This window comes from Methylomonas sp. MED-D, assembly GCF_050276835.1.
Taxonomy (GTDB): Bacteria; Pseudomonadota; Gammaproteobacteria; order Methylococcales; family Methylomonadaceae; genus Methylomonas; species Methylomonas koyamae_A.
In genome coordinates, this window is record NZ_CP189965.1 from 917,170 (window position 1) to 1,032,512 (window position 115,343).

Consider the following 115,343-nt stretch of genomic DNA (forward strand, 5'->3'; position numbering starts at 1 on the left):
ACCTAATTTTTAGAAGAAAAAATAGGCCTATGACCACCGCCAACATCAACACGACCATGCTGACCTGGGCGCGCGAGCGCTCCGGCATTGCCGTGCCTGAATTTGCGCGGAAATGCGGTGTCAGCCCAGACAAGCTCAGCGAATGGGAATCCGGCCATCGGCCTTTGACTTTCAAGCAGGCTATGACTTACGCTGAAAAAGCACATATCCCGTTCGGCTATTTGTTTCTGGTCCAGCCGCCAATCGACGAATTGCCGATTCCCGATTTAAGAACCGTCGAAGGCCAAGCAAACCGCAAATTCAGCGCCGAATTGCTCGACCTTATCAAGCTGATGCAACAGCGCCAGGAATGGTACAAAGATTACCTGCAACAACATTTTGTCGGTCCAAATCCTATTGTTGGCCGCTTTGCCGTCAAAGATGGGGTAACCACCATCGTCCACGACATGCGCACCGCGCTTGGTGTCGGCATTCATCCGCAACGCGGCAGTTGGGAAGACTATTACCGCGATTTGGTTAACCGTATCGAGTCTGTCGGGGTTTTAGTGATGCGCCAAAGTGATTTAGGCCACTACACGCGGCCGTTACGTGTCGAAGAGTTTCGCGGTTTTGCAATCGCTGACGACTATGCGCCGATCATATTCGTCAACCAAGCCGATGCCTTGGGTGCACGGCTGTTTACCCTGGTCCACGAACTGTGCCATATCTGGATCGGCCAGTCCGGCATTTCCGACGCTAGCACGCAAACCCACCGAGAAGAAGAGGTTCTTTGTAACGCCGTCGCCGCCGAGTTTTTAGTCCCGGCTACTGAATTTCAACCCCTATGGCAGCAGGGTCAGAAAAATTGGCAGTCTAATTTACCGACTTTGGAAGCGCATTTTCACGTCAGCACCTGGGCATTGGCGCGTCGCGCGCTGACGCTAAATTTCATCACACCGGACGAATACCAGCGTTACATCAACGCTCAGCAAGCGGCGTATCAAGATCGGAACGACGAAGGTGGTGGCCCCGGTTATTACCGCACCAAAAAAGCCCAAATTAGCCAGCGTTTTTCCCGTGCGGTCGTTAGCGAGGCTCTCAGCGGCCAATTGTTACTCCGTGAAGCCAGCCAGTTGTTGGGCGGCATCAAACCCGACAAAATCGCCACTTTTGCCAAGGAGTTGGGCGTTTGAAATATCTTCTGGACTCAAATACCTACATTCAAGCCAAGAATTTCTATTACGGCATGGACATCTGCCCGGCTTATTGGGATTGGCTGGATCATCAGTTTCAACTGGGTTTGGTCGCCAGCGTTCAGATGATAGGCAAGGAACTCAAAGACGGTGACGACGAACTGGCCGCTTGGGCCAAGGCCCGCCCAGAACATTTTATCGACAACGACGACACCGAAACCCAGGCGATGTTTTCCGAAATTGTCCAAAGTGTCGCAGCCGGCGACTATAACTCGGGTAACCGCGACAACTTCTTAGCCAAAGCCGATCCCTGGCTCATCGCTAAAGCCAAAACCCTGGGTGCGACAGTAGTCACCCACGAAGCGTTGCTGGCACCCAATACCAAGAAAGTCAAAGTTCCCAACATTTGCCGCCAATTCGGCGTGCCGTGCCTGGACACGTTTCAGTTTCTGCGGGAACTGAATGCTCGGTTCGTTTTGGAACGCTAAATTCCAGCCAAGGGTACGCACCGCGTACCTTTTTGGCTCAAACGATAGACATCAACGATCACTCCCCTCCAATCTCCACCAACCCTCCAAACAGGAAAGCACGGCGGTTTCAGGTTCGTCGTTCGTAGTGTTCTATGCGGCCCGCCCAGGATTGCGGTCAACGAATAGCCTAGTTGTCCGGAATACCTTAAACGATCCGATTCAGTATCAACCGCGCCTGCAAGCCGCCCATCGGCGAGCGGCCGAAAGCGATGTCGGCGCTGTGCAGCGCGACGATGCGCTGGACGATGGACAGGCCTAGGCCGCTGCCTTCGGCGGATTGGGCGGTTTCGACGCAGCGGTAGAAACGCTGGGTCAGGCGCGCCAGTTCGGCGTCGGCGACGCCGGGGCCGGTGTCGTCGACGCAGACCGCGACTCGGCCGGCTTCGAGCCGGCAGGACGCCAGCACCGCGCCGCCGGCCGGGGTGTATTTGATGGCGTTGTCCAGCAGATTGCGCAGCAGGATTTGCAACAATTGCGGATTGGCCGTGACCGCCAATTTGGCGTCGCCGCGCAATTCCAGATCGATTTGCTTGGCGCGGGCTAACGGTTCCAGATCGGCCAGCGTGTCGGCCAGCACTTGATGAATGTCCACGCTTTGCAAATCGATCCCGGCGTTATGGTGTTGCACCCGCGCCAGCGTCAACAATTGCTGAACCAAATGCGTCATCCGCAGCACGGCCTGTTGGGCCTTGGCGATGGCTTGGTCGCGCATGGCCGGATCGACGGCTTTTTGCGCCACTTGCAGTTGGGTTTGCAGGCCGGCCAACGGCGTGCGCAGTTCGTGCGAGGCGTCGGAGGTGAAATTACGTTCGTTAACGAAGGCCTGTTCCAGCATCGCCAGCAAGGCGTTGAGCTGATTGACCACCGGCAGCATTTCCTCGGGCAAGGCGTCCAAGGCCAGCGGTTGCAGGAAGTCGGCCTCGCGGCTGGCCAGTTCGTCCTTCAGCCGGTTGATCGGCCGCAAGGTGCGGCTGACGATCAGCCAAATCACCAAGCCCAGTACCGGCAGAGCAATCAGCACGCCGATGATTTGCTGGCCGGCGATGCTTTCGACCAGTTGCCGGCGGATGTCGTCGCGCTGGCCGACGTGGATCACGTAATCGCCGTTCTCGCTGCTCAAACTGAACACGTGCCAGAGCTGACCGTCCAGTACCGTTTCGCTGTAGCCGTTGCGGGTCAGCGACAGCGCGAATTCCGGCGCGCTTTCCGAGCGCAATACCAGACCGTCCTTGATCGAACGCAGTTGGAAGGCAATCTTGCGTTCGTATTTGTGGCCGAGGATAGGGGTGTCGAACAATTCCGGGGTTTTCTCGCGCTCCCACAATTTGGTCAGCGCGCGCAGCCGCAGCATGTTGTCGACGAAGGCCTGCACCACCCGCGCCGATTGCGCCAGCTCGGCGTTGAACAATTCGGCGATTTCGTCGCGGGTGCGTTGGTAATTCAGATAGGCGCTGACGCTCCAACCCAGCAACAGGGCCGACAGCAGCGAGAACAGCAGTTGCTTTTTCAGCGAGCGCGGCGCCAGCCGCCAGGGTTTGGTCATCAGTCGTGATCGACGATGTAACCGACGCCGCGTATCGTGCGGATCAGGCCAGCGTCCAGCTTTTTACGCAGATGGTGAATGTGAACTTCGACCGCGTTGCTCTCGACTTCCGAGCCCCAGGCGTACAGCGCTTCTTCCAGGCGGGCGCGGGAAATCACCTGGCCGAGATGACCGAGTAAATAGCTGAGCACTTCGAATTCCTTTTGCGACAAGTCCACCGGCTTGTCCAGGTAATACACCTGATGGGCGGCCGGGTCTATCGTCACGCCCTTGTGCTCGATCAGCGGTTGGGCGTGGCCTTCGTGGCGGCGGGCGAGGGCGCGCAACCGGGCGCAGATTTCGGCCAGATCGAAGGGCTTGGCGACGTAGTCGTCCGCGCCGTTGTCCAGTCCGGCCACCCGCTCGGCCACGCCGTCGCGGGCGGTCAACAGCAGCACCGGCGTGCTGTCCTTGCGCCGGCGCAGATTCTTCAGCACGGTCATGCCGTCCATACGCGGCAGGTTCAGGTCGAGGACCACCAAGTCGTAGCGGTTCAATTTCAAGGCTTCGTCTGCCTGGGCACCGTCGGTCAGCCAATCGACCGCGTAGCCTTCCAAGGTCAGGCCGGCTTTGATACCGTCGCCCAAAATTGCATCGTCTTCCACCAATAATAAGCGCATGATGTTCCCAACCGGTTGCACAATTCGGCCGGCATTGTAGCAAGGAATTGCAACGGCGGATTTGCCGGTCTCAAGCTTGGATTTGCCGTTAGACCGAATCGTTGCTACATTTCGAACGTTTAGATCAATTCCGGCCGGAGGCTAATATGCGGCACATTTCTAGGTTCAAAGGCCGGCGCCGCTGGGGGACGCCATGGCTAGCGCTGGCGTTTGCCGCCGCCGCGCAAGCCACGCCCAGCGACGATTCCGACATTCTGGCCCGGCGCGGCCAGCAACGGCCCTTGCCGACCGATGCCAACCAGCCGCCGACGCTGACGTTGAGCCAACCGGTCGGCGGTTGGACCAGCGGCTTGCAGATCAAGGTGGAAGGCACTTGTTCCGATCCGGCCGCCGACCCGGTGGTGGTCAACATCAACGGCGTGCGCTACTACGTGCGCAACGTCAACGGCGGTTTCGCCCGTGCCTTCCCGGCCGCCAAGGGCAAGAACACCGTGATCGCCGAATGCGCTAACGCCGCCGGCGTTGCTAAAGCCTCGACGACGGTGGACGCGGTGATCGCGCCGATTCCGTTGAAAGTGGTGCTGACCAGCGACAGCGACGGCGTTTACACCGATTTACATATCTACGAGCCCGACAATACCCACGTTTATTGGGCCGATACCAACTCGACCAGCGGCGGTATCTTCTTTCTGAACCAGAACGGCGACAATTTCGACCAGGCCGGTTACGGGCCTTATCTGTACGTCCATCCGGCCCCGCCGGTCGGGGTGTTCCGCATCGACACCAATTACTGGCCGGGCGGTGCGGTGCAGCATACCCTGGCGAATTTGGACATTATTCTCGACGAAGGTTTGCCCAGCGAAAGCCGGCGCCGGGTGCAAAAGCCGCTGGCCCGGCCCGGCGAAACCCAAACCCTGGCCTACGTGGTGATTCAGGGCAATCGCCGGCCGGCGAAAATCTATGTGCCGGGCCAGGACGCCGAGCGCGATATGCCCGCCGAGGTGCGCGACTACATCAAGCACGAACCCAAACGCGAAGGCGAGGACAGTGGCGGCGCGGAGCTGGGTTTCCTGCCGCCGCAAGACGAACAGGCGCTGCGTCAGGTCGTTACCGACGTGGCTCTGCTGCAAGCCCGCAAATTCAGCCCCCTGTGGGAGACCAAGCAACGCGATTGCGCCGGCCTGGTGCGCTTTGCCTACCGCACCGCGCTGGAACCGCGCGACGCCGCTCGCACCGCCAAATTGGGCGTGCCGGCCAAGCTGAATTTACCGCCGGTATCGGAGCAGGCCAGGCAGGCGCTGCCGGCTTATCCGCAAATCTGGCAAACCGGCATCGGGAACGGTTTGCCGCGCTACGGCCATTTCGCCGACGCCGAGACGTTGATCGGCTACAACTTTCGGCTGAAATCCCGCGACCTGGCGGCGGCGCGAAACGGCGATTTACTGGTCTATCAAAAGCCCTTGATTAACGACGAGCCCTATCATTTGATGCTGTTCGCCGCCGGCCGCGCCGAGAATCTGGCCGTCTACCATAACGGTGCCCTGGGTGCCGACGGGCAGGTGCGGGTGGTCAGAATCGCCGAATTGTTGGAATCGCCCGATCCGGTCTGGATACCCCGGCCGGAGAATCCGTATTTTCTAGGAGTGTACGAATGGAACCGCTTACGCCCGCAAAACGCCTGACCGCGATGGCCGCCGCCGCAGCCCTGGTCGTGACGGCCGGCGTCGTCGCTTACCGGCAGTTGACCGAAAAACCGCTGGGGCAATTGACCAGAGCCGGGTTACCGATGCTGGATTTGGCCGTGCAATTGACCGACGCCGACGGCAACGTGTTGGTGGCCGAGGGTTCGCGGGTGGCCAACGGCGAGCCGGCGCCGGAAGGCGACGAACGCTGTCCGGCCTTGAGCGGCGGCGATATCGCCTCAGCGACCGCCGTCGATGCCAGCGTGCCGCGCGCCGGCGATTGCCCGCGCCGGGCCGCGTGGTACGTCAAGAAACATCCGGTGGCGCTGACCCTGCGTTTCAACGACGGCGCGGCCTTCTTGAATTGGTGGGACCGCCAGCCGCGACTGCAAGCCTTGGCCGACGACCGCTTCGTGCATGGCTTGTTTTTCGGATTGCTGCAAAGCCTGAAGGTGAGGGCCGAGCAGCTCAACCTGGATGGCTTGCAAGGCGAGTTTCTGCAACAACTGCTACGCGACGCGCTCGGCGCCGACGCCGAATTGCATTACGACATGGCTCATGCCAGCCAGGGCTGGGTGCTGAGTTATCGGCGTAGCGCCAGCCGCTACAGCGACCGGGCCATGCCGGCGCTGGCCGGCTTGTTGGCGGCCAGCGGCTATCGGGTCGGCAAGTTGCCCCAGCCTATCTTGGAAACCCGGATTGGCCCACAAAAGCTGTTTTTTACCGAATATCAGGGCAGGGTGTATCTCGCGCAAGGCTTGGAAGCTCTTCTGAACGTGATCGATAGCGTCGCGCCGCAAACCCAAGCCGGCGCCGCGCCGTTGAGCCTAACCCTGCGCGCCGAAGCCTTCGTCGGGCATTTGCTGCCGGTGTTCGTCGGCGCGGCCGAATATCCGTTGCGTTGGGATTTCGCGCTGACCGAAGGCGAACTCGGCGTGTTGCAATTGCCGCCGGCGCTTTGGCAAACCCGCTTGCACGGCCAATTGTTCGAAGGCGTGCTGGCCAGCATGCCGCACGACGCGTTCGCCGGCGTCGCCGCCAGCCTGGCACTGCCGCCGACCTGGACACTGGACGACTGGCGCGGCTTGGCGACCGACGGGCCGGCAACGGCGCCGCCAAGTCCCGAGCCGGCCGGCATCGCGCTGATCTGGGACTTCAATGCCGATAGTCCGGCCGGCGCGGTCGGCGTGATCGTCGCCAATCCGGGCCAACCGCAAGCCAGCGCCGCCTACGTCCAATATCTGAAAAATCCCGATCTCAGCGCCGAATGCGCCGGCGGTAGTCTGTTTTTGGCCGCCAGCTCGGAAAGCCTGTTGACGCGGATGAAGGACGCTTGCGCCCGGCAATCGCTCAGTCCGTTGGATTGGCAGCGCGGCGCCGAAAAGTCGCGCTGGCAAGCCGCGCAACTGGCGGCCTTCGTCAATCCCGGCGCCGGCCTTCGCGAACTGTTTCTGGCCGGCGGCGCCGGCGAGACCGCCCAGGACAGCAACGAATTCGCGCCGCGCTGGCAGCAGGATTACGCCAACGCCAAGGCCGCGATGCGCCGCGACGGCGACAAACTGTTCGCCGGATTGCCCATTTTCAGTTACGCCGGGCGCGTCGATACCGCAGGCGCCCGGCTGGCTGGGCGCTTGCTGGCCCAGTGAGCCGCCGGCTCAGTCGGTTGCTTAGTCTTGGCGCTGGGCAAATAGTCTGTGCCGAGGTAGGCTAGACGGCCATTTCCCAGCGGTTCTTAAAGATGAAATACAAAATTCCGATCGCCGCGACCTTGCTGGCCGTGGCTGGCGCGATTTGGCTGGCCAACCGCAAGCCGGCGCCGATCGATGTCGAAGTCTATACATTGGCCGAGGGCGAGGTGCGCGCCACGGTCGCCAACACTCGGGTCGGCACGGTCAAGGCCTGCCGGCGCGCCTATCTGGCGCCGGCCACCGGCGGTCAGGTCGCCAAGCTGCACGTGCGGGAAGGCGATAAGGTTCGGCAAGGCCAGGTATTGCTGGAAGTCTGGAACCAGGATTTACACGCCCAGGCCGCGTTGCAGCAGGCCCAAATCGCTGCCAACCTTGCCGCCGCCGAGCAAGCCTGCCAACTGGCCGGCGGCGCCGAGCGCGAAGCGGCCCGGATCAGCCGCTTGGGGCGGCGCGACCAAATTGTTTCCGAGGAACAAGTCGACAAATCGGTGACCGGCGGCAAAGCCCAGCGGGCCGGCTGCAAGGCCGCGCAACGGGCGGTCGATGTGGCGCAAGCCCAGCTCGGCGTCGCCGAGGCCGCCATCCAACGCACCTTGGTCAAGGCGCCTTTCGACGGCACCGTCGCCGAAGTCAATGCCGAGCTCGGCGAATTCGTCACGCCGTCGCCGCCCGGCATTCCAACCTTGCCGCCGATCGATTTGCTGGACTTGAGTTGTTTGATCGTGTCGGCGCCGATCGACGAGGTCGATGCCGCCGCGCTGAAGACCGGCATGACCGCTTGCGTGTCGTTGGACGCTTTTCCGGACAAGCGCTGCTCGGGCGTGGTCAGCCGCATCGCGCCCTATGTGTTGGAAAAGGAAAAGCAAGCCCGCACCGTCGAAGTCGAAGTCACCATGAAAGACCCGAAAGATCTGGCCGAACTGATGCCCGGTTACAGCGCCGATATCGAGGTGTTGCTGAACCGTAAGGAAAGCGCGCTACGCCTGCCGGCCGAAGCCATTCTGGAAAATAACCGGGTGTTGACGATAGATGCCGACGGCATCTTGCGCGAGCGCGGCTTCAAACCCGGTTTGTCCAACTGGAGCTATACCGAAGTGCTGGATGGCCTGCAAGCCGGCGAGCGAGTAGTCGTGTCGCTGGGTAAGGAAGGCGTTAAGGCCGGCGCGCGGGTCAAGGTCGTCGAGTGATACGGCTGAGCGGCATCGGCCGGCAATTCCAGGTCGGCGAACAAACCGTGCAAGCCTTGCGCGGCATCGATTTGCACGTGGCGCGCGGCGATTACTTGTCGGTGATGGGGCCGTCCGGCTCCGGCAAATCGACCTTGCTGAACATTATTGCCCTGCTGGATCAGCCCAGCGCCGGAAGCTACTGGCTGAACGGCCGGGATGTCACCCAACTCAGCGATGACGAACTGGCGCGAACCCGGCGCGATAACATCGGCTTCGTGTTTCAGTTTTTTCATCTGATCCCGCGCCTGACCGCCGCCGAAAATGTCGAAATGCCGATGATCCTGGCCGGCATTCCGGCCAAGCAACGCCGGGAACGGGTCGGCGAGGCGCTGGCCTCGGTGAGTTTGGCCGACCGTGCCGCGCACAAGCCCAACCAGTTATCCGGCGGCCAGTTGCAGCGTATCGCCATCGCCAGAGCCATGATCATGCGCCCGGCTATTCTGTTGGCCGACGAGCCGACCGGCAACCTGGACAGCCAGTCCGGCCTGGAAATCGTCGAACTGCTGGAAAACCTGAATCGGCAGGGCGTCACGCTGGTCGTCATCACCCACGATCCCAATCTGGGCGCGCGGGCCGGAAGGCAAGTCAGGATAGTGGATGGGACGTTGGTTTGAGTCCGGCAGCGGCCGGACTGGCGGGCGAATCGATAGGCGCGGTGTGTCGAGTTTGGTTTGAACTGCTTAAATTTTTCGCTTGAGTAGCCGCCGACGCTTAAGGTTCGAATAGCTGCGGAACGGTCTGATATTGCGCCGATCCGGGCGTTGGAAACCTGAGATAGGTGAACGTTTCGAGTTGGAGTTTGTGAAATCGCTCAATTTGTCCTATAGCTTGAACTACAATTCCTAGCCGTTAGGTATACGGCTTGGCTTGAGTCACCGAAATTCGAGTTTTGTTGTTTTTTGGAGTCACCAACCGATCGTCAAGCTTCCAAATATTCCAATTTTTTCAGTTAGTTGTAGTTCATCTGACGGCGTTCTCGCTATTAAGGGCGGAACGTTTTTCTTAAGTGACGCCGCTGTTTTTGTTTTCAAAAACGCGTAGGAGTAACACTATGCAAAACGCTAAGACTCTACTGACTTTGTTGCTTGGGCTTTCGCTGCAATCCACGCCCGTTCAAGCGGCTACATACACTGTTACGGACCTAGGTACGCTGGGTGGCACTAGTAGTTCCGCCACGGCCATCAATAACAGCGGTCAAGTGGCGGGTCATTCCCGGACGGCCGATCGAACTAATCGCGCTTTTTTGTTTCGAAACGGCGTTATCAGCGATATAGGCGCCTCGGGCAATTTTGGCAGCGCCGCCACCGGTATTAACGATAGCGGGCAAATCGTTGGCGATAACCATGTGACGATGACGGCTTCTCGCGGCTTTCTCTACAGTGGTAATGGAATCACCGAATTCGGCACCTTGGGCGGCACGAATAGTTTGGCTTTGGCCATCAACAATGCGGCGCAAGTGGTAGGCTGGTCCAATGCATTGGACGAGGCCCAGCATGCGTTTATTTACAGTGACGGCGTGATGACCGATTTGGGCGCCTTGGGCGGAACTTCGAGCGAAGCAAGCGACATCAACGACAGCGGGCAAGTCGTTGGTTGGGCTCAAACCGCGAACGGCGAAATACATGCGTTTGCGTACGACAACGCCACGATGACTGATCTGGGTACGTTAGGTGGTCCCACCAGTGGCGGCACAGGCATTAACGGCAGAGGGCAAGTGGTAGGCTACGCGAGTGTACCCGGCGAACTTTATGGGCACGCCTTCCTATACGACAGTGGCGTCATGAACGACCTGGGTAGTCTGTATGGTATCGGTAGTGTTGCCAACGACATCAACGATAGCGGGCAAATCGTCGGTAATGTGTTCACCACCGGCGATTTGGAAGAGCATGCCTTTATTTACGATAATGGCGTCATGACCGACTTAAACCGCCTAATCGCGGCCAATTCCGGTTGGAATTTGGTCACAGCCTTGGCTATTAATGATCGGGGACAAATTGTGGGTTCGGGTTTCAATCCGCAACATGAATCCCACGCGTTTTTATTGACGCCCACGGCTGTTCCCATTCCGTCCGTCATTTATCTATTCGCTTCCGCTTTGCTGGGTCTAGGATGGTCAGGGAAGTCCGCGTGAGTGGTCCGGGCGAAGCGGCCCGGACTCCCGTTGTTTGCGATCTTGCGTTTGATTTAGCGCCGTTTTACCGGGCTGGGCCGCGGAGTCCGCGATCGCGGAAAAGTATCGTCAATAAAACACCCTGAACAACCTTTGAATCTGTTCGAATTCGAACAAATACGGTTGGGCCACGTCGCGGTTGGCGGCGACCACCAGCAGGTCGTGGGAGAACACCGAGGTGTTGTACCAGTTGAAACTGCCGTCGATAACGATGTAATCGTCGATGACGCAGTATTTACTGTGTATCGGCGAGTAGGGCACCGGCAGATCGTCTTGGCCGTAAACCAAGCCGACCCGGATGCCGGCGTCCTTCAGGCGTTGCACGGCCGGCAACAGCGGGCGGGCCAGTTCGTCGCGCATTGGCCGCTCGACGCCGATCTTGCCTTGGCGGGCCAGATGACCGTTCAGCAACAGTTGCACGTCCACGCCGCGATCGCGGGCCTGGATCAGCGCCGACACCACGCTGTCGTGGTGGTCGCCGAGCAGGTCGCCGATCAGAAACAGACAGACTTTGATCGAGCGGCGGGCGCGGTGGATTTCGGCGAGTATCGCGTGATGCGGCCGGTAGACCTTGCCGTTGGCCATGGTTTGCCGGCCGAAGGTGTACAGCAGATTGAACGGGCTGAGCGGGTCGATGCCGTATTTTTGGATGACGCCGCCGCGCTGGCTTTGGAAGATGTTGTCCAGCAGCCGGCACACGCCCTGCGAATGAAAGCTCATCCCCGATTCCCAGTTGGCCCACCAGCGGTCGAAGGTGATGTTGAACGAGCCGAGGATGCAGTCCTCGTCGTTGAAGATCACGAACTTGGTGTGCATGTCCGGCTCGACTTCGATCAGATGATGCTTGGGGGTGCAGAACACGCCGACCAATTCGATGCCGGCCCGTTTCAGGCGTGCGTAGTTGTCGCTGTTGGTCAGCGTCATCTTGCGCCAATCGACGACGCATTGCACCAGCACGCCCTGGCGGCTGGCGTGGATCAGGTGGTTGATGAAGTCGTGGTCGTCTATGCAATCGACGCTGACCTTGATCGTGCAAAGCCGCCGCGGCTGATGATGCTTGGCGGCGATGGTCTTGTCGATGTGGTCGTGGATGTAGCGCTTGGGATGGTAGGGGTGGTGCTGTTGCCCCTTGGTGAATTTCGGCGTCAGATTGAGTGTGTCGAAACGTTGGGCGTACCAGTCGGCGTCGCTTTGTAACTGCTTGGGATCGAGTTCGTGGGCACGATAATGGTTGGGCGTCGCCCAATGGTCGCCGATGTGGCGATGCTGCGGTTCGGGATCGCTGGGTTGCTGGCCGTCCATGAAGATGTATTCCTGGCGGGAGGCGATCGAATGTTCGCCGATATGGACGATGAACGCAAACTTGATGCAGTGAATCTTGCCGAACTGGCGCGAGTAGGGCAGCACGTAGAAGTCGCGGGTGCTGCGTTTATGGCGGTTCCATTCGATGTCGTAGGCGTCGGTATCGACGATATAGGTCTCGCAAATCTCGGCCCGGTACACGCGTAGAATCACTTTCAAATTGGCCGCGATGCCGTGATTCATCTCGAAATCGAGCTTGCCCCAACGGATGTCGAAGCTTTCCCGAAAATCGTTGCCGCGCGGAAAGTAACCGCCCAGTTTGCCGAACACCGGCCTAGCGTAATGTTCTGCTGCTTGCATCTGTGATTGCCTACCTCGAACTAGCGATGAAACGGGTTAACGGGGCTCGAACTCGAAAAGATAACCGCAATGATCGGAAACCCTTCCGTAGTCCTGTTCAGTAAAGACCGCCCTGGCGGCGACGGCCTTGAGCGCGCCGCTCTTGTTCATGAAAATGTAATCGATTCGATAGTCTTCCGCCAAGTAGTTATGCCAGTGCGGATCGTTGACCCGGTAGATTTGTTGGTACAAATTGGGCGCGCTGGCCGCCAAATATTGATCGCGGTATTGGTTGCCTTCGACGATCAAGCGGTAGCCGATCGAGCCGGCCGCGACGTTGAAGTCGCCGCACAGCAGAGTGCCGCAGACCTCGCTGTCGCGGCGGGCGTCGGCCCAGGCCGCCAAACGGCGGAATTGGCTTTCGAACCCGTCTTCCCACCAGCTCAGATGCGCCGAGAATACGTCGATGCGGCCGAAGCGCGGCAGCGTGACGTTGGCGGCGACTACTTTGCGAGAATGTATGCTGTAGACATCGCTGCTGTCGGACACGTAGCGCGATTCCTGGCGTTCCAGCGGATAGCGGCTGAGGATGGCGACCCCTTCCCGGTAGCGGTCGAAACCCAGATGCGACCAATCGCAATGCAAGTGAAACGGTCGAGATAGTCGCGCGTTAATGATGTTGGCGGCGTTGGACGGCCAGTCGCCGTAGCCGTTGTTCCAATGCTCGGCGACTTCCTGCAAGCACACCAAATCGGCCCGCCAGTCGTCGATGGCGCGGGCAATCTGGCTGAATTTGCGGTCCTGATCGTTTTCCTGATAACAATGCAGATTCAACACCAGCACCCGTAGCGGTGGCCGGCTGAGCCGGTAGTTTTGGCCGGCGCGATTGTCCCAGTAGCTGCGGGACCGGGTGTGGGCGGCGATGCAATATTCGATGCGAAAGGCTTCGCCGATCCGCAAGCGCGTGTGCCAAAGCCGGGCCGGCTTCAGGCCGGTCGCGGGTCCCGCGACCGGTTTGCGGCGGCGGCCGGCCGCCTTGCACGGCGCTTGCCGGGTGCGCCGCCAACCGTCGCCGCTCCAAAGCACGCTGACGTGGTCGATGTCCAGCGTCGCGTCGGTCGCGACCACGACAGGCCATTCGACGGTTTCCAGATCCAAGGCCGTCGGCAAGGTCAAGGTTTGCAAGACCAAATCGTCGGCCAGATGATGGCCGCTGCCGGCGCGGGTTTGATAGTCGCGGCCTAGATTATTATCCCAGGCTTCGCCGTCCGGCCAACGGTAGTGCAGCGCAAATCGGATACCGCCCGGCAAGGCCGACCCTGCCTCGGCGCCGAATTCGGCCGCCGCATGCCAAACTTCGCCGCCTTCCGGCGTTTTGGTCAGATAGTTCGCGGGCAGGCGTTGCCAGACGCCGTCGTGGCCGCACCAGACCACATCGACGGTTTTGCGGTAGTCCAGATCGGCGACCAGGATCAGGAAGGTTAAGGTTTGACGGCGCGCGCCGGCCCGGCCGCCGGCGGTATTGCTGGTGTAAAGCAAGCGTATCGGGTCCATGCCGGGCTCCTGGTGCGATGGGCTGGCGAAATCCGGCGCGGCGGTCCGGGACGCGATGCCGGCTTAGCCGGCGTAATCGCGAAAGTCTATGTCGGGGAAAATATCGTCCATGATCTCCAGTGCTGTCAAATATCGCTCGTCGATGCGATTCTTGCGGATCGCGTCGTGCAGATAATTGAAGCGGGCCAGATGGTCGGCGATCCGCTTTCTGGCGTAATCGACGGTGGTGCCGGCCTTCATGATGAAGGGCCAGTCGGAGGCCTGCGCCAGCAGCAACGAGCGGGCGGCCTGATTCAGCGCGCGTTCTTGCGCCGGCGTGATCTTGAGGCCGTTCAGATCGTTGGCGAGCTTTTCCATTTCGGCGGCGGCCCGGTGCAGCAGCGGATAAATCCAGTCGTTGCTTTCGTTCAGCCAATAGCTCGAATAGCCGTGTTCACCCCAGCTCGACGCGGCCGGTCGGCCGATACCGTGGCGCAGCGGTTGCTGAAGGTAGTCAGAGCAGGCGGCCGTCGTCAAGCCGCTATCCGATTCGGCCGCCAACCGTAACACCTGTTCCAGCCAAAGCGGACCCTCGTACCACCAATGGCCGAACAGCTCGGCGTCATAGGGGGCGACAATGATGGGCGCTTGCGACAGTTCGCCATCCAGCGCGGCGATTTGCTCGCGGCGGCGGCGCACGAAGTCGGCGGCGTGCTGTCTGGCCTTGGCGTGGGCCTGAGCGGGTTGATAGGCTTGCTTGGGTTGGTTCTGCCCGGTGATACGGTAATACTTGATGCCGGTATTGACGCGGGTTTCGCGGTCCAGGATGTAGGGCGCGACGTACTCCAGCGGCAGGTCGAAGCCGATGTCCCGGTAATACTCGCGGTAATCCGGATCGCCGGGATAGCCCTGCTCCGCGCTCCACACTTGGCGCGACGAGGCCGGATCGCGACCGAAGGCGGCGACGCCGTTTCCGCTATCCAGCGGCGCGTAGACGCCCAGGCCCGCCGTATTGGCGGCGGTCATCAGTGCATGGCTGTCGACGAAGAAATGGTCGATGCCGGCGGCGGCCAATTCGTCTTCCAGGCCCGGATAATAGCCGCATTCCGGCAGCCAGAAGCCGCGCGGCCGAAAGCCGAAGCGCGACTCGAAACAGCGCAGGCCGACGCCGATTTGATTGCGGACAGCGGTCGGACTGACGTTGAGCAAGGGCAGAAAGCCGTGAGTGGCGGCCGTGGTCGTCAATTCCAGATTGCCGGTGGCGTGATGAAACTGAAATGCCGGCAACAATTCGCAACGGTAGCGCTCGCGGTAGCGGTACAACGCATCTTGATATTGCCGCAGATAAAACTCGGCCAAGGCCTGAAACTGGGGCAGGCCGCGGGTGCGGGCCACCTCGCGCTCGGCCAGTTCCACCCGGCCTTGCAAATAGTGCAAGTAGCGGTTTTGCAGCAAGGCGTCGCCCAGCATCGTGATCAAGGTCGGCGACAGCGACAGGGTCAAGCGGTAGGCGATCCGGTCGTAATGCAGCCGCTCCAATACCCCCAGCAAGGGCAGATAGCATTCGGTGATCGCCTCGAACAGCCAGTTTTCCTCGAAGAAACTGGCGTGTTCGGGGTGATGCACATAGGGCAGATGGGCGTGCAAAACGATGGCGAGATAGCCTTTAGTCATCGGCGTCTGAAGTCGGAGCCGCGGGATCGGCGGCCAGGGTTGAGGAAGCCGCGAGCTGCAGCGGCAACATGAATTGCGCGACGCTCGGCGTCAGATCGTGATTGCCGTCGGGTAACGCGGCGGTCGCGGCATCGTTGGAAATTGCCAGCGGACTGAATTGCCGGTCGCCGGTCAAGCGGCCGAGTACGGCCCGGTAGTGGGCGGCGGCGCCGCCGAGGTATTCGGGCAGGACGATGCGTTGCCGCGAGGCGTCGGCGGCTACCGGCACGTCGAACCAGACCGGCGCGCTGGCCGGGGGGGCCGGCGAGTCGGCGGCCGGGTTTGTTGCTGGGGCTTGCCGGAAGATGCGCAGCGTCAGCGGGCTGGATTCCGGCTGGTTCGGCAAAGTCGCGGGCGGCGGAGCGTCCAATTGCCAAAATGCGTGCAGGTGGCGGGGGTCTATCGGCAACAGCAGCAGGCTGGCTTGACTGCCGCGCGCGCGCGGCGCGTATTCGCGGCTGATTTGTTGACTGATTTCCAGCAATTCGCTGGGCGAGAATCCGCCGGTCGGCGCGCGCCGAACCCCGGATTCGTAGCGGCGCGGCGCGAATTGGCGGCTGATGGATAGACTGATTTCGCGTAATTCTTCGGCCGATAGCGGGGCGCGACTAGGAGTTGGTGACTGCGAAAAAGCCATCGGCGACGATAAGGAATCGGATTGTTGGTTTCGACTCGCTGTCAACTGCGTGAATTGTGCGGTATTTGGCAAAATCGGCAAATTGCGAAGACTCTACTCGTTGTCGCCTATTTACGCAAGGCATAGGCCGGATCGCCCGAATTGCAGTAGAATCGGGGCTTTCGGACTTTTTCGGTCAAGGAAATGCATAAACAATACCACTTGAAGTCGGGTAGTCCTTATCCCCACGGCGCCAAAGTCGGCGAGGGGGGCGTCAATTTTTCGATTTCCAGCCGTCATGCCACTTACGTGGAGCTGTTGCTGTTCGCTCAGTCGGACAGCGAAAAGCCGTTCCAAATTATTCCGTTAACCACCGATAAGCACCACACCTTTTTTTCCTGGCACGTGTTCGTCGTCGAATTACCGGTCGGCACCTGGTACGCCTGGCGCTTGGACGGCCCGTCGCAGACGCGGGAAACGGGATTGCGCTTCGACCGCGACAAGTTGTTGCTCGATCCCTGGGCGCGAGCGGTCAGCGACAAGTTGTGGGTGCGCGGCGCGGCCTGCGTGCCCGGCGACAATAGCTATCACGCGATGCGCGGTGTCGTCGTCGACGACCATTACGATTGGGAAGGGGATACGCCGCTGTCGATACGCAGCGAGAAAGTCATCGTCTACGAATTGCACGTCGGCGGTTTTACCCGGCATCCGTCGGCCAAGGTTAAGCATCCGGGGACCTTTCTGGGGCTGATCGAAAAAATTCCCTACCTGAAAAAACTGGGCATCACCCACGTCGAATTGTTACCGGCGATGGCCTTCGACGAACAGGACGTGCCGCCGCATACCGCCGAGCGCGGTTTGACCAACTATTGGGGTTACAGTACCCACAGCTTTTTCAGCCCGCATCCGGGCTATTGCGTGACGCCGGAACAGGGTACTCACATTAGGGAGTTTCGCGATCTGGTCAGGGCGCTGCACAAAGCCGGTATCGGCGTGATCATGGACGTGGTGTTCAACCATACCTCTGAGGCCGGCAGCGATGGGCCGGTCATCAATTTCAAGGGGATTACCGGCAACAGCTTTTATCTGACCGACAAATACGACAAAAGGCTCTTTCTGGATTACACCGGTTGCGGCAATACCGTCAACGCCAACCATCCGTTGGTGACTAACTTCATCATCACTTGCCTGGAATATTGGGTGCGGGAGATGCACGTCGACGGTTTCCGCTTCGATTTGGCCAGCGCCTTGGCGCGCGGCGAGGACGGCAGCGTGTTGCAGGACCCGCCGTTGGTGTGGGGCATCGAGCTGTCCCAGCAGTTGGCCAAGACCAAACTGATTGCCGAGGCTTGGGACGCGGCGGGTCTGTATCAAGTCGGCAATTTCCCCGGCTACCGTTGGGCCGAGTGGAACGGCCGCTACCGCGACGCGATACGCCGCTTCGTGCGCGGCGACGGCGGCATGATCAACGAAGTGGCCACCCGCATCTGCGGCAGCAGCGATCTCTACGAGCATCAACATCGCTTGCCGATCAGCGGCATCAACTTCGTGACCTGTCATGACGGCTTTACGCTGCACGATCTGTTCAGTTACAACGACAAACACAACGAAGCCAACGGCGAGGAAAACCGCGACGGCTGCAACAACAATTTGAGTTACAACTGCGGTGTCGAAGGGCCGACCGACGATCCCGAGATTTTGGCCGTGCGGCGGCGGCGCGCCAAGAACGCGTTGGCGATTCTGTTGCTCAGCCACGGTGTGCCGATGTTGCTGGCCGGCGACGAATTTTTGAATAGCCAGGGCGGCAACAACAACGGCTATTGCCAGGATAACGAGCTGAGCTGGTTGAACTGGGAGGATGCCAAGAAGAATGCCGACGTGCTGCGCTTCGTGCAGACTCTGATTAAACTGCGCAAGCGCCACACCGCGCTGATGCGCCGCCGCTTCCTGACCGGAAGGCCGCTGGAAGGTAAGACGCTGCCGGATATTCACTGGTACGACGTCGATCAGATGCATCCGCCGGCCTGGACCGATCCCGAGGCGCGCTTTTTGTCGTACACGCTGTCCGCGTTGGCCAAGGAGGAACCGGATTTGCACGTGGTGATGAATATGGCGAGCGAGGATGTGCTGATCGATTTGCCCAAAATCGAAGGCAAGGCTTGGTGTTTGTCGATCGATACCGCGCTGAGTTCGCCGGCCGACGCCGTCGAACTCGCCAATCAGTCGCCGCTGTCGCTACAGCAATACTGGGTGCGCGGCAATTCGGTGGTGGTATTGGAGAACACCCGTTTTTCCAACGAAGGCGGCGGCGAGTCCGTGTCGCATAAAGCATCGGCCTTTCTGAGCAAATTGACCGGCATCCGTTTGATCGATTAGGCCCATGCCGCCGGGGCTCGCTCTCGAGCCTCGGCTTCGGCGGCGAACGCCCCAAATTAGAGCACTGGTTCGAGTTTCGGTATCATGCGGTTTTGCCGTCGATACAGGAAACCGCCCATGCCCATTTTTGCCGCGTTGTCCCGCCATGCCGCTCCGCTGCCCGAGGATTTGCAATCCGTCGCCGCCGGTTTTTGCGAGCGGTTGGCGGCGGTTCTGGACGCCGAACAGGCGGCGGTGCTGGAGCACGAGGCGATCGCGGCGAGTGCCTTAAAGGTTTGCGTTTGCAGTCAATTCGTCGCCGACAGCTGGCTGCGCGAACCGGGCTTGATCGCGGAATTGGCGGCCGCCGGCGATTTGTTCGCGCCGACGCGCCGGGATCAATACGCCGCCGCGTTACGGACGGCCGTTGCCGAGATCGACGGCGAACCGGCGCTGGCCAAGGTCTTGCGCCGGTTTCGGCGTCGGGAAATGGTGCGTATCGCCTGGCGCGATTTGGCCGGCTGGGCCGATTTGGACGAAACGCTGGCCGATCTGACCGCGTTAGCGGAAGCCTGCATAGCCGCCGCGTTGGATTATTTGTACGCTCGGGCCTGCGATCGCTGGGGAACGCCGACGCTAGCCGACGGTAGGCCCTTCAATATCGTGGTGCTGGGCATGGGCAAGCTCGGCGCCTGGGAATTGAATTATTCGTCCGATATCGACTTGATTTTCGCGTTTGCCGAAGACGGCATGTTGACCGGCAAAAAAGAAATCAGTTACGGGGAGTTTTTTACCCGCTTGTGCCGGTCCTTGGTCAAGATGTTGGACGAAATCACCGTCGATGGCTTTGTGTTTCGTACCGACGTCAGGTTGCGGCCGTTCGGCGACAGCGGCCCGTTGATCATGGATTTCGACGGCATGGAAAAGTACTACCTGACCCAGGCGCGGGAATGGGAACGCTACGCGATGATCAAGGCCCGCCAGGTGGCCGGCGACTTCGAAACCGGCCGGCAATTGGCCGCGCTGATCAAGCCCTTCGTCTACCGCCGCTATCTGGATTACGGGGCCTTCGAGGAATTGCGCTCGTTGAAGTTTCAAATCGCTCAGGAATTAAAGCGCCGCGACCGCTTGGACAACGTCAAACTCGGTCCGGGCGGCATCCGCGAGGTCGAGTTCATCGGCCAGGCCTTCCAGTTGATTCGCGGCGGCCAGGAGCCGGTGCTGCAGCAGCGCGAGATTCAAGTCATCCTCGCCGCGCTGGCCGACCTGAAGCTGATGAGCGGCGATGACGTGGCGGCGCTGAAGTTCGCGTACCGCTTCCTGCGCCGCACCGAAAATCATATCCAGGAATACCAGGACAAACAAACCCACGATTTGCCGACCCAGCCGGTGGTCCGGCAAATTTTGGCTTACTCGCTGGATTTCGAGGATTGGGAGGCCTTCAAGCGCGAATTGGATGCCGTGCGCGAGCGGGTGCAGGATACCTTCGAGCAAGTGTTTTCGCTGAGCGAACAGGACACCAAGCAACGCAGTGCCCGGTTGATCTGGACTTGCGCCGCCGACGACGATTTAGCGTTGGAAGCGCTGGCGGACTACGGGTTCTCCGAACCGCGCAATGTGCTGCAAGCCATCGTCGATTTCAAGCACAGCCACGCGGTCAAGCGCATGACCGCTAAGGGCGCGACCATACTGGAGCGGTTAGTGCCGCAGACAATAGAACGCGTTGCCGAGACCGAACACCCCGAAGCCACCTTGCCGCGGGTGTTGAAACTGTTCGAGGCGGTGACCGGCCGGGCCGTCTATCTGTCCTTGTTGGCCGAGAATCCGCAGGCCTTGGCGCAATTGATCAAATTGACCGCCGCCAGTCCTTGGATCGCCGACTATCTGGCTTTGTATCCGATACTGTTCGACGAATTGCTGGATACCGGCGCCCTGTACGCGCCGCTGCAAAAACAGGCGTTGCGCGAGGACTTAGGCTTGGCCCTGAGCCGGGTCGAAGCCCAGGACAGCGAACAATTGATGATCGCGTTGCGCCTGTTCAAACATCAGCATGTGTTGCGGGTGGCGGCGGCCGACATCATGGGCTTTATTCCGGTGATGGTGGTCAGCGATTACTTGACCTGGATCGCTGAAGCAATCTTGGAGCAAGTGCTGACGCGAGCCTGGGCCATGCTGGGCGCCAAGCACGGTTATCCGCCCGTGACCGGACCGGAACCCAAGCATTTCGCGATCCTCGGCTTCGGCAAATTCGGCGGCATCGAACTCGGTTACGGCTCCGACCTGGATTTGGTATTCCTGTACGACGCCGCCGACGGCGATGCGCTCACCGATGGCGATAAGCCGATCGGCACGGCGCAGTTTTATATCAGGCTCGGCCAGAAGATCCGCCATATCCTCGACACCCGGATGCTGTCCGGGGTGTTGTACGAAGTCGATCTGCGGCTGCGGCCCAATGGCGATTCGGGTTTGTTGGTCACGCATATCGGTCATTACGAAGCGTATTTGCGCGATCAGGCTTGGACTTGGGAGCACCAGGCCCTGGTCCGAGCCCGCTTCGTCGCGGGCGACACCGAGTTGCAAGCCACGTACGAGGCGATTCGCGCGCGGATTTTGGCGCTGCCCCGCGATTACCGAGCGCTGCAAACCCAAGTGCGTGAGATGCGCCAAAAGATGCGCGACAATCTGGCGGCCAAGGATCCGGCGGTATTCGACTTAAAACAAAGCGCCGGCGGTATCGCCGATATCGAATTCATCGTGCAGTTTTGTATTCTGGCGCATGCGGCACGGCATTCCGATTTGGCCAAGTACACCGACAACGTCCGGCTGTTGGACGGCTTGCAGGCCCACGGCTTGATGCCGGCCGCCGAAACGGCGCTGTTGAAACAGGCTTACTGCGCCTATCGCGATTACGGCCACCACCAAGTATTGCAAGATCTGAGCGCAACGGCGGCGGCCGGCGATTTCACGGCGCTGCGCGCCGAGGTCGAGCGACTCTGGCAACAATACATGTGTTAGATCCTCGATACGCTAGGCTTGAAACAGGCGTTTGGCGGCGGCAACCACTGCTCGAGCGAGGAAGGAGAGCGTTTTTCAAGGTGCGTTAGCATACGTGGAAAATGCCGGCTGGAAGCGGGTTTATTGGCGTACGGCGTAAAAACATTCGGAGGTGCGTACGCGCGCAGGCGCGTTGGAAATAACCGCAGAAACCGGGCGTTAATTTTTCGCGATGGAGTCCGCTACACTTGTGCTTCGGGTTCGTAGCCGCGTTCTTCCGGAACCCCGCGTCGATGGGCGTGCTAGTTCGGTACGGGGGAAGTTACCGGGGAAGGTGTGGACGAACGCAGAAACTTCAGCACAGAGAATAACATGTTCGATTTCTTCAATCGGCGCTTAAAAACCGACTTGGCCGAGGCTCGGCGCCGCTTGGCCGATGCGACCGATTTTGCCGACGCGATCGAGGCCAATATTGCCACGATCCAGTTTCAGCCGAATGGCACGATCATTGGCGCCAACCGTTTGTTCCTGGATGTCGTAGGCTATTCGGCCGCCGAATTGCAGGGTCAGCAGCATCGAGTTTTGTGCGATCCGGGGCATGTCAATAGCGCCGAGTACGGCGCGTTTTGGAATGCCTTGAAAGCTGGGCGTCAGCAACACGGTACTTTTCAACGCCGCCATAAAAACGGGACGACGCTTTGGCTGGAAGCCACGTATTTTCCGGTTGTCAATCGTCAGGGCGATGTCACGCGCGTGTTCAAGATCGCAGCGGACGTCACCGAGATGCAGGATCGCTTGCGCGACCAATTGGCGATACAAAAGGCCATCGACCGGTCGATGGCGGTCATCGAATTTACGCCCGATGGACAAATCGTCACCGCGAACACCAATTTTCTGAGTGTAATGGGTTACCAGCTCGCCGATTTGGTCGGCAAGCACCATCGGGTGTTGTGCTTCGATCAGTTTTATCGGGATCAACCGAACTTTTGGGAAAAAATCCAGCGTGGCCAGTTCCAATCGGGACAATTTCAGCGCCGCAGTGCGCGTGGTGACAGCGTTTGGCTGGAGGCTTCCTACAATCCGGTGTTCGACGCCGACGGGCACGTGGTTAAAGTGATCAAGTTCGCCACCGACGTGACCGAGAGCGTCAATCGCAATACCACAGTGATCCAAGCCGCCGAGATGTCGTTTTCTACGGCGGAGGAAACCAGCCAGATTGCGCAGAAGGGCGCCGAATTGCTGGCGACATCGGTGACGATGTCCAACGAAATTACCGAGCAGATCAATCAGACCGGTGAGGTGATCAACCAGTTGAACGAACAATCCCGCAATATCGCGGCCATCGTGTCGACGATACGCGAGATCGCCGATCAAACCAATTTGCTGGCTCTGAATGCGGCGATCGAAGCGGCAAGGGCCGGCGATCAGGGACGGGGCTTCGCGGTGGTCGCCGACGAGGTGCGGCAATTGGCGGCCCGCACCAGCAAATCCACCGCCGAAATCGATCAAGTGGTTTACGCCAACCGCAACTTGACCGCGACCGTGACCGAACGGATGGACATCGTCAGAAGCAGCGGCCAATCCAGCAACGAGCAAATCGCACAGGTGTCGAAGGTCATGGACGAAATCTATCTCGGCGCGGTGAACGTTTCCAAAACCGTCGCGTCGTTGCTGACCAACCGCAAGTAAGACTTAGCCGTGCTCGTCGGGGCCGCGATCGGCACGGCATCGAAAGCGTAGCGCGCGACTTCGGAGTGCGGGAACAAAGTCGCCGCGCCTATGCCGGTGAATAGCAGGAGACGGCAGCGAACGGCCTCCGCGCAGGGGGCAACAGGCGGGACATCCACCAGGCGTCGCCTTCCTTCAAATCGACCACCGCAACCTCGCACTGGGTGGCAAGTGCCAGCGTATCGAGTATTTCCATCGGAGCGGCATCGGTGACGACGGTACCCGATATGCCGATGTTGTCCGCCAGTCTAAACGCCGGGTTGCTCGGCGCGGGGCCCGAAATCGATCTTGACGCCCTGGATGTCCAGCAGCGCTTGCCGCCGCGCCAAAAACTCAACCACCACCAATACCAGTGGCGCCAAGCCGGCCAAAATAACCGTCGGGACCAAATAGTTTCCGGCGTCGGCGTTTGGCCAATCCCGGTATCGATGGGTAAGGGCCGGCAGAATGCCGCATGTCAGCTAGATCAATGGCGCGACCAATAGCGCGAGTGTTTGCCGTAAGGCCACGGCGAGAACGTTGAATCGGTCATGGAGATACTCTCGGCGCGTGAGCTTGGGAACGAAATCGGCGCCGGCGGAGCTGATCCGGCTTAACCTCGTTTCAACGTTATATATAGCATCGGTCGAAAAGCCGAAAGCCGGATAAAACGGTATTGACGAACGCCTATCGAGACCGTGGCGCCAAAGGTTTGAAGCCATTCGAAGGGCATCGTTGCAATAACCACACGTAGGCTGTGAGTAAAACGACAGTGGCCAATACAAAATGTTGGGTATACGACTACATTGTTAGGCGTTTTTTGGTTAAAAAATCCTTTATAAATCAGTATCATGACTAACTCCGGCAAACTGGCACGCCCATTGCTGTAGTAGGGTTGTTATTAACAAAGCCCACAAGAGGAGAAAGTCATGGCGAAATTACGTCAATGTGCTATTTACGGTAAAGGTGGTATTGGTAAATCCACCACAACCCAAAACCTGGTTGCCGCTCTGGCGGAAGCCGGTAAAAAAGTGATGATCGTCGGTTGCGATCCTAAAGCCGATTCTACTCGCTTGATCCTGCACTCAAAAGCGCAAACCACCATCATGCATTTGGCTGCCGAAGCTGGTAGCGTCGAAGACTTGGAACTGGAAGACGTATTGAAAGTCGGCTACGGCGACGTGAAATGCGTTGAATCAGGCGGTCCAGAGCCAGGAGTTGGTTGCGCTGGCCGTGGTGTTATCACCGCGATCAACTTCCTGGAAGAGGAAGGCGCATACGACGACGAACTCGACTTCGTTTTCTACGACGTATTGGGTGACGTTGTTTGCGGCGGTTTCGCGATGCCTATCCGCGAAAACAAAGCGCAAGAAATTTACATCGTTTGCTCTGGCGAGATGATGGCTATGTACGCTGCCAACAACATCGCTAAAGGTATCGTCAAATACGCCAACTCAGGCGGCGTTCGTTTGGCCGGTTTGATCTGCAACTCTCGTCAAACAGCTCGTGAAGACGAACTGATCGAAGAATTGGCAAGACAAATGGGCACTCAAATGATCCATTTCGTACCACGCGACAACGTTGTACAACGTGCTGAAATCCGTCGTATGACAGTTATCGAGTACGAACCAACCGCGAAACAAGCCGACGAATACCGCGCTTTGGCTCAAAAAGTTCTGCACAACAAAAACTTGGTGATCCCTACTCCGATCACGATGGACGAGTTGGAAGAGTTGTTGATGAACTTCGGTTTGATGGAAGAAGAAGACGCAACTTTGATCGGTAAAACCGCTGCCGAAGAATAAGTCTTGCTAGAAACCGGCGGGCGGCTTGCCGTCCGCCACCCTATCTGTTCCCAAAAACTGTCTGTTGGGGGATTGCCCACGACATTAGGAGGATAACATCATGGCAGCCATGACAAGAGAAGAGACCGAAGCGCTGATCGCAGAAGTGCTGGAAGTCTATCCCGAGAAAGCCAAAAAAGACCGCGCGAAACATTTGGCGGTCAACGACCACGAGTTGGAAAAATCCAACAAATGCATCACTTCAAACCGCAAATCGTTGCCGGGCGTAATGACCATTCGTGGTTGCGCGTATGCCGGTTCCAAAGGTGTGGTTTGGGGCCCGATCAAGGACATGATCCATATTTCCCACGGTCCAGTCGGTTGCGGTCAATATTCCCGCGCCGGCCGCCGTAACTATTATGTCGGTACCACTGGTGTCAACACCTTCGGTACGATGAACTTTACCTCCGATTTCCAAGAGAAAGACATCGTATTCGGCGGCGACAAAAAACTGGCTAAATGTATCGACGAAATCGAAGCCTTGTTCCCATTGCACAAAGGCGTTTCGATTCAATCCGAGTGCCCGATCGGTCTGATCGGCGACGACATCGAAGCGGTTTCCAAAGTGAAATCCAAAGACATCGGCAAAACCGTTGTACCAGTGCGTTGCGAAGGCTTCCGCGGTGTTTCCCAATCTTTGGGTCACCACATCGCCAACGACGCCATCCGCGACTGGGTTTTGGATAAAAGCGACGGCAAACAACCCGCTTACGAGGTCGGTCCATACGACGTAGCCGTGATTGGCGACTACAACATCGGTGGCGACGCTTGGGCTTCGCGTACCCTGTTGGAAGAAATGGGCCTGAAAGTGGTCGCGCAATGGTCCGGCGACGGTACCATCGCCGAGATCGAAAACACCCCGAAAGTGAAATTGAACTTGATCCACTGCTACCGTTCGATGAACTACATCGCTCGGCATATGGAAGAAAAATATTCCATTCCCTGGATCGAGTACAACTTCTTCGGCCCAACCAAAATCGCCGAATCGTTGCGTAAAATCGCCGCGCACTTCGACGACAATATCAAACAAGGCGCGGAGCGCGTGATCGCTCGCTACAGCGCGGAATACGAAGCCGTTATCGCTAAATACAAACCGCGTCTGCAAGGCAAACGCGTGATGTTGTACATCGGCGGTTTGCGTCCTCGTCACGTGATTGGCGCCTACGAAGACTTGGGTATGGAAGTGGTTGGTACCGGTTACGAGTTCGGTCACAACGACGACTACGATCGTACCATCAAGGAAATCGGCAACGCCACGCTGTTGTATGACGATGTCACCGGCTACGAATTCGAAGAGTTCGTCAAAAAAGTTCAACCTGACCTAATTGGCTCCGGTATTAAAGAAAAGTACATTTTCCAAAAAATGGGTATCCCATTCCGGCAAATGCACTCTTGGGATTACTCAGGCCCATACCACGGCTACGACGGCTTCGCCATCTTCGCCCGCGATATGGACATGACGCTGAATAACCCATGCTGGAAACAAATCAAGGCGCCTTGGAAAACCGAAGCGTCTGAGAGCGAAGCGGTAAAAGCGGTCGCTTAATAGCGAATGCGATGATGCCGTAGGGCACGCGCCATCGCTCCTCGGGGCAATGGGCGTACCCTGCCTTTCGAAGATCGGGCTGTCTGGACAAAGCAGCCCGACTAAATCCAATCAACGCCGGACCACAGATTAGTGGCGCGTTTAGGAGATTATCATGAGCCAAAATGTCGACAAAATAGCCCCTAGTTATCCCTTGTTTCGAACCGACGAATACAAGGAAAATCTTGCCAACAAACGCGCGATGTACGAAGAGCGTCACCCGCAAGATACCATTGACGAAGTATTCGAATGGACGACGACTAAGGAATATCAAGAATTGAACTTCAGCCGCGAAGCGATCACGATCAATCCGGCTAAAGCTTGCCAACCGCTGGGTGCCGTGTTGTGCGCTCTGGGTTTCGAAAAAACCATGCCGTATGTCCACGGTTCGCAAGGTTGCGTGGCTTACTTCCGTACCTACTTCAACCGCCATTTCAAAGAGCCGGTTTCCTGCGTTTCCGACTCCATGACCGAAGACGCGGCGGTATTCGGTGGTCAGAAAAACATGTTCGCGGGTTTGGAAAACGCCAAAGCCCTATATCAGCCGGACATCATCGCGGTATCCACCACTTGCATGGCGGAAGTGATCGGCGACGACTTGAACGCGTTTATCAACAACGCCAAGAAAGAAGGCCATGTTGATCAAGATTTCCCGGTGCCATTCGCTCATACCCCAAGCTTCGTCGGTAGCCACACCACCGGTTGGGACAACATGTTCGAAGGCATGGCGCGCTACTTCACGCTGAAAACGATGGAAGGCAAGGAGCCCGGCAAAAACGGCAAGATCAACTTCGTACCCGGCTTCGAAACCTATTTGGGTAACTACCGCGTCATCCACCGGATGATGAAAGAAATGGGTGTCGATTACACGATGCTGAGCGATCCGACCGAAGTGTTGGATACCCCGGCGGACGGTACTTTCCGGATGTACTCCGGCGGTACCACGATGGACGAAATCAAGGATGCGCCGAACGCGATTACCACCGTGTTGCTGCAACCTTGGCAGTTGGAAAAAACCAAGAAATTCGCCGAAACCACTTGGAACCACGACGTGCCGAAACTGAACATTCCGATGGGCTTGGAATGGACCGACGCGTTGCTGATGAAAGTTTCCGAACTGAGCGGCAAACCCATTTCGAAATCACTGGAAGTCGAACGCGGTCGTTTGGTGGATATGATGACCGACTCGCACGCTTGGTTGCACGGCAAAAAATTCGCATTGTACGGCGATGCGGACTTCGCGTTGGGTATGACCAAAATGCTGCTGGAGTTTGGCGCGGAAGTCACCGACGTGTTGGTTAACCACGCCAACAAACGCTGGAAAAAAGCTTGCGAAGAAATCTTGAAAGCGTCGCCTTACGGTCAAACCGCTACCGTGCATATTGGTCGCGACTTGTGGCACTTCCGTTCGTTGATGTTTACCAATAAACCGGACTTCATGATCGGCAATTCCTACGGTAAATTCATCCAACGGGATACCATGTACAAAGGCGAGGAGTTCGAAGTGCCGCTGATTCGGATCGGCTTCCCGATTTTCGACCGTCACCACTTGCACCGTATGACCACCTTGGGCTACGAAGGCGCGATGTACGTGCTGACTACGCTGGTTAACGCGGTACTGGAGCAGTTGGATAAGGAAACCCGCGGTATGGGAACGACCGACTACAATTACGATTTGATCCGTTAACAAATCGTTTATCCGCGGGGGCAAATGCGAGTTTGCCCCCGCTTTCGTTTGGAGAAATCTATGCCCAGCGTCATGCTCAGAAAACGCGAAGATGGTAAACTGCTGTTCTATGTTGCCAAAAAAGACTTGGAAGAAACCATAGAATCGTTAGAATTCGATGGCGAGGACAAATGGGGCGGCGAAGTCACGTTGGGTGATGGCTCAAAATATTACTTCGAACCGATGAGTCCTCCACCGAAGATCCCAACCACATTGCAAGCCAAGCGATTAGCGGAGGAATAAAGCATGACTCTCTACATTGTTGCCGAGGAATGTATTTCCTGTGGTGATTGCAAACCTGTGTGCCCAACCGACTCGATCAAGGAAGGCGCGGTGGTGTTCGAAATCAACAAAAAAACCTGCACCGAGTGCAATGGTGACTTCGACGAACCGCAATGCGTTAAGGTTTGCCCGATTGACAATTGCATATTGCCGTTAGTGGCATAGTGCCATGCGCCAGTCCGCCTTGACGAGGGAACTGGCTTTGCGTATCGGGTTGGCGTCTCGAGCCCTGCCCGATACCGCTCCCAAATTATTTGTGTCGATTTTGCATGCTTGCGTGGGGCCGGTATTGGACGGCAACACGCTGGCTGAGCTTGGCGAGGACCGCTTCCGTCAGGCGCTGAGCAATTTCGGGATCTCGGCGGACCCGCAAACCGTGCGTTTAACGCTGGGGATATTGCAAAGCATCGCCTTTCCCGATCCGCCCAAGCCGCAAACCTTGCCGGCCGATGCCGCCGGCTCGATATTGGTGGCCGTGGTCAGCGACGATCCGACTCGGATCGCCGGCCATTTCGGCTCTTGCCGCCAGTTTTTGATCTATCAGGTGTCCGCGGACGAAGCTCGGTTAATCGACATCCGTAGTGTGGACATGGATGCTCAGCGGCGTCATGCCGACAAGAATACTTACCGCGCGGAGTTAATCGCCGATTGCCGGGTGCTCTACACCGCGTCCATCGGTGGTCCGGCGGCGGCTAAAGTCGTTAAATTCGGCATACACCCGATCAAGACCGAACTGGGCGCCGTCGTCTCCGAATTACTCAATCAATTGCAAACCGTCCTCGCCGATGCGCCGCCGCCTTGGTTGGCCAAATCGATGGGCATCCGCGCGGGCCGCCGTATCAGTCTCGAACAGGAATCCACTTCATGATCAAACCCGAACAACTGCAAGAAATCGCCGGTAAAATTGGCAGCGAAGTCCTTAACGAAACGGTCGTCGGTATGCTACGCGAAGCCTATACCGACATCCATTTCACCTATTGCATGGACGACGACATTCCCAATAACGAACCTGTGCTCGAGGGGCGGGGTTTTAATTTGTATCTGGTGGATGGCCGTGAACACTGTTTATGCCTGACCCGCGACTACGATCATGCCACCGGCATCGTGATTGCCGAAGTCATCGAGGATTGAGCGCGGCATGGCGGAATCAGACGCTCCCGACTCTACACCGATAGGTGACTGCAGTATCTGTCCCTTCCGCGGCAAAACGCTATTGATGGGGCGTTGCATGCCCGGCGACACTTGCGTGTTCGTCGATAGCGGCCGCCAAATCGACCGGTTTTTCCGGGTCAATCCAGCCTACGCCACGCACTATTTGAACGATAAATTCTGGGAGCGGCGAGCAATCGCGGTACGCTATGCCCCGCAGAAAGCCTTGCAGGCCTTGATACACGACGAGGATGAGGTCGTGCGGCGGGCGGTCGCCTTCCGCTTGCCGGCTCAGCAGTTGCAGAGCTGGATAGACGACCCGGATCGGGAGGTGCGGATGACGGTTGCCGACCGCATCGACCTCGAACATCTCGAGTTATTGGCGAACGATCCGGATTATATCGTTCGCTTGACCGTCGCGAAGCGTTTGCCGCCCGGCCGCTTGTTCCGCTTTATTAAGGATGAGGATTTGCAGGTGCGCAAGCGGGTCGCCGAACGTTTGCCGGAAGTTAGCTTGGGACTGATGGCCGAGGATCCCGCGTCCGATGTGCGGCGCATCGTCGTCGAGCGCATGCCGGCCGACGATGCCGCGACGATGTTGCAAGACCCGGACTGGGTGGTGCGCTATACTGCGGCTGCCAAGGTCGATCCCGCCCGTTTGACGGTACTCGCGGACGACCCGGAACCCGATGTGCGAGAATTGGTACATCAACGCTTGAATTCCACTAACAGCCCCAAAGCCGAACATGACTGAAGCCCGACTCGCGATTGCCGGACAAGACATTGCCGAATGCTGTAAAAAAATCATCCCAGGTCAAACCGACGAACTGTTGCAAAACAAGCTGCAACAACTGATTTCAGATTTCCCGCTCCGCTTGGCCATGATAGGCGACGAGTGGTACAAGCTTGGCGGTGTCGTCGACATGAACGGCACCCGGATCGCCAACGACATCACCGAATGGGTGGAGAGATCCTATATCGAGTGCGGGCAGAATCTGCAGACTCTGATCGAATATGCGCTTGAGCAAAAGCTGATCGCCACCAAACAGACCGGTAAAACGCTGTATTTTGTCGTGCAGACCGGCGATAGGGCAGAAGACTTTACGCTGATCGAAATCGATAAGACTCACGAAGTTTCGGATAGGATGTTGGTTGACGAAGCCAATCCGCCGGACGATTTGGAAGAGTTTATCGATCCGATTCATCCGTTTTGCATCGAGAGCTTCGGTTTCGGCCATTCGCGCTACGCTTATCGGCGCAAAACCGACGTGGCGTTGTTCATGGGCGTGATAGACGAGCGCCATCCCGGAGAGCACTCGGTGCGCCGCTTCATGGACGATTGGAATCGCAGCAGCGCCGGGCAGGTGGCTCGAATGTCGGAAGACTGGATCATTCGACCCTATTCGCATACCGGGCGTTTCGGGGAGCAAATCGTTAACGTCGAGTTGGTCAATACCCACAAACATCATCTGCCGCATCTGGAAGATTTCGCCGGTAAGAAAGGTAGCGCTCTCAGCAATGTGCTGACCCGCTTCGACCGGCAGGCCGGCCATCCGTTCGCCTGGTTTTTCTACATGTTGAAAGGCCGCTTGGTATCAACCCATATTGCCGAATCGGTATTTCGCGATATTTCCGGCGATTTTGCCTACTTGCCCAAGCGCGACGAAGCGGTGTTGCGCGATTGGATTGCCACGCCCTATAACGTGTAACGCAAGCGCCGTCGTCTCCGGGCTACGCGGTTAACTTGGGCCGTGCAGCCCTGCGGGAAGGGTGTTACAGGTATTTGAGATGAGGACTTGGCCGGCGACATCGGTCATGGGATCGAGGTCGGCCAGAGTATGGCTAACAAGAAAATCTCCCGCCTGCGCCGTCTGATACTTTCGTCCTTGAACCGGAGGTTCAAGTGGAAACCAAATCCAGTCAATCAGGCTTCCTGAGTGAACAGGCATGCACACCATGACGGGTAAAAAGCTTCCGGGGCAAATGCAGGTTCAGGAAACACCCAGTACTGCTCGAACGCCGCAGGAGATAGGGTCACTATTCTAAACGAATTAAGGGGTTTCCAAAACGTTTTCTATTTTGCGGCGTAAATCCGCCAATCGGCCGGCCATATCCGGGCTGGAGCTTGCGGCCTTATTGCCGGATGCCAAGTCGTGGGCAAGATTCAATGCCGCCAAGACCGCGATTCGATCAGCGCCGGTGACTTTGCCGGTATCGCGGATTTTGCGCATTTGCCGATCCAGTTCGCGGGCGGAATCGATCAGCGTGTCTTTTTCCTCGGCGGCGCAAGCGATTTTGTATTCCTTGCCCAAGATGTTTAACGATACGGCTTGCATCGTTTTACTCATGAATCGTGCTCCATCGCCTTCAAGCGGGCGATCATCGCCTCGACGCGAGCTTTGGCCAACGTGGTTTTTTCGAGTAGTCTGGCTTTTTCCTTGACCAGGGCATCCTGTTTAATTTTCAAAGACTTATTTTCGTTTTTGACTTGGTTGTATTGTGCTATCAGCGCATCCAGCTTGGCTTCCAACGCTTCGAGCTCGGTAGTTGGGTCTTTTTCGCTTTGAGACATAGCACGGAGAGGAGTTGAACCGATAAGGCGGTATAATCGTCGGGATTTCTTAACAATGTTAGCATAAGCCTCGTGATTAAACAGCCTATCCAGGCGCCAAGAGCCAGATGACTTATCAAACCTTAAATGCCATTTTGGAGCAACACGACGCCGATATGGGCGGCGCCGAAGCGCACGGTATCGCTACCGGTATGTTGTGTGTCGAAACCCGCGCGGACTTTGGCAATTGGTTGCACGAGCTCTTCGACGAAGACCTCGAATTGATCGACGAAGACCGCGAGTTTTTGGCGGGTTTGTTCGAAAAGACCCGGCAACTCCTGGAAAATCAGGATCAGAGTTTCGAGTTCGACTTGCTGATGCCCGACGAAGCCGAGCCGCTCGACGAACAAGTCGAGGCATTGCGTTGCTGGTGCCAGGGCTTTTTGTTCGGGGTTGGCTATGCCAAAACCGACGCGGACTGGCCCGGCGATACCGCCGAAGTGATGCGCGACATGATAGAACTGACCAAAATCGACAGCGATGTCGGTGGCGAAGACGACGAAAGCGCATTGACCGAAATCCGCGAATACGTGCGTGCCTCGGTGTTTACGGTTCGCGACCAATTCGCCGGCGACGGCGATCAACAAAGGCATTGATCTTTTTCTCATGAAACAAAGCGAATTCAAGAAGCGCCGGTCGGCGTTAATGAAACAAATCGGCAAGGGCAACATCGCCATTATCGCCAGTGCGCCGCAGCGCACCCGTAACCGCGACGTGCACTATCCGTTCCGCCAGGATAGCGATTTCTACTACCTGACCGGTTTCAACGAAGCCGAATCGATGGCGGTGTTCATCCCCGGCCGAGAGAAGGGCGAATACATTCTGTTTTGCCGCGAATTCGACGAGAAAAAGGCCCTGTGGGAAGGCGCCCACGCCGGCTTGGAGGGCGCTACCCAGCACTACGAGGCCGACGACTCCTTCCCGATAGCCGATCTGGACGACATCTTGCCCGGTATGCTGGAGAACAAGGGCAAGGTGTACTATCCGATGGGCAAGGACAGCGATCTCGATCATAAGCTGATGGAATGGATCAACAACATCCGCAAGCAATCGCGCTCCGGCGTCAGCGCGCCCGGCGAGTTGGTCGCGCTGGAGCACATCCTGCACGAAATGCGTTTGTTCAAAAGCCCGGAAGAGCTGAAATTGATGCGCCGCGCCGCCGAAGTTTCCGCCAAGGCCCACGTTCGGGCAATGCAAGCTTGCCAACCGGGCTTGTACGAGTATCAGATCGAAGCGGAACTGATTCATGAATTCATTCAGGACGGATTGCGGGCGGTAGCCTATCCGTCCATCGTCGCCGGCGGTAAAAATGCCTGTGTGCTGCATTACGTCGAGAATAAGGACAAGCTGAATAAGGGCGATCTGTTGTTGATCGATGCCGGCGTCGAATGCGACCACTACGCCGCCGACATTACCCGCACGTTTCCGGTTTCGGGCAAGTTCAGCGAACCACAGCGGCTACTCTATCAATTGGTGCTGGATGCCCAAACCGCGGCATTGGCCGAAATTAAACCCGGCAATCCGTGGAACAAGGCCCACGACGCCTCGGTGGAAACGTTGACCAGGGGTTTGGTCGAGCTTGGCTTGTTAAAAGGCCGGGTCAAGAAATTGATCAAGGACGAAAAATACAAACAGTTTTACATGCACCGCATCGGTCATTGGCTAGGCATGGACGTGCACGATGTCGGCGATTACAAAATCAAGGACGAATGGCGCTTGCTGGAGCCCGGTATGGTATTGACCGTCGAGCCCGGCTTGTACGTGCCGGCCCAGTGCGAAACTGTGGACAAACAGTGGCGCGGCATCGGCATTCGGATCGAGGACGACGTGCTGGTGACCAAGGACGGTCACGAGATTTTGACCGGTGGCGTGCCGAAACGCATTGCCGATATCGAAGCGTTGATGAATGCCTAAATGGCCCACGACTACGACCTGATCATCGTCGGCGCCGGCTTGGCGGGCAACTGCCTGGCGTTGGCGCTGAGGAACAGCGGCTTGAAAATCGCGCTGGTCGAAGCCAATAGCCGCGAGCAACTACGCCACTCGCCGGCCGGCGACCGGGCATTGGCCTTGGCGAAGGGTTCCGTCGAGTTGCTGGAGCAGTTGGGCGCGTGGCGCGGCGTGGCCGCCAAGGCCACCGCGATCGCGGACATCCATATCTCCGACCGCGGTCATTTCGGCAAAACCCGGCTGTCGGCGGCGGAACAGGGCGTCGATGCCTTGGGTTACGTGATTGTCGCCCGCGACATCGAACAGCATGCGGCCGACCTGGTCGAAAAAACCGACACTGATTGCCTATATCAAACGCGGGTTGCCGGCTTGATGGCGGGATACGATGCCGTCAACGTCAGCTTGAAGCAGGCCGACGGCCGCTCGTTGAATTTGAGTGCCCAAGTGCTGGTTGGTGCCGATGGCGGCGACTCGACGGTGCGCAAGTTACTGGAAATTCCCCAGCAAGTCAGCGAATACGGTCAAACCGCGCTGGTGACCACGGTGCAATCGGCCTTGCCCAATCGCCATGTCGCTTTCGAGCGTTTCACCGAATTCGGCCCGTTGGCCTTGCTGCCGGTGGCGGCCAAGCAATCCGCGGTGGTGTGGACCCGCAGCCACGAGCAAGCCGAAGCCTTGTTGGCCGTCAACGATCGCGAATTCCTCGCCGAACTGCAAAACTGTTTCGGTTACCGTTTGGGCGAACTGAAACTGGTCGCGCCGCGCCGCGCATTTCCGCTGAGTTTGATCCGCGCCGAAAGTATGGTGGCCGACCGGACCGTGATCATCGGCAACGCCGTCCACCAATTGCATCCGGTGGCGGGTCAGGGCTTCAATCTGGGTATTCGCGACGTCGCCTTGTTGGCGGAGTTGTTGATGGACCAGCACGATCACGGCGGCGATCTCGGCGCGGCCAGTCTATTGCGCGACTATAGCCGGCAACGCCGCCAGGACCACGACCGTACGATCGGTTTTACCGATACCGTGGTCCGACTGTTCTCGAACAACCGCTTGCCGGTGGCCGCGTTGCGTAACGCCGGTCTGGCGGTACTGGATCACCTGCCGTTCGCCAAATCGGCGCTGGCCAAGCATGCGATGGGCTTGGCCGGTAAATTGCCGAAATTGGGTAAGGACGAATAATCGCGGCCGCCGCTCCGGCGAGGCGGCCGGGCGGTATGGCTCAAGCTCTGGACGAAAATTCGCCGGTTTCGGTGTTCACCTTGATGATCTCGCCGGTTTCGATGTATTCCGGGATCTGCACTTCCAGGCCGGTCGTCAATTTCGCGGTTTTGGTGCGCTTGGTGGCGCTGGAGCCTTTCATCGCGGGCGGCGTTTCGACAATCTGCAACGTGACCGTCGTCGGCAATTGAATGCCCAGCGGCGCGTCGTCCATCAGCAACATGATGATGCCTTCCAGGCCGTCGCTCAAATACAGGGTCTGGCCTTCCAAATCCTCCGCCGCCAGCGCGTATTGCTCGTAAGTCTCGCTGTTCATGAAGTAATAGGTTTCGCCGTCCTGGTAGGAATACTGCACGTTGCAGCGCGAGCAATCCGCGGCCTTCAGCATGTCGTCGCTCTTGAAGGTTTCGTCCAGCTTTTGGCGGGTTTTCATGTGGGTGAAGCGGACTTTGTACAAGGTCGTCGCGCCGCGCGACGTCGGATTGCGCACATCGATGCTTTTGACGACATAGGGTTCGCCGTTGATTTCGATAGCGGTTCCTTGCTTGAGTTCGTTGGCTTTAGGCACTGCTTATTCCTCGTGGATTGAAGGGGGTAAAAGGGATTGCCATTGGCCGGCGATCAGGCCGGACAGCGGTTGATAGTCGATTTTGTAGCGCATTTTACGGCATTCGGCGATCCAAAAACCCAGATAAACGTAGGGTAGCTCCAATTGTTTGGCGTATTCGATCTGCCACAGCACCGCATACACGCCGGGACTGTAGGCCGCCAGGGCCGGGTCGAAAAAGGTATATACCGCCGACAGGCCGTGATCGACGACGTCGACGACCGCGACGGCCGCCAGCCGGCCTTCGATCAAGAATTCGACGAAATGGGTATCGCACCAACGGCTGCCGAGAAAACGCAAATAATCTTCCTCGCTCGGCGGCGCTTCGTCCGGTTTGTCGTGGCGAGCCCGCAGATAGGTTTGATAAAGCCGGAAATGGCGAGGATCGAATTCGGCGCCGCGTATGACGGTCCGGGTGGATGTGTTCCGCGTCAGGCAACGGCGTTGTTTGCGGTTCGGTTGGAATTCTCGCACTGGAACGCGGGTGGGTATGCAGGCTTGGCAGTGGTCGCAATGCGGCCGGTACACGTGATCGCCGCTACGCCGGAAGCCCAGTTCGATCAGGCGCGAATAAACGGCGGGATCCAGTTCGGTATCGGGATGGACGAAGGCCGAGCGAGCGCGCCGATCGTCCAGATAGGCGCAATCCTGTTCGCCGCTCAGCCAAAGAGAAATCGATTTTAGATTTGCCACGCTTGCGGATGCGGTGCCTGTTTGCACAAGACGGCCAGTGCCGCCGCGAATTCGCGGCGCGGGATGTCCTCTGCGCCTAAACTGAGTAAATGATCGCTACTGACTTGGCAGTCGATCAACTGGTAACCCCAGCTATCCAAATGACGCACCAAATCCACGAATGCGACTTTCGACGCATCGGTGGCGCGATGGAACATCGATTCGCCGAAGAACACCCGGCCGATCGCCAGACCGTACAAGCCGCCGACCAGTTCGCCGTTTTGCCAGGTCTCCCAGGAATGCGCGACGCCGAGTTGATGTAGCGTTTGGTAAGCGGCGCGCATATCGTCGGTGATCCAGGTGCCGCCATCCTCCCGGCGCGGCGCAGCGCAGGCCTCGATGACCTCGGCGAAAGCCGTGTCGCGGCGGGTTTCGAAATGCCCTCTACGCAGAGTTTTCGCCAGGCTGCGCGATACGTTCAAACTCTGCGGAAACAATACCAGGCGTGGATCGGGCGACCACCACAAGATCGGTTCGCCGGGGTTAAACCACGGAAACGCGCCGTGCCGGTAAGCGTTAACCAGACGCCGAGGCGATAGACAACCGCCTATCGCTAGCAGGCCGTTAGGCTCGGTCAGCGCGCGTTCCAACGGCGGGAACGCTTGACCGGGGCGCAGGGGGTCGAGAACGCTGAGTTGCATGCTGGCCGGACGTGAATGAATGGAGTTGCCAACATTGTAAAGCAAACCGGCTTACGGCGGATTGCTGGCGGGCGGCGGCCGTTAAGACTTCGCGGTGGGCGGGTATCGGTCTGGCAGAAAACGGACTCACGTATTCAGCGACAGTCCCAACACGAAATCGACCAGATTGAACGTCAAGCCAAAAATCGCTAGTTCCAGTTTGGCGGGAGATTTAAACAGCGAGGTCGCGGCCAGCATCATGCCGCAAGCATTGGCGGCCAGGAAACCGTATTGCATCAAGCGTAATACCAACAGCGAATTGTGGACGGGACCGTCGCTGGCTTGCACCGCGAACGACAACGGTAGCAAGAACGTCAGCCAGACTATCAGCGCGATGCCGCCAATAATCAATGCCGATCTGGCATAGCCGTACGAGCGATAGCGTCGCTTGCGGAGATTGGTCTGGCGGGAGATTTTGTTGTGGGTCAAGATGGACGCGGGCGGGTTTGTAACGGATATTTAGTTCTAAACGCTTGGGTGGGCAAAGTCACGGATGATGGCTGAAAACTGTCGCGCGGTGCAAATAATATTTTGCACTCCAAACGGCGCGGACTAATACTGTTAAGTTGCCGCGCCGCGAATGCACGCAAAACATGCCCGATGCCGATTAGGCACTGTTTAGAACCAAATCAATGCGGCGTTCGGAGGTAATGAAGAGCGGGGGGATTCGGCAACGAAGTCGTCGACAAACCCCAGAACGGCAAGCCCGGTTTAAACCGGCGCGGCCAACATGCCTTGGGTGACGATGAATTGAGCGACGGCGTCCAGGCCAACGCCGGCCTTGATATTGGTAAACACGAACGGCCGCTCGCCGCGCATTTTCTTGGCGTCGCGGTCCATCACCTCCAACGACGCACCGACGTAAGGCGCCAGATCGATTTTATTGATCACCAATAAATCCGATTTGGTAATGCCGGGGCCGCCCTTGCGCGGAATTTTGTCGCCGGCCGAGACGTCGATTACGTAAATCGTCAAATCGGCCAGTTCCGGGCTGAAGGTGGCGCTGAGATTGTCGCCGCCGCTTTCCACCAACACGAAATCCAGCTCCGGGAAGCGCTCGCACAACTCGTCCACCGCCGCCAGATTCATAGACGCATCTTCGCGGATCGCGGTATGCGGACAGCCACCGGTTTCCACACCCAGGATGCGTTCTTCCGGCAGCGCCTGGCTACGGATCAGAAATTGCTGATCCTCGCGGGTGTAAATGTCGTTGGTGACCACGCCGATTTGAAAATCCTCGCGCATGCGTTTGCACAAGGCGTCCACCAACGCGGTTTTGCCGGAACCCACCGGGCCGCCGACGCCGATTCTCAATACCTGTTTGTCGTTCATGTTGTCTCCAGTTGCCCGGATGCAATCCGGGGATTTAAGTTGATCCAACCTCGATTCCGCTGTACGGCAGCGAGGATGCGTCTCTCGGTAGCGGCGAATTATTCACCCGGCCCGCTTTATCACCGGTATTCCGTTCGGGCCGAGCTTGTCGAAGCCTGAGGTGGCAAGCTTTTCGACAGGGCGAACAGAGCGTAGGGCAATGCCGTTAAGTTAAGCCGTTCGTGGTGAGCCTGTCGAACCATGAACGGTTTAACTTAACGGCATCGAAGCGCAAGCTGGGCGCAGTAAGTGCCCACCTGCGATCTCAAGACCTAAACAGCCGCGAATACTGCATCTCGTGCCGGCTACTGGCCAAAGCCAGACCGAAACAACTGCCGCCGATCTGATCGTCATTCAATTGCAACGCCCGCTCGACCAAAGCCGGCAACTCGCCGGCCAAGCTTTGCAGCAACTGCTGCCCGGCCACCTGGCCCAGCGGCACCAGCTTGATCGCACCCAGCACCTGATTTTCCAGCCAGCCCCACAAATAACCGGCAACCGCATCGGCTTTATCGATTTGCCAGCGGGTTGCCGCCAGCGCAAACAAGGCCGCCAAGGTCGCATCGGGCCGTTTTTGCCAAGTCTGGGCTTCCGGCATCTCCAACTTGATCAGCAAGCGCGCCAGGGCCTGGCCGGTCTGCTTGTCCTCGGCGCGCAATTCGGCGGTTTCCCGGCAGGCGCTCAGGGTTTGGCTCCAATGCGTGACAGCCGTAAGGTCATTGGTCCGCCAGGCATCGTACAACCTTGCCAACAACGGCGCATCGACCTTGCCCAAGCCGTTGTGCAACAAGCCGCGCAGCCAGTCGCCGGTTTGTTCGGCATTGGTTACCCAGCCGTCATGCACCGCCGTTTCCAGCCCCTGGGAATAGCTGTACATGCCGATCGGCAAACTGGGGCTGACCAGTTGCAGCAGCCGCAACAAGCTTAAATCAGTGACCATGGCTGTGGTAAGCGCCGGCTTCCGGTTCGAACGGCAGGGTTTGATGCTCGACGGTCAAGCCCAAACCGACCAGCATTTGATCCAGCACATGATCGGTCAAAAACCGCAATTCGCCGGGCAAAATTTGCAAGGCCACGTGACGGTTGCCCAAGTGGTAACAGGCGCGGGCGAACAACATCGGATCGGCGCATTTCACCACCGATAAGGCTTCCGGCGCGGCGTTGACCCGCACCTTGAAGCCCTGGGCGTTGGTTAGCACCGCGCCGTGCTTCAAGGTTTGCCCTCTGGGCAAAAACACCCCGACTTGAACGCCGCCTTGGGTAATGGCCGGTTGCCGGGACTTTTGCCGGGCCTCGAAGGGCAGGGTTAGGGTGTCGTCGGGAGATTCTTGGGATTCTGTGGTTTCGGTGAGTTTTAGCATTTGGTTTTTTTGTGTAGGTCGGGTTAGCGAAGCGTAACCCGACACGTCGGCTTCCAGATTACTTGATGTCTTTTGGTCTTGTTGTGTCGCTGTCGCGACGGTTTTTTTACATGTCGGTTCGCGGACCGACAACCGCGTTACTTTCGCTACGAAAATCGTCCCTGGTTTTCGCCCTTTGGCCAACCTGTCGGTTGTTCATATTCATTCCAAACGAATTTGTGCTTGGCCTCGGCAATTGCTCCATGCCTTGCTATACCTCCGGCATCCATATGGAAAAAGCCCCTCTCCCTTTGGGATAAGGTTGGGATGACGGAAACAAAATAAAGCTTTCTTGCCTATTTATCGCTCTCACCCTAGCTCTTCCTGAGGCAGAGGGGAGCATCCGTTCTTAACTAAATGGCAGTGGCGCAGCGCGTGGGGAAGCATAAAATTATCAGCAGCCACCGCCGCCTTCGTTTGAATGATTACTGGGGCCAATTTTCCGCCATTCACTATACCCGCAGCGTTTGCAACGATAGAAATATTCCAATTCATATACGGCTTGTTTCAATTGCCGGCTCTGGCCGGTTTTATTAAACGACCTGTATTCCTGGCAATGCGGGCATTGGTCAATGAAACACAAACCGATACAAACCACAAACAACAAAATCAGTATGAAAAATGCCATTTAATGACGCTTATTTATTTGATGTCGCTGTCGGGGCGGGTGGTTGAAATGTCGGGTCTCGGCCCGACAGCCACGATACTTTCGCTACGAAAATCATTCCTGGTTTTCTCTCTACTGGCCTTGATGTCTTTTGGTTTTGTTGTGTCGCTGTCGCGACGAGTTTTTTACATGTCGGTTCGCGGACCGACAACCGCGATACTTTCTTTTGCTTGGCCAAAAGAAAGTATCCAAAGAAAAGGCCATCCCATGCCGCTTGAATCACTCGGTACATTCATATACCTCGCCCTTCGAGTGCTATCGCATGCAAATCGGCTATCCTGTCGATTTGCCCTGTGCTCCGAAGGGTTTGAGCGGGGGCTCGAATGGGCATTCAGCCCCTGCGAAAAACGCGATGTATCCTTGCATCGCCCCTGCGGACAAATCCGCCTCAACCCTCCGGTACTCGGCGCGGCGTCAGGGGAGAAAAAAACTCCCAACATTAATGCTGTCTTGTTTCTTATCGTTCCGAAACTCCAGCGTCGGAACTACTCAAGACGTGGGTTAATTGCTTTGCAATATGGGTGTAAACCCTTTGGTTGCTAACCATAAGCTTATGTAACGGTGCATTGATTTTATGGTTGCTAGCCATTCGCCATTCGGAGCTTTTGGACGGCACTATCATCGCATCTAGCGGCGTTCTATACGTATGTAAGGCAATATGCGCAAGCTTGTTTTCGGACTTGGCTAGTTCATTAAGTAACGGGCTATTCGGCCTTAAATCCTTTACGCCTTGGCCGGGGTACAAATACGCGGTTAGCGTTCCTTTGAGCGGACCGGATATCGCGAAAAAAGCTTTTGTCCGTCGATAGCCGTCTAATTGTTGCAAGTAATAACGGGATACTATTGTGCCCATACTAAAACCGACAACGGCAATCGGCTCATCGTTACTAACTTGTTCGTCAATATATTGCTTCAGTTTTTCAGATAGATCGGCAATTCCTAGTCGCGCATCTGCTGGTTTTAAGTCAGGTGCAAAGCATTGATGACCGTTTGCTTCCAATTTCGCGATTAAACGGTGAAATATTCTTCCTGTATCAAATATGCCATGGACAAGTATTACTTTCATAATCGGATATTTAGGATATTTGTTGTATTGTTGAGCCGATTTTGAAGTGCCCAGGTTGAGCACGATTTAGCCAGCGTAGTCCAATGGGATGGACTCCTCCCCCCTAGCGGCATCGAAGTGCCGGAGGGGTAAACTTAAGTGACCCAACAAACGGATAACGACACCTAAAAACACAAAAACCATCAAGTAGGGTTTGCTTCGCAATATATGCCCATGGATAACGCTATAAACCAAACTCAAGCCATTTTCCGATCAGAATCATCCGAAAGATGGACGTTAAATTTCAGTCCCAATGCATTTGTCACCTTCAAAATAGTGCCGAAACTTGGATTACCCTCGCCGGACAACGCTTTATATAAACTTTCCCGCCCCATACCGGTATCCTTGGCCAACTGCGTCATGCTGCGGGCGCGGGCGACATTGCCCAAGGCTTTGGCGATAAAGGCGGCGTCGTCGCCGGCTTCTTCGAAACAAGCTTGCAAATACAATTCGATGTCTTCGTCGGTTTGTAAATGCTCGGCCGAATCCCAGCGTTTTAATTTGATTGTCATGATTGCTCCTTAATTTGTCTGGCCAACTGAATAGCGGTCTTGATGTCTTGAGCCTGCGAGGACTTATCGCCGCCAGCCAGTAGTACAACGATTTCGTAGCCGTCTCCACGTTGCGTGTAATAAATCCGATAACCCGGACCGGTGTTGACGCGCATTTCGGATACGCCTTCGCCAACCGGTTTGCAATCGCCGAAATGACCATCCTCGGCACGGTCGATACGCATTTGGATACGACGTTTGGCCTGAATGTCTTTCAAGCCGGTAAACCAGTGGTCGAAAAGCTCGGTCGTTAAAACGGTTTTCACGTTCCGATTGTATCCTAATTTATACAGATATAAAGCGATTGATCGGACTTAAACATTCCAGCCTTTCAACATCAAAACAAAAAATCCAACGCCGCCCTAATCTCAAACCGCAAAGCCTCCAGCGATGTTACCGGCTCCGTCAATATTCTTACCGGAACCGCAGCCAATTCCGGCATTTCCAAAACGTATTCGACGCCGTCGATGTCCAAGACCGGCATTAAATTAGCCGGTAACGAAATCGCCCGGAAGCGGTCGCGGCGCCGTAACGGGACCACAATCCGGCTATCCAAGCCATTCAAAACATCGCTTTGCACATCCAACAAAAAGGGTGCATCGGCGGATTTGTCGCTGTTATTGCCGTAGACCTCGAAACGCGCCATGTCAGAAGATCCGGAATTCGTCTAGCGGTAAACCATCTTGTTCCAAGATTTGGTTATAGGCCGAAATAAATTCGGCATGTTCCTGCCGCCAACTGCTTTCGCGCTCGCTACGCACCAGTTCGCGCAAGTAGCGGTCGCAGGCTTGCGAAATATTCATGTTCAACGTCTTGGCTTCGGCCAGCACGTCGGCGGACAAGGTGAGATTGGTGGCTTTTTGACTGTGCTGTTGGGTGCCATGATTACGCCTTAATGCGTCTAATGTATGCGCAACATAATGCACATGACAGCTAATGCTTGTACATCGGGTGAATTCCCCATGCAGTGCCGAGCATCGGAGGGTTCGACTGGTAACCAAGCTCCAGCTTGGTTACCTGATCTTGGAAACTCCCGTTTCCCGGTCAAATCAATCAAAGCTGGCGTTTTCAAGGCGCGGTTCCCAAACTGGAGTTTGGGGAACCGCCGCAAGTCTTTTTGCTTTTCGTTTAATGCTCTGAGCTTCACGCGCAAGGCTTTTTGCCTTTCGTTTATTGCTCGGAGTCTCGCGCGCAAATCTTTTTGTGTTGCGTTTATCGCTCGGAGCCTCGCACGCAAGTTTTTTTGAGTTGCGTTTATTGCTCGGGGCCTTGCGCGCAAGTCTTTTTGAGTTGCGTTTATTGCTCGGAGCCTCGCACGCAAGTCTTTTTGCCTTTCGTTTATTGCTCAGAGCCTTGCGCTTGCTGCCGGCGACAGCATCGACAAGACGGCTGGCGTTGTTGGCCCGGTTTCGAGTCGAACAGCACCCGTTAAACGCTTTGAGTAGCGCAAGCCGCGCCTTGGATTTACCACCGCAAACTAGGCATGTCCGGCTGGGCGCCGCAGTGCCGATGCTGTCTCAAACCCCGGATGCCGCGCCGAGTATCGGGATATACCGAATAAGTCATCCGCGGCTGCGCCAATGGCCGCCCGAAATAAAGCGTGGAAACCGTCACACTTTTCCAGTCTAAAACTTAACAGAGCGCCAAGGATAGTTTCCCTAAATTAACACCGTCCCAAACAGTTTCGCGGAGATTAAAAAAATGATCGCGAAGACCTACGGACACACTGCCCTTGCATTTGGATATTACCCGTTTCCGAGTAAGTGATATTCCAGATTCAAACGCAGTGTTGGTTAATTAGTCCTTGTGTTTACTATCTTTAAGGTGAGTCTCATGAAAACTATCAAAAATCTGTTGTTAATGCTGTCTGTAATTGCTGCTTCCATGTTTGGCGCCAGTGCCGCCAATGCCGCGAGTTGTGGCGGAGGTTGGACCACTGTCACCGGCGTCTACGAATATAATGTAAACGGTACGACCTACGGTTATATTTACACGGTGCCCGAGCACAGCGTATTGCCGGGCTATACCAACTATTTCTTGACTTATAATCAAACCGCCTTGATCCAGGCAAAAATGGCGCTGCAAAACCATCAAAGCTTGTATTTGTACGGTGATACCGGCACTGCAGCCTGCCCAACTTCCGGATCTTTCCGCTACCTGGGTACTTTAACCTATCTGTACGAGTATTAATCGCTAAACCGGATCATGCGGAATCTTTGGCCTGATTCGTCCGACCGAGATTCCGCTCCGAGCAAACTCAAACTAGGTCAAGATCATGAACAAATTTGTCTCAATACTGGGTGTGGCTAGCATTTTTGCGAGCGGATATTTTGCCGGTCAGCAATTTCCGGATCGCGGCGTGAGCCATCCGGCGGCACCGGAACATGCCGCTTCAGCTTCCGCGCCGGTCATCGCGGCTGGCGCAAACAGAAGGCTGGATATTCCGCCGGCAAATACCGCAATGTCTCAGGACACTCAATTACCCCCGCACGAGCGCCAACGGCTGGCGCCAGCCAATAGCTTGTCGCCCGAGGATGAGGCTGCGCGTAACGAAGCCAATGCCGAGATGATTGCGTCGATGCGAGCTAACCATTTACCGGATGAGCATATTGCTCAAATGGAACAGACTTTGAAAGAACAGGAATCTGCTGGTCCCGTTCAGCCCGAAGAACCGGTCGCGGAACGAACCGGCGCGGAATTGAGCGCAGAGTTACGGGCAAGCCTCAAGCAATCCGGTGTTCCGCCGGAAATCATCGAAGCGATGGCTCAGCAAGTGGAAGCCGACACCGTCAGCATCGACGAACCGGTTCCGCCCCATAAAGCCCCCAGACCGGGTTCCTGAGCCAACGGCTGGCGAGTTTTCTTCCGCCATCCCTTTCTTGTTGTGGCTGGCCGATACCGGGCCGGACACGGGATAGGGATGGCTAAATCGTCCTCAAAACAAAAAATACCGCTGCGCCATCGGCAACACCACCGCCGGTTCGCAAATCAACAACTCTCCATCCGCCCGCACCTGATAAGTCTGCGGACAAACCTCCATCACCGGCTGATAGTCATTCAATTTCAAATCGGCCTTGCCGATGGTTCGGGTGTTTTTCACCGTACCCACCCGCTTTTGCAGCCCCAACTGACCTGCCAGACCGGAAGTCACCGCCACCTGCGGCAAAAAGATCATCGAGTTGTTGGCGGCGGTGCGGCCGAAGCTGCCGAACATGGGCCGGTAATGCACCGGTTGCGGGGTGGGTATCGAGGCATTGGCATCGCCCATCGGCGCGGCGGCGATCAGGCCGCCTTTGATGATCAGGCTGGGTTTGACGCCGAAGAAGGCTGGTTGCCACAACACCAGATCGGCCAGTTTGCCGGCTTCGATGGAGCCCACTTCGTGGCTGATGCCGTGACTGATGGCCGGGTTGATGGTGTATTTGGCGATGTAACGCTTGATACGGAAATTGTCGTTTTGCGCGGTGTCGCAGCCCAAGGCGCCGCGCTGCGCTTTCATTTTATGCGCGGTTTGCCAAGTGCGGATCACCACTTCGCCGACTCGGCCCATGGCTTGTGAGTCCGAAGAAATCATCGAAAACGCGCCCAGGTCGTGCAGGATGTCCTCGGCGGCGATGGTTTCGCGGCGGATGCGCGATTCGGCGAAGGCCACGTCTTCCGGGATGCTGGGGTCAAGATGATGGCAAACCATCAGCATGTCCAAGTGCTCATCGACGGTGTTCACCGTGTAGGGTCGGGTCGGGTTAGTCGATGACGGCAGCACATTGTTCAAGCCGCAGGCTTTGATGATGTCCGGGGCATGTCCGCCGCCGGCGCCTTCGGTGTGGTAAGTATGTATCGTGCGGCCCTTGAAGGCGGCGAAAGTGTCTTCCACAAACCCCGATTCGTTCAAGGTGTCGGTGTGAATTGCCACCTGCACGTCGTAATCGTCGGCCACGCCTAGGCAGCAGTCTATCGCCGCTGGGGTGGTGCCCCAGTCTTCGTGCAGTTTCAGGCCCATCGCGCCGGCTTTGATTTGTTCTTCCAAGGCGCCGGGCAGGCTGGCGTTGCCCTTGCCCAGCAAACCAAAATTCATCGGCAAACCGTCCAGCGCGGTCAGCATTTGTTGCAGATGCCAGGGTCCTGGCGTGCAAGTGGTGGCGTTGGTGCCGGTGGCCGGCCCGGTGCCACCGCCGATCATCGTCGTTACGCCGGAGCACAGCGCTTCTTCGATCTGCTGCGGGCAGATGAAATGGATGTGGGCGTCGATGCCGCCGGCGGTCAAAATCTGGCCTTCGCCGGCGATGACTTCGGTGCCGGGGCCGACGATGATGTCCACGCCGGGCTGCACGTCCGGATTGCCGGCCTTGCCTATCTTGAAGATACGGCCGTCCTTGACGCCGACATCGGCTTTGACGATGCCCCAATAATCGATGATCAATGCATTGGTAATCACCAAATCCACGGCTTGATCGTTCCCCAATTGGCTTTGGCCCATGCCGTCGCGGATTACCTTACCGCCGCCGAATTTCACCTCGTCGCCGTAAACGGTGTAATCGGCTTCCACTTCCAGAATCAAATCGGTGTCGGCCAGCCGCAGGCGGTCGCCGGTGGTGGGGCCGAACATGTCGGCGTAAGCCGCTCTCGAAATCTTGCTCATGCGGTTTTCTCCAATGCGCCCATCACCTCGCCCCTAAAGCCGTAAACCTCGCGCTTGCCGGCGAAGGCTACCAACTGCACCTCGCGCTGCTGGCCCGGCTCGAAACGCACCGCGGTGCCGGCCGGAATATCCAATCTAAAACCCAAGGCCACACTGCGGTCGAAGTGCAAAGCCGGGTTGGTTTCGTAAAAATGATAGTGCGAGCCGACCTGAATTGGCCGGTCGCCGCTGTTGGCAACCAAGACTTTAACGGTGGCGCGGCCGGCGTTGAGTTCGATGTCGCCAGCGGCTGGGAAGATTTCTCCGGGGATCATATTGGGCTCCTTTTATTCATTTTTTCCGCGTGGGCACGATAAATCGTGTCCACCCTACATGTTGGATTTTCTTTGCTTTCTGACGAATTGTCGTAGGGTGGGCACGTGCTTTTTGTGCCCACGCGATGATTAAACAATCGGCTCATGCACCGTCACCAATTTGGTGCCATCCGGAAACGTCGCCTCCACCTGCACCTCGGTCAGCATCTCGGCGATACCATCCATCACATCGTCGATGCTTAATAGCGTTCGACCATAAGCCATCAACTCGGCCACAGTCTGGCCGTCGCGCGCGCCTTCCATGATCGCGGCGGAGATATAAGCCACGGCTTCCGGGTAGTTAAGTTTCAAGCCTCTGGCCTTGCGGCGCTCGGCGAGGAGGGCGGCAGTGAAGAGGAGGAGTTTGTCTTTTTCTCTTGGGGTTAATTGCATGGCGGTATCGTCAGCTAAATAGTAGTGTTTGGAATGTTGGTAAGTTGTATCGCGGTTAAATGTTTCCCAACTTGCATAGGGCTATCTTCCGAGTTATTGTGTCGTACAGTTTTTCGTACAACAGGAGCATTAATGGACGCCATCAGTTACAGCGCCGCTCGCGCCAATTTAGCCAAAACCATGGACAAGGTTTGCGCCGACCATGCCCCCATCATCATCACTCGCAAAAGCGAATCCCCGGTGGTGATGCTGTCTTTGGAAGACTACCAAGCCATGGAGGAAACCGCCTATTTGTTACGCTCGCCAGCCAACGCCCGCCGCTTGCTGGAATCCATCGCCGAGTTGGAATCCGGCCAAGGCACGGAGCATGAGTTGATCGAGTGAAAATCACTTTTTCCGCCGATGCCTGGGATAGCTATCTGTACTGGCAAACCACCGACAAGGCCATTCTTAAACGCATCAACCAATTGATCAAGGAAATCCAGCGCCAGCCGTTCGAGGGCATCGGTAAGCCGGAACGGTTGAAGCACGGTTTGTCCGGCTATTGGTCGCGGCGGATTAACGACGAGCATAGAATCGTCTATAAAGTTGCCGGCGATACGTTGTTGATCGCACAGTTGCGGTATCACTATGAGTATTGACCTTTAGGTTTTGTCGCAGATTGTTAATGTTGTGTCGCTGCCGCGACGGTTGTTTTTAATGTCGGGTCTCGGCCCGACAGCCGAGGTACTTTTCTTTGGACGGCCAAAGAAAAGTACCCAAAAGAAAGGCCGCCCCATGCCGCTTTGATCCTGCGCTCCGAAGGGTTTGAACGGGGTTTTCGGAAGGGTTATCCATAGCCCTCCGAAAACGAGCGGCATCCCTGCCGCTCCCCTGCGGGCTGATCCGTCCAAACCCTCCGGTGCTCGGCGCGGCATCAGGGGAGAAAACCGTCCCGAATTTTGAAGTCAAAAAATGAAATTCGGTAGGTCCGATTAGCGAAGCGTAATCGGACGGATGTTTAAATAATCAATTTATTGAATGCCTTATAAAAATATATAATATCAAAAAGTCAAAAATTAAACTATTCAATAAACTCATTCGTCCGATTACGCTTCGCTAATCGGACCTACGGCGCCTGAGCAGCCAGTAATAGACTTCGGGTTCGGTTTTCAAAGTCTTCAGAAAATTCAGCTCCTTTCAAATTTTCAATTAGTTTTCTGACTTGTTTACATTCTGTATAATTGAAATTTGATCGTAACCATAAAAAACACAGTATTAGCCAAGAGGAGTATTTGCATAAGTCTCTTAGGTCATTGCAATTAATTTGAACTCCATGACCTTCATGAACGATTTTAGACCGAAGATCATAAAGGGCATTAATGCGCTTAGACAACCAGCGAACATTAGGTCTATCACTAAACTCGTGTCCACAATACCATATTAATATAGGCATACCGTCAACAAGATTTCTTGTTATTCCATTTTGAGAATGAAGTCCCGTTGTTAGTAAGCTTTCAATTGAAATCCAATACTTAACAAACGCAGAGTCTGGTTTAAAATCGTTTTGAGCTTCTCCAATCCAATAGATAGCAGATTTAACTGCCTTTTCATAGTTATTGTAAGGATGAAAAATAAAATCACTTATTTCATTTAAGTAGCCATTTTTCTTTATATCGGAAAAGTTTCTGCTATAAATGTCGAAGGCAAATAATGGAGCTGCGCCTCGATGATTAGATAAGGAAATGTGGTCGGATTCTACATAAAAAAAGTCCGAATCATTTTCAGGCCATTCGTTTTCAATAGAAATCTTAACTAAGCCTTCTTGTACACGATCATGGTGCAAGACACAAAATATGAATCTAAAATAAGAAATTACTGAATTTGCCTTCTCTCTGGCAACTAGTTCAGATAAATCTCTACAACCAAAAACACTTACTATTAGAGTAGTTTTGCCAATGAACTTTTTATACAAGGTTGAGTGTAAATATTCTGTCCATTGGTAATTGTTACTCTTGTTTTCATCAAGGAGTCGGTCGGCTAACGCCTTGTCAAATAAAACTATAGATACTTCGCCGAATTCCTCATGTAAACTATCCTTTAGCATCAAGCCGTGTACGGAAAAATAAAATCTATATTTATGTAGTTTTGAGTTAATTTTCTCAATCCACGTAGAAGTAAAAAAATCAAAATCAAATTTATTTTGCTCAATAAAATGCTCGTCAAGCGAATCTGAAAATGCCCAAAAAACAGTGTCTAGGCTAGCAACTCCAGCAATGTCATCCCAAGACATAAGCTTTTTGCAAAAATCTAAAAATAAATCGCATGTCTCGCGTGAATACGCGCGCCTAGATTTATGGAGATGGTTTGGGTAATTTTTGAGGTCGTCTAAACTGGTTGGTATTATAAAGTTTTTCTTGTCGGTAATAGATGAAAAAGAGCATTGTAGTTTTTTGCATAATTTCCTAGGTATATTTTTGAAGATAATTTCCATTGAATATCTTTGTTTTTATCTCATAGGGTTCACAATGTGAAACGCATTCTGCGCGATAGATGCGCCGCCTATTGTCAGCAGCATCCTACAATAGAACTCGAAACCCAAATTGCAAAATAATCCAACAACATTTCTTCTCGTGACGGGGCTATTGCCCCTGATGCCGCGCCGAGCACCGGAGGGTTTGGGCGGATTAGCCCGCAGGGGAGCGGCAGGAATGCCGCTCGTTTTCGGAGGGCTATGGATAGCCCTTCCGAAAACCCCGTTCAAACCCTTCGGAGCGCAGGATACAAGCGGCATGGGGTGTCGTTTCTTTTGGGTACTTTTCTTTGGACAAGCAAAGAAAAGTACCTCGGCTGTCGGGCCGAGACCCGACATTAAAAACAACCGTCGCGCTAGCGACACCAAATCCCAACTCGAAGCCATCCATGGCTTCTGGATTCCGGCAATCCATGCCGGAATGACGCGTTCAGTAAGACCGCTGTAAACCGATACGACGACACCAGACAAAACAAACATGCTTACGTCGCCCAAATCCTCGGCGCACAAACGGCCTTACCAACAACATCCCCCCTCACCAAGCCCCAAACTTCTTCAAAAAACCCCTTCAACAAATCAGCCCTAAGATCCAAGCCTCGACAAATCAACAAACCCTCTATCAAAGTCACCCCGCGATTAGCCTCATCGCCAATCAATGCCTGCACTGCCGCCAACTGCAAAGGCGTAGCCGGATAAACGAACAGCGTCCCGCACGCCGAATGCCCAAACAAACCCCAGCGGGCTTGAAAGGCTTCGGCATCCAGGTGCAAGCGTTCCAAGTAAACCAATCGCCCGGCATGGCTAATGCGCCAGTTCAGGCTGGCGGCGCCGTTCTCAAAGCCCTCGCCAGCGGCCGGGCGGCCTAAGGCCAATATTTCCCAACCGATGAAGTGGGCCTGATCGGCCAGATCGATATTCATGCTGGAGTTTAAGCGCGCACCTTCGTAAACGATGGTTTCCTGCGGCAACCATTCCAGGCTGGCGTTCTCAGCAACTGTGAGGTTGATGGCCTGCCGCGCCTCGCCGCCGCCGCTGCGATAAAACTTGCCGGCAGCGGGGGTGGTAATCAGGGCTTGGGCGTCGGGTTCGACATCGGCGTTAATGCTTAATTGATCGCCGGCCACGACGCCGCCGGGTGGGTGTAGCAAATACACATGGCAGACGCCGCCTTCCGGGTAGAAGGGCCGCTGCACGGTCAAGGGGCCACGGTGGGTGCGGTTGACCAAGGCGGTTTTGGATCCACGTGGGGCGAAACCTAAAGTGAGTTCGGCTTCCCAGTGGCTGAACGATTGACTACAAAACTGTTTCTCCGCGAGCTCGTTACTCATTTGAATCTGTTAGTTGTTCAGGGTTCGAAACCTTATTTTGCGTGCCCTTCGACAAGCTCAGGACGACCGGTAATTAGAGGCGGGTAACAAAGTCAATCCGTTCGTCCTGAGCTTGTCGAAGGATGAATGGATTGACTTTTCGCCAGTCGGCTAACTTCAGCCCAATCACCTCTCATCATGGCTTCTTTCTTTTTCCGACTCCAGCCCTTGATTTGCCGTTCCGCCGATAGCGCTTCTTCTCGCGTGCTGGTTGCCTGAGACCAAATGCACTCTACCGGAAGACGCGATAAAGTGTAGCCGCCGCATTCGCCAGCTTGATGTTGGGCTATTCGTTTTTCGAGATTATCGGTATGGCCGGTGTAATAGCTGCCGTCGGCGCAGCGAAGGATATAAACCCAGAACATTCTGCTTCTTTATCCTTGTTTGAGGTGTTGTAGGTCGCTGTTACGCCAATCAATTCCGCCGGGAAATAATCGCTACTCGCCAAACCGTTCGTGCTTCGACAAGGCTCTCCTGAGCGCCGCCGAAGGACTCAGCACGAACGGTTTGGCGCAGAGATGCACGGATTTTCCCGCCCATCCTTCGACGGGGCTCAGGACGAACGGGAAAATCCTAGCATGCAAACGGAAAAGTCGATTTTCGCCCCTAGAAAATCAAAATACTACACCGTCAAATACCGCTTCACCATGTCGTCCGCCAATTCGTTCATCGCCCCCACCGCCACATTCCGCCCCCGGTCCATGATGCAAAACTGATTGGCGACCTTGCGAGCAAACGGCAGTTTTTGTTCGACCAGCAATACCGTTACGCCCAGTTCTTTATGGATGCGGTCGATGGCTTGGTGGATTTCGCCGGTTTCCGGTTTTGGGGCCGGTGTCACTACACCGCGCGATTTATTCAGACGAATGATCACGTCGCCGATTTCGCTGACGATGTTGGGCTGAATGCCTTCGGTCGGTTCATCCAAGATCAGTAGGCGCGGATTCAGTACCAGCGCCCGGCCGATGGCCAATTGCTGCTGCTGGCCGCCGGACAGGTCGCCGCCCCGGCGTTTGAGCATTTGTTTTAGTACCGGAAAAATCTCGAAAATGCTGTCCGGCACTTTTTTGATACCGTGTTTGTTGGCGGCGCGCAGCCCGGTTTTCAGGTTTTCTTCCACCGTCAACAACGGAAAGATTTCCCGGCCTTGCGGCACATAACCGATGCCCAGTTCGGCGCGGGATTCGGCTTTGGCTTTGGCCAGTTCGACGCCGTCGAATTGAATGCTGCCCTCGGCCACCGGCAACAAGCCCATGATGGCTTTCAGTAGCGTGGTTTTGCCGACGCCGTTGCGGCCCATCAGGCAGACGCAGGCGCCGGCCGGCACGCTCAAATCCAGGTCCCACAAGGTGTGGCTGGCGCCGTAGTATTGTTGCAATGCGCTAATCGTTAACATCATCCCCCCAGGTAAACTTGGATCACGCGCGGGTCGTTTTGCACTTCATCCATCGTGCCTTCGGTCAGTACCGAGCCTTCGTGCAGCACCGTAACTTTACGGGCGATGCTGCGGACGAATTCCATATCGTGCTCGACCACCACGATGGAATGCTTGCCTTGCAAGGACAGCAATAACTCGGCGGTGCGTTCGACTTCCTGATGGGTCATGCCGGCGATGGGTTCGTCGACCAGCATCACTTTCGGGTCCTGCATCAGCAGCATGCCGATTTCCAGCCATTGCTTCTGACCGTGCGACAGCGCGCCGGCCAGTTGCCGTTGTTGAGCGGGCAGGGCGATGGTTTGCAATACATCCTGGATGCGGTCGCGTTGCTCGCTGTTGAGTTTATGAAATAAAGTCGGCCAAGTGCGCTTGTCGGTCCGTAAGGCCAGTTCCAGATTTTCGAACACGGTCAAGGCGTCGAACACACTAGGTTTTTGAAACTTGCGGCAGATGCCGGCCTGGGCGATGGCCGGTTCGTCCAGTTCCAGCAAATCGATGGTCTGGCCGAAGAATACCGAGCCGCTGTCGGGTTTGGTTTTGCCGGTGATGACGTCCATCAAGGTGGTCTTGCCGGCACCATTGGGGCCGATCAGGCAGCGCAGTTCGCCGTCGTCGATGTACAGCGATAAATGGTTCAGCGCCCGGAAGCCGTCGAAGCTGACACTGACGTCTTCCATGTACAGAATCGGGCCGTGGCGGGCGTCGATTTCCCCGACCAGCGGTAGGCTGGCGCCGCCTTCGGTGGTAGTTGCAGCCGAGATCATCATGCCGGTTGTCCTCCGGTAGCGTTAAGAGTGGGTTTGGGTTTACTGCGACGGCGCAGCAGGCCGACGATGCCGTCGGGCATTAATAAGGTGACCAGGATGAAGGCACCGCCCAGGCAAAACAGCCAGGCGTCCGGCATCAGGCCGGTCAATACGGTTTTGGCGTAGTTGACCAGCACCGCGCCGATGATCGCGCCGTATAAAGTGCCGCGCCCGCCGACCGCCACCCAGATGACGATCTCCAGCGAGTTGAGTGGTGAGAATTCGCTGGGGTTGATGATGCCGACCTGAGGTACGTAAAGCGCGCCGGCCAAGCCGGCCAGCATCGCCGCGAACACGAATACCCATAGTTTGAACAATTCCACCCGGTAACCGAGAAAACGCACCCGCGATTCTTGGTCGCGAACCGCCGTGACCACCCGGCCGAGTTTGCTATTCACAATCCAGCGGCACAGCAACAAGGCGCCAATCAGACTCAGGCCGGTCATTAGTAACAACACCGAGCGGACTGCTTCGGATTGGATGTTGAAACCCAGGATGTCTTTGAAATCGGTGAGGCCGTTATTGCCGCCGAAACCCATTTCGTTGCGGAAGAACGCCAGCAGTAACGCGTAGGTCAGGGCCTGGGTGATGATGGATAAGTAGACGCCGGTGACCCTTGAGCGAAACGCCAGCCAGCCGAATACGAAAGCCAGCAGTCCCGGCGCGAGCAATACCATCAACATCGCAAAGCCGAAATTATCGAAGCCGTGCCAATACCAGGGCAGCTCAGTCCAGTTCAGGAACACCATGAAGTCTGGTAATTCCGCGTTGCCGTAAACACCGCGGGTACCGATCTGCCGCATCAGATACATGCCCATCGCGTAGCCGCCCAACGCAAAGAATGCGCCCTGGCCCAGGACCAGAATCCCGGCGTAGCCCCAGACCATATCCAGTGATAAGCCGAGCAGGGCGAAGGTTAGGTATTTGCCGATTAGAGAGACTGAATAGGCTGAGAAGTGCAGGGCCGAATCTTCGGGGAAGATTAGGTTGCAGAGGGGGATCAAGAGGGTGACGCTTGCTAGGGCGATTAGCACTGAAGAGTAGGTTTTGTCTTGGGTCAGTTTAGCGATATTCATTTTTGACTTCCGTCTGTTTTAAAGTGTCGCTGTTGCGACGGCTTTTTTGAAGTCGGGTCTCGGCCCGACGGCCGAGGTACTTTCTTTTGCTTGGCCTCGGCAATTGCTCCTGCATTGCTCTACCTCCTGCATCCATGCAGTCGAAAAGAAAGTACCCAAAGAAAAAGGCACCCCATGCCGCTTTGATCCTGCGCGCCTACGGATTTGGCGAGGGTTTTCGGAAGGGCTGTCCTAGCCCTCCGAAAACGAGCGGCATCCGTGCCGCTCCCCTGCGGGCAACTTCTCGCCAAACCCTCCGGTGCTCGGCGCGGCATCAGGGGAGAAAACCGTCCCGGAAGTTAACGTTGCGTAGGGTGGGCAACTTTGCCCACAGTTGGCGGTTGGTTCCGCGTGGGCACTCAACCGTGCCCACCCTACGACTGAGCAAATGCGAAGCACATCGGTCGCGAGCGATGCGCCTCCTGTCGTCGGCACATCCTATAAATTCTTACCATCGTCAAACTATCCATCCACTTTAAATCCGCGACGGGTTTAATCCCCGCTCAAACCCGCAGGAGCGCAGGATACAAGCGGCATGGGGCGGCCTTTCTTTTGGATACTTTTCTTTCGACTGCATGGATGCAGGAGGTAGAGCAATGCAGGAGCAATTGCCGAGGCCAAGCAAAGAAAAGTATCGCGGTTGCCGGTCCGCGAACCGGCATTTAAAAAGCCGTCGCGATAGCGACACCAAACATTCCAGTCCCAGCCGCCGCGCCAAGTCAGGGTTCCCACGCAGCGCGTGGGAACCAGTAAGCTAAAACCTCAAGATTCCGCTGCTCTTCCTTTCTGCGGAAACAACCCTCTCGGCTTCTTCTGAATAAACAAAATAATAAACACCAACACTAAAATCTTCGCCAACACCGCCCCCGCATAAGGCTCCAACACCTTATTCGCAATCCCCAACGAAAACCCGGCCACCAAGGTGCCAAACAAATTCCCGACTCCGCCAAACACCACCACCATGAACGAATCCACGATGTAAGCCTGACCCAGATTCGGCCCTACGTTGGTGATCTGGCTCAAGGCCACCCCGGCCACGCCGGCGATGCCAGAGCCCAAGCCAAACGTCATCGCGTCGACTCTAGCAGTGGGGATGCCCATGGCCCGGGCCATGCCGCGATTTTGCGCGACAGCACGGACCTCCAGGCCGAGTTTGGTGCGCTTCAGGATTTGCAGCAGTGCGGTGAATACCAGCAGGCAAAAGATCAGGATGTAAAAGCGGTTCCAGGTCAGCGACAGAAAGTCATTGATTTGCCAAGAGCCGCTCATCCACTCTGGCGTCGAGACGCTACGGTTCAGCGGTGAGAAGATCGAACGCACGGCTTGTTGCAGGAACAGGCTGACGCCGAAGGTCGCCAGCAGGGTTTCCAGCGGCCGGCCGTACAGAAAGCGGATGATGCCGCGTTCGATCGCTATACCTACCAGCGCGGCTACCAAAAAGGCCATCGGTATCGAAAGAATCAAGGCGGTACCCAGATTGTTCGGCAGCAGTTGCTGCATCACGTAAGTGGTGTAAGCACCCAGCATCATCAGTTCGCCGTGGGCCATGTTGATCACGCCCATCACGCCAAAGGTAATCGCCAGGCCGATCGCGGCCAACACCAGCACCGCGCCCAGGCTCAGGCCGAAGAACACGGTTTCGACGACCGCGTAGGTTTGCAAGCGGTTGTGGATGCTGACCAGCGCGGCTTCGGCCAGATTGCGGATGTCGCTGTCGGGTTCGATGAAATTGCCGTCCGCGTCTTTCTCGGTCAGGGCTTGCAGGCGATTGGCGGCGTCCTGGCTGGTACGGTCCTTCAAGGTGCCGATGGCGGCGATGCGCTTGGCCTTATCGTCGCTGTCGATGTCTCGGAGCAGCAGAATTTCTTCGATCGCGGCGCGGACCTTGGGCGCGCTTTCTTGTTCCAGACGGCCGCGCAGCAAGTCCAGGCCCTTGTCGTCGATCTCTTTTGCCATCGCCTTGACCGCCGCCAAGCGGGCGTCGGCGTCGGCCACGTTCAACTGTAACTGGCCGATGGCCTTGCGCAAGCTGCCGCGCAGTTTGTTGGTGACGTTGATTTTGCCGACCGCCGCGCGGTCCACTTCTGCGAGTGCCGCGCCGCTGGCCGCGTCGGTCAGTTGATAGCCGGCCGCCGATTCCACGCCGATCACCAGTTTGCTCTCAGCTTTCAAATCGAACAATTTGCCGTCCAGTAAGGCTTGCAGCGCCGGCAAGGCGCGGCCGTCGGCGGCCAGGGTTTCGATCGCGGCTTCGCGCTCGGCCATGCTGCCGACGCGCAATTGCTCCAGATTTTGGCTAAAGGCGTCCGGTTCTTGCGCCTGTACGGAAACCGCGAACATAAAAAGTAGGGTACGCACCGCGTACCAGGCGGTCACTCGAAAACCGGAACGCAAGCTACGCAATGCGTAACCCACGCACGAAAAAATCGCTTTGATAACGCCGCTCGGCTTGGCCCCGGCCCACAGAGGAGTACGAACTGAACACAGGGATTGGGAAAGAGCAACGGCAAAGGCGCGGCCGAGCGGCGTTATTAAAGCGGTTTGCGAACAATGAACAGACATGGCGATTCCTTCGAGGTGGGTTGCGCCGGCTTCCGTGCCGGCGCAACCCTTGGCTAAGCGTGAGGCGGATCTGATCGAGGACCCGCCGGGTTCATCCGATCAGTATTTTTGACCTGAACATTTCTTGGTTTTGGTGTTGTAGTTGCCGCAGCTGATCGGCGCGGTCCAGTCGGCGATGATCGGTTTGCTGTCCGGCAAGAAGTCGGACCAAGCGTCGCCGTCGACGACTTTATTGGTTTGCCAGACCGTGACGAACTGGCCGTCTTCCTGAATCTCGCCGATCAGCACCGGTTTGCTGATGTGGTGGTTGGGCAGCATTTTCGCCACGCCGCCGCTCAGGTTGGGGAACTCGACGCCGATCAGGGCTTTTTGTACCGCTTCGGGATCGGTGGTGCCGGCTTTCTCGACCGCTTTCACCCACATGTTGAAGCCGATGTAATGCGCTTCCATCGGGTCGTTGGTCACCCGTTTCGGATTTTTGATGTAGTCCTTCCATTGTTGGATGAAGGCCGCGTTTTTGGTGGTATCGACGCTCATGAAGTAGTTCCAGGCCGCCAAATGGCCGACCAGCGGTTTGGTATCCATGCCGGACAATTCTTCCTCGCCGACCGAGAACGCGACGACCGGGATGTCCTCGGCTTTGATGCCTTGGTTGCCCAGCTCTTTATAGAATGGCACGTTGGCGTCGCCGTTGATCGTCGAAACCACTGCGGTTTTCTTACCGGCCGAGCCGAATTTTTTGATGTCGGCGACGATGCTTTGCCAGTCGGAATGGCCGAACGGCGTGTAGTTGATCATGATGTCCTTATCCTTGACGCCTTTGGCTTTCAGATAGGCTTCTAGGATTTTGTTGGTAGTACGCGGATAAACGTAGTCGGTACCGGCCAAGACCCAGCGTTGCACTTTCAGGTCGTTCATCAGGTAGTCGACCGCCGGAATCGCTTGTTGGTTGGGCGCGGCGCCGGTGTAGAACACGTTTTTCGACGACTCTTCGCCTTCGTATTGCACCGGGTAGAACAGGATGCCGTTCAATTCCTCAATGACCGGCAACACCGATTTACGCGACACCGAGGTCCAGCAACCGAAGATTGCCGCCACTTTGTCCTTGGTCAGTAATTCGCGGGCTTTTTCGGCGAACAGCGGCCAGTTGGACGCCGGGTCTACGACGACCGCTTCCAGTTTCTTGCCGAGCAAACCGCCTTTCTTGTTTTGCTCGTCGATCAGCATCAGCATGGTGTCTTTCAGCGTGGTTTCGGAAATGGCCATCGTGCCGGACAGCGAATGCAGCACGCCGACCTTGATAGTGTCTTCGGCGCGGGCCGGCGAGGCGCCGAGCAGCGCGGCGGACAGAGCCGCGACGGTCGCCAGTTTGTGGAAGGAATTGCTCAGTAGTTTCATCGTTTAAGTCCTATGTCGGGAAGAAATCGTGGGTGAATCAATAGCCCGTTTTTGTAGGAATGGGCATGCAATGCCCGCGCCTGGCATCCGTTCCGCGTGGGCACATAAACCGTGCCCACCCTACGTTCAAATTTGCCATTGGAAGCCGACCATCACCTGGCTGGCGTTTTCGCCGCTGGCGGTGGATTTGTAGTTCAAGCCCTTGGTCAGCAAGTCACCGTATTGATAGGCGGCGAAAATTTTGGCGTTGTGGCCGTCGATGATGTAATTGACGCCGCCTTCGTAAACTTCGCGGTTGGGGCTGTTGTCCGGCGACACGTTGACATAGCGCAAATACGGCTGGAATTGGCCGATGCCGATTTTTTGCGGAAACAGATACATGCCGCTGATATCGTAGGCATTGCCTTCGAACATCGAGAACTGGGCCGGCGCGCCGTCCGAGCCTTCCGCATCCCGGATCGCTTGGCTGTAAGGTCCGGAAATGCCGTAGTTTTTGTACTCGCCGTTTAAAGTGACCACGCCGCCGCCCGGCAACACTTTTTCCATCAACACGTCGGCGGTGGTGCCGCGGAAACTGCCGGGCGAACTTAGTGTGCCGGCGCCGTCTTCTTGATATTGGTTGGATACGCCGACGGTCAGAATGTCGCCGCCCTTGCCGTAGTAAGTGCCGGAGGTGTAGTAGCCGGGATTTTTCTCGACGTCCCAGAAGTTGTAGGCGAAGCGCTGAGCGTACAGAATGTTGTCGTCGACGTTGGCGCCGCCGCGCAGACCGCGGAAAAAACCGGCCGCGTATTGGAAACGGCCGTCGAATACCGCGCCCCAGAAGGTGGCACCGTCGTCGCGGCCGAAGGAACCGGCCGAGGTGCCGTCTGATTTGATGGTCAGGTTGTAGTCGGACGGTTCGAACGGCGTGCCGGCGGAGAAGATGTTGTACACCGCACTGTAGAACGGACCGTTCATCTCGCGGCGTTCGGCCGGGACCAGCATCCGGCCTACCCACAAGTTGGCGTAGGGCGTGACTTCGAATTTGCCGATGGCGTCCAGCACCCGGACTTCACCGCCGTTGCCGCAGGTTTGGCAGTCGGTGTTGAATTCCACTTTCAGGTACTTATGGATCTGACCGTTGATGTACAAACGGATATTGTCCAGGTTGAAATCGTTGTTCCATTTTTCGCCATTGGCCCCGGCGCCGCTTTCCTGGGCGCGGAAACTGGTTCTTAAACCGGCGCCGACGCTGACCCATTTGGTGTCGTCGATTTTAAACGTCGCTCCGGCCAGCGCATCCGGCGCTTGGCTCAGGCCGAGGGCGCTTAGCGCCACGCTACCGAGCATCTTGGCGGCCCGGCGACTGTGTTTGGGTGGATTGATGCCTGTCATTACATTCCCCTGGTTTGGATTGAAAACTGCCGGGATTGGCGGTCCGGCGTTCGAAGACTTCGGGGAGATTTTTGAATTTTGTCGCTACCCGCCACAATCGGGTAAATGACTCATCAGTTATTTGACGTATGGCTGTAAAAGAACGGCTTCCCGTAGAGTAAGCCCCCAAGAACCGAGGGAAATTTATGAATTCGACACTAGAAATTGGGCCTGAACGGCCGGCCGGTAACTCGTTGGTCATGAAAGGTGAAAGCGGCTTCAGTCGCGATCGATATGCGGATGCGGCGCATAAGCCGCTAATGTACCGGATGGCCGGTTTGGCGTTGGCTGCCGCCGTTACTTGGCTGGCCCCGGCGGCGAACGCGCTGGCCACCGACGCCGCCAAACCGTTGCAAGCCGTGGCGTTTAGCGTGGCCGACGACAATCTGCGCCAGTTCGGCTTTGCATTGGAATCGGCGGCATTGGCCGACCGGGTCAGGGACAATCTGGCCGAATGGGAATTTCCGTTGCCGGTCCAGGGACCGTTCAGCCACAGTTTGCAAGCCAAGCTGGGCAAGGTCGCCCACCGCGAAACCCCGGTCGGTTTCTCGTTTTCGTCCGGTAACTCCGACCCGCGCGCGACCGACTTCCAGAAAGCCGACGTGTTGCCGATCACTTGCATTTTGCGCGATGCCGGCAATCAGGCGGTGTTGATCGAACGCGAATCCACCTTCAGCGCCCATGCCTTCGGCAAGGATGTCGCGCAAAGTTACGTGACCGACAAATTGGTCGATCAAATCAGCACCGCCTGTCTGGACGTGCTGGAACACGCGCCGTTGCCGAAAACCGAAGGCCGAGTGAAGACCGCGTTGTTCAAACCCAAGTGGATGCCGGACGTGCGGGTGGAGGTGAGAGAAGTTCAGGGCACGGTTGACGCGAATGGCGTGGCGCAACCGGCGGCTGTGGGCGACGAGCCGAAGAAGGAGGTGATTATCCACAACCAAGGCAATCCGGTGATTTTTACGTTTGGGCATGAGAGGAAGTAACGCTTGTCTTGCTCGCAGGGATGCGGGACGTCCAAAACACCGTCGAGCGTTAGACTCGGTCATTGCCGGCCGAGCCGTTCGCTAAGGGGCCATGTACTGAGCAGAGCCGGTCGCTGAGCGGATCCGAAGCGTTAAGCCCGAGCTGCGAACGGTCGCCGATTACGATCAGTTATAATCCGGACCGTCAGACAGGATGAGAATTAGCCATGAGTACCTACGAAACCGACTTCTACCGTTGGACCCACGAACAGGCCGCGGCAATCCGAGCGGGGCGTTTCAACGAATTGGATCTACAAAACATCGCCGAGGAGTTGGAAAGCATGGGCCGAAGCGAAAAACGGGCATTGGATAGCCGCTTGACGGTTTTATTGGCGCATTTGCTGAAGTGGCGGCATCAACCGGCACGGCGCGGTAAAAGCTGGCAACTGACGATTAAGGGGCAACGTCTCGCGGTGGCCGACGTGCTCGACGATAATCCGGGGCTTACCGCTAAATTGCCGGAAATCCTGACCCATGCCTATCGGCGAGCCGTTATCGACGCGTCCAGCGAAACCGGACTTGACGAGGAATTGTTTGCCGCCGATTGCCCGTGGACCTTCGATCAAATTGTCGATGCCGGGTTTTTTCCGGAGTGAATTGTCGCGGCGCGGCGTTGGTTTTGTTGTAAGGGTTTTGATGGTTTTGATGGTTTTGATGGTTTTGATGATTTGTGTCGCTGGCGCGACGGGTTTGATTTGAAGTCGGGTCTCGGCCCGACAGCCGAGATACTTTCGCTACGAAAACCATCCATGGTTTTCGCCCTGCGGGCCAGCCTATCGGCTGTTCAAATTCGTTCCGGACGAATTTGTGCTTGGCCAAAAGAAAGTATCCAAAGAAAAGGCCACCCCATACCGCTTATATCCTGCGCTCCTGCGGGTTTGAGCGGGGTTTTTGGAAGGGCTATCCATAGCCCTCCAAAAACGCGCGGCATCCCTGCCGCGCCCCTGTCGGGCACCACCGCTCAAACCCTCCGGTGCTCGGCGCGGCATCAGGGGATTAACCCCGTCGCGAGATGAAAGGTCGGCGGGTAGTTTTGCAAATTTGGATAAATGGTTCTGATGTAGGATGTCACAGAAATGGGAGGCGAAAGAATCCCAAACAACGCCCGTCTCGCTCAGTTTATTCTCTGGACCTAACAAATTATATTTTTTATGAAAAAACCGGCCGCTATTAATTGGGTTGTATCGCTTTTGTATCGGGTGGCTTTATTGCTTTGGGGGCCCACTATAAAAAGCTACATCAATTGTCAGTTTAAGCATTTTTTGTCGGAATATTATAGGCACTCGCAGAAAGAATGTTTATCTGATTATATTCAAACAATTATAAGTTCCTATAAAGAAGGCATCATTGTTCTAGGTTGGAGTGATGTTTGTGCCTTAAGAGTCGCTATTATTGATAAATTAAATGTTAGTGAACTAAAAATTGAGGAGAAACATTTAAAGCTGAGATTTAAGTCAATAGCTGATGATGATCAATATCATGCGTACGAGGAGTTTGTTAATAGCTCTGATGCCTCGGATGAAGTCTTTTTGCGCAGTCAAGTTGTTTATTTAGCAAATCGCTTGTATTGGGCCTATGCGCTTGCCACTAAAGGTCATGAGATTCGATCTTGCGTTAGCGTTGTAGTGTCAATCATATTTATTTTGTTGCTTTTTTTTATGTTTGCATATTCTCATGTTTATGCGGCACCTGAAAAACATGATCTTCTAGTTTCTGTTGCGTGCTTTGGCGCGTTTGGCGCATTTATTAGTTTCCATAGAAGGATGTCTCGTCTAAAAATCCATAGTGAAACTTTTTTATCATTTCTTCAGCTACGAAGTGGCTATTTTGATGGGGTATCTGCACTTTTTTCAGGAGCTTTATTTGCATTATTGGTATTGATATTGTGGGAGTCCGGTGTTTTAAGTTATATTTTGCATGGTGTTTTTAGTAAGGAGCTATTAGGGGTTATTTTGCCTGAAAAAACGCCATATGAATTAGGTTGTCCCACGAATATACCAAGTTTGTTTCTATGTATGAGCACCAATAGTTCACAAGATTTTGCAAAGCTACTCGCTATTTCTTTTTTGGCTGGGTTTGCTGAGAAATTGATTCCTGATGCTATTGATGGAATTGTTGACAGAGCAAAGCCTAAACAATAGTTCTAGTAACGTAGGGTGGGCACACGCTTTTTGTGCCCACGCGGAAACGCCAAAACCCTGATTTAACCGCCGAAATTTAACAACCGAAATGTCCCGTTACCGCCGCTCGCAAAATTCCGGAGCAACGTATTTTTTCACGGTGGTGACGTATCGGCGGCAGGCGATTTTATGTGATGAAACGGTGCGGGAGGCTTTGCGGAGAGCGATTGCAAGCACTCGCGCCAAACGGCCGTTTACCATTGATGCCTGGGTGTTGTTACCGGATCATTTGCATGCCATTTGGACCTTGCCGGCTGATGATGCGGACTTTGCAACCCGTTGGAGCGTGATCAAACGGCAGGTGAGCGTGGTTTGTGGCGAAGCATATCGGCGGGCCGAATGGATTAATGCGTCGAAACAAAAACATCGGGAATCGACCTTATGGCAACGCAGGTTTTGGGAACATCAAATTCGTGATGACACCGATTTTGCCCGACATATGGATTACGTTCATTTTAATCCGGTGAAACACGGCTATTGCCGACGAGTCAGCGAATGGCCTTATTCGACGTTTCATCGGTATGTTAAGGAAGGCGTTTATCCGATGGATTGGGGAGATGGCGTTGATATCGTCGTTGCGGGGGAATGAAGGTTTGTCCGCGTGGGCATATAAACTGTGCCCACCCTACGAAATCGGGATGGTTTTTATCCCCTGACGCCGCGCCGAGCACCGGAGGGTTTGGCGAGAAGTTGCCCGCAGGGGCGCGGCAGGGATGCCGCGCGTTTTCGGAGGGCTAGGACAGCCCTTCCGAAAACCCTCGACAAACCCGCAGGCGCGCAGGATTAAAGCGGCATGGGGCCGCCTTTCTTTTGGATACTTTTCTTTGGCGGAGCAAAGAAAAGTATCGCGGCTGTCGGTCCGCGAACCAGCATTAAATCACCCGTCGCGTCAGCGACACAACATATGAAAGCCATCCACCAAAACATCACCAAAATCCGCCGCGACTACAACCTGCTGGTCGCCAACGAAACCCTGGAAGACTACGCGCTCCGCTACGCCCCGCGCAGCTTCCGTAAATGGTCCGAGTTCGAAGTCGCCAATACCGCCTTCGGCTCGACCTCGTTTCTGGTGCTGGAAGCGATCGGCGGGTTTTTGTCGATCAACTACGGCTTCACCAATGCCTTTTGGGCGATCATCGCGGTCGGCGTGGTGATCTTCATCACCTCGCTGCCGATCAGCTATTACGCGGCCCGCTTTCATATCGACATCGACTTGCTGACCCGCGCCGCCGGCTTTGGCTACATCGGTTCGACGGTGACCTCGCTGATTTACGCCTCGTTTACCTTCACGCTGTTTGCGTTGGAGGCCTCGATCATGTCGCTGGCGCTGGAGTTGTATTTTCAAATACCGCTGGCCTATGCCCACGTGATCAGCGCGCTGATCGTGATTCCGCTGGTGACCTTCGGGATTACCACGATCAGCCGGATGCAGTTGTGGACCCAACCGGTGTGGCTGGCCTTGCTGATCGCGCCGTATATCGCGGTGGCACGGACCGAGCCGGAAGCGTTGATGACGTTGGAGACCTATTTTTGGATCGCCGGCAGCGGTCAGGGCTTCGATTGGCTGCTGTTCGGCAGCGCGGCGACGGTGGCCTGTTCGATGGTGGCGCAGATCGGCGAACAGGTGGATTTTCTGCGGTTTTTGCCGGACAAGACCGCCGAGAACAAATGGCGCTGGTGGGCAGCGATGCTGAGCGCCGGGCCGGGCTGGGTGGTATTCGGCGTGCTCAGGCAGTTGCTTGGCGCCTTGTTGGCCCATTTGGCGATACGCCACGGCATCGCCCCGGAACATGCCCACGAGCCGACCCAGATGTATCTGGTGGCGTACAACGAACTATTCGAAGACCCGCGCTGGGCCTTGGCCGCGACCGCCTTGTTCGTGGTGTTGAGCCAAATCAAGATCAACGTCACCAATGCCTACGCCGGGTCGCTGGCCTGGTCCAATTTCTTCTCGCGGCTGACTCACAGCCATCCCGGCCGGGTGGTGTGGTTGTTGTTTAACGTGATGATCGCGCTGCTGTTGATGGAGTTCGGCGTGTTTGGCGCGCTGGAAAAGGTGCTGGGGCTGTTTTCGAATATGTCGATCGCCTGGATCAGCACGGTCGCGGCCGAGTTGATGATTAACAAGCCGCTGGGCTTGAGTCCGAAGGAAGTCGAGTTCAAGCGGGCCTATTTGTCCGACCTGAATCCGGTCGGCATGGTGGCGACCTTCGTCGCGTCGGTGGTGTCGATACTGGCTTACGTCGGTTTGTTCGGCGAATGGCCCAAAGCCTTTTCGGCGTTCATCGCGCTGGGCCTCGCGTTCGCGCTGGCGCCGTTGCTGGCGTGGTGGAGCAAGGGCCAACATTATCTGGCGCGCGATCGCGACGAACACAACCGCTACGCCCGCAACACTTGTTCGATTTGCGAGAATGAGTTCGAACACGACGACGTGGCCTATTGTCCGGCCTACGCCGGCAGCATTTGTTCGTTGTGCTGCACGTTGGACGCGCGCTGTTTGGACGCCTGCAAGGTCGGCTATCGCTTCGACGATTATTTGGAACGCCTCGCCAAACGCGGTTTGCCGAATTTTTTGAGTCTGTACGTGCGCCTGCGGCTGTTGCGCTTCGGTTTGTTGTTTGTGTTTCTGTCAGTGTTGACCGGGATTTTCGTCAGCATCATTTACTACCAGGATTTGTTGAGCATTCGCCAGGATTGGCCGGCCTTCCAGTTATTGCTGAACAATTTCCTGAAAATATACGCCTCGTTGCTGGTGTTCATCGGCCTATGCACTTGGTGGCTGATCTTGAACGCCGAGAGCCGCAAGGTGGCGCAAGAGGAAACCGCCAAACAGACCCAGCTCCTGTTGCAGGAAATCGAGGAGCATCAGAAAACCGACTTGAAATTACAACAAGCGCTGAAAATGGCCGACGCCGCCAATCAGGCCAAGAGCCGTTTTCTGAGCAGCATGAGTCATGAAATCCGCTCGCCGCTGAACAGCATCATCGGTTACGCCCATATTTTGAACCAAGACCCCAGCATTCCGGAACACCGGCGCCAGGCCGTCGATACCGTCAAGCGGAGCGGCGAGCATTTATGCGCATTGATCGAGGACATTCTGGATATTGCCCGGATCGAGGCGCGCAAATTCGATCTGAAGCAGGAAGCCTTTAACTTTCCGTTGTTCATCGAGCACTTGGTGCATACCTACCAGGCACAGGCCGAGGACAAGGGCTTGCGCTTCGTTTGCCAGATCGGCAACACCCTGCCGCAGCGAGTGCGCGGCGACGAGAAGCGGGTGGGGCAGATCTTGATCAACTTGCTCGGCAACGCGGTCAAGTTTACCGACAGAGGCGAAATCGTGTTGCGGATAGGCTATAGCGGCGGCGTTGTCAATTTTCAGGTGATCGATACCGGCGCCGGCATAGCGGATGAGCAATTGCAAAATATCTTTCAGCCCTTTACCCGGCTCAATCAGCCGACCGGCAACGCGGTGGCCGGCAGCGGCTTGGGTTTGACGATCAGCAAGATCTTGACCGAAGTGATGGGCGGCGAAATAACGGTGAAAAGCCGACTCGGCGAGGGCTCGACCTTCAGCGTGCGCCTGCTGTTGCCGAGTTTGAACGTCGATGCCGAGCCGGAACCGCGCGCGGACATCGTCGGCTATCACGGCGTCCGCCGCAAGATTTTGGCGGTGGACGATCAGCGCGAGCATCGCGATTTGCTGCGGGCTTTGTTGGAGCCCTTGGGCTTCGAGGTTTGCGAAGCGGATTCGGGCGAGGAATGCCTGGTTCGGGTAGCCGAGCAATGTCCCGATCTGGTGATGTTGGACATTTCGATGACCGGTATCGACGGCATCGAAACCGCGATCCGGCTGCGCGAGCAGGGTTGGGCGATGCCGATCATCGTACTGAGCGCCAATGCCTATCCCAGCGACCGGCTGGCGGCGCTGAATGCCGGCTGCAACGACTTTCTGGCCAAGCCGGTCCGGGTGGGCGATTTGATGGACAAATTGAAATTGTATTTGGCGCTGAGCTGGCTGTACCGCGACGAGGTCGCGGCGGTCGAACCGGGCGTTCGGGCGGCGTTGGCGGTGCCGCCGGAACCTCTGTTGCAGGGCTGTGTCGATTGCGTAAGGATCGGCGATCTGCTGGCCCTAAAAAAGCAATTGGACGAACTGGCCGCGGCGCATCCGGACTATGCCGGCTATTTTGCCAAACTGAAAACACTGGCTGGCGAGTTCCGGGTCGGCGAACTACGCAAATTGTTGAACATGAACCCGAAAACGCAGGAGGCACGATGAACGGCACCTATGGCAGTAGTGGCACGGTCTTGATCGTCGACGATACGCCGGGCAATCTGGCTCTGTTGTCAGATACCTTGTCGGAAGCCAATTACCGGGTCTTGGTCGCCACCGACGGTTGCTCGGCGATCGAACAAATTCAATACGTCAAACCCGACATCATTTTGTTGGATGTGATGATGCCCGGCATCGACGGCTTCGAAACCTGTAGCCGGCTGAAAGCCGATCCGGCCACCGCCGCGATTCCGGTGTTGTTCATGACCGGCCTTAGCGAGCTGGACCATTTGTTGCGCGGTTTCGGCGAAGGCGCGCTGGATTACATCGTCAAACCGATTCGGCCGGCCGAAGTGCTGGCGCGCATCGAAGTGCATCTGACTCAAACCCGCAATCTGCTGCGGGCCGAAGGAGTGCTGGACGACGGCGAATTCGCCGCGCTGGCGGTCGATGCCGGCGGCCGGATCGTCTGGTTGACGACGGCCGCCGCCGCCTGGCTGGCGGATTTTAAGCGCGGGCAGGGAGAGGCGGGGGCGTGCGGACTCGGCGACGCGTTGCCGGGCCGCTTGTTGGCCTGGTTCGCCAACTGGCGCGGCGACGGCGCCAAGGCGCCGGACGAGGAAAGCTTTGGCGCAGCAACTGGCTTCAGCGTTGAGATCGGCGTGTGCCACCACCCGGACGAATACCTGTTGTTGCTCAGGCGCGAGGACGACGGGGCCTGGAATCCGGAACAATTGCGCGAGCGCTTGAAATTGACCTTCCGCGAAGCCGAAATTCTGATGTGGATTGCTCGCGGCAAAACCAACAAGGAAATCGGCATCATCCTCGGCAGCAGCCCGCGCACAATCAACAAGCATCTGGAACACATCTTCGAAAAACTCGGCGTCTCGACCCGCGCGGCGGCGGTTGCAGCGGCATTGCAGAGCGGTTGAGCCATAAAAAAGCCCGCGGCCGGATCGGCGGCGGGCTCTTCGGCGCGGGCGATCGCCGGCTTAGGGCATGTACATGCCGCCGTTGACGTGCAGGGTTTCGCCGGTGATATAGGAGGCTTGCTCCGAGGCTAGGAAGGATACCGCGTGGGCGATTTCTTCCGGCTGACCGAGGCGGCCCAGCGCGATCGCGCCCAACAGGCTGTTTTTGATGTCGGCACCCAATTCCTTGGTCATGTCGGTATCGATGAAACCCGGCGCGACGGTGTTGACGGTGATGCCGCGCGAGCCGACTTCCTTGGCCATCGACTTGGCGAAACCGACCATGCCGGCCTTGGCGGCGGCGTAGTTGGTTTGGCCGGCGTTGCCGGTCGAGCCGACCACCGACGAGATATTGATGATGCGGCCGTACCGGGCCTTCATCATGCCGCGCGAGACGGCTTTACACATTCTGAACACCGAGGTCAGATTGGTGGCGATGATGTCGTCCCATTCCTCGTCTTTCATCCGCATCAGCAAGTTGTCGCGGGTAATGCCGGCGTTGTTGACCAGCACGGCCGGCGTGCCGAATTCGTCGCCGCTGATTTTGACGAAGTGCTCGATATCGGCGGCGTCGGCCACGTTCAGCTTGTAGCCCTTGCCGTTGTCGCCCAAATACGCGGAAATGGCGTCGGCGCCGGCGGCGGAGGTGGCGGTGCCCAGCACGTGGAAGCCGTCGGCGGCCAGTCTTTCGGCAATGGCCCGGCCGATACCCCGGCTGGCGCCGGTGACGATGGCGATTTTTTTATCCATTCAATTGCTCCACAACGTTGGCTAGGGTGTCCGGATCGTAGACCGCCAAGTGGGCGGCGTCCGGGGCGATGCGTTTGTTCAGGCCCAGCAGCACTTTGCCGGGACCGCATTCGACAAAGGCGGTCACGCCTTGTTCGTGCATGAATTTGACGCTCTCGACCCAGCGCACCGGTTTGAATAGTTGTTCTTTCAGCGCATAGCGGATGACTTCCGGCGAGCCGTGCGATTTGACGTCCGCGTTGTGGATCAACGTCATCGCCGGCATGTCCAGCGCGGTGTTTTCCAGCAACGCCGCCAGTTGGCCGGACGCGGCTTCCATTAAACCGCAGTGCGAGGGGACGCTGACCGGCAGTTTTAACGCGCGCTTGGCGCCCAGTCCTTTCAGAGCGTCGATGGCTCTATCGACCGCTGCGGCGGCGCCGGCAATCACGACTTGGCCGGGGGCGTTGAAATTGGCGGCCGCGACGATTTCACCGTTGGCTACTTCGGCGCAGGTGTTAACTACTTGGTGGTCTTCCAGGCCGAGGATGGCCGCCATCGCGCCCTCGCTGGCCGGCACGGCTTCCTGCATCAGGCGGCCGCGTTCGGCGACCAGTTTGATCGCGTCTTGGAAATTCAGCGCGCCGGAGCAAACCAAGGCGGTGTATTCGCCCAAGCTATGGCCGGCCATCCAGGCTGGACGGATCGTGGTGGTTTCGCACCAAACCCGCCAAGCCGCGACGCCCGCCGCCAGCATGGCCGGCTGGGTGTTGCGGGTTTGATTCAGGTCGGTTTCCGGACCGTTGGCGACCAGATTCCACAGATCGAATCCCAGTGCTTCGGAGGCTTGGGCGAAGGTGTGTTCGACGGTCGGGTGGGTTTCGGCCAGCGCGGCCAGCATGCCGATGCTTTGCGAGCCTTGGCCGGGGAAAACGAAGGCCAGATTGTAGCTTTGTGCGTTTGGATTCATTTCAGTACCGAATTAAAGCGGAACCCCAGGTAAAACCGGCGCCGAAGGCTTCCATCAGCACGGTTTGGCCGCGTTGAATACGGCCGTCGCGCACGCCTTCGTTGAAGGCCAGCAGCACGGAGGCGGAGGAGGTGTTGCCTTGGTTTTCCAACGTGAGGATGACTTGGTCCATCGACATGCCCAGCTTTTTGGCGGTGGCGGCGATGATGCGGGTATTGGCCTGATGAGGCACCAGCCAGTCGATATCGCTTTGCGCCAAACCGCTGGCTTCCAGGGTTTCGTCGACGATGCGACCCAATGTGTTGACCGCGACCTTGAAGACTTCGTTGCCGCGCATGCTGATATAGGGCGCTTCGTCCTGCTTGGCGGTCGCCGCGACTTGCGGGTTGGGGCAATACAACAGGTCTTCGTAGCCGCCGTCGGAATGAATATGGGTGGACAGGATGCCGGGCCGGTCGCCGGCGCTCAGCAACATCGCGCCGGCGCCGTCGCCGAACAGGATGCAGGTACCGCGGTCGCTCCAATCGACGATACGCGAGCAGATTTCGCTGCCGACCACCAATACGGTTTTGGCGAAGCCGCTTTTGATGTATTGGTCGGCGACGCTGAGGGCGTAGACGGTGCCGGAACAGGCGGCCTGAATGTCGAAACCCACGCCGCGCTTGATGCCCAGGCGTTCCTGCAATAGGCAGGCGGTGCTGGGGTAGACTCGCTCCGGCGTGCCGGTGGCGACGATGATCATATCGATGGCGTCGGCCGGCAGATCGGCCATCTCCAGCGCCTGACGGGCGGCGATCTCGGCCATGCTGGACGCGGTTTCGTCCGGTCCGGCGATCCGCCGGCTTTTGATGCCGGTGCGTTCCTGGATCCAACTATCCGACGTATCGACCATCGTTGAAATGTCGTCGTTGGTTCGGACGGTTTCGGGCAAGTAGCCGCCGGTGCCGATCACTTGAGACCAGATTGTCATGCCACAACCTTTTGGGCTAGCGCGATTTCCAATTTTTCGCTGATTTTACGGATGACGCCTTGCGCCACTTCGACTTCGGCCAGATGGATCGCGGTTTCGAAGGCCAACGCGTCGGCGCCGCCGTGACTTTTGATGACCAAGCCGCGTAAACCGATGAAACTGGCGCCGTTGTAAAGACGCGGGTCGATGCTGTCCTTGAAGCGTTTCAGCACCGGATAGGCCACCAGGCCAGCCAGCTTGGTCAGCCAGTTTTGCGAAAAGCTGTCCTTGAGTTTGGAACTGATCATTTTCGCGGCACCTTCGATCGATTTTAACGCCACGTTACCGACAAAGCCATCGGTGACGATTAGATCGACCTTGGTATGGCCGGCGTTGATCGAATTGCCTTCGACGTAACCGATGTAGTTGAGCTCGGAATTTTCCAGCAATTTCGCGGCCGCCTTGACCTGCTCGTTGCCTTTCATGTCTTCTTCGCCGATGTTCAACAGGCCGACGCGGGGGCGTTCGATGTTTTCGACCGCCTTGACCACTTCCTCGCCCATCACCGCGAATTGGTACAGGTGCTCGGCGCTGGAATCGACGTTCGCGCCCAGGTCCAGCACATGGGTGTGGCCGAAGGTGGAGGGCAGCGTCGAAATGATGGCCGGCCGGTCGATGCCGGGGATCATTTTCAACACGAAACGGGCGGTCGCCATCAACGCGCCGGTATTGCCGGCGCTGACGCAGGCGTCGGCCCGGCCTTCCTGAACCAGGTTGATCGCGACCCGCATCGACGAATCTTTCTTGTTTTTCAGAGCCTTTTGTGGCGGTTCGTCCATTTCCACCACCTGCGATGCATGTTCAATGCTAAGCCGGCCGGCGAATTCGGTCAGGGCCGAGCCGAGTTTGTCCTTCAGCAAGGTCTCGTCGCCGACCAGGATCAAATTCAGTTTCGGGTTTTTTCTTAGACAAACCAGCGATGCGGGTATCGTGACTTGCGGTCCGAAATCCCCGCCCATGGCATCGATAGAGAGAGTTACGCTCACGCTTGGGATTAACTCCTGTGGTCGGAAGAAGCCGACAACAGCAGAAATACCCGTCGGCTTTACGTGATGGTGAATTTGCGAAGATTAATCTTCGTCTCTGCCGGCAACGATCTGGCGGCCTTTGTAAAAACCGTCCGGGGTCATGTGGTGACGCAGATGGGTTTCGCCGGTCAGGGTGTCCTGAGACAGGGTTTTGCCGACCAATGCATCGTGTGAACGACGTTGACCGCGTCTGGAACGCGATACTTTGCTCTTTTGTACTGCCATTTCAATCTCCAGTTTTTTTAAGTTTTGCTAACACGGAAAAAGGATTGTCTGCCTTAGTCCGGCTATCGGTGTAGTCGTTGTCCGAGGAGCTGTTGCGCTCGAGACAGCGGTGCTCGTGTCTGGGAAAATCCGGAATCGCCAGCAGGATTTCGTCCTCGACAACCGCGTGTAGCGAGATTTTGTCGTCGTCCAGCACTATCGGTTCGTAATCTTCCAATCGTTCGGCCTCGGTCGGCGTGGCGACGACGGCCAATTTGAAGCGAATGTCCAGTGGCCAGGCCACGCCTTGCAGGCAGGACTGGCATTCCAGTTGCACCGTGCCGACGATTTGGCCGCTCAACACGACACGCTTGCCTTCCTTGTCGAATTCCAGCCTGACGTCCACCGCGCCGTCGCGCTCGACAACGTAGTCCGACAAGCGTTCGAATTGGGCTAGCGCGAGCTGGCCCGCCACGGTGCCGCGCCTTTCGGCGAACACCAGAGGATCGATACGGTCGGGAAACTTGTCTGACATAACTGTACAATGATACAGACTACTCGCGGCCGCGTCAAACAAACACTCGATTAAACAATCACCTAGCCATGTCCGCTCTCGTTCTCGCTTCCGGCTCGTCTTATCGTCGGCAATTGCTGGCGCGCTTGCAGCTCGCATTTACCGTCGCCGCCAGCGACGTCGACGAGACGCCGCTGGTCGGCGAAACACCGGCCGACCTGACGGCTCGCTTGGCGTTGGCCAAGGCTCAGGCTTTGCGCGCCGTGTATCCAGAGCACTTGATTATCGGCTCGGATCAAGCGGCGGCAATAGACGGTGCTACCCTGGGCAAACCCGGTGGTCGGGAGGGGGCGATTCGGCAGCTCGCCCTTCAAGCCGGTCGGGTCGTGACATTTTACACTGCGGTTTGTTTGCTTGACGCCGGTTCCGGCCGCTGCTGGTGAGATCTCGATGTCTGCCAAGTGCATTTCCGGCCACTGACGCCGGCGCAAATCGAGCGTTACGTCGATCGCGAACAGCCGTTCGATTGTGCGGGTAGTTTCAAGTCCGAGGGATTGGGAATCGCGCTGTTCGAAAAAATCGTCGGCGACGATCCGAATGCCTTGATCGGCTTGCCGCTGATCAAACTGACCACGTTACTGGAACAGGCCGGCGTTTCGGTTTTGTAGGGTAGCGCGAACTTTAGTGAAAGCGCTTGCCCGGCGACAGCAATTCGAACATGTGCATGAATTCGCCTTCCACCTGTCCCATCAAGGCGATGATTTGTTCGCGGCTCAGCCGGGTCAGCGACAGCGATTGTTCCGACAGCATCGCCGCCGTGGCCTCGACGCCGTCCGCGTAGCGACCGCTATCGGCCAGCAGGGCCGAGATGTGTAGCAAGTGAGCGTCCAGTTTGTGGACCAAGGCGCGATTCGGTTCCAGGTAGCAGCCGACGGTTTCGTATAGGGATTCCGGTAGGCCCCAGCTTTTCAGCAGTTCCTGACCGACGTCGGCGTGGGTAAAGCCGATAATCTGGTATTCGAAGCCGGGTACCAAGCCGCGGTCGTGGTTGGCCGCCAGCAATACGGTCCGTGCCGCGTCCGGCATTCGTATATACAACACCAGCGAGCCGATGTCGTGCAGCAGGCCGGCCAGAAACAGCCGCTCGGCGTGTAACACGCCGCTGCGTTTGGCGAGCAGCCGAGCGATGACGCCGCAGTGCACGCTGCGCATCCAGTAGGCGGTCATATCCACCAGCTCGCAGGGAATCCGGCTGAATTCGTCGACGACCGACGTTGCCAGGATTAGATTGTTCAGATCGTCGACGCCGATAATGGTGATGGCGCGCGAAATTGTGTCTACCTTGGACTGAAAACCGTAAAACGGGCTGTTGACGATGCGCAGCAGCCGGGCGCTCAGTGCCGGGTCCTTGGAAATCACCTTGCCGAAATCCGTCATCGTGTAACGCGGATCGCGCACCATTTCGTTGAGTTGGAAATAGATGTCCGGCAGCGAGAACAGCTTGGTCGTGTCGTTGACCAGACTTTGTAGCGAGGACACGGGCACTAGCCTTTTCCGTAGAGCGACATCACATGTTGGACATAATTTTGAGTCTCGGGGTAGGGCGGAATCGTGTAGTTATACTTCATCACCGCACCTTCGCCGGCGTTGTAACCGGCCACGGCCAATTTCAGGTTGGAATTGAACATCGCTAATAGATCCTTCAGGTAGCGGGTGCCGCCGTCCACGTTTTGTTCGGCGTCGCGCCGGTCGCTGACGCCGTAACGCCGCGCGGTGTCCGGCATCAGCTGCATCAAGCCGACGGCTCCGGCGGACGACACGGCATTGGGGTTGTAGGCCGATTCGGCCTGAATCACCGCATGCAACAATTTGGGGTCCATCTGATGCTTGGCGGCGGCTTTGGCGATCAAGTCGTTGAACTTGCTTTTGTTCGCCGACAGATATTTTAGATCGTGATTGTAAGTTTTGGGGCGGGTGCGGATGATCAGCCGGTAGTCGAAGCCTTTTTTCGGCTCGTCGGTGTAATACACCCGGCCGTCAGGCGCGACGTATTTGTAGATATCGGCCTGACCCGACCCGACGGCGAACAGCAGAAACCAAGCGGCGGGCAAGCGTTTCATCGCCATATTCGGCTAATCCGCCGCTAAGATCCTGATCGCGGCGGCGGCCCGCACCGCGTTGGCGGTGGCTTCCTCGACATCGGCGGCGGTCGCCAGCGCGACCCCCATCCGCCGGGCCGCGAAGGCTTCCGGTTTGCCAAACAGTCGCACTTCGCTGTCCGGCACCGCCAATGCTTGCGCCAAGCCGTGATAGACCACGTTTTTCGCATCAATGCCGCCCAAAATGACCGCGCTGGCCGCGACCTTGTCCAAGCCGGTGTTGACCGGCAGACCTAAAATCGCTCTGGCGTGCAAATCGAATTCGCTCTGGCGTTGGCTGACCATCGTTACCATGCCGGTATCGTGCGGGCGCGGGCTGACTTCGCTAAACCAGACTTGATCGCCGCTGACGAAGAGTTCGACGCCGAACAAGCCCAAGCCGCCCAAGGCTTCGGTGACGTTGCCGGCAATCTGCCGGGCCAGTGCCAGCGCCGCGTCGCTCATGGCCTGCGGTTGCCAGCTTTCCCGGTAGTCGCCGTTTTCCTGGCGGTGGCCGATCGGCGCGCAAAAATGGGTTTGGACGGTACCGTCGGCGTCCAACGCGCGTACCGTCAGCAAGGTAATCTCGAAATCGAAATCGATTTTGGCCTCGACGATGACCTTGCCGGTATCGGTTCGGCCGCCGGCCTTGGCGTAATCCCAGGCGGCCTGGAGTTGATCGGCGGATTTAACCATCGATTGGCCCTTGCCCGACGACGACATGGTCGGTTTGATGAAGCAGGGATAGCCGATACCGTTTTCGACCGCTGATTTTAACTGTTCGAAGGTTTCGGCGAAGGCGTATCGGGACGTGGGCAAGCCCAGATGCTCGGCGGCCAGTTGGCGGATGCCTTCGCGGTTCATCGTTAGTTGGATCGCCCTGGCGTTGGGTACCACGGTTGCCGAGCCTTGCGCTTCGATGTCGGCCAGGGCGCCGGTGGCGATGGCTTCCAGTTCCGGAATGATGTAGCGCGGCTGCTCCCTGGCGATCAGGGCCGTTACCGCCGCCGCGTCGGTCATGTCGATGACGTGGCTGCGATGGGCGACCTGCATCGCCGGGGCATTGGCGTAGCGGTCCACCGCGATGACTTCGACGCCGTAACGTTGCAGCGAAATTGCGATTTCCTTGCCCAATTCGCCGCTGCCCAGCAACAGGGCTTTAGTGGCGGCGGCGCTGATGGGGGTTCCTAGTGTCATCACGATTGGGCTAAATAGTGGTCGATATCTTGTTTGGAAAAGCCGATTTTCTTGGCCACCCGGTCGGCATGGCTGATCCGGGAAATGCCGGCTACCAACTTGAAGGTCGGCAGATCGTCGGCGAATTCGACTTGTTTGGGATCGGCGATTTTGCGTTTGACGAATTCGTCCACCAGTTGATGGTTGTGGGTAATCAGGATCGTACTGTTGCCTTTGCGGTAAAAACCGTCCAAGACATCGATCGACGATTGCATCTTCTCTTCAAAAGTAGTGCCTTCCGCCATTTCGTCAAGCACGACCAAGCTTTTCGCACTGCTGGCCAGGAAAATGTCCCGGGTGCGTTTCAGCTCGGTGCCGAAGCGGCCCTCGCCGTCGTCGAGGTGGCTGATTTCCGGCGCCTGGTAGAAAATTCGGTCGGCGACGCTGAGTTTGGCCGACTTGGCCGGTACGAAGCAGCCCACCTGAGCCAACAACTGGATTTGGGTAACGGTCTTGCAAAAAGCGGTCTTGCCGCCGCTGTTCGGTCCGGTGACGCAGACCAGACGGGCTTGATCCATCGTAAAATCGTTGCCGACATAGTCCGGGTTTTTATTGCCGAGTACCGGATTTTTAGCGTCGGTCAATACCATGTCGTGGCGCTCGCCGCCGTGCAGTTCCGGCAGCACCATATCGCTGCCGTAATGTTCGGCGTATTTGATGAAGGCCAGCAATTCGTCGAGTTGGCCCAAGGCGTCCAGCAAATCGCCCAGCGCCTTGGATTGGCGGAAGATATTGCGCAACGGAATGATGCAGTTGTCGCGGTCGTAACCGCCGACCACCGGAATATACACCAAGGCCAGCGGCAAAAAGAATACCGAGGCGATCGACAGGCCGTCGCGGGTCACTTCGAATATATTGGACGGGAAGACTTTGGTTATGCCCCAGATCACCGCGACGATCATGGCGATCAGTAGCGGCTTGAACAAGGTCGGTCGGAATATCGTCGCCGGCGCGAACGAGTGCTTGCGCTCTTCCTTGCTTTGGATGCCTTTTTCGCTGTTGTACACCGGGCCGACCATTAGCGAGTATTCGTTGCTGTCGGCAAACGCGGCGATTTTGTCGAAGATGGCTTGCAAGTACGGTGTTTTCGGCTTTCCGGAATTGTGGATGGCGCCGACCAGTTCCAGCGGAAGGCGGATGCCGCGACTATAGGGTTTGTAGCCGTAGCCTTCGATTTGATGGTCTTGGCGGGCGGTGCCGAAACTGCCCAGAAACTCGCCGAACAACAATACGTAGAGGCGTTTTTCGGTTTCGGCGGCGCGGGCCACGATCGTTTCGATGTTGTCGCGTACCGCCGGATTGTCCTGAATTTCCCGCACCGCCGCTTGTTTGGCGGCAATCGCGTCGGCGTCGGCCAACGGCTGGGTCAGCGAGCGGTACAGCACCGATTGGCCGGCGGTCGTCGCGGCGTAATTGACGTGGTCGAACAATTCGTCCACTTCGATGGTGTTGAACGCGCCTTGGTCGATGACGCCGGCGCCGGTCGGCGGCGGGGTGCTGGATCGCACCGTGGGCCATTGGTCATTCCAGCTTTCTAAGATATTCGCTTGCATGCTGCCTCCCCGGTTTTATTTTATGGTTCCGCGTTTCTAACGCGCGGTTTCGATCAAAGCTTGCATCACCTCGACGTGGGCGTCGCTGTCGTTCAAGGCCGGAATATAGCGGTAGGTTTCGCCGCCGGCTTCCAGAAAAATCTCCCGGTTGGCGATGGCGATTTCTTCCAAGGTTTCCAAACAGTCTACCGAGAATCCGGGGCACAGCACATCGATGTTGCGTATTCCCTGGGTCGGCAGTTCCGCCAAGACTTCCACGCAATAAGGTTTCAGCCATTCGGCGCGGCCAAAACGCGATTGGAATACCAGACGCCATTGGCCGTCGGCCAGTTCCAATTGCTCGGCAATCCGTTTAGCGGTGGCTTGGCATTGGTAAAAATACGGGTCGCCGAGTTCGGTCAGTTTAGCCGGCAGGCCGTGGAAGGACATTAGCAGACAGTCGGCTTGGCCGTGTTCGGCCCAATGCGTGCGTACCGAATCGGCCACGGCCCGAATGTAGGCCGGGTGTTGGTGGAATTCGCCGATAAAACGCAGCGACGGCAGATGCCGCCAGCCGACGAAGACTTCGGCGACCACGTCGAAAATCGACGCGGTGGTGGTCGAGGAATATTGCGGATACAGCGGCACGACGACGATGTCTTCGACGCCGTTTTGCTTGAATTCGGCCAGTTTCTCGGCCAGCGCGGGTTTGCCGTAACGCATCGCATATTCGACTTGAATGTCGGTGCCGGCCAGGCGCGCGGCCAGTTTTTCGGCCAGCCGTCGGGTGAACACGATCAGCGGCGAGCCTTGCTCGGTCCAGATCGCGCGATAGGCGTGGGCCGATTTTTTCGGGCGGAACGGCAGAATGAACAAATTCAGGATCAGCCACCACAACGGCCGAGGCAGATTGACGACGCGCGGGTCGCCCAGAAACTCGCGCAGAAAGCGGCGCACGTCGCCGATCTTGGTCGAGGCCGGCGAGCCCAGATTGACCAGCAGAACGCCGGTTTTGCGTAGCGCTTGCCGGCTCATGTTATTTGCGGTTGATCAGATTGAGGAATTCGGAACGGGTGCTGATTTCCTGACGGAAAATCCCGGTCATTACCGACGTGGTCATTACCGAGTTTTGCTTTTCGACGCCGCGCATCATCATGCACAAATGCTTGGCTTCGACAACCACCGCCACGCCGCGCGCGCCGATCGCGGTTTCCACCGCCGTGGCGATCTGCCGGGTCAGTTGTTCCTGGATTTGCAGGCGGCGGCCATACATGTCGACGATCCGCGCCAGTTTGGACAGTCCCAGCACCCGGCCCTGCGGCAGATAACCGATGTGGCATTTGCCGATGAAGGGCAGTAAGTGGTGCTCGCACAACGAATACAGTTCGATGTCCTTGACGATGACCATGTCCTCGGTGTCGGCCTGAAAAATGGCATCGTTCAGCACGTCGTCCAGCGTTTGCTGGTAGCCCTTGTTCAGGAATTTGAAGGCTTCGGCGGCGCGTTTGGGCGTGTCGCGCAAACCTTCGCGGTTGACGTCTTCGCCTATCGCTTGAATGATTTTGGAAAAGTATTCTTCCATTGCCGTCCCCCAGGTAAAAAAATGCGGTGAGTATACCGTATCACCGGGTAAATTCTAAGGCGTCCAGCAAGACCCCGGCGCCGGCGCCGGGTTTGTTGGCATTCTCGCTGAGATGGCGCCGCCAGGCCCTGGCGCCGTCGACCCCGTGGAACAAGCCCAGGATATGCTTGGTGATCGCGTGCGGGCGCACGCCCAACCCGGCCTGTTGTTCGAGATAGGGCAGCATGGCTATCGCAATCTCGCGGCGGCTGGGAATCGTGCCGCTATTCCCGAACAGCTGGCGGTCGACTTCGGCCAGAATATAAGGGTTGTGATAGGCCTCGCGGCCCATCATCACACCGTCGATTTCTTGCAATAACTCGGCGGCGCTGTCCAGCGATGTCACGCCACCGTTGATGGCGATCGTCAAATGCGGAAAATCCTGTTTCAGTCGAAACACCACGTCGTATTGCAGTGGCGGAATCTCGCGGTTTTCCTTAGGCGACAGGCCCGACAGCCAGGCTTTGCGGGCGTGGACGATGAAGGTTTCGCAACCGGCAGCCGCCACCGTCGCGACGAACTGCGCGAGCTCTTCATAGGAGTCCCGGTCGTCGATGCCGATGCGCGACTTGACCGTTACCGGTATCGTCACCGCCGCGCGCATCGCCGCGACGCAATCGGCCACCAGTCCCGGCTCGGCCATCAGACAAGCGCCGAATCGGCCGTTTTGGACCCGGTCGCTCGGACAACCGACGTTCAGATTGACTTCGTCGTAGCCGTAGTCTTCGGCGATTTTTGCGCACAGCGCCAAATCGGCCGGATCGCTGCCGCCCAGTTGCAGGGCCAGCGGATGTTCCTCGGCGTTATAACGCAAATGCCGCTCCCGCCCGCCCTGCAAAATCGCTCCGGTGGTGACCATTTCGGTATACAGCAAGGCCTCGCGGGTCAGCAGACGATGAAAGTAGCGGCAATGCCGGTCGGTCCAATCCAGCATAGGCGCAACGCTGAAGCGGTGACTTGCGAACGGCCGGTTTTCGGTGTTTTGCATTCCTCAATATTCCACGAAATTTCAGACTAAGGGGGACAATCGTATCGCAACACGGTGCCGCCTACCGAAACTGGCGCGTTTAGTTGTCATCCGCGCGGGACCGCGCCGGCTTGGCGGGCAGACGGCTTTACAGCGAGTAACTGATGCTGAATCCGAGCCTGACGTCCTGGTCAAGAACCGGTAGCGAGCTTTGTTTGTTGGCGAACGTGCCGACTACGGTACCCATCACCGACCAATGGTCGTCGATCGAATAGGTCAGCATCGCGCTGGTCAAGGCTTGGCCGGCGTTGAGCGTGCCTTGGTTGTAGGAGATGAAGGTTAGGGTGTCGTTCCAAAAGCGGCAGTTGTAGCGTATCAGCCAGGTACCGAAGATGTCGCCGTTGCTGGTGCGCTCGCTGGCGGCCAAGCCGGTGTCGTGGTCCAGAAACGAGCGTGCCTGTACCGAGGCATTGATGTTCTGGTCGTTGGTCAGCGCGTAGTCGAAGCCGAAGGATGCGCCGATTTGATCCTTGCGCGCGGTCGAGGTATGCGGGATCGGCGCAAGGATGTTCGTGTCCTCGAGCAGGCCCACGCTGTAGGCCAAGTCCAGCTTCAGCAACAACTTGCCGATGGCCTGGTTGGCGCTGGCGCCCAGCAGCCAATAACCGTTGTTCTTGGACTGGATGTGGCCGTTCAGCGTGGTCGGCGTCAGATAATGCAATTGGTTTTCCTGCAAATAGGCCGCCATCAGGGACAGGTCGCTGTGTTCGACCGACCATTGCATCCGCGCGCCGACTTCAATCGGGTGCCGGTCCGGGCTGGGATCGTCGATCGGAAATAGCGGTGCCGAGTAAGCCGGGCTGCCCTGACGCGGCAGCGGATTGAATTGCGGATTCAGATTGACGAACATGGCCCACCGCCGATTGGCGGCGAAATGCTCCCAAACCGCGAACCATTGGTTGATGCGGGCGTCCTCCACCTCTATCGTGCTCAGGTCGCGGTATTCCAACACGTTCAAGGTGTCCAGCACCGAATTGCCCTCGGCCTCGCCCCACACCAAGGTCTGTCTGCCCAGCTTGAAGGTGTGGCTGCCGAAGGTCTTGCTCAGATACAACTCGTTTAGCCGCATTTCGACGTTGTCCAGGCGCTGTTCCATTTCGATGGACTGGCTGCTCAAGCCCTCGAAATCGTAATCCGACGGCCAGTACAGCTTGGCCTGACCGCTGCCTTGCAGATTCCAGCCGGGGGCGAAGGGGTTTTGATATTTGACCAGCAGGCCGAGACGGTTGTCTTCGACGGTGGCTTGTTTGTGGACGCCGGAACCGGTTTTGTGGTCGTGAACTTGCGCGTAAAGCAGTTGGGTGAATTTGAAGGTAAATCGGTCCAGCCAGCCTGAATCGGTATCGGCCGGCGGCGATGCCGAGGCGTCGTCGAATGCTAGCGAGCCAGTGTCCGGCAAGTCCAGCACCGGTTCGGACGCCAACGCCGCCGCGCCGGGTTCGGCTCTCGCCGGGAGCGCCAGACTCAAGACGACGGCCAAATACAGCCGTGACCGCTTAGGGCCAGGTTTGCGCGGTGGGCAAGCAATCACCGTCAGTTCGTTTGGGCCCGCAATTGTTCCAGCGTGGTTTCTCTAAAAGCCACGTCGGTTAACGTGCGCTGGGTCAGAAAGTCGTCGGGGATTTTTACGCTGCTGTTGATTTCGCTGCGGGCCATATTCGATAAACGATTGGTGACCAGATTCATCATGGTTTGCGAACGCGCCGTCCAGACGCCTTTGATTTCCTCGACCTTGGAAGTCAGCAGGCGCTTGATTTCCTTGTTTTGCTTGTCGTACAGCTCGACCCGCAACGACACGTAGCGCTCCTTGTCGACGTACATTACCCGGCGGCCGTAACGGGTCTTGCGGGCGCGCTCGGCATTGGGGATGGTTTCGATTTTCCAGACCGGCCGGCCCGCTTCCACGGTGTCGCCGAGCACGTTGATCGTGTAGTCGTCCAGTTTGCCGGTTTCGGTGTCCTCGGTGGTGAATTCCGAGCCGAACAGCGAGGCCGGTTCGGAATCGTCGTCGGAATTACCGCTGGCAATACGCTTGACCTTACCCAGCGCCGACAGGTAGAGCCAGGTTTCGTTGTCCTTGCCGGTTTCGTCGTAGGTGTAATTCAACATGCCGACGCCTTTTTCGGAGGCCGGTTCCAGTACGATGGTCACCGCCTTGGTGTCTTTTTTGTTCTTGCCGTCGTTGATGCCGACCGCTTCCAATAGTTTTTCCCGAGGCGTTTCGGCGCAGGTGATTTTGTTGTCCTTGATGCCGTACTGGCAACTGGACAGGCGCGATTTGACGAAGGCCGAGTCGGTGATGCTGCGCTGGTAATCCGACAGTTTTTCCAATATGGCCCGCCCGTCCGGCGCGCCGCCTTCCTCGGCCGCCGCCGGCTGAGCCAGTAAGGCGCAGACAGTCGCCAGAATCAGCCGATTTGCAAAGCGATTACACATGCTTGAACCTCATAAATTGACGGTCGTATCGACCTGTTTGAGACCGAATTTCGGTTTGAAAGCCACCAGCAACGCCGGTAGCAAGAACAGTTCGCACAAGATGCCGACGAAAATCGCCAAGCCGCCGAAGATGCCCATCTTCGCGGTGCCGAGGTAGTCGGAAAAACCTTGAATCGAAAAACCCAAGCCCAACACCATGCCGGTAAACAGTATCGATGGGCCGACTTCCTCTATCGTCTCCCGCAAGGCTTCGGCCATGTGCCGGGTCTTGATCAGCGCCTGTCGGTAATGGGTCATGAAATGGATGGTGTCGTCCACCGCCAAGCCGATGATGACCGGCGCCAACAGCAAGGTGTCGGTATCGAGCGGTATGTCCAGCAAGCCCATCAGGCCGTAAGTGAACAAGGCCGGAATCACGTTGGGAATCAACGACAGCAAACCGGCCTGCACCGAACCCAGCGTCAGGAAAATGATCACGCTGATGACGCCCAGCGCCAACAAAAAGCCGTCGTATTGCGAATGGGCGATGATGGCCTGGGTGCGCATCGCCAGCGGAACCGTGCCGGTCAAGGTGACTTCCAGATCGGGAAACTCGTTCTTCACGTCGCCGAACACTTGTGCAATTTCCCGGTTCACTTCGTCGAAGAAGGCTTGATATTGCGAAGAACCGGCGCTGTACACGTTGACGCTGATATGCGACTGGCTATAGTCGTCGGACACGATGCCGCGCCGATCGGCCGGATTGACGCTGTTGAACAGATACAACAATTGCGCCACCATCGTTTGGGAATCCGGGATACGGTAAAACTCCGGCCGGTCTTCGTTCAAAACCCGGTATGTATCCTTGACCAGATTCGCCAACGAATACGTCCGGCTGACCTTGTCCGGATATTTTTCGGCGATTTTTTGTTGTAGGCTATCGATGCGGGTCAGGATTTTCGGGTCGAGAATGCCGTCCGCCGTTTTGGTATCCAGCATGATTTCCATGTTTTGGGTGCCGGCCATCTTGCCGTCGGCGGTTTGGTAGGCGACCCGGATGGCGCTGCCTTCGCGGGTCAGTTCGGTGACGTTAGAGTCGATGCGCAGCCGGCTTTCGCCGTACCAGCAGGCCGCCACCAACGCGCCGAACAACAGCAAGGACAGCCGAAATTGCCGCGAGGCCAAGCGCGGCACGGCGCTCAACAAACGTTTCTGGCCGCGGATCACCGCGTAAGTCAATACCGAAATCAGCGCGATATAGCCGCCCACGCTCAAGCCCAAGGCCAGCATGACCAAGCCGACGTAGGCAATGGTGCAGACCGAGCGGGTCGCGGTAGACAGTGCCAGCCAACGATTCGCGATACGGCGCGGCCAGCCTGGTTTGACCGATGCGTCGGCCACGCCGGGATGCCAGAAATCCAATAGGATCGGCAGCAACACCACCGAAAATAAGTAGGCCAAGCCGACGCCCAAGGTGGACATCGCGGCGAACACCCGGATCGGATAAAGCTCGGACGAAATCAGCGAAAAGGTACCGGTCATATTGGTGATGCTGGTTATCAACATCGGCAAACCGGCGGTGGCGTAGGCATCCGAGAGCGCCTGCCGGTGGTGGTCGCCTTGCTGGCGGCGCGCTTGGTAAATGCTGATGACGTGGATGCAATCGGCCATGCAGCAAACGAACACCAGCATCACGGTCAGACTGATCATCGTCGATAGACTCTTGCCGGCCCAGGCGACCGCGCCGGTGACCCAGACGATGCTGAACAACACGATCAACACCGGCCACAGCACCGCGCTGAACGAGCGGAACAGCACCCACAGCAGTACCACGTTGATCAGTATCATGCCCAGATTCAAACCGGCCGATTGCTGCAGCACTTGCTGAACGAATTCCATCAGCGGCGGATAACCGACCGAATAAAATTCGAAGTCGTTGTCGTAGCGTTGGTACACCGCTTTCAAGGCCTTGACGAAGCGGGCGTAAACAAAATTATCGACCTTCTCGTATTGAATGGCCTGCACTTCGGCGCTGTCGTCGAACTTCAAGGTTTCGGCGCCGCCGGCCACATCGCCGAAGCTGTCGTCCAAGGCCACGCCGTCGGCGTTGACCTTGGGCACGTAGTCCTTGACCGGTATCGCGCCGAAATCGGTTTGGATCAACACCGCCGCGTATTGGCCGTCCGGCGAGTAAAACGCCAAGCGATAGTCTTTTTGCGCCAGGGCCTTGGCTTTGATTTCGGCCAATTCGGCTGGATTGTCGGGCAAATGGCGCGGCACCAAGTGGTTGGAATGCAGGGTATCGCCGTCCGCGCTCTGCACCCGGATGTTGCTTAAAGACTGCACCCGGCGAATATGGCGCAGTTCGTCCAAGTTCGCGGTCTGTCCGCCGGCATCCTTGACCTTGTCGCCGAGTTCACGCCAGTTTTCCAAGTCGTCGGTCAAGGTTTGCAAGGCGGCCAACGAACGCCGCGAGAAGACGTTGCCGTCCTTGGCCCGGTAAACCAAAAACACCGAGTCGTCGCTACCGAACTGGCGGCGAAACTTATCCAACGCGACGATGGCCGGGTCGCTTCTATCCAGAAAGCTGTTCGCGGCGGTGTTAATGCTGGTGCGGGTCAGCGCCCCGAATAGCAAAAACAGGGTTAGCGCGAGGGTTGACAGCAAAATCCACCATTTAAACCGTATCACCCGTGTCGGGACTCCGGCAAAATATCCGTTCAGACTGTCGAACAATTTTTCCATCGCTACTCCATTGCGCCGCTGCCGAAAGTGGGGAATCGATTTCGGCGGTTAAGTTTTTAGGTGTCTGAAGGCGCGGGTGTTGCCGGGGGGAGCTGAAAAAAATCGCGCCGCTTACGCCCGCAAGCAATTACCAAGCCAAGCGAAAGGTACCGAATAGCAAGGCTTCCGGACTCTCGAAGGGTGTCCGAATCACTAAACTACGTTATTTGACTCAGACAGCGCGTGAAATGGCGCGATTGAGCGGCTAGGAATAATCGATGAGCTGGGTTGTGCGCGGCCCGGCTAGCGGTTTGGAGTACAAGCCGAGGTTTGTACTCCGCCGTTCGTTGGCGCCCATCGGGCATAGAGGCGACACCACTCCGCCTCGAAGACGGTAGGACCGGTGTTACGGCGTTGCTACTTGGTAACGCCGCACGCTCGGATCGGCTTCGATATCGGCGTCCCGGAACAAACAAGGTCGCCAGCCTTTCTTGGAGAACAATTCAGTCTGGTCCGCGAAATGCGGCGACTCGGGGTCGGTCGATTGCGAGAAGGCCAGCACCGCTTGACCATGCGGGCCTTGCGGCGTTAATTCGACCGCCAGCAAAAACGAGGTGCCGTAATTGACCACGTAGCCTTGGTCGGTCAAACCGGTGGCCGGATTCAGCACTTTTCCCCGTTGGGTACCCGGTAGCAAGGTGTCGTTCGAGCCGCTGTAAGCCGCCATGTTCAAAATGCCTTCCTGGCCTTGACCACCGTGGATAGGAATCTTGGCGGCGTTTTTCTGGCTGAATTGCAGATCGCCCAATTTGGCATCCAATGCGATGCCGGCTTGCCGCAGCGTCTGCACGGCCTTGCCCAGCGCCAGCAGCGCCGGGTCCGGACCGTGTTTCGGCGCGGGGGCGAGGCCGTCGGGCGTCGTGAGCGGCGCGGCCGGGTCGAAGGCCCGGGCAAAGATCTTGTCCTTGGCCGACATCATCGTATCTTCGTGGCCGCCGGCTTCCGGGCGAAACGTGCTCAGAAACTCGCGAAACAACACCGCGCCGCGGCTTTCCAAATCGAAGCGTTCGTCCCAGTTGGCCAGTATTCGGCGCGCTTGGCTCAAATCGACGCGCTCGGTGCCGATTTTGACCGATTTGGCGGCGCGGCAACGTTCCACCAGGGCGGTTCTGAACAAGCGGCCGGCCAGCGATTGGTTTGACAAGGCCGCCTCCTTGACCGACTGCAACGAAAATTTAGCGTTTTGCCGGGTCAAGGCCAGCGCGTTCATCCGGGTCCGCAGCGACGGCGGCAGACGCTCGTCGCCGTACAGCGCGTAAAAGCCTTCCAGCGGCTGCTTGGGATTGCTCAGCCAGTGGCTGTCGTTGGCGTTGAACACGAAATCGCTACGCAGCAGTTGCGGCGCGCGCTCGAACGGTAGCAAGCCCGGCTTGCGGGCGGCCGGGTCGTTAAGCCATTCGTCGCGCGATGTGCTGCCGTCCAGCAAATAGATGCCGTGAAACGCGTATAGCGCCGCGACGCCCGGATCGCTTTGCTTGGCCTGTTGCCAGGCCTGCAACGCGGCCGGCGACAAATGCGGTACCGGCGAACTGTCGGCGTACCAAGCTTTGCCTTCCACGGACGTGGCGATGGTGTTCGAGAACGGTACGCTACCGGCCCAACGCCGGTGGGCGTCGATCAGGCCGTCCAAGTTCGTTGCCTTGGCCATGTCGAAAAATTGGGCGAGCATCGAATCGTTGTCGATATTGGCGTCGCGGTAAGTCAGAACGTGCTGATTATTCCATGCCAGATCGGCCATGCCGCCGGTCAAGGCGGCCGGAATAGACAGGATCGGTCCGTAGTGGCTGCGCCACAGCTTGCGGGTTCTGGGTTCCAATATGCCCGCGCCGTTCAGCACCTCTATCGTGTAATCGGTCGATTCCATCGCCTTGATTCCGTCGTCGTAACGATAGCGAGTTGGATCGCCCGGATCCAGCGCTAATCGGTAGAGCGTGGCTTTCGGCGACGTCGTTACGGTCAAGGTCCAGGCGACTGCGGCATTGAAGCCGACCAGCGTGTTCGGTACGCCGGGGACGGTGATGCCGTAGACGTCGAGTTTGCCCGGCACCGTGACGTGCGACTCCCAAGCCTGCAATGCGCCTTCCCACGGAAAATGCGGTTGGGCCAGCAATAGGCCGTGGCCGGACTCGCTCAAATCGCCGCCGATCGCCCAGCCGTTGCTGCCGGGCTTTGCCGAGTCGGCCGGGACCGCGGGCGGTGCCGATACCGGCGCGCCGTTGGCTTGCGGCGGTTGGGCGCTACTCAGGAAGGATGTCAGAAACCGGCCGCTTAAAAAAATGCTGAAATCGGTGGCAATCGCCAATAAATCAGCTGACGTAACCGTCACGTGCCGCTTCGGATCGCGGCAGGCGCCGGGCAATTTACCGGAATCGGCGACAGCCAGAAAACGGTTGATGCCGGCGGCATGCGCGGCCAGCATGTCTTGAATATCCGCGGGTAAGCCGGCCAATTTCTTTTCCGCATCGGCCACTAAACGCAGATGTCGGTAAGCAAAATCGCTTTCGACGTTAGCTTCGTAATCGCCGGCGCCGAAATAACGCGAACGTTGGCCGCGCACTTTGATGACTTGATCCAGCAATACGCAAATCCGGTCTTCGGCCATCGCATAGCCTTGGCCGAACCAGGCGCCGGGTAGATCCGGGGCGGAGATGTGCGGAACACCGTAACTGGTGCGCCGAATGGTTGCCGAATAGGCGCGTTCGCCGACCGCGGTCGGCATGGCGTTAGGTTCCATGTTTTTCAACGACTCCGAATGACAGGTACCGCTTAAAAACGGAATGAATATAAAAGCAGCCAACGCGCAAGCGTTTGTAAATGATCGATTGGCATTCATGGTTTCTCAAGAAAACTATAAAAAACGAATAATTGAATAAGCGCTTATTTAAAGCGGGAAAGTTTTTTCGTAATAAATGATGAGGTGATTATAACCATCCTGGATGGGTCTCGCTCTGAAAAAAGCGTGCGGCTGAATTGTAGTTAAATTTTTGAAAGTCATCAATCGCGGCTTTAAATTCATAACAGCTGGCAGATTAAGAATCGATGCTGAATTTTCGCGAAAAAAATTAGCTTTTAAGCTCAGCAATTGTTCTTGATTTTAGTTGGGTGTCGCTAGGCGGCTGGGCGCCGGTAACGACAATATCTAGTGTGCATGGCGGGCTAAAAGCTGTTCGTCCTAAGCCGGCAGTAGAGCATCGTACATGGTGTATAGAACCGGATCAATCCGAATAGTCATTCTGATCTCGGCGGTTGTCGGCTTATGTTTTAAGGTTCGCTTTTCTCCGGCTCCATGTGGTACTTGTCGGCGTTTTTTTAGCGCTAGGCATGTTCGACCGAAAAATAAATTTAATATTAAACGGTATGGCATATGCCGCAAGGCGCTAAAAATTGCGTGATATGCCATAAAAAATATTAACTTTTTGGTGAAATAAACTAGTTATTTAACACAGATTTTTAGTCGGTATGCGACAAATCGCCGCGCGACAATTTGTCTCATTGCGAATTATTTATTCTCGATTGAAGATGCGCCCGGCTCTAAAAGCCAACGAGAGTGTTAGAGGTGTTTTTGAACGATTTAGGGTTCTGTCTTTAAGATGCCGATTAATGCTGATTTTATTTAAAATTGTTTAAATTAGTTTGGTAACCCGCCGTAATCGAGCAGGTTATTTAAAGCCGGGAGTTATAAATGAAAAAAAGCAATAAAATCAAAGTAGGAATATTCGCTTTAACCGCGCTATCCAGCGCGTTGACGGCGATGGAGGCGAATGCGGCGTGTGCGACGGGTAAAACCGCGACCATCACGTTGAATAAAGCCATACTGGCAACGATAGCCGGCGGCGGCAGGCCTGGCGGCGTGACCTTGCCGGTCTCGAATGTCAGTTCCGGACAAGCGCTCTGGGGTGGCGTGGATTACGGCAAGCGCTATATCTACCTCAATACATTTTTGGCGGATAGCACGTTCAGTTACAGCACCTTGAGTAACACCGTGCCTGTCACGACCACTGGCGGAACCGGCGTGCTTGCCGGTACAGACACCTATCCAACACAAACCCTGCCTGTGGTCTGCGCCACGTCCGCTACACCTAATTACACAACTACTTTCCAAACCGGCAATATCGTCTCGACCTATAACGCTGGTACAGGTGCGGGAAAGATTGGCTTGGCGGGTGTGTTCAAAGTAAGAAGCGCCTTCCAAAACCCCAGTTTATCTCTTAGATGGGGAGAACTATCTCTAGAAAAAGTCGCTGGCAAATGGGTGGTTAAAGATAATTTGGTCGCAGCCATGACAGGTACGCCACAAACGCTGTTTAAACTGACCGAGGCGACGGAAACTCTATCGGGCACCACGGTGACGCTGAAAGGTAATCTGCGTTTCGCCGATGCCGCCGGACCGACAGACTGGGGTAGTTGTATTAAGGGTACGTTTAGCTCTACTTGTAATAACGGCGACCCTGGCGACACCATCGGTACCGGCGTCAACTGGTGGCAAACAAGCACCGCCACCTACAACAATCAAACCATGCTGACCGGAACCGGCACCTATACGACAGCAACTTCGACTAAAACCGGCACGCCGGCCCTCTACGGTAGTCCACGGCCAACCGGCAGCGAGTCTCAAGCCCTGGTCGGCACCATCGAAGTGACCTATACGTACTAATTGCCGATACTTCACTGGCGATAGACGTCTGTCCATCGCCTTCGTTTGAAGTTTACCACCAGGGAAAGCTCCGCCTACCCTGGTGGTTTTTCAGGACATAACTCCAAAAAATTCCGGCTGGTTTACCCCAAAACAATAATTTCAAGAAAAACTCATGAAAATCTATCCCGCAAACCTGAAACCCCTGGCCGCCGCGCTGGCGTTGGCGGCAGCCTCGCCGGCGCAAGCCGATCTGCCGAACGGCACCATCGGCGGCATGGCCTATTTCACCTATGACCAAGCTGCCTGGGCGACGATGAAGAGCTCGGGCAAGCGTAGCGACGTGCACGGCGTCGATCTGAAGAGCACGCCCGATCCCACCTCGGACACCGACGGCAACCGCTTCTTTTATCCGCAGCTCTTCCGCGACTATCGCCAGTCCGCTTTGATAGTGGCTTCCGGCACTGCGTCCGACGACTTCATCGTCGTTAGAGGCAATCCCTACCCGGAAGCGGTCGAGCAGTGGCGGATTTTCGATTTGGCGCAGCGCAAGCCTTTGGCCCAGCCTGAGGGCGGCTTCGCGATGCCGGTGGACCCAGTGGATGCTGGGCTGCCGATTGACTGGGGCGATGGTTACAGTCAAACCCGCTACGATCCCAATCCGGTAAATCATGGTGGCGTGCTTATCCGTTCGGTGATTGGCCTGGGCGGTGGATTTAGGATGGTCAGCGACTTTTTTGGCCAAAGTGGCTCGTTGTGGTTTGGCGGGTTGGAATTGAGGGAGCAAGGGCAGCCTGATGCCGACGATCCAAATTATAAATGGTATCTGGCTGCCAGCACCCCGGCTCAAGCTAATGCAACGGTATTCGAATTGATCGATCCTCTCTTCGGGGTCGACGCCCAAGGCCGGATGACTTTGGAAGCCGATTACAAATGGGGGCAGACCGCCTGGGGAGCGTTCTTTGGTTTTAGAAATGTAGACGGCAGTACATCCGAAGACGGCAACAAAGTCCTGGGCCACCTTTCCATCAATCCCAATCGCTCAGGCGCGCCGGTTTCCAGCGTACCGTTACCCGGTGCGGTTTGGCTGTTCGGCAGCGCGCTGCTGGGCTTGATTGGCGTCAAGCGGCGCATCGCTAACATTTCCGCCGTCTGACCCATCCTCGCGATCATTCAAGGAGCACGAATATGCAAACCATTAAAATCCTAGGCGCCGCGGCGTTGCTGGCCCTGTCCATGAACGGCCAGGCCGCCTTGCTCAGCCGGGCCGGCGGCACCATGGTCTACGACACCGAACTCAATGTAACCTGGCTGGCCGACGCCAACCTGATCAAATCCCAAATGGCGGCCAATCCCAATCTAGTCAGCGAGATCATCGCCAATGTCGGCGGCATCCACGACACCCCCAACGACTACGATTCCCCGGCCGGCAGCGGCTACCATTCGCTGACCGCCCGCGACTTCGACGCCGAAGACGGCCGGATGACCTGGTACGGTGCCAAGGCCTGGGCCAAAAATCTCAGCTACGGCGGTTTCAGCGACTGGCGTTTGCCGAATTACGGCACGGCGGAGTCCGGATTTGGTATCGGCGGTAGCGAAATGAACCATTTATACCAAGAACTGGGCAGTTTGGACCCCGACTACGCCACCAGTCCGGATTACAACCTGTTTAGCAACTATCCGTCGGTGCAGGGCGGCGGTTACCACACCCCACAATACTGGCTGGACGCCGAGTTCGGGCCGTTTCCGGAGTTCGCCGGTTACTTTAAGTCGGCCTTTCCACGGGGTGCCAGCGTTCCGGAGGGCTACCAAAGCTACGGCGTCAAGGGCGACGAATACCTGAATGCCTGGGCGGTGCGCGACGGCGACGTGGCGGGAACCGCGCCGGTGCCGCTGCCATCCGCCGTTTGGCTGTTTGCCGGCGGCTTGGGCTGGCTGGGCGCCAAACGGCGCAAAGCCGCTTGACTAGACGCGACACTTAAAATTTTAACGAAAAAGGAAAAACGCATATGCAACTGTTAAAACCCTTGACAGCCACCTTGCTGTTCACCCTGTCAGCCAGCGGCCAGGCCGCCTTGCTCAGCCGGGCCGGCGGCACCATGGTCTACGACACCGACCGCAACCTCACCTGGGTGGCCGACGCCAACCTGTTTCAAACCCAGGCCGCCGCCAACCCCAACCTGGTCAACCAGATCATCGCCAACGTCGGTACCATTAACGACACCCCCAACACCAGCGACACGCCAGCCAACAGCGGCCATTACAACCTCGCCGCCGGCGACTTCAATGCCGATGCCGGCCAACTGAGCTGGTATGGGGCGACGGCGTGGGCGCAAAACCTGGATTACGGCGGCTATAGCGATTGGCGCTTGCCAACCGCTAGTGCCAAAAACGTCCAAAGCGAGATGGGACATTTGTTTTTGGGCGAACTGGGCGGTGAATTGGGACAGCCGCTGGATGCCGTGCATAACGCCAATTATGACCTGTTCAAAAACATTCAGGTTGGTGGGTTCGGTTACTGGGCGTCGGGCGAATTCGCCAAGAACCCCGCTATGGCGGAGGTTTTCAGTCCTTATGACGGTGGCAATAGTTATCAAAATAAGGGCGACCCGTATTCTTTTGGCGGCACGTTCTTTAACGCCTGGGCCGTCCGCGACGGCGACGTGGCCGATACCGCGCCGGTGCCGCTGCCCGGCGCGGTTTGGTTGTTCGGTACCGGTGTAGTTGGCTTGCTGGGCTTGAAACGGCGCGGCGGTGTCGGTTAAACGTTAGTGTTGATCGAGGGCGATGGACCAAGCAGCGCTGGCACCGCCGTTGATTAAGGGAGGCCGTCGTAAAAGCCAAAATCGAAATGTTGGACGTCATTGCGATCCGCCCAATCTACCTTTTACGACAACCTCCACAGCAGGTCGTGCCCTAACTTAACGGTACTGCCCGCTTACTGGTTTCGCCAGCCGCCGTCATTTATTGTTCCCACGCGTCGACCTGCTCTCCTCTTTTTCAAAGAGAGGCTGAGGGAGATTTTTTAAATAAACCCCCCTCGATCCCCCTTTTTCAAAGGGGGAAGAGCTTTAACTTAACGGTATTGCCCCTTCAATCTCCTTCGGGTGCTTTTCCAAAGGGGAGGCAAGCTTAACGGCATTGCCGCCGGAGAAAATGGCAATTTTTTATCGTTGCCGCGCTCCAGCGTGGGAACAATACAAACAATAAATTACGCGGCGCGCTTGCTGCCCGGCAGGTCGCGGGCAATCGGGCTTAGGCTGAGTTCTTTGATGGAGTTAAAACTAGACATGCGGAAATTTAGTGTTTTTTTTGTGCCGGTTTTCCTGTTGGCATGTTTGTCGATTTATGTGCTCAAGGGCACCGGGTTTGATCGGCCCGAACCGCAGCCAGGGCAACCGGTCGGTTCGGCGACTGCTCCGCCGAGCCAATTGCTGGACGTTAACCCGCTTGGGCCTAAAATCCAGACCTTTACCGACGATCAAGCCTGGCTGGATTTTTCCGACGACACGTCTGCCGACGAGGTTGCCGATACTCAAGGCACGAGCCAGTTGCTGGCGGCATTGGAAGACAAGGCCGGGCAGGGGCTAAGCTACGAAGCGCTGCGGGACGGCGAGGAATTTCAACGGATCATGGCCCAACTCCAATCCGACCCCGCCGCCCGGCAGCAAGTGTTGGCGCAAGTTATGAAGTTCAGCGGCACGCCGTTGGGCAAAACTCTGAGTTTGGCCTTAGCGACCTCCGGTGTCGCCGTGAGCATGCCGAAGCTTAAAACGGCGGCCGTTCAGTTATTGCGGAAAGGCTCGGAGGAGCAACGGCTGGATGCCCTGCAATTGTTGGGTGCGACGGCGAGTTACGATGCTCCGACCCGCGCCGGTGTGCTGGATGTGTTACGCGGAGACGGCGCGGCAAATTCGGAATTAGCGGTGGCGGCCATGGCTAATTTGGTTAAGCAAAGCGGAGGTGCTTCGCCGGCCGAGCAACAAGAAATCGTTAAGGCGGTTTATCCGTTTGTCGGCAGCGGCGATCCGCAACTGCGGCTGAACGGCCTGCAAGTACTGTCCACTTTGGCGGGTAGCGATCCGGATGCTCAGCGGATTTTCGCCGAAGGGGTCAATGATGCCGATCCAGACGTCAGGCGTTGGGTGATTGCCGCGATGGGCAATGGCGAGTTTGCTTACGACAGCGTGCGCGAGCCGTTGCTGGCAACCTTGCAAAATCCGGATGAGGACCCGGCGGTGAAAGCCGTCGCGCAGCGGGCGCTGGAACGTTTTCCCTTGGACGAACAGGCGCAACAAATTTACCAGGAACATTTGGCTAGCGAATCTTACCAGGCGCCTACGGGCGGGTTTGGCTTCAATTAACGGCCTTGGCTGCATGCGCGTCTTTTCTTGATGCCACTACCATTATCAAAAAGGCCATTTCCTTGAAATATAGGGAATGGTGTTATTCCAGGAATGGTGATATAAAACTCAGTATTAATAGTTAAAACGCTGCTAATGTAAATGGGTGTTTTATTGTATTAAACGGTTTAACGCTTCACTCGTTTTTGCTGATTTCCGAGTTTGGCGTCCTGTTATTAATATCATTCAGTAAAGCGGTAAGTATTGATTTCAATTTAAATTTAAATAAATCGCCGCCTTCCTCAAGTCTGAAAAGTCGTCATTGAATAATAAACATTAGCTCTTAAGCTGCGTTAACCAGTTGAGGCCGGTTGTCTACAATTCGACTATTCCAGCAGAATCGGGTCGAAGAGACGATCACGATTCATCCGCCAGGGCATCGTTTTTGGCGTTAGCTTGTTTCAGAAGTTGTTGGGGGTAAAAAATATTTTCATAATCAAAAATTCGCCTGTCATTGGTAATTGCGGCATATGCCGTAAAATCGACCGAAATTGCGGTATATAAAATAGTTATTTAACACAGTATCGATATTATGGCTGAGATAATTTGTCCTGCGACAATTTGTCTCATTGCGAATTGTTTATTCTCGCTTGAAGATGCGCCCGGCTCGAAAAAAGCCAAAGAGAGTGTTAGAGGTGTTTTTTGAACGATTAAGGGTTCTGTCTTTAAAATGCCGATTAATGCTGATTTTATTTAAAGCTGTTTAAATTATTTTGATAATCCGCGCGCAAGCGAGCAGGTTATTCAAAACCGGGAGTTATAAATGAAAAAAAGCAATAAAATCAAAGTAGGAATATTCGCTTTAACCGCGCTATCCAGTGCGTTGACGGCGATGGAGGCGAATGCGGCGTGTACGACGGGTAATAACGCCACGCTCACCTTGCATAAAACCGCTTTAGCGACGATGGCGGGTGGGGGCAGGGCCGGTGGCCTGACGCTACCGTCTGCGGACTCGGATACGGGGCAGGCGCTTTGGGGAGGGGTGGATTACGGTAAACGTTTTATCTATCTCAATGCATTTCTTGCCGATAATGCTTTCAGCTACTCCACTCTGAATAATGCCACACCGAGCACCGGTACCGGCGGAGCTGCGGTGGTTGCGGGCACGACGACCTACAATGCTCAGACTTTGCCTGTGGTCTGTGCGACCTCGGCGACACCCAATTACACCACTACGTTTCAAACCGGAAATAAAGTCTCTACATGGAATAACGCTTCAACGGGCATAATCGGTTTAGCAGGGGTGTTGAAGGTGCGTAGCGCATTTCAAAACCCTGCGTTATCGCTCAGATGGGGTAAGCTTTCCCTGGAGAATACGGGCAATACGGGGGGGGGCAACGGCACTTGGGTGTTGAAAGAGTATTTGACGGGTAATACTCTTTTCAAACTGACCGAAGTCTATACCTCGCTGTCCGGAACCACCTTGACGTTGAAAGCCAATTTGCGCTTTGCCAATTCCAGCACTGATACCGATGGAACCGATTGGGGAAGATGCTTTAAAGGGACGAAGACAGGAACGGTTTGCGATGACTTCTACGGTATCAATGTAGCGCCGGCCAATGGTGCCAATTGGTGGCAATATACGGCCGATTCAGTCAATAACATGACCATGTTGACCGGTAGCGGTACTTACACCACTCCAACCTCGACAAAATCCGGCACTCCGGCTGTGTATGGTTCGCCGGCGCCAACAGGCTCTGAGTCGCAAGCCATCATAGGCACCATCGAAGTAACCCATCAATATTAACCATTGAAAGCGTGGGCGGCGATGGGTGACTAAGGCTACCTTCGCCTTCGTTGATAAGCATCAGGGAAAGCCTTTCGCCGCCCCTGATGGTTTTCCGGTAACAGTAAAGATAAAAAAATTTGATATTCAGGAAGAACCGCATGAAAAAACAATTACCTAACGTTAAGAAAATAACCCTGCTTTCCGTCAACCTGGCCGCGTTGATGATTCTATCCGCGCCCGCTGACGCCAGCACCTTGAACGGCACTATCGGCGGTATGGCTTACTTGACTTATGACCAGCAGGTCTGGGCGACGATGAAAAGCGAGTGGTTTCGAAGCGATATACACGGTATTCCGTTAAATAATGGTGCCATGGAGCCCACCTCCAACACCTACGGCAACCGCTTCTTTTATCCGCAATTGTTCGTTGGCAACGAGGTGCCGTCCGAAATTCCCAATTCGATAACCGCCTCGGATCGATCTATTCAGCGTGGCCAGTCCACGCCGGAAGCTATCGCGGCTTGGCGGATTGACGACCCAGCGCAGCGAGTGCCACTCGAGCAGCCGGTTGGCGGCTGGGCGATGCCGGTGGAATCGGCCGATTCGCCGGGGTTGGATCCTGGTTGGGGGGCAGGGTATGCGCCGGGTTCGTACGGGCCGTTGATGGCCGACGGCATGGGTTATAGCGATCCCGACTTTCCGGATTTTGTCCATTACATTAGCTTGGGCGGTTCCTTGCGCTTTGCCAGCGACTTTGCTGCGCCTGGCGGTACGCTCTGGCTGCGGGGTATTGATATTCGAGAATATCAAAGCGGTGATACTAATAGATGGTATATAGGTGCCAGCGGCCATGCGGAAACAGCCAAATATACGGCATTCCAGCTATTGAACCCTGTGTTTGGCGTTAATGCCCAAGGCATGCTGACCCTGGAATCTGATTACATTTGGGGGGACAGTTCGTGGGCCAGCTTTTTTCAACTTGGGGATCCAGAAGTCAATTTGGTTCTGGGTCACCTTTCCATCAACCCCGATGTTACCTCTACGCCGGCGGTCCCGGTGCCGGGAGCGGTCTGGCTGTTCGGTACCGGCTTGCTGGGGCTGCTAGGCCTTAAGAGGCGGGGCCGCGCCGGCTAAGCGTCAAAGCCGTGGGACGTGCTGAACGACGCGCGGCACACCCTATAGGCTGAGTCGTAAGCAATCATAAGCGCGCCATCGAAGTAAGCTATCAATATCGACCGTTGAAAGCGTGGTGGGCGATGGGTGGCTAAGGCTCCCATCGCCTTCGTTGGTAACCGCCAGGGAACTCTTTCGGCGGGGTCGAATAGATTTTATCGTGCCCACGCACCTGCGTGGGAATGCATCCCGTACCTCTCTAGTGGTGCGGCTTGGTACGCAGGAGCGTCTGTTTTGTGTTCCCACACTGGAGCTGGGACCACAATAAATTGATGCGGGGCGCTTGCTGCCCGCTAGGGCCGGGCAATCTGGCTTGGGTTGAGTTCTTTGATGGAGTTAAAACTAGACATGCGGAAATTCAGTGTTTTTTTTGTTCCGGTTTTCCTGGTGGCGTGTTTGTCGATTTATGTGCTCAAGGGTGCCGGGTTTGATCGGCCTGAATCGCAGACTGGGCAACCGGCCGGTTCGGCGACTGCTCCGCTGAGCCAATTGCTGGATGTTAACCCGCTTGGGCCTAAAATCCGGACCTTTACCGACGAGCAAGCCTGGCTGGATTTTTCCGACGACACCTCCACCGACGAGGTTGCCGACACTCAAAGTACAAGCCAGTTGCTGGTGGCATTGGAAGACAAGGCTGGGCAAGGGCTAAGCTACGAAGCGCTGCGGGACGGCGAGGAATTTCAACTGATCATGGCCCAGATCCAATCCGACCCCGCCGCCCGGCAGCAAGTGTTGGCGCACATTATGAAGTTCAGCGGCACGCCGTTGGGCAAAACCCTGAGTTTGGCCTTGGCGACCTCCGGTGCCGCCGTGGGCATGCCGAAGCTTAAAGCGGCGGCCGTCCAGTTATTGCGGAAAGGTTCCGAGGAGCAACGGCTGGATGCCCTGCAATTGTTGGGTGCGACGGCGAGTTACGATTCTCCGACCCGCGCCGGTGTGCTGGATGTGTTACGCGGAGACGGCGCGGCAAATTCGGAATTAGCGGTGGCGGCCATGGCTAATTTGGTTAAGCAAAGCGGAGGTGCTTCGCCGGCCGAGCAACAAGAAATCGTTAAGGCGGTTTATCCGTTTGTCGGCAGCGGCGATCCGCAACTGCGGCTGAACGGCCTGCAAGTACTGTCCACTTTGGCGGGTAGCGATCCGGATGCCCAGCGGATTTTCGCCGAAGGGGTCAACGATGCCGATCCCGATGTCAGACGTTGGGTGATCGCCGCGATGGGCAATGGCGAGTTTGCTTACGACAGCGTGCGCGAGCCGTTGCTGGCAACGTTGCAAAATCCGGATGAGGACCCGGCGGTGAAAGCCGTCGCGCAGCGGGCGCTGGAACGTTTTCCCTTGGACGATCAGGCGCAACAAATTTACCAGGAACATTTGGCTAGCGAGTCTTACCAGGCGCCCACGGGCGGATTTGGTTTCAATTAACGGGTTTGATATCCAGTCCGGTCAGGCGCTGAAAACGCCAAAATGCGAATTGGGTTTGCCCAATATCGTTTATTGAGGTTCTTCCGCCTTTTCAAAATGAGGATCGAAGGGGATATATTTGGAAAATCTCTCCAGCCCTCTTTTGCAAAGAGCGGAACAAATGGCGGGAGTTTTCCTCCGGAAGGATGACGATTAACAAAAGACTCGCCTGCCAATAATCAGCTTCACCCACTGACAAAGCGCCGCAGCTGCAACGGCTGGCGGCGTATGTTTCGTCCATCTCTTTTCGGTTGGTCATTTACCTCTTCTCCGGCAACACCTTTCTGAGTTAGTTAAGCCGGTATGACTCGCATCAATGGGCCTTCGAAATTCCCGGGGCAGTTCACTCTGTGTTGTCGGCCGATAGGCGTTGAGTACAAAACGCGACGCATCAGTGTCTCATCGCGATAGGGTGCGGTGCCAGACCGCGACGCAATTCGTCGATTATCCTGGTTTTGTGAGCGTCGCGTTGAATAAGGCGGTAGGTTGAAGGGTTCAAACGCTCGGCGAGGTTTCTTAAGCTATGTGTTTTAACGCAATAAAAACAGGTGAAATCACTTACTTTTTTTACTAGTCGATTCGCAAAGCATTTCAGCAAACCCATTTTACGGTTTTGCTAGGCGAACATAGGGGTTTTTGGTTGTCTTTATTTAAAAAAATACACTAATTTTCAATTGGTTATATTTTTGATGATGGCTCGGTTGTTTCTTGTTTTTCTAAGTGGCGCGTTTGTTGCATTTAGTTGAAGCAATCTTATTGCTGCATAGATAACCATGATCTTAACGTCGCCTCAAACTCTCGCCGAAATCTCTACATGGCAAGCGCAATACCAGGGGGATTCAATTGCCTTTGTATTCGAAGACCAGAGTTTGACGTTTCGCGAATTCGATCAACGGGCTAATCAAGTAGCGGCGGGTCTGTTAGCTGTCGGGATAGAGCCTGGGGCGCGAATCGCGATATTGAGCAAGGACAGTATTAATAGCTACGAAGTGCTATTCGGTTGCGCAAAAGCCAGAGCGGTTTTAATCGGAATTAACTGGCGGCTGACCCCGCAGGAAATTCATTACATTCTGCAGCACGGCAACGCCGAGATTTTGTTTATCTCTCGGGAGTTACTAGAAAGAATCGGGGCCGTGAAAAGCGAATTGCCGAGTTTACGCAAGATTATCGTATTGGATGGCGAATTCGAGGGTTATTCGAGTTTTCAAAATTGGCGGGATCAATTTTCGCCGAATGGCGTCGGTCTGACTTATTCGCCGGATGAAGTCGTTGTGCAAATGTATACCAGCGGCACTACCGGCCATCCAAAAGGCGTGCAACTGCCGAATTATTCGTTCTTTAGATTGATGCAGGGAATGCGCGAGCAAGGCGATCATTGGATGAACTTGAATCCGGACGACAAATTGCTGATTTCACTGCCGCAATTTCACATGGGCGGAATTTGGTGGGCGATTCAGGGCTTCATCGCCGGCGCGCAAGGTTTTATTATCGATACGTTTATTGCTTGGAAGGTGTTGGAACTGATCGAACGTCACCGGATTAGCAAAGTGCCGATGGTACCCGCGATGATTCAAACCACTTTGGCGGAACCTTCTTGCGAAACCACCGATTTATCGTCGGTACGGGGTTTTTTATACGGTGGATCGCCCATCGCGCCTGCGTTGCTGCAAAAGGCGATGCAGCGTTTCAACTGCGGATTTTTCCAAATCTACGGTATGACCGAAACCGGCAATATGGCGGTTTGCCTGCGCCCCGAAGATCACTCGCCGGCACATCCAAAACGTCAAGAATCCGCGGGCAGACCTTTGCCCGGTGTGGAAATACGCGTATCGGATATATCAGGAAATGCCTTGCCGGCTAATGCGGTCGGCGAAATCTCGATTAAGTCGCCCGCTAACATGATTGGTTATTGGAACAACGACGAGGCAACCCGGGAGTGCCTGTCCGAAGGTGGATGGATTAGAACCGGAGACGCCGGTTACTTCGACGAGGAAGGCTATTTGTATATCTGCGACAGGATCAAGGACATGATTATTTACGGCGGCGAAAACATTTATCCCGCCGAAATAGAAGCGGCGCTGTGCGAGCACGAAGCTGTCACCGAAGCAGCGGTCATCGGTATACCAGACGAGCGTTGGGGCGAGGTCGTCAAGGCGTTTGTCGTATTGCGGCCTGGCCAAGCGATTAAGGCGCGCGAACTGATTAACTTTACCCGAAATCGAATCGCCGACTTCAAGGCGCCAAAGTCGATCGATTTTCTCGAAAAGCTGCCTCGGAACCCGAGCGGAAAAATATTAAAACGGGAATTGAGAATGCCTTATTGGGCTAGCCAAGCTCGGCAAGTCAATTAGCTCGAGGCGGATTTCCGCCGCGACCGGGTTTCGTTAAGGCGTATTGGCGGAGCATTTTATGAACTGTTATCCGCCGGGAAATTTATAAAACCTTCACCTTTGGTTAGAGGAGAGTATGTATGAGCGTTGAGACCTTGGAAATGGAAGTGATCGAATCAAAATCCGGAAAAATAGGCGCCGAAATCCGTGGCCTGGATATCAATGGGTTGGCGGATGACGCGCCGGAACTGGGCATGATTCGTAGCTTGATCTACAAGAATAAACTGGTTGTACTGCGCGATCAGGAATTGGATGAACAAAAATACGTTGCATTCGCCCGTAAACTTGGGCGGCCGCAAGTCTATTTTCAGCCGCAATATCATCATCCGGATCATCCCGAGATATTTGTTTCTTCGAATGTGCCGGACCAAAACGGTAACAAAATCGGCGTTTCCGGTACCGGAAAATATTGGCATACCGACTGCGCGTTCGAAAAGAACCCCTTGTCGTTTACCTCGGTTTATCCCTTGATTTTCCCGAAAATGTCTAGGGAAACCTCTTACATCGATATGGTAACGGTATTGGAAAATCTGCCTACGGATTTAAGACAGTATGTCGACGATAAAATCTATATCCATGCGGGGCAATTACGATACAAAGTTCAAGCGTCCGATATCGATAAATCGCTGGCCGAGCTTCTCGATAGGATTAATAGCGAGGTGCCGCCGGTCGAGCATCCCGCCGTTATTCAGCACCCGGTAACCGGTGAGTTTTCGCTTTACATCAGTAGCGGCTTTACGACAAAAATCGCAGGATTGACTCACGAGGAAAATCAGCGCGCGTTGACGGCGCTATTTGATTTTATCGAACGTCCCGAACACGTGCATACTCACTATTGGGAAGAAGGCGATTTGATTATATGGGATAACCGCTCGGTTATACACAAGGCATCCGGCGTCAAGCCGGGAGAAACCAGCAAAATGTATCGGGTCGGTATTTACGATGACTTGCCGTTTTACGTGGGTATCGGCAATTAACATTCGATACGGTTAGTTTGGTCGAAACTTGTTCTATTAACATTACTATTATTAAGGGTAGCGCATGATTACTAAGAGTAAGGGATTGGAAATTAACGAAGCGAAACAGGGTAAAATCGGTGCGGAAATTATTGGCTTGGATGTCAATAGTTTGTCCGAAAACGCGCCGGAACTGGCGCTGATTAGACAATTAATATATAAAAATAAATTGGTGGTCTTGCGCGGTCAGGAGCTGAATGCCGAAAGATATGTTGCATTCACTCGGAAACTCGGTCGTCCGCAAGTGTATTTCCAGCCTCAATACCATCATCCTGATCACCCGGAAGTATTCGTTTCGTCGAATGTGATCGAAGCGGACGGCAAAAAACTGGGCGTTTCCGGCACGGGGCGGTATTGGCACACCGATTGCGCTTTCGAAAAGCATCCATTGTCGTTTACTTCGATTTATCCGTTGGTTTTTCCCAAATCGGCGAGAGAAACCTCTTACATCGATATGGCGGCGGTTTACAGCAAACTGCCGGATGAACTCAGGTCTTACGTCGAAACGGCTACCGCGGTTCATGAAGGTAAAATGCGCTATAAGGTTCAAGCGTCGGATATCGACAAATCGCTTGCCGAATTGCTCGATCGTATTCACAACGAAGTCCCGCCGGTTAACCATCCGGCCGTAATCCAACATCCGGTCACGGGCGAGAAAATCCTATATATCAGTAGCGGCTTTACCACCAAGCTGGCCGGTCTGAGTTACGAAGAAAATGAACGGGTGATGCAGGCCTTATTCGACTTTGCGGAAAAACCGGAACATATTCACACGCATTATTGGGAAGAGGGCGATCTGATTATCTGGGATAACCGACCCCTGGTACACAAAGCGTCATCCATACAACCCGGAGAGAAAAGCAAAAGTTACAGAATCGGGATTTACGACGACTTGCCTTTTTATGTGGGAATTAACTAATGACTTCTATTTTGGAATTGCCGGAGCGGGAAGCGCTCAGTTTAACGGATATTGACGCTTCGTTTGTAAAAACGGTGTTGACGCCTTATCGGGAGAGTTGTCGGTACTTAAAAAAGGCGTATTTTCAACAGCAGGAAGACTTGGGTATTCAGGGTATGCTGATGAATGGCGAGTTTTCAATTCCGGAGTCTTGTTACATCGACGATACCGGGCATTTCAATGCCGTAGAATATAATATCTGCTACAACCAGATTGCTTACGTTCATTTGGGTTATTGCATAAAAAATGGATTAATTCCGGAGTTGGGCGACTACGATCCCGATTTGTTTTTTGAAAAACAGCTTTCGAATTTCTTGATTGCCAATCTTAATTCCGGTTTTCAAAGTCTGATTAACGCGAAGCACTTCTACGGCACATTCGGTATTCATACCGTAAAAAAAACGTCCCGCTGTGTGTTTCTGAAAACATTTTGTCATTTTCACGATGACGAGGTCGGTAAATCCAAGGGTGAAGTGATGCTGGCTATATTGCGTCCCGGTCCTTAATAGCGTGAGCTCCGGCATTTTCTGACTATAGCTAAAGGTGCTTCGAAACATTGAAAGCCGGCGGAATTAACGCGAGCAATGGTGTATCGGCAAAGGCTTGCTATCCGGGTTGGGACTGTCGCGATTTTGATGTTGGGGTATGAATAGCTTCCGGCATGGAATTCAAATTAAAACGGTATCGGATATGGCTAGTTATTTGCTGTTTATTTTTGCCGGACTTGGCATGGGTTGAGCGATTAATTTCCGGCGCCTGGTGAACAGATAACCGTCCGCACGCCCGCGTTTCAAGCTGCTTCGTATTTTGCCAAGACGCGCCAATGTGGCGGTCATCTTTAATTCGGGTTTTTTAGCTGTTTTCGCGCTAATTTTCGATCATTCTTAAATTATTTACTTATATATCATGGGGACGGATATACAGTTTCCGCGAACGCGCGACGAGTTCATCGACGCCAGCAGCGTTTTAGATCGGCTCGCCGTCGCGGGTTCCGGTTCGCGCCAAGCCCTATTGACCGACTTCATTCGCGATTTGTTGGTTGAGTTTCTGGAGTTGGACAGCCCCAACGAGGTGGCCGACGATCAGAATTTCGCAGCCTTGGGCGCGGATTCGATGCAGGCGGTCGACTTCAAGGTAGAGCTTGAAAAGCGCTTGCAGTGCGCTTTGAGGTCGACGGTGCTGTTCGATTATCCCAGTTTGGATTTGCTCACGCGGTATTTGCTGGATGAGGTCTTGTCCTTCGGCGACGTTTCGTCGGTTGACGATCCCTTGGAATCAATCCCGACAGCCGTGAAGGGGCAGGGTCCCGAGCTCGATCCGTTCGCTATCGCCGTGATAGGCATGGCCGGCATATTTCCGGAAGCCGAGAATGCCGCCGCGTTGTGGCGGAAAGTCATTTCAGGTTCGCCGTTGCACGTCGCCAGCCATCCGGGAAAGTCGGAATTGACCTATGCTCGGGTCGATCCGGGCAGATTGCAGGCCCTGGAATGCGTGAAGATGTCGCGGGCCGACTTCGCGGCTTTACCGCGTCAGGAGCAGTTACTTTATCAATGCATCGAAGACGCGTTGCATGACTATCGGCTTGATCTGTCCGCGCTGATAAAAAGTACGACTGCTGTTTACATCGGCAGCCGGGATACGGTGCCGACACCGGACGTGGCCTACCAAATTCCGCTCGCCAACAAGGTTTCGTTTCAATTGAACCTGAAAGGTCCCAGTGAAACGATCAACACGTTTTGCACCAATGTATATGTTGCCTTACATCGGGCCATACAGAGCCTGCGAGCCGGCGAATGTCAACAAGCGCTGGTCGGCGGCGTCAACGTGATCGGTGCCGACGAATTTACCGAAGCTTCCCGTCAGGGTCTGTACCGGGACATCTTGAGTCCGGACAATCAAACCAAAAGCTTTGGCGATGCCGCCAACGGCTATTTGCGCAGCGAAGGGGCCGGGGTGTTGATCGTAAAACCGTTGGCTGAGGCGGTGCGGGACGGCAACACGATTCTGGGCTTGGTCAGGGGCTCGGCGGTTTATCACGGCGGCCGAGGTTATTCGTTCGAGGCACCGAATTCGCAGGGTCTTAAGGAAGCGATACGCTTGTGCTTAACGCGTGCCGATCTGGACTCGGATTCGATCGACTATGTCGAAGCGCACGGCATCGGCAACCTGATGGCCGATGCGCTGGAGCTAGGCGCTATCGATCAAGCTTACCGGCAGGCCGGCGCCGATTCCGCCAAACGCTGGCATATCAGCAGCGTGAAGCCCAGTATCGGCCATCCGGAAGCCGCTTCTGGTATCGCGTCGATCATCAAGGTGTTGAAAGCCTTCGAGCACGGAGTGCTGCCTGGCGTGGCCGGCCTGGACGCGATCAATAGCGACTTTCCCGCTGGGCACGCCTTGACGCTGCAACACGAAAATCGTCCTTGGCCGGGAGCCGACCGGCCGAAACGCGCGGCCCTGAATAGTTACGCCATCGGTGGGGTAAACGCTCACATTGTTCTCGAGGAATACCGGCCCGATGCCGAGTTGCAAGCTCGGGCCGCCGGTCATTCAGCGCCGGTGACGGTAAAACCGCTGGATGGCTTGAGTCCGGATACGCCGACTTTGGCGGTCGTAGCCAAGCTGGTGAAAGACATTTTTAAGCTGGACTTGGCCACGCTCGATTTATCGCTGTCCCTGATCGATTACGGCTTCGATTCCATCGACGTGGTGCAGTTCGTCGGCCGCTTGAACGAATCTCTGGATTTGGACATCAAATTCAGCCAGGTGTTGGGGATAGACGATTTCGCCGGTTTTTTCGATTTGTTGGCTCGCCGACAGCAGCAAAAGCGCAAGGTGGCGCATGACACCAGCTCCGCGCGCTCGCTGAGTTTGGCGTCGGAGATTCGCAGTCCGTTGTCCGAAGTGCAAAAAGGTCTGTGGTATGTCAACGAACTCGCCCCGGAGTCGATCGCGTTTAACGTGCCGTTGACCTTCAAGGTCTCTGGCGGCGTCGAGGTCGAAAAACTACAGCAAGCGCTCGCCGCGATGTTGGCGGAGTATCCGCTGCTTAGGGCGGCGATTATTCAGCGGAGCGACACCGGCGATAGCGAGCAAGTGATTCGGCCACCGGATGACGGTCCTCTCTGCCATGAAATTCGCCTCGAGTCCGGGGCAATGCTGGATGATTGTTTGTGGGCGCTGTTGAGGCAGCCGTTCGATCTAGCCACGGAGGCATTGGTCAGGCTGTATGCGATCGACGCGGCGGATGCCGGCGCTTACGTGTTTTTCGTGATCCATCACATCGTCTTCGATGGTACCTCGGGCGCGTTGTTTATTGCGTCGTTTTGGCGGAAATATCATGCTTTGCTGGCTGGCGAAACCTTGGTTTGCCAAGCCCCGGACTTGGCTTTTCTGGACTACGTCGAATGGGAGCGCCGCTATCTGGCCGGTAGCGCCGGAGACGAGGATAGGCGTTGGTGGCGCGCATTATTGGCCGATCAAGCGGCGACCTTGAATCTGCCCTACGATCGTATGCCGCAAGCCAGTTTGTCGGCCGACGGCATCGGCTGTCGTAAATATACGCTGGACGACGCGACGCTGGCGGCTCTCAAACAATTGGCGACGCGCTGCAAAACCAGTTTGGCGGTGCTGTTTCTGGCGACATTCCAGATTTTTTTGCACAAGCTCACTCAGGAGTCGGCGCTTACGGTTACCACGCCGGTGCGAGGACGGCCCAAGCAGGCGCACGAGCAGAGTATCGGTTGTTACATCAATGTGATGGTGGTGCCTTACACGATGCAAACCGAGTTGGCCTTCGTGCAATGGGTCCAACAAGCCCGCCAACAATTTTTCGATTGCCTGGACCATGCGCACTATCCGTTTCCCCGCTTGTTGGCGGATTTGGGATTGAATCTGGCCAACCCGCAAGAAAATCCGTTTCCGGTGTCCTACACCTACCAAAATTTCTTCGACGAACTGTTGAATAACGCCGATGTGTTGCAAGGCGTGACGACCTTGTACGAGGTGTTTCAGCAGACCGAAGATCATTACACGCTGGAGATTTACGATTTCCGGCAGAGTCTGCAGATCAATATCAAGTACAAACGCAGTTTGTTCGACGACGCCACGATCACGCGGCATTTGGCTTGCTTCAAGCAGTTGTTGACCAGCGTAATCACCGACCCCGAGCAGGCTATCGGCGGCATCGAAATCGTTCCGCCGGCGGAAAAGCAATGCTTGTTGAGCGATTTCAACGCGACTCAGACCGCGCCGCTTGGCGAATTTTGCATCCACGACCTATTCGTTCGCCAAGCCCTGAAAAGCCCCGATCAGTTGGCGGTGATCGGAGAGGATCGGTCACTCAGCTACCGGGAGTTGCACGAGCAAAGCGACCGGCTGGCGAGCTATCTGCAAGAACGCGGCGTGGCGCCGGATACTGTCGTGGCGGTGTGTCTGCGCCGCTCGCCGCTGATGCTGGTCGGCTTGTTGGGCATCCTCAAGGCCGGCGGCGCCTATTTGCCGCTGGACGCCAATACCCCCGTCGAACGCAGCAAAGCCTTGCTGCTGGACAGCGGCGCCCAAATGCTGCTGACCGAAGCCGGCTTGGCCGACGGCTTGGCTGAAATCCGCGCCGGTTTGGCGATTCAGACCCTGGTGTTGGATAGCGACTGGCCGCTGATCGCCCAAAGCGCCGCGCAACCGCGCCCCAGCGCGCGTCCCGAACATCTGGCCTACGTCATCTATACCTCAGGTTCCACCGGTCAGCCCAAGGGCGTGATGGTCGAACATCGCAACGTCGTCAATCACAATCTGGCGGTGATAGCCGCCTATGCTCTCGACGACCGCGACCGGGTGCTGCAGTTTTCGACGATCAGCTTCGACATCTTCGTCGAAGAAGTCTTCCCGACCCTGCTCAGCGGCGGCGCGGTGGTGATGATGGACGGCGAGCGCTTCACCGACGTGGCGTATCTGAAAAGCCTGCTGGAACGCCACCGGGTCAGTCTGATCAACCTGCCCACCGCCTACTGGCATACGCTGGTGGACCAAGACTTTAGCCACACCGCATTGAGCCGGGTCGTGATCGGCGGCGAAAAGGCCGAGGCGCAAAAATATCGGGCCTGGCGGCAACGCAACCCGAACATCGCGGTGATCAACACCTACGGTCCGACCGAAACCACGGTGATCTCGCTACTGCACCCGATAGATCCGGCCCAAAATGCCGACCAAGCGATACCGCTCGGCAAACCGTTGGCCAACACCCAGGTCTACGTGCTGGACAGCGAACTCAAACCGGTGCCGATCGGCGTGCCCGGCGAACTGCACGTCGCCGGCGCCGGCGTCGCTCGCGGCTATCTCAACCAACCGGAACTGACCGCCGAGAAGTTCATCGCCAACCCGTTCGGTGCCGGCAAGCTGTATAAAACCGGCGATCTGGTGCGCTGGCTGGACGGCGGCAACCTGGCCTTCATCGGCCGCCGCGACCATCAGGTCAAGATTCGCGGGTTTCGGGTGGAAATCGGCGAAATCGAAAATGCCTTGCTGAGTAATCCGAGTGTCCGCAACGCGGTCGTTCTTGCCCAAGAACATGCCGGTGGCAAACAATTGGTCGCGTTCTACCAGCTCGGTCAGGCAATTGACGCAACCGAGTTGAGCCGATTTTTACGCGAGCGCTTGCCCGATTACATGGTGCCGGCCGCCTGGGTCGAGTTGGAGGAAATGCCGTTAACCAGCAACGGCAAGATCAATCGCAAGGTTCTGGAGGATAGGCCGGTCGATCTGTCCGCTCGGACCCATTACGTCGCGCCCGGCAACGCCGTCGAAGCGACCTTGTCCGAGATATGGCGGGATGTGTTGGATCTGGACCAAGTCGGCGTGCAAGACAACTTTTTCGCGCTAGGGGGGCATTCCCTACTGGCGATCCAAATTGTGCTCCGCATCAAGGCCGCGCTAGGCGTGGAACTACCGCTCAGCCGCTTTTTCGAGGCGGCTGACATTCAGCAACTGGCCCTCGCCGTCGCCGGCGGCGCGCAAGTCCAACAGGAAGATTCGCTGGCTAGTTATTTGAAGCACATGGAGGTGTTCATTGTTTAAACACGCTCGATCGCGGCGGAAGGCGTTCGTCCGGATTCAGCGCTTAAGATTTTTGCCATTACCACAGCCAATAGCATGTTGAGTGAATTGATAGCAAAGGGCGCGCGGTTCAGTGCCACATCCGCCGGGGATTTGCAGGTACAGGCAGGCCATGGCCTGCTGACCGAGGCGGTTAAATCCGCGCTGACCGCCGATAAACCCAATGTTCTAGCTTACTTGGCCGGCGACAAAATCGCCTGCCAGTCCTTTTCCCAGGAGCGCTTGTGGTTTCTGGATAGACTGGGGTTTGGCGGCCAGTACCACGTGCCGGGCGTGGGGAAAATCGACGGTCCTTTGGATGTCGACGCGCTGGCGAAGGCGCTGAACTGCATTTATGCCCGCCATGACGCGTTGCGCACCAATTTCACGGCGCTGGACAATATTCCGTTACAAAGAATCCGCCCGGTATCGGAAGTCCTAATCGAGCAGCACGATCTGAGCGGGCTCGGCGAAGAAGCGCGCCAGCACGAACAAAAGCAAAGGTTGAAAAGCTTTATCGAGCAGGCGTTCAACTTGGAACATTCGCCGTTATTCAGGGCGATGCTATTGCGTTTGGACAGCGAAAGCCACGTGCTGGCTCTGTGTCTGCACCACATCATCACCGACGGTTGGTCGATGCGGGTTTTGCTGAACGATCTCACGGCCGCCTACACGGCATTTATCGAAGGCCGGCAGCCGGTATTGCCGGCGTTGGCGGTGGACTACGCGCTGTTCGCCGGCTGGGAACGCGAAACTCAAACGGACGCCAGATTGGCCCGCGAACTGTCTTATTGGCAACGCCAGTTGTCCGGCTATCAAAATCTGGAAATGCCGTTGGATTTCGCGCGTCCGGCCGCCGCCAGCGGAAAGGGTGCTTACCTGTCATTCGAGTTCAGCACGGCCCAGGGGCTAGCGATCAAACAAGCCGCGCGGGCGAGAAAAACCACGCCGTTTACCGTGTTCATGACTGCGGTGTATCTGTTGTTAAGAAAATACAGCGGCCAGGACGATATTTGCTTAGGTATGCCGGTGGCTAACCGCAATCAGCGCGAAATCGAAGACATCGTCGGTTTTTTCGTGAACACCGTCGTGATGCGCATTCATCCCGAGGCGCAATCCAACTTGTCGGTCGATGCGCTACTGGATCATGTGCATGGCGTAATCGTCGACGGCCAGGACAATCAGCACGTGCCGATCGAGAAAATTTTCGACTTATTGCAGCCTGAGCGGGATTTGAGCCGAAGCCCGGTGTTTCAAGTGCTGATCAATTACACGCCGTTACGGCTTGGCGCGGTGCCTTTCGGCAATTGCCGCTTGCAGCCGGTATTCGACTTCGAAATCAACGAAGCAAAATTCGAATTAACCTTCACTTATAACGAGTATGAAGACGATCATGCCGTTATCGGTATCGAGTATGCCTCGGATCTATATTTGCCGGCGACTGTGCAACGGCTGGCGGCGCATCTGTCTCGAATCATGCAGTTTTTGGTCGAGTCGCCGAACGGTACGCTGGCGGAACTGGATCTGCTGGATGCCTACGAACGGCGCAAGATCCTGGAAGATTGGAGCCGGACGGCCGGCAAGCCAGTCCCGGATGCCTGCATCCACGACCTATTCGTCCGCCAAGCGCTGAAAAGCCCCGATCAGTTGGCGGTGATCGGAGAGGATCGGTCACTCAGCTATCGAGAGTTGCACGAGCAAAGCGACCGGCTGGCCGTATATCTGCAAAAGCTAGGCGTCCAGGCCGATACCATCGTGGCGGTGTGTCTGCGCCGCTCGCCGCCGATGCTGGTCGGCTTGTTGGGCATCCTCAAGGCCGGCGGCGCCTATCTGCCGCTGGACGCCAATACCCCCGTCGAACGTAGCAAAGCCTTGCTACTGGACAGCGGGGCCAAGCTGTTGTTGACCGAAGCCGGTCTGGCCGACGGCTTGCATGAAATCCGCGCGGGCCTGGCGATTCAGACCCTGGCGCTGGATAGCGACTGGCCGCTGATCGCCCAAAGCGCCGCGCAACCGCGCCCCAGTGCGGGTCCCGAACATCTGGCCTACGTCATCTATACCTCAGGTTCCACCGGCCAGCCCAAGGGCGTGATGGTCGAACATCGCAACGTCGTCAATCACAATCTGGCGGTGATAGCCGCCTACCATCTCAGCGAGCGCGACCGGGTGTTGCAGTTTTCGACGATCAGCTTCGACATTTTCGTCGAAGAAGTCTTCCCGACCCTGCTCAGCGGCGGCGCGGTGGTGATGATGGACGGCGAGCGCTTCACCGACGTGGCGTATCTGAAAAGCCTGCTGGAACGCCATCGGGTCAGTCTGATCAACCTGCCCACTGCCTACTGGCATACGCTGGTGGATCAAGACTTCAGCGACACCGCGTTGAGCCGGGTCGTGATCGGCGGCGAAAAAGCCGAGGCGCAAAAATACCGGGCCTGGCGGCAACGTAACCCGAACGTCGTGGTGATCAACACCTACGGTCCGACCGAAACCACCGTCATCTCGTTGCTGCACCCGATAGACCCGGCCCAGAATCCCGACCAAGCGATACCGCTCGGCAAACCGCTGGCCAACACCCAAGTCTACGTGCTGGATAGCGAACTCAAACCGGTGCCGATCGGCGTGCCCGGCGAACTGCACATCGCCGGCGCCGGCGTCGCCCGCGGCTATCTGAACCAGCCCGAATTGACCGCCGCGCAATTCATCGCCAACCCGTTCGGCGCCGGCAAGCTGTATAAAACCGGCGATCTGGTGCGCTGGCTGGACGACGGCAACCTGGCCTTCATCGGCCGCCGCGACCATCAGGTCAAGATTCGCGGCTTTCGGGTGGAGTTGGGCGAAATCGAGACCGCCCTGGCCAGGCATCCGGCGGTCAAGTTGGCGGTGGTGGTGGTCGGCGAACACTCTCATAACAAACAACTGCTGGCTTTTTATACCCACGACGGCAAGCCGCCCGAGCAGGAGGTGCTGAAAGCGTTTTTGCGTGAAAGCTTGCCGGAATACATGGTGCCACTCGCACTGTTTGCCGTCGAGGTTTTGCCGATGACGCCCGGCGGGAAAATCGACCGGAACGCCTTGGCGCGGCAAGCGAGCGGCGTACAGATCGGCAATGCCGATTTTAGTCCGCCGAGCGGCCAACTGGAGCAACAACTAGCCGACATTTGGCGGGCGCTGTTGAACATCGAGCGGGTTGGCGTGCGCGACAATTTCTTTCAATTGGGCGGCCACTCCTTGTTGACCGTGCAACTGATTAGTCGTATCAACGCCATTCTCCCCGACAGCTCGTTGAATCTCGCCGATATTTTCAAATACCCGACGATAAAAGCGTTGACCGACTACTTAGAAAGCTCGATGGATAAACCAACGAATTCAGTATATTTGCTTAATCTGCGCTCGGGGATTCCGACGTTTATCGTGCCGGGCATGCCCGGCTTGAGCGACGGCTATGTTGAACTGGCGGAATGCCTCAAGCGCGAAGGGCCGGTTTACGGCTTGCAAATGAAAGGCTATGCGGGCGATCAGCCGGCGGCCACGGTCGAGGAAATGGCGGCGCACAATATCGAGCAGATCGGGCGCGTCTGGCCGCAAGGGCGAATCAATTTATACGCGCACAGTTACGGTGGCACCGTCGTCTACGAAATGCTGCGCCAGTTGCAAGATTCGGCCTACGAAATCGGCGAAGTGGTGTTGATCGATAGCGGTTTGTTGTTGAGGCAAAGCCGCGTGGACAAAGCCTCGGTCAAGGCCTTTTGCAACTTCATGCTGACTAGCGCCGGCATTTCGCCCGAGCCTTATCGCGCCGCCATCGCCGACGTTTTAAAAACCAAGCCCTACTCGGAATGGAAAGACTGCTTTGCGTTGCTGTTGGCGGATATCGTTCCTAATCTGGATGCCGGGGATTTTCGGAAAATCTGGCAGGTGACCGAGGCGTCGATTACCGCTAATTACCGTTACACTGCCAAGTTGCCGTATTCGGTGACGCTGGTGATTGCCGACGGCAGTAAAGGTTGGTTGGCGGCCAACGAGTGGGACGATTATTACCAAACCGTCAACGTCATCAAGGCCAAGGGCGAGCACTTCACGGTGGTCAAGCAGCCATTTTGCGCGGCTTGGTTGCGCGAACTGAGTCCGGAGCCGGCGGCTTCGCCGTCAACGCTAGCCGCGCCGCCGCTTGCCGAGTCTGGCGCGATCGCTAGCCTGCTGAGCGTTAGGGGGCTGGAGAAGCATTACGGAAAAGTCACGGCGGTCGCTGGCGTCAGCTTTGAATTGCAAGCCGGGACGTGTTTCGGCTTGCTGGGTCCGAACGGCGCGGGCAAGACCTCCACGCTGGAAATGATGGAGGGCATACTCAAGCCCAGCAAAGGCGAGATCTTGTTTCGCGGCGAGCCTATCGACCGGCGTTATAGCCAACATATCGGCATTCAGTTTCAGCATACGGCCTTGCCGGACACCCTGACGGTCAAGGAATCCCTGCAACTGTTTCAAAAGCTGTATCCGCGCGGTTTGCCGCTGGAAGAGATTATCGAAGCCTGTGCCTTGCAAGACTATATCAATCGCGATTCCCGTAAATTGTCCGGCGGTCAGCGGCAACGCTTGTTGCTGGGCATCGCCTTGATCAACGATCCCGACATTTTATTTCTGGACGAACCGACCACCGGTCTGGACCCGCAATCGCGCCACAACTTCTGGAGCTTGATTCGGGAGATTAAAACGCGCGGCAAGACCATTGTGCTGACCACGCATTACATGGAGGAAGCGGAGCAGCTTTGCGACGAAATCGCCATCATGGATCAAGGCAGGATTATCGTCCAGGACACGCCACAGAATCTATTGCAGGAGCATTTCGACGGCGTACTGATCCGTTTACCGAGTGCCAGCGGCCTGGCGGACATTCCGGGCTTGCCGTTCGCGGTGACTGCCGGCGCCGAAACGGTCGAGTTCGTCACCGCCAATGTGGAAGCGGCGATCGCCCAATTGACGCGCTTGCATGTCTCGCTGGAAGGCTTGACGGTCGCCACGCCGAATCTGGAAAACCTGTTTCTTAAATTAACCGGCCACTCCTTGAGAAATTGAGATGAAGCATTTTTTGGCATTGCTAAAAGCCCGCAATATCGAATTGATCCGCG

The 115,343-nt window shown here is 56.4% G+C and carries 99 protein-coding genes, 1 other RNA gene and 1 pseudogene (1 of these 101 running past the window's edge); 49 read left to right on the forward strand and 52 right to left on the reverse strand.

The features are described from left to right. The first annotated feature begins 29 nt into the window (after positions 1–29). Positions 30–1,172: an XRE family transcriptional regulator gene (locus ACQE3E_RS04070; protein WP_427501250.1), complete on the forward strand. Its 1,143-nt coding sequence runs from the start codon at positions 30–32 to the stop codon at positions 1,170–1,172. Then, positions 1,169–1,660 carry a DUF4411 family protein gene (locus ACQE3E_RS04075; protein ID WP_313728990.1) on the forward strand — a complete coding sequence of 164 codons (492 nt, stop codon included), beginning with the start codon at positions 1,169–1,171 and terminating at the stop codon, positions 1,658–1,660. Before ACQE3E_RS04070 ends, ACQE3E_RS04075 begins: the two co-directional genes overlap by 4 nt. Positions 1,661–1,847: 187 nt before the next feature. Here the strand turns inward: ACQE3E_RS04075 and ACQE3E_RS04080 are convergent, their stop codons facing one another. Next, positions 1,848–3,245: an ATP-binding protein gene (locus tag ACQE3E_RS04080; RefSeq protein ID WP_427501251.1), complete on the reverse strand. Its 1,398-nt coding sequence runs from the start codon at positions 3,243–3,245 to the stop codon at positions 1,848–1,850. Further along, the gene (locus ACQE3E_RS04085) at positions 3,245–3,904 is read right to left on the reverse strand and encodes a response regulator (RefSeq protein WP_064031174.1); all 660 of its coding nucleotides are present in this window, start codon (positions 3,902–3,904) and stop codon (positions 3,245–3,247) included. The genes ACQE3E_RS04080 and ACQE3E_RS04085 overlap by 1 nt, the downstream gene beginning before the upstream one ends. Positions 3,905–4,050: 146 nt before the next feature. On the opposite strand from ACQE3E_RS04085, the gene ACQE3E_RS04090 reads away from it, so the two are divergent. The 5 genes from ACQE3E_RS04090 (at position 4,051) to ACQE3E_RS04110 (ending at position 10,634) form a co-directional block, all read left to right on the forward strand. Further along, on the forward strand, positions 4,051–5,586 hold the full coding sequence (locus ACQE3E_RS04090) for a DUF1175 family protein (protein WP_427501252.1): 1,536 nt from the start codon (positions 4,051–4,053) through the stop codon (positions 5,584–5,586). Then, positions 5,556–7,232, forward strand: a complete 1,677-nt coding sequence (locus ACQE3E_RS04095; protein WP_313728986.1) for a hypothetical protein — start codon at positions 5,556–5,558, stop codon at positions 7,230–7,232. Before ACQE3E_RS04090 ends, ACQE3E_RS04095 begins: the two co-directional genes overlap by 31 nt. Before the next feature lie 92 nt (positions 7,233–7,324). Next, positions 7,325–8,461, forward strand: a complete 1,137-nt coding sequence (locus ACQE3E_RS04100; RefSeq protein WP_313728985.1) for an efflux RND transporter periplasmic adaptor subunit — start codon at positions 7,325–7,327, stop codon at positions 8,459–8,461. Beyond that, positions 8,458–9,117, forward strand: a complete 660-nt coding sequence (locus ACQE3E_RS04105) for an ABC transporter ATP-binding protein (protein ID WP_313728984.1) — start codon at positions 8,458–8,460, stop codon at positions 9,115–9,117. The genes ACQE3E_RS04100 and ACQE3E_RS04105 overlap by 4 nt, the downstream gene beginning before the upstream one ends. A gap of 437 nt (positions 9,118–9,554) precedes the next feature. Further along, positions 9,555–10,634 carry a DUF3466 family protein gene (locus tag ACQE3E_RS04110; protein WP_313728983.1) on the forward strand — a complete coding sequence of 360 codons (1,080 nt, stop codon included), beginning with the start codon at positions 9,555–9,557 and terminating at the stop codon, positions 10,632–10,634. A 108-nt stretch (positions 10,635–10,742) separates the two neighbouring features. On the opposite strand, the gene ACQE3E_RS04115 is transcribed toward ACQE3E_RS04110, so the two are convergent. The 4 genes from ACQE3E_RS04115 to ACQE3E_RS04130 form a co-directional block, all read right to left on the reverse strand. Further along, positions 10,743–12,335, reverse strand: coding sequence for a phospholipase D-like domain-containing protein (locus ACQE3E_RS04115; RefSeq protein ID WP_313728982.1), 1,593 nt, complete (start codon positions 12,333–12,335; stop codon positions 10,743–10,745). Between the two features lie 36 nt (positions 12,336–12,371). Continuing rightward, the gene (locus tag ACQE3E_RS04120) at positions 12,372–13,868 is read right to left on the reverse strand and encodes an endonuclease/exonuclease/phosphatase family protein (protein WP_313728981.1); all 1,497 of its coding nucleotides are present in this window, start codon (positions 13,866–13,868) and stop codon (positions 12,372–12,374) included. Between the two features lie 63 nt (positions 13,869–13,931). Continuing rightward, positions 13,932–15,521, reverse strand: a complete 1,590-nt coding sequence (locus tag ACQE3E_RS04125) for a glycoside hydrolase family 57 protein (protein WP_313728980.1) — start codon at positions 15,519–15,521, stop codon at positions 13,932–13,934. Beyond that, on the reverse strand, positions 15,514–16,197 hold the full coding sequence (locus ACQE3E_RS04130) for a hypothetical protein (protein ID WP_064031162.1): 684 nt from the start codon (positions 16,195–16,197) through the stop codon (positions 15,514–15,516). Before ACQE3E_RS04130 ends, ACQE3E_RS04125 begins: the two co-directional genes overlap by 8 nt. 183 nt (positions 16,198–16,380) lie before the next feature. Here ACQE3E_RS04130 and glgX point away from each other — a divergent pair, with 183 nt between their 5' ends. The 3 genes from glgX (at position 16,381) to ACQE3E_RS04145 (ending at position 23,214) form a co-directional block, all read left to right on the forward strand. Beyond that, complete coding sequence (gene glgX / locus ACQE3E_RS04135) at positions 16,381–18,552, forward strand: glycogen debranching protein GlgX (RefSeq protein ID WP_313728979.1); 2,172 nt, start codon at positions 16,381–16,383, stop codon at positions 18,550–18,552. 117 nt (positions 18,553–18,669) lie between these two features. Further along, positions 18,670–21,546 (forward strand): bifunctional [glutamate--ammonia ligase]-adenylyl-L-tyrosine phosphorylase/[glutamate--ammonia-ligase] adenylyltransferase, encoded by a 2,877-nt coding sequence (gene glnE / locus ACQE3E_RS04140; protein ID WP_313728978.1) that lies wholly within the window; start codon positions 18,670–18,672, stop codon positions 21,544–21,546. Between the two features lie 351 nt (positions 21,547–21,897). Then, on the forward strand, positions 21,898–23,214 hold the full coding sequence (locus ACQE3E_RS04145; protein ID WP_064031159.1) for a methyl-accepting chemotaxis protein: 1,317 nt from the start codon (positions 21,898–21,900) through the stop codon (positions 23,212–23,214). A gap of 287 nt (positions 23,215–23,501) precedes the next feature. On the opposite strand, the gene ACQE3E_RS04150 is transcribed toward ACQE3E_RS04145, so the two are convergent. Then, positions 23,502–23,642 (reverse strand): hypothetical protein, encoded by a 141-nt coding sequence (locus ACQE3E_RS04150; RefSeq protein ID WP_313728977.1) that lies wholly within the window; start codon positions 23,640–23,642, stop codon positions 23,502–23,504. Positions 23,643–24,161: 519 nt separating this feature from the next. Between ACQE3E_RS04150 and nifH the strand changes: the two genes are divergently transcribed. From nifH to ACQE3E_RS04195, 9 genes are all read left to right on the forward strand, one after another. Next, positions 24,162–25,037, forward strand: a complete 876-nt coding sequence (gene nifH / locus ACQE3E_RS04155; protein ID WP_064027244.1) for a nitrogenase iron protein — start codon at positions 24,162–24,164, stop codon at positions 25,035–25,037. Positions 25,038–25,137: 100 nt separating this feature from the next. Further along, a complete protein-coding gene (nifD, locus tag ACQE3E_RS04160) occupies positions 25,138–26,622 on the forward strand; it encodes a nitrogenase molybdenum-iron protein alpha chain (protein WP_064027246.1) in 1,485 nt (494 codons plus the stop codon). Positions 26,623–26,776: 154 nt separating this feature from the next. Then, positions 26,777–28,348: a nitrogenase molybdenum-iron protein subunit beta gene (gene nifK / locus ACQE3E_RS04165; RefSeq protein WP_064027248.1), complete on the forward strand. Its 1,572-nt coding sequence runs from the start codon at positions 26,777–26,779 to the stop codon at positions 28,346–28,348. Between the two features lie 60 nt (positions 28,349–28,408). Beyond that, entirely contained in the window at positions 28,409–28,630 is a 222-nt protein-coding gene (gene nifT, locus ACQE3E_RS04170) for a putative nitrogen fixation protein NifT (protein WP_064027250.1), read from the forward strand. Positions 28,631–28,633: 3 nt separating this feature from the next. Continuing rightward, the gene (locus ACQE3E_RS04175; protein ID WP_064027252.1) at positions 28,634–28,834 is read left to right on the forward strand and encodes a 4Fe-4S binding protein; all 201 of its coding nucleotides are present in this window, start codon (positions 28,634–28,636) and stop codon (positions 28,832–28,834) included. 4 nt (positions 28,835–28,838) lie between these two features. Further along, positions 28,839–29,537, forward strand: coding sequence for a NifB/NifX family molybdenum-iron cluster-binding protein (locus ACQE3E_RS04180; protein WP_064027254.1), 699 nt, complete (start codon positions 28,839–28,841; stop codon positions 29,535–29,537). After that, positions 29,534–29,800, forward strand: a complete 267-nt coding sequence (locus ACQE3E_RS04185) for a DUF6129 family protein (RefSeq protein WP_064027256.1) — start codon at positions 29,534–29,536, stop codon at positions 29,798–29,800. Before ACQE3E_RS04180 ends, ACQE3E_RS04185 begins: the two co-directional genes overlap by 4 nt. Positions 29,801–29,807: 7 nt before the next feature. After that, the gene (locus tag ACQE3E_RS04190) at positions 29,808–30,572 is read left to right on the forward strand and encodes a 4Fe4S-binding leucine-rich repeat protein (RefSeq protein WP_064027258.1); all 765 of its coding nucleotides are present in this window, start codon (positions 29,808–29,810) and stop codon (positions 30,570–30,572) included. Beyond that, complete coding sequence (locus tag ACQE3E_RS04195) at positions 30,565–31,527, forward strand: hypothetical protein (RefSeq protein WP_064027260.1); 963 nt, start codon at positions 30,565–30,567, stop codon at positions 31,525–31,527. The genes ACQE3E_RS04190 and ACQE3E_RS04195 overlap by 8 nt, the downstream gene beginning before the upstream one ends. A gap of 142 nt (positions 31,528–31,669) precedes the next feature. On the opposite strand, the gene ssrS is transcribed toward ACQE3E_RS04195, so the two are convergent. The 3 genes from ssrS to ACQE3E_RS04210 form a co-directional block, all read right to left on the reverse strand. After that, positions 31,670–31,849, reverse strand: a non-coding RNA gene (ssrS, locus tag ACQE3E_RS04200) — 6S RNA. Between the two features lie 20 nt (positions 31,850–31,869). After that, positions 31,870–32,166, reverse strand: coding sequence for a cell division protein ZapA (locus ACQE3E_RS04205; protein ID WP_064027262.1), 297 nt, complete (start codon positions 32,164–32,166; stop codon positions 31,870–31,872). Next, positions 32,163–32,390 carry a TIGR02449 family protein gene (locus tag ACQE3E_RS04210; RefSeq protein WP_064027264.1) on the reverse strand — a complete coding sequence of 76 codons (228 nt, stop codon included), beginning with the start codon at positions 32,388–32,390 and terminating at the stop codon, positions 32,163–32,165. Before ACQE3E_RS04210 ends, ACQE3E_RS04205 begins: the two co-directional genes overlap by 4 nt. 107 nt (positions 32,391–32,497) lie before the next feature. Between ACQE3E_RS04210 and ACQE3E_RS04215 the strand changes: the two genes are divergently transcribed. From ACQE3E_RS04215 to ubiH, 3 genes are read left to right on the forward strand one after another with little or no spacing between them, the layout of a single operon-like run. Further along, positions 32,498–33,025 carry a UPF0149 family protein gene (locus tag ACQE3E_RS04215; RefSeq protein ID WP_071155264.1) on the forward strand — a complete coding sequence of 176 codons (528 nt, stop codon included), beginning with the start codon at positions 32,498–32,500 and terminating at the stop codon, positions 33,023–33,025. A 10-nt stretch (positions 33,026–33,035) separates the two neighbouring features. Further along, positions 33,036–34,343 carry a Xaa-Pro aminopeptidase gene (gene pepP, locus ACQE3E_RS04220; RefSeq protein WP_313728975.1) on the forward strand — a complete coding sequence of 436 codons (1,308 nt, stop codon included), beginning with the start codon at positions 33,036–33,038 and terminating at the stop codon, positions 34,341–34,343. Then, positions 34,344–35,558 carry a 2-octaprenyl-6-methoxyphenyl hydroxylase gene (ubiH, locus tag ACQE3E_RS04225; protein WP_313728974.1) on the forward strand — a complete coding sequence of 405 codons (1,215 nt, stop codon included), beginning with the start codon at positions 34,344–34,346 and terminating at the stop codon, positions 35,556–35,558. 40 nt (positions 35,559–35,598) lie between these two features. On the opposite strand, the gene efpL is transcribed toward ubiH, so the two are convergent. From efpL to ureE, 7 genes are all read right to left on the reverse strand, one after another. Next, the gene (gene efpL / locus ACQE3E_RS04230; protein WP_064026840.1) at positions 35,599–36,165 is read right to left on the reverse strand and encodes an elongation factor P-like protein EfpL; all 567 of its coding nucleotides are present in this window, start codon (positions 36,163–36,165) and stop codon (positions 35,599–35,601) included. 3 nt (positions 36,166–36,168) lie between these two features. Beyond that, complete coding sequence (locus ACQE3E_RS04235; RefSeq protein ID WP_313728973.1) at positions 36,169–36,897, reverse strand: arginyltransferase; 729 nt, start codon at positions 36,895–36,897, stop codon at positions 36,169–36,171. Beyond that, entirely contained in the window at positions 36,885–37,577 is a 693-nt protein-coding gene (gene aat, locus ACQE3E_RS04240; RefSeq protein WP_168032031.1) for a leucyl/phenylalanyl-tRNA--protein transferase, read from the reverse strand. The genes ACQE3E_RS04235 and aat overlap by 13 nt, the downstream gene beginning before the upstream one ends. A 126-nt stretch (positions 37,578–37,703) precedes the next feature. Next, on the reverse strand, positions 37,704–38,045 hold the full coding sequence (locus tag ACQE3E_RS04245) for a hypothetical protein (RefSeq protein WP_064026847.1): 342 nt from the start codon (positions 38,043–38,045) through the stop codon (positions 37,704–37,706). Between the two features lie 282 nt (positions 38,046–38,327). Then, on the reverse strand, positions 38,328–38,948 hold the full coding sequence (gene ureG, locus ACQE3E_RS04250; protein WP_313728971.1) for an urease accessory protein UreG: 621 nt from the start codon (positions 38,946–38,948) through the stop codon (positions 38,328–38,330). A gap of 304 nt (positions 38,949–39,252) precedes the next feature. Further along, entirely contained in the window at positions 39,253–39,927 is a 675-nt protein-coding gene (locus tag ACQE3E_RS04255) for an urease accessory protein UreF (RefSeq protein ID WP_168032027.1), read from the reverse strand. Beyond that, a complete protein-coding gene (gene ureE / locus ACQE3E_RS04260; RefSeq protein ID WP_064026853.1) occupies positions 39,917–40,348 on the reverse strand; it encodes an urease accessory protein UreE in 432 nt (143 codons plus the stop codon). The genes ACQE3E_RS04255 and ureE overlap by 11 nt, the downstream gene beginning before the upstream one ends. 460 nt (positions 40,349–40,808) lie before the next feature. Between ureE and ACQE3E_RS04265 the strand changes: the two genes are divergently transcribed. Next, complete coding sequence (locus ACQE3E_RS04265) at positions 40,809–41,597, forward strand: hypothetical protein (protein ID WP_313728970.1); 789 nt, start codon at positions 40,809–40,811, stop codon at positions 41,595–41,597. Here ACQE3E_RS04265 and ACQE3E_RS04270 read toward each other — a convergent pair. The 5 genes from ACQE3E_RS04270 to ACQE3E_RS04290 form a co-directional block, all read right to left on the reverse strand. Next, positions 41,512–42,183, reverse strand: coding sequence for an esterase/lipase family protein (locus tag ACQE3E_RS04270; protein WP_281022365.1), 672 nt, complete (start codon positions 42,181–42,183; stop codon positions 41,512–41,514). The two genes, ACQE3E_RS04265 and ACQE3E_RS04270, sit on opposite strands and share 86 nt — an antisense overlap. A gap of 173 nt (positions 42,184–42,356) precedes the next feature. Next, complete coding sequence (locus tag ACQE3E_RS04275; RefSeq protein WP_281022366.1) at positions 42,357–42,671, reverse strand: addiction module antidote protein; 315 nt, start codon at positions 42,669–42,671, stop codon at positions 42,357–42,359. Beyond that, a complete protein-coding gene (locus tag ACQE3E_RS04280) occupies positions 42,668–42,976 on the reverse strand; it encodes a type II toxin-antitoxin system RelE/ParE family toxin (protein ID WP_064026859.1) in 309 nt (102 codons plus the stop codon). Before ACQE3E_RS04280 ends, ACQE3E_RS04275 begins: the two co-directional genes overlap by 4 nt. A 71-nt stretch (positions 42,977–43,047) precedes the next feature. After that, positions 43,048–43,356 carry a CcdB family protein gene (locus ACQE3E_RS04285; RefSeq protein ID WP_064026861.1) on the reverse strand — a complete coding sequence of 103 codons (309 nt, stop codon included), beginning with the start codon at positions 43,354–43,356 and terminating at the stop codon, positions 43,048–43,050. A 1-nt stretch (position 43,357) separates the two neighbouring features. Continuing rightward, a complete protein-coding gene (locus tag ACQE3E_RS04290) occupies positions 43,358–43,636 on the reverse strand; it encodes a type II toxin-antitoxin system CcdA family antitoxin (protein ID WP_313728969.1) in 279 nt (92 codons plus the stop codon). A 907-nt stretch (positions 43,637–44,543) separates the two neighbouring features. Here ACQE3E_RS04290 and ACQE3E_RS04295 point away from each other — a divergent pair. After that, positions 44,544–44,900 carry a hypothetical protein gene (locus ACQE3E_RS04295; protein ID WP_168032017.1) on the forward strand — a complete coding sequence of 119 codons (357 nt, stop codon included), beginning with the start codon at positions 44,544–44,546 and terminating at the stop codon, positions 44,898–44,900. An 85-nt stretch (positions 44,901–44,985) separates the two neighbouring features. Then, entirely contained in the window at positions 44,986–45,552 is a 567-nt protein-coding gene (locus tag ACQE3E_RS04300; RefSeq protein ID WP_427501253.1) for a hypothetical protein, read from the forward strand. 93 nt (positions 45,553–45,645) lie between these two features. Here the strand turns inward: ACQE3E_RS04300 and ureC are convergent, their stop codons facing one another. The 3 genes from ureC to ureA all read right to left on the reverse strand — a co-directional run bounded on the left by ureC (position 45,646) and on the right by ureA (position 48,095). Then, the gene (ureC, locus tag ACQE3E_RS04305) at positions 45,646–47,349 is read right to left on the reverse strand and encodes an urease subunit alpha (RefSeq protein WP_427501254.1); all 1,704 of its coding nucleotides are present in this window, start codon (positions 47,347–47,349) and stop codon (positions 45,646–45,648) included. Beyond that, positions 47,346–47,663 (reverse strand): urease subunit beta, encoded by a 318-nt coding sequence (locus tag ACQE3E_RS04310; RefSeq protein WP_313728964.1) that lies wholly within the window; start codon positions 47,661–47,663, stop codon positions 47,346–47,348. The genes ureC and ACQE3E_RS04310 overlap by 4 nt, the downstream gene beginning before the upstream one ends. Positions 47,664–47,792: 129 nt before the next feature. Further along, complete coding sequence (gene ureA, locus ACQE3E_RS04315; protein WP_020482653.1) at positions 47,793–48,095, reverse strand: urease subunit gamma; 303 nt, start codon at positions 48,093–48,095, stop codon at positions 47,793–47,795. A gap of 132 nt (positions 48,096–48,227) precedes the next feature. Between ureA and ACQE3E_RS04320 the strand changes: the two genes are divergently transcribed. Together ACQE3E_RS04320 and ACQE3E_RS04325 are read left to right on the forward strand one after the other, a co-directional pair. Beyond that, on the forward strand, positions 48,228–48,479 hold the full coding sequence (locus tag ACQE3E_RS04320) for a type II toxin-antitoxin system Phd/YefM family antitoxin (protein ID WP_064026876.1): 252 nt from the start codon (positions 48,228–48,230) through the stop codon (positions 48,477–48,479). Next, positions 48,476–48,736 (forward strand): Txe/YoeB family addiction module toxin, encoded by a 261-nt coding sequence (locus ACQE3E_RS04325; RefSeq protein WP_427501255.1) that lies wholly within the window; start codon positions 48,476–48,478, stop codon positions 48,734–48,736. Before ACQE3E_RS04320 ends, ACQE3E_RS04325 begins: the two co-directional genes overlap by 4 nt. 467 nt (positions 48,737–49,203) lie before the next feature. Here the strand turns inward: ACQE3E_RS04325 and ACQE3E_RS04330 are convergent, their stop codons facing one another. From ACQE3E_RS04330 to ACQE3E_RS04370, 9 genes are all read right to left on the reverse strand, one after another. Then, positions 49,204–50,367: a hypothetical protein gene (locus ACQE3E_RS04330; RefSeq protein ID WP_427501256.1), complete on the reverse strand. Its 1,164-nt coding sequence runs from the start codon at positions 50,365–50,367 to the stop codon at positions 49,204–49,206. Between the two features lie 722 nt (positions 50,368–51,089). After that, the gene (locus ACQE3E_RS04335) at positions 51,090–51,935 is read right to left on the reverse strand and encodes an urease accessory protein UreD (protein ID WP_427501257.1); all 846 of its coding nucleotides are present in this window, start codon (positions 51,933–51,935) and stop codon (positions 51,090–51,092) included. Between the two features lie 92 nt (positions 51,936–52,027). Further along, entirely contained in the window at positions 52,028–52,339 is a 312-nt protein-coding gene (locus ACQE3E_RS04340) for a GIY-YIG nuclease family protein (RefSeq protein WP_427501258.1), read from the reverse strand. A 257-nt stretch (positions 52,340–52,596) separates the two neighbouring features. Next, a complete protein-coding gene (locus tag ACQE3E_RS04345; protein ID WP_313728957.1) occupies positions 52,597–53,370 on the reverse strand; it encodes an ABC transporter ATP-binding protein in 774 nt (257 codons plus the stop codon). Then, a complete protein-coding gene (gene urtD / locus ACQE3E_RS04350) occupies positions 53,370–54,179 on the reverse strand; it encodes an urea ABC transporter ATP-binding protein UrtD (RefSeq protein WP_313728956.1) in 810 nt (269 codons plus the stop codon). The genes ACQE3E_RS04345 and urtD overlap by 1 nt, the downstream gene beginning before the upstream one ends. Further along, positions 54,176–55,294, reverse strand: a complete 1,119-nt coding sequence (gene urtC, locus ACQE3E_RS04355; protein WP_313728955.1) for an urea ABC transporter permease subunit UrtC — start codon at positions 55,292–55,294, stop codon at positions 54,176–54,178. The genes urtD and urtC overlap by 4 nt, the downstream gene beginning before the upstream one ends. Positions 55,295–56,095: 801 nt before the next feature. Next, positions 56,096–57,673, reverse strand: a complete 1,578-nt coding sequence (gene urtB, locus ACQE3E_RS04360; protein ID WP_427501636.1) for an urea ABC transporter permease subunit UrtB — start codon at positions 57,671–57,673, stop codon at positions 56,096–56,098. Positions 57,674–57,994: 321 nt separating this feature from the next. Continuing rightward, on the reverse strand, positions 57,995–59,293 hold the full coding sequence (urtA, locus tag ACQE3E_RS04365) for an urea ABC transporter substrate-binding protein (RefSeq protein WP_064026572.1): 1,299 nt from the start codon (positions 59,291–59,293) through the stop codon (positions 57,995–57,997). Between the two features lie 126 nt (positions 59,294–59,419). After that, on the reverse strand, positions 59,420–60,670 hold the full coding sequence (locus ACQE3E_RS04370; RefSeq protein ID WP_427501259.1) for a hypothetical protein: 1,251 nt from the start codon (positions 60,668–60,670) through the stop codon (positions 59,420–59,422). Between the two features lie 185 nt (positions 60,671–60,855). On the opposite strand from ACQE3E_RS04370, the gene ACQE3E_RS04375 reads away from it, so the two are divergent. The 6 genes from ACQE3E_RS04375 to ACQE3E_RS04400 all read left to right on the forward strand — a co-directional run bounded on the left by ACQE3E_RS04375 (position 60,856) and on the right by ACQE3E_RS04400 (position 69,122). After that, complete coding sequence (locus ACQE3E_RS04375) at positions 60,856–61,695, forward strand: hypothetical protein (RefSeq protein ID WP_427501260.1); 840 nt, start codon at positions 60,856–60,858, stop codon at positions 61,693–61,695. Positions 61,696–61,901: 206 nt separating this feature from the next. Continuing rightward, the gene (locus ACQE3E_RS04380; RefSeq protein ID WP_281022381.1) at positions 61,902–62,330 is read left to right on the forward strand and encodes a DUF29 domain-containing protein; all 429 of its coding nucleotides are present in this window, start codon (positions 61,902–61,904) and stop codon (positions 62,328–62,330) included. A gap of 555 nt (positions 62,331–62,885) precedes the next feature. After that, on the forward strand, positions 62,886–63,875 hold the full coding sequence (locus tag ACQE3E_RS04385; RefSeq protein ID WP_071155220.1) for a hypothetical protein: 990 nt from the start codon (positions 62,886–62,888) through the stop codon (positions 63,873–63,875). A gap of 88 nt (positions 63,876–63,963) precedes the next feature. Continuing rightward, entirely contained in the window at positions 63,964–64,503 is a 540-nt protein-coding gene (locus ACQE3E_RS04390) for an REP-associated tyrosine transposase (protein ID WP_313728952.1), read from the forward strand. Between the two features lie 315 nt (positions 64,504–64,818). Further along, a complete protein-coding gene (locus ACQE3E_RS04395) occupies positions 64,819–68,196 on the forward strand; it encodes a hybrid sensor histidine kinase/response regulator (protein WP_427501261.1) in 3,378 nt (1,125 codons plus the stop codon). Next, a complete protein-coding gene (locus ACQE3E_RS04400) occupies positions 68,193–69,122 on the forward strand; it encodes a response regulator (protein WP_427501262.1) in 930 nt (309 codons plus the stop codon). The genes ACQE3E_RS04395 and ACQE3E_RS04400 overlap by 4 nt, the downstream gene beginning before the upstream one ends. A 60-nt stretch (positions 69,123–69,182) precedes the next feature. Here ACQE3E_RS04400 and fabG read toward each other — a convergent pair whose 3' ends face one another. From fabG to ACQE3E_RS04430, 6 genes are all read right to left on the reverse strand, one after another. Further along, positions 69,183–69,911: a 3-oxoacyl-ACP reductase FabG gene (gene fabG / locus ACQE3E_RS04405; protein ID WP_071155215.1), complete on the reverse strand. Its 729-nt coding sequence runs from the start codon at positions 69,909–69,911 to the stop codon at positions 69,183–69,185. Beyond that, entirely contained in the window at positions 69,904–70,860 is a 957-nt protein-coding gene (gene fabD / locus ACQE3E_RS04410; protein WP_427501263.1) for an ACP S-malonyltransferase, read from the reverse strand. The genes fabG and fabD overlap by 8 nt, the downstream gene beginning before the upstream one ends. A gap of 1 nt (position 70,861) precedes the next feature. Then, on the reverse strand, positions 70,862–71,830 hold the full coding sequence (locus ACQE3E_RS04415; protein WP_168031983.1) for a beta-ketoacyl-ACP synthase III: 969 nt from the start codon (positions 71,828–71,830) through the stop codon (positions 70,862–70,864). Then, positions 71,827–72,855 carry a phosphate acyltransferase PlsX gene (gene plsX / locus ACQE3E_RS04420; RefSeq protein ID WP_082885389.1) on the reverse strand — a complete coding sequence of 343 codons (1,029 nt, stop codon included), beginning with the start codon at positions 72,853–72,855 and terminating at the stop codon, positions 71,827–71,829. Before plsX ends, ACQE3E_RS04415 begins: the two co-directional genes overlap by 4 nt. 84 nt (positions 72,856–72,939) lie before the next feature. Then, complete coding sequence (gene rpmF / locus ACQE3E_RS04425) at positions 72,940–73,122, reverse strand: 50S ribosomal protein L32 (protein ID WP_064026096.1); 183 nt, start codon at positions 73,120–73,122, stop codon at positions 72,940–72,942. 1 nt (position 73,123) lies between these two features. Further along, on the reverse strand, positions 73,124–73,636 hold the full coding sequence (locus ACQE3E_RS04430; protein ID WP_313728949.1) for a YceD family protein: 513 nt from the start codon (positions 73,634–73,636) through the stop codon (positions 73,124–73,126). Between the two features lie 68 nt (positions 73,637–73,704). On the opposite strand from ACQE3E_RS04430, the pseudogene ACQE3E_RS04435 reads away from it, so the two are divergent. Continuing rightward, positions 73,705–74,283 (forward strand): annotated as a pseudogene (locus ACQE3E_RS04435) (Maf family protein). 13 nt (positions 74,284–74,296) lie between these two features. On the opposite strand, the gene ACQE3E_RS04440 reads toward ACQE3E_RS04435, so the two are convergent. From ACQE3E_RS04440 to ACQE3E_RS04490, 11 genes are all read right to left on the reverse strand, one after another. Next, on the reverse strand, positions 74,297–75,154 hold the full coding sequence (locus ACQE3E_RS04440) for an HDOD domain-containing protein (protein ID WP_064026102.1): 858 nt from the start codon (positions 75,152–75,154) through the stop codon (positions 74,297–74,299). A 5-nt stretch (positions 75,155–75,159) separates the two neighbouring features. After that, a complete protein-coding gene (locus ACQE3E_RS04445) occupies positions 75,160–75,741 on the reverse strand; it encodes a lytic transglycosylase domain-containing protein (RefSeq protein WP_409521091.1) in 582 nt (193 codons plus the stop codon). Positions 75,742–75,747: 6 nt separating this feature from the next. Beyond that, the gene (gene purT / locus ACQE3E_RS04450) at positions 75,748–76,950 is read right to left on the reverse strand and encodes a formate-dependent phosphoribosylglycinamide formyltransferase (protein ID WP_313728946.1); all 1,203 of its coding nucleotides are present in this window, start codon (positions 76,948–76,950) and stop codon (positions 75,748–75,750) included. Further along, positions 76,950–78,542 (reverse strand): MutS-related protein, encoded by a 1,593-nt coding sequence (locus ACQE3E_RS04455; protein WP_064026109.1) that lies wholly within the window; start codon positions 78,540–78,542, stop codon positions 76,950–76,952. The genes purT and ACQE3E_RS04455 overlap by 1 nt, the downstream gene beginning before the upstream one ends. A 36-nt stretch (positions 78,543–78,578) precedes the next feature. Next, the gene (hemH, locus tag ACQE3E_RS04460; protein WP_313728945.1) at positions 78,579–79,556 is read right to left on the reverse strand and encodes a ferrochelatase; all 978 of its coding nucleotides are present in this window, start codon (positions 79,554–79,556) and stop codon (positions 78,579–78,581) included. 1 nt (position 79,557) lies between these two features. After that, positions 79,558–80,103, reverse strand: coding sequence for a GTP cyclohydrolase I FolE (gene folE, locus ACQE3E_RS04465; RefSeq protein ID WP_064026113.1), 546 nt, complete (start codon positions 80,101–80,103; stop codon positions 79,558–79,560). A 40-nt stretch (positions 80,104–80,143) separates the two neighbouring features. Beyond that, the gene (gene dusA / locus ACQE3E_RS04470) at positions 80,144–81,130 is read right to left on the reverse strand and encodes a tRNA dihydrouridine(20/20a) synthase DusA (RefSeq protein ID WP_313728944.1); all 987 of its coding nucleotides are present in this window, start codon (positions 81,128–81,130) and stop codon (positions 80,144–80,146) included. Positions 81,131–81,257: 127 nt separating this feature from the next. After that, on the reverse strand, positions 81,258–82,637 hold the full coding sequence (locus ACQE3E_RS04475; protein ID WP_427501264.1) for a DUF1302 family protein: 1,380 nt from the start codon (positions 82,635–82,637) through the stop codon (positions 81,258–81,260). A 65-nt stretch (positions 82,638–82,702) separates the two neighbouring features. Then, positions 82,703–83,605: an outer membrane lipoprotein-sorting protein gene (locus tag ACQE3E_RS04480; protein ID WP_313728942.1), complete on the reverse strand. Its 903-nt coding sequence runs from the start codon at positions 83,603–83,605 to the stop codon at positions 82,703–82,705. A gap of 9 nt (positions 83,606–83,614) precedes the next feature. Continuing rightward, complete coding sequence (locus ACQE3E_RS04485) at positions 83,615–86,329, reverse strand: efflux RND transporter permease subunit (RefSeq protein WP_427501265.1); 2,715 nt, start codon at positions 86,327–86,329, stop codon at positions 83,615–83,617. A gap of 385 nt (positions 86,330–86,714) precedes the next feature. Continuing rightward, a complete protein-coding gene (locus tag ACQE3E_RS04490) occupies positions 86,715–89,102 on the reverse strand; it encodes a penicillin acylase family protein (RefSeq protein ID WP_427501266.1) in 2,388 nt (795 codons plus the stop codon). A 948-nt stretch (positions 89,103–90,050) separates the two neighbouring features. On the opposite strand from ACQE3E_RS04490, the gene ACQE3E_RS04495 reads away from it, so the two are divergent. The 8 genes from ACQE3E_RS04495 to ACQE3E_RS04530 all read left to right on the forward strand — a co-directional run bounded on the left by ACQE3E_RS04495 (position 90,051) and on the right by ACQE3E_RS04530 (position 99,727). After that, positions 90,051–91,022 carry a hypothetical protein gene (locus tag ACQE3E_RS04495; RefSeq protein ID WP_426991134.1) on the forward strand — a complete coding sequence of 324 codons (972 nt, stop codon included), beginning with the start codon at positions 90,051–90,053 and terminating at the stop codon, positions 91,020–91,022. Between the two features lie 154 nt (positions 91,023–91,176). Then, positions 91,177–92,157, forward strand: coding sequence for a hypothetical protein (locus tag ACQE3E_RS04500; RefSeq protein ID WP_427501267.1), 981 nt, complete (start codon positions 91,177–91,179; stop codon positions 92,155–92,157). 32 nt (positions 92,158–92,189) lie between these two features. After that, positions 92,190–92,966 (forward strand): hypothetical protein, encoded by a 777-nt coding sequence (locus tag ACQE3E_RS04505; RefSeq protein WP_168031959.1) that lies wholly within the window; start codon positions 92,190–92,192, stop codon positions 92,964–92,966. A 44-nt stretch (positions 92,967–93,010) separates the two neighbouring features. Next, positions 93,011–93,766, forward strand: a complete 756-nt coding sequence (locus ACQE3E_RS04510; protein WP_168031957.1) for a DUF1566 domain-containing protein — start codon at positions 93,011–93,013, stop codon at positions 93,764–93,766. 525 nt (positions 93,767–94,291) lie between these two features. Beyond that, positions 94,292–95,365, forward strand: a complete 1,074-nt coding sequence (locus ACQE3E_RS04515; RefSeq protein WP_168031955.1) for a HEAT repeat domain-containing protein — start codon at positions 94,292–94,294, stop codon at positions 95,363–95,365. An 802-nt stretch (positions 95,366–96,167) separates the two neighbouring features. Further along, positions 96,168–97,151, forward strand: a complete 984-nt coding sequence (locus tag ACQE3E_RS04520) for a hypothetical protein (protein ID WP_071155193.1) — start codon at positions 96,168–96,170, stop codon at positions 97,149–97,151. Between the two features lie 140 nt (positions 97,152–97,291). Then, positions 97,292–98,266, forward strand: a complete 975-nt coding sequence (locus tag ACQE3E_RS04525) for a hypothetical protein (protein WP_064026125.1) — start codon at positions 97,292–97,294, stop codon at positions 98,264–98,266. Positions 98,267–98,653: 387 nt separating this feature from the next. After that, positions 98,654–99,727 (forward strand): HEAT repeat domain-containing protein, encoded by a 1,074-nt coding sequence (locus ACQE3E_RS04530; protein ID WP_427501268.1) that lies wholly within the window; start codon positions 98,654–98,656, stop codon positions 99,725–99,727. Positions 99,728–99,818: 91 nt separating this feature from the next. Here the strand turns inward: ACQE3E_RS04530 and ACQE3E_RS04535 are convergent, their stop codons facing one another. After that, positions 99,819–100,025: a hypothetical protein gene (locus ACQE3E_RS04535; protein WP_313728934.1), complete on the reverse strand. Its 207-nt coding sequence runs from the start codon at positions 100,023–100,025 to the stop codon at positions 99,819–99,821. A 514-nt stretch (positions 100,026–100,539) separates the two neighbouring features. On the opposite strand from ACQE3E_RS04535, the gene ACQE3E_RS04540 reads away from it, so the two are divergent. From ACQE3E_RS04540 to ACQE3E_RS04570, 7 genes are all read left to right on the forward strand, one after another. Then, on the forward strand, positions 100,540–102,117 hold the full coding sequence (locus tag ACQE3E_RS04540) for a fatty acid--CoA ligase (protein ID WP_427501269.1): 1,578 nt from the start codon (positions 100,540–100,542) through the stop codon (positions 102,115–102,117). A gap of 119 nt (positions 102,118–102,236) precedes the next feature. Beyond that, positions 102,237–103,133, forward strand: coding sequence for a TauD/TfdA dioxygenase family protein (locus ACQE3E_RS04545; protein WP_217631657.1), 897 nt, complete (start codon positions 102,237–102,239; stop codon positions 103,131–103,133). Between the two features lie 64 nt (positions 103,134–103,197). After that, positions 103,198–104,091 carry a TauD/TfdA dioxygenase family protein gene (locus ACQE3E_RS04550; protein WP_064024593.1) on the forward strand — a complete coding sequence of 298 codons (894 nt, stop codon included), beginning with the start codon at positions 103,198–103,200 and terminating at the stop codon, positions 104,089–104,091. After that, positions 104,091–104,636 (forward strand): FcoT family thioesterase, encoded by a 546-nt coding sequence (locus tag ACQE3E_RS04555; RefSeq protein WP_071155185.1) that lies wholly within the window; start codon positions 104,091–104,093, stop codon positions 104,634–104,636. Before ACQE3E_RS04550 ends, ACQE3E_RS04555 begins: the two co-directional genes overlap by 1 nt. A gap of 400 nt (positions 104,637–105,036) precedes the next feature. Beyond that, positions 105,037–110,202, forward strand: a complete 5,166-nt coding sequence (locus ACQE3E_RS04560; RefSeq protein WP_427501270.1) for an amino acid adenylation domain-containing protein — start codon at positions 105,037–105,039, stop codon at positions 110,200–110,202. A gap of 75 nt (positions 110,203–110,277) precedes the next feature. Then, a complete protein-coding gene (locus tag ACQE3E_RS04565) occupies positions 110,278–115,290 on the forward strand; it encodes a non-ribosomal peptide synthetase (protein WP_313728930.1) in 5,013 nt (1,670 codons plus the stop codon). A 1-nt stretch (position 115,291) separates the two neighbouring features. Further along, positions 115,292–115,343, forward strand: partial view of an ABC transporter permease gene (locus ACQE3E_RS04570; protein WP_427501271.1) — the start only. It continues 956 nt past the right edge of the window; 52 of the gene's 1,008 nt are visible here — the first part of the coding sequence; it begins with the start codon at positions 115,292–115,294; its stop codon lies off the right edge, out of view.

Bases quoted from the DNA above. Each gene is read 5' to 3' on its own strand.
- ACQE3E_RS04070 (WP_427501250.1), top strand. From the start codon at position 30: ATGACCACCGCCAACATCAACACGACCATGCTGACCTGGGCGCGCGAG.
- ACQE3E_RS04080 (WP_427501251.1), bottom strand. From the start codon at position 3,245: ATGACCAAACCCTGGCGGCTGGCGCCGCGCTCGCTGAAAAAGCAACTG.
- ACQE3E_RS04085 (WP_064031174.1), bottom strand. From the start codon at position 3,904: ATGCGCTTATTATTGGTGGAAGACGATGCAATTTTGGGCGACGGTATC.
- ACQE3E_RS04090 (WP_427501252.1), top strand. From the start codon at position 4,051: ATGCGGCACATTTCTAGGTTCAAAGGCCGGCGCCGCTGGGGGACGCCA.
- ACQE3E_RS04095 (WP_313728986.1), top strand. From the start codon at position 5,556: ATGGAACCGCTTACGCCCGCAAAACGCCTGACCGCGATGGCCGCCGCC.
- ACQE3E_RS04100 (WP_313728985.1), top strand. From the start codon at position 7,325: ATGAAATACAAAATTCCGATCGCCGCGACCTTGCTGGCCGTGGCTGGC.
- ACQE3E_RS04110 (WP_313728983.1), top strand. From the start codon at position 9,555: ATGCAAAACGCTAAGACTCTACTGACTTTGTTGCTTGGGCTTTCGCTG.
- ACQE3E_RS04115 (WP_313728982.1), bottom strand. From the start codon at position 12,335: ATGCAAGCAGCAGAACATTACGCTAGGCCGGTGTTCGGCAAACTGGGC.
- ACQE3E_RS04120 (WP_313728981.1), bottom strand. From the start codon at position 13,868: ATGGACCCGATACGCTTGCTTTACACCAGCAATACCGCCGGCGGCCGG.
- ACQE3E_RS04125 (WP_313728980.1), bottom strand. From the start codon at position 15,521: ATGACTAAAGGCTATCTCGCCATCGTTTTGCACGCCCATCTGCCCTAT.
- ACQE3E_RS04130 (WP_064031162.1), bottom strand. From the start codon at position 16,197: ATGGCTTTTTCGCAGTCACCAACTCCTAGTCGCGCCCCGCTATCGGCC.
- glgX (WP_313728979.1), top strand. From the start codon at position 16,381: ATGCATAAACAATACCACTTGAAGTCGGGTAGTCCTTATCCCCACGGC.
- glnE (WP_313728978.1), top strand. From the start codon at position 18,670: ATGCCCATTTTTGCCGCGTTGTCCCGCCATGCCGCTCCGCTGCCCGAG.
- ACQE3E_RS04145 (WP_064031159.1), top strand. From the start codon at position 21,898: ATGTTCGATTTCTTCAATCGGCGCTTAAAAACCGACTTGGCCGAGGCT.
- nifH (WP_064027244.1), top strand. From the start codon at position 24,162: ATGGCGAAATTACGTCAATGTGCTATTTACGGTAAAGGTGGTATTGGT.
- nifD (WP_064027246.1), top strand. From the start codon at position 25,138: ATGGCAGCCATGACAAGAGAAGAGACCGAAGCGCTGATCGCAGAAGTG.
- nifK (WP_064027248.1), top strand. From the start codon at position 26,777: ATGAGCCAAAATGTCGACAAAATAGCCCCTAGTTATCCCTTGTTTCGA.
- nifT (WP_064027250.1), top strand. From the start codon at position 28,409: ATGCCCAGCGTCATGCTCAGAAAACGCGAAGATGGTAAACTGCTGTTC.
- ACQE3E_RS04175 (WP_064027252.1), top strand. From the start codon at position 28,634: ATGACTCTCTACATTGTTGCCGAGGAATGTATTTCCTGTGGTGATTGC.
- ACQE3E_RS04180 (WP_064027254.1), top strand. From the start codon at position 28,839: ATGCGCCAGTCCGCCTTGACGAGGGAACTGGCTTTGCGTATCGGGTTG.
- ACQE3E_RS04185 (WP_064027256.1), top strand. From the start codon at position 29,534: ATGATCAAACCCGAACAACTGCAAGAAATCGCCGGTAAAATTGGCAGC.
- ACQE3E_RS04190 (WP_064027258.1), top strand. From the start codon at position 29,808: ATGGCGGAATCAGACGCTCCCGACTCTACACCGATAGGTGACTGCAGT.
- ACQE3E_RS04195 (WP_064027260.1), top strand. From the start codon at position 30,565: ATGACTGAAGCCCGACTCGCGATTGCCGGACAAGACATTGCCGAATGC.
- ACQE3E_RS04205 (WP_064027262.1), bottom strand. From the start codon at position 32,166: ATGAGTAAAACGATGCAAGCCGTATCGTTAAACATCTTGGGCAAGGAA.
- ACQE3E_RS04210 (WP_064027264.1), bottom strand. From the start codon at position 32,390: ATGTCTCAAAGCGAAAAAGACCCAACTACCGAGCTCGAAGCGTTGGAA.
- ACQE3E_RS04215 (WP_071155264.1), top strand. From the start codon at position 32,498: ATGACTTATCAAACCTTAAATGCCATTTTGGAGCAACACGACGCCGAT.
- pepP (WP_313728975.1), top strand. From the start codon at position 33,036: ATGAAACAAAGCGAATTCAAGAAGCGCCGGTCGGCGTTAATGAAACAA.
- ubiH (WP_313728974.1), top strand. From the start codon at position 34,344: ATGGCCCACGACTACGACCTGATCATCGTCGGCGCCGGCTTGGCGGGC.
- aat (WP_168032031.1), bottom strand. From the start codon at position 37,577: ATGCAACTCAGCGTTCTCGACCCCCTGCGCCCCGGTCAAGCGTTCCCG.
- ureG (WP_313728971.1), bottom strand. From the start codon at position 38,948: ATGAACGACAAACAGGTATTGAGAATCGGCGTCGGCGGCCCGGTGGGT.
- ACQE3E_RS04255 (WP_168032027.1), bottom strand. From the start codon at position 39,927: ATGGTCACTGATTTAAGCTTGTTGCGGCTGCTGCAACTGGTCAGCCCC.
- ureE (WP_064026853.1), bottom strand. From the start codon at position 40,348: ATGCTAAAACTCACCGAAACCACAGAATCCCAAGAATCTCCCGACGAC.
- ACQE3E_RS04265 (WP_313728970.1), top strand. From the start codon at position 40,809: ATGATTACTGGGGCCAATTTTCCGCCATTCACTATACCCGCAGCGTTT.
- ACQE3E_RS04275 (WP_281022366.1), bottom strand. From the start codon at position 42,671: ATGACAATCAAATTAAAACGCTGGGATTCGGCCGAGCATTTACAAACC.
- ACQE3E_RS04285 (WP_064026861.1), bottom strand. From the start codon at position 43,356: ATGGCGCGTTTCGAGGTCTACGGCAATAACAGCGACAAATCCGCCGAT.
- ACQE3E_RS04295 (WP_168032017.1), top strand. From the start codon at position 44,544: ATGAAAACTATCAAAAATCTGTTGTTAATGCTGTCTGTAATTGCTGCT.
- ACQE3E_RS04300 (WP_427501253.1), top strand. From the start codon at position 44,986: ATGAACAAATTTGTCTCAATACTGGGTGTGGCTAGCATTTTTGCGAGC.
- ureC (WP_427501254.1), bottom strand. From the start codon at position 47,349: ATGAGCAAGATTTCGAGAGCGGCTTACGCCGACATGTTCGGCCCCACC.
- ACQE3E_RS04310 (WP_313728964.1), bottom strand. From the start codon at position 47,663: ATGATCCCCGGAGAAATCTTCCCAGCCGCTGGCGACATCGAACTCAAC.
- ureA (WP_020482653.1), bottom strand. From the start codon at position 48,095: ATGCAATTAACCCCAAGAGAAAAAGACAAACTCCTCCTCTTCACTGCC.
- ACQE3E_RS04320 (WP_064026876.1), top strand. From the start codon at position 48,228: ATGGACGCCATCAGTTACAGCGCCGCTCGCGCCAATTTAGCCAAAACC.
- ACQE3E_RS04330 (WP_427501256.1), bottom strand. From the start codon at position 50,367: ATGTCTTGGGATGACATTGCTGGAGTTGCTAGCCTAGACACTGTTTTT.
- ACQE3E_RS04335 (WP_427501257.1), bottom strand. From the start codon at position 51,935: ATGAGTAACGAGCTCGCGGAGAAACAGTTTTGTAGTCAATCGTTCAGC.
- ACQE3E_RS04340 (WP_427501258.1), bottom strand. From the start codon at position 52,339: ATGTTCTGGGTTTATATCCTTCGCTGCGCCGACGGCAGCTATTACACC.
- ACQE3E_RS04345 (WP_313728957.1), bottom strand. From the start codon at position 53,370: ATGTTAACGATTAGCGCATTGCAACAATACTACGGCGCCAGCCACACC.
- urtD (WP_313728956.1), bottom strand. From the start codon at position 54,179: ATGATGATCTCGGCTGCAACTACCACCGAAGGCGGCGCCAGCCTACCG.
- urtC (WP_313728955.1), bottom strand. From the start codon at position 55,294: ATGAATATCGCTAAACTGACCCAAGACAAAACCTACTCTTCAGTGCTA.
- urtB (WP_427501636.1), bottom strand. From the start codon at position 57,673: ATGTTCGCGGTTTCCGTACAGGCGCAAGAACCGGACGCCTTTAGCCAA.
- urtA (WP_064026572.1), bottom strand. From the start codon at position 59,293: ATGAAACTACTGAGCAATTCCTTCCACAAACTGGCGACCGTCGCGGCT.
- ACQE3E_RS04370 (WP_427501259.1), bottom strand. From the start codon at position 60,670: ATGACAGGCATCAATCCACCCAAACACAGTCGCCGGGCCGCCAAGATG.
- ACQE3E_RS04375 (WP_427501260.1), top strand. From the start codon at position 60,856: ATGAATTCGACACTAGAAATTGGGCCTGAACGGCCGGCCGGTAACTCG.
- ACQE3E_RS04380 (WP_281022381.1), top strand. From the start codon at position 61,902: ATGAGTACCTACGAAACCGACTTCTACCGTTGGACCCACGAACAGGCC.
- ACQE3E_RS04385 (WP_071155220.1), top strand. From the start codon at position 62,886: ATGAAAAAACCGGCCGCTATTAATTGGGTTGTATCGCTTTTGTATCGG.
- ACQE3E_RS04390 (WP_313728952.1), top strand. From the start codon at position 63,964: ATGTCCCGTTACCGCCGCTCGCAAAATTCCGGAGCAACGTATTTTTTC.
- ACQE3E_RS04395 (WP_427501261.1), top strand. From the start codon at position 64,819: ATGAAAGCCATCCACCAAAACATCACCAAAATCCGCCGCGACTACAAC.
- ACQE3E_RS04400 (WP_427501262.1), top strand. From the start codon at position 68,193: ATGAACGGCACCTATGGCAGTAGTGGCACGGTCTTGATCGTCGACGAT.
- fabG (WP_071155215.1), bottom strand. From the start codon at position 69,911: ATGGATAAAAAAATCGCCATCGTCACCGGCGCCAGCCGGGGTATCGGC.
- fabD (WP_427501263.1), bottom strand. From the start codon at position 70,860: ATGAATCCAAACGCACAAAGCTACAATCTGGCCTTCGTTTTCCCCGGC.
- ACQE3E_RS04415 (WP_168031983.1), bottom strand. From the start codon at position 71,830: ATGACAATCTGGTCTCAAGTGATCGGCACCGGCGGCTACTTGCCCGAA.
- rpmF (WP_064026096.1), bottom strand. From the start codon at position 73,122: ATGGCAGTACAAAAGAGCAAAGTATCGCGTTCCAGACGCGGTCAACGT.
- ACQE3E_RS04430 (WP_313728949.1), bottom strand. From the start codon at position 73,636: ATGTCAGACAAGTTTCCCGACCGTATCGATCCTCTGGTGTTCGCCGAA.
- ACQE3E_RS04445 (WP_409521091.1), bottom strand. From the start codon at position 75,741: ATGGCGATGAAACGCTTGCCCGCCGCTTGGTTTCTGCTGTTCGCCGTC.
- purT (WP_313728946.1), bottom strand. From the start codon at position 76,950: ATGACACTAGGAACCCCCATCAGCGCCGCCGCCACTAAAGCCCTGTTG.
- ACQE3E_RS04455 (WP_064026109.1), bottom strand. From the start codon at position 78,542: ATGCAAGCGAATATCTTAGAAAGCTGGAATGACCAATGGCCCACGGTG.
- hemH (WP_313728945.1), bottom strand. From the start codon at position 79,556: ATGAGCCGGCAAGCGCTACGCAAAACCGGCGTTCTGCTGGTCAATCTG.
- folE (WP_064026113.1), bottom strand. From the start codon at position 80,103: ATGGAAGAATACTTTTCCAAAATCATTCAAGCGATAGGCGAAGACGTC.
- dusA (WP_313728944.1), bottom strand. From the start codon at position 81,130: ATGCAAAACACCGAAAACCGGCCGTTCGCAAGTCACCGCTTCAGCGTT.
- ACQE3E_RS04480 (WP_313728942.1), bottom strand. From the start codon at position 83,605: ATGTGTAATCGCTTTGCAAATCGGCTGATTCTGGCGACTGTCTGCGCC.
- ACQE3E_RS04485 (WP_427501265.1), bottom strand. From the start codon at position 86,329: ATGGAAAAATTGTTCGACAGTCTGAACGGATATTTTGCCGGAGTCCCG.
- ACQE3E_RS04490 (WP_427501266.1), bottom strand. From the start codon at position 89,102: ATGGAACCTAACGCCATGCCGACCGCGGTCGGCGAACGCGCCTATTCG.
- ACQE3E_RS04495 (WP_426991134.1), top strand. From the start codon at position 90,051: ATGAAAAAAAGCAATAAAATCAAAGTAGGAATATTCGCTTTAACCGCG.
- ACQE3E_RS04500 (WP_427501267.1), top strand. From the start codon at position 91,177: ATGAAAATCTATCCCGCAAACCTGAAACCCCTGGCCGCCGCGCTGGCG.
- ACQE3E_RS04505 (WP_168031959.1), top strand. From the start codon at position 92,190: ATGCAAACCATTAAAATCCTAGGCGCCGCGGCGTTGCTGGCCCTGTCC.
- ACQE3E_RS04510 (WP_168031957.1), top strand. From the start codon at position 93,011: ATGCAACTGTTAAAACCCTTGACAGCCACCTTGCTGTTCACCCTGTCA.
- ACQE3E_RS04515 (WP_168031955.1), top strand. From the start codon at position 94,292: ATGCGGAAATTTAGTGTTTTTTTTGTGCCGGTTTTCCTGTTGGCATGT.
- ACQE3E_RS04520 (WP_071155193.1), top strand. From the start codon at position 96,168: ATGAAAAAAAGCAATAAAATCAAAGTAGGAATATTCGCTTTAACCGCG.
- ACQE3E_RS04525 (WP_064026125.1), top strand. From the start codon at position 97,292: ATGAAAAAACAATTACCTAACGTTAAGAAAATAACCCTGCTTTCCGTC.
- ACQE3E_RS04530 (WP_427501268.1), top strand. From the start codon at position 98,654: ATGCGGAAATTCAGTGTTTTTTTTGTTCCGGTTTTCCTGGTGGCGTGT.
- ACQE3E_RS04535 (WP_313728934.1), bottom strand. From the start codon at position 100,025: ATGACCAACCGAAAAGAGATGGACGAAACATACGCCGCCAGCCGTTGC.
- ACQE3E_RS04540 (WP_427501269.1), top strand. From the start codon at position 100,540: ATGATCTTAACGTCGCCTCAAACTCTCGCCGAAATCTCTACATGGCAA.
- ACQE3E_RS04545 (WP_217631657.1), top strand. From the start codon at position 102,237: ATGAGCGTTGAGACCTTGGAAATGGAAGTGATCGAATCAAAATCCGGA.
- ACQE3E_RS04550 (WP_064024593.1), top strand. From the start codon at position 103,198: ATGATTACTAAGAGTAAGGGATTGGAAATTAACGAAGCGAAACAGGGT.
- ACQE3E_RS04555 (WP_071155185.1), top strand. From the start codon at position 104,091: ATGACTTCTATTTTGGAATTGCCGGAGCGGGAAGCGCTCAGTTTAACG.
- ACQE3E_RS04560 (WP_427501270.1), top strand. From the start codon at position 105,037: ATGGGGACGGATATACAGTTTCCGCGAACGCGCGACGAGTTCATCGAC.
- ACQE3E_RS04565 (WP_313728930.1), top strand. From the start codon at position 110,278: ATGTTGAGTGAATTGATAGCAAAGGGCGCGCGGTTCAGTGCCACATCC.